Source organism: Acinetobacter sp. ANC_7504, assembly GCF_056779995.1.
Genome location: NZ_JBWYIZ010000001.1, coordinates 346,030 through 461,372, shown reverse-complemented (window position 1 = coordinate 461,372; position 115,343 = coordinate 346,030). Strand labels below are relative to the sequence as shown.

Genomic DNA, 115,343 nt, shown 5'->3' with positions numbered 1-115,343 from the left:
CAATATATAAAACCATGAAAGAATCAAATCATTAATGATAAAGGGTTAATATAATGCAAAAATTGCTAGATCTGATGCATTTTGTATTATATTGAGTTTGAGAAGGGGTATTCTATGGGTATTTGCATAATTGATTGGGAAACTACAGGTATTTATTTAGGAGTAATATCAACTATTATTTCACCGTTACTTGTTGCTATATATATTTATAAAAAATGGCATGATCAGAAAGGAAATGAAGTAATAGCGAATGAAGCTAAAGAGGCTTATAAAGAACTTCTAAGTAATTTATTTGAAACAAGCGTAATAATTTCTCATATTGAAATTAATAATATAACTAAAATTGATATAGAAAATTTTATAAATTTAAGAAATAGCAGTAATGAATTACTAAAAAAATTATTACTTATTGACTCTTGTATAGTAATAGAAAACTTTGCTACTGATATAAATAAATTCGAAAAAAATAATACTGAAATTTTAAAAAAATTAAATACTATAGTCTTTGAGGATAACTCAAATAATTGCAACTTCACAACAATAATAAAACAACTCGAATATAGAGAGAAGATCAATCGAGAATGTTGTATGAATTTAATTAGACAACTACAACCATATACTTTATTTAGACGTAATATAATTTTCAAAAATATTTAACCTAAAAAGTGTACTACATCTAGCATACCTAGCAAAAGCAAAATAATGTTTTTATGACTACTAAAAATTATTCTGACCGTTTAACAAAAAAATAGAAAAAGCAATAATTTTTTGATATTTTAAAGTTGTATCAAGTGTTTAGAGATATCTAGTTAATTGATTTTTAGCTTATTAAATATTCAAAAATGAAAATTATACCTTAAACGTTTGATGGGAAATCTCAAAAAAATTTCCCATCAAATCACTAGCGTGCTTAAAATTTCATTCAATTCTTTTCTTTGATAAGTCCGCTAATATAGTCTGCCCACCATTGCATTATGTAGACACGTTCTTCCAAATGAGTTGACTTGTCATAAACAGCTTTAACGCCCTGCTTCTTATGAGCCAAACACGCTTCAATAACTTGTTCTTTGTCACTAAATTGATTGTTTAGAGCTGTACTTGCTATATGCCTAAAGCCGTGAGCACTTTGTCGTCCTAGATACCCTTGGTATTTTAAAGCTTTATTCAAAGTTGCATCACTAATTGGCTTTAAAAGGCTATCCCTACTTGGGAACAATAAGTCTGATACAGAACGTGTTTTTCTTAACTCTAACAACAATTCAATAGCCTGTTTAGGAAGTGGTACGACATGCTTAATTCCACACTTCATAGTTTCAGCTGGTTTTATCCATATTTTTTTATCAAAATCAAAATCTTGCCATTTGGAATATCTGAGCTCTTGTGGTCTAGGAAAAAGGAGAAGATGCAACTCTAGTGCAATAGCAATATTCCTGCTTGGATAACTTCTTATAGATTTAAGTAATTCAGGCACTTCCTCGATGCTGACATGCTTCATATTTCCTTTGCTTGCCGTATCAAGATATTTCAAAATGCCGTCTATAGGATTCGATTGTATATATCCTTTAAATTTTGCTAAATCGTAAGCATTACGGCAATGGGAGACGAGCTTCTTAATACGATTATAAATACTTTCTTTTCTCTGAATCTCCTGAAAAAACTCAAGCCACTGTACTGAAGTAATTTTGGTAAATTCCGTCTCTCCAAAAACAGGCAAAATATGTTTTTGGATAGATTTTGTTTCACTTATCGTGGTGGATTCATCCCAAGTATTTTTTTTTATAGCAAGCCATTCATATATCAAACTTTTAAAGAAAAGATTGTTATTTTCAATATTTTGAATATTCTTTTCTTTATTTGTTAATATCGTTTCATTTTTATGCAATTTCATAAAAATATCCGATGACTCAAGCTTAGCCTGTAGCAGCGATAGTTGAGGATAACTTCCAATACTATGCCATTTCCATTTTCCGATCTTACTTTTGAATCGGACTTGCCAAGTTTTTTTCCCTGTCGGAGATACACGAAAATAAAGGCCAGCATCGCATGGAATACGGTATTCCATCTGCTCAGGTTCCAGATTACGAAGATGGATATCTTTGATTTTTTTGATTTTGTATAAGTCAGCTCTTTTCATAAAAAATATCTTGTATCCGAGTTAAATACTAAGCGTATGAGATACAAGATTGGATACACAATAGGGCTGATCATAGCAGTACAAAGTAGTGTATAGCAGTGCAAAAAGTAAAATAAAAAACCCATGAATTCATAGAATTCATGGGTTTAGTAGCAATGATAAGACAAAACTGTACATATCATTACAAAAAACTGGTGGGCCCAGACAGACTTGAACTGTCGACCAACGGATTATGAGTCCGCTGCTCTAACCAACTGAGCTATAGGCCCTATAAATACTGATTTCTCAAGTATTTTCGAATCAGAATACTAGCCAATATCAAATTCAAAAACAAGGTTTTTCATTTTTTTATCTTCAGCTTGACCAAAATTTATTCATCGCAGTTTACAAATCACGTACGATCTTGATCATGTATAGAATTTCAGTCACAAATATGTGAAAAATTATGAATTTTTGGTAAGCGTCGAGGACGTAAAGTTTGCAGATAAAATCTAAATTTAGTAGTCAATTTTTCTATAATTTATTACTAAAGGGATTGAATTTTTTAAAATGAAGTAAGAAACTCTGCCATATAAAATTCAAATATCTCTGTGAATGATGAAAAAACACATTGCCGAAATGGCATTTAAACTTGCTGGTGTCAAATATCATGTTGAACCGAATGTTCTTGGTGATAAACAAGTCATTATCGGTTTTGAACATACCACGATGATGGATGCTGTACTCTCAATCGCACTGTTTCAAATCCATGATATCCCGATTCACACACTAATTAAAAAAGAACTATTCAAAGGACCTTTTAAGCCAATTCTAGAAGGGGTTGGTGGTATTCCAGTTGACCGTCACTCAAATAAAGATATCGTGGCGCAAATGGTTGAACTCTTCAACTCCAATGACAAATTTAATCTCGTGATTGCGCCTGAAGCGACTCGTGCGAAAAATGGTGAACAACGTAAACCGATCCGCACCGGTTTTTGGCATATCGCAAAAGCCGCAAACGTCCCTATCGTTTTCTTGTTTGTAAACCAAAAAACCAAACAAGGCGGAATTTTTGGCAAAATCATGCCATCAGAGTTGGATCATGATTTGAAATTGATTCAGGAACTTTATAAGGAACATACAGGTTTAGACATTATTATTCCTGAACCGAAGAATAAAGCCTGATCTTGATCAATTGCTAAAATAAGGGTCTTTATTAAAAAAAAGCCCTTATGGTAGAATTTCGCAGATTTGATTAGGCATAAGGCCAATCTACAAGGAGCATATTTCGCATGGCGGGTCATTCCAAGTGGGCCAATATTAAGCATCGTAAAGCTAAACAAGATGCTAGTCGTGGTAAAGTTTTCACAAAATATATTCGTGAAATTGTTACAGCTGCAAAACTCGGTGGTCCTGATGCAGCAAGCAACCCACGTCTTCGTGCAGTTGTTGAAAAAGCATTGTCCGTTAACATGACTCGTGATGTCATCAACCGTGCCATTCAGCGTGGTGCTGGTGGTGAAGACAATGATGATTTAAAAGAAGTCACATACGAAGGTTATGGTGTTGGTGGTGTAGCCGTTATTGTTGAGACAATGACTGATAACTTAAACCGTACCGTACCAGATGTTCGTCACTGCTTCTCTAAAACAGATGGTAACTTAGGTACTAACGGCTCTGTTGCTTTCCTTTTCACTAAACGTGGCGAAATTACTTTTGAAGATGTTTCTTTAGAAGACCAAATTATGGACGTTGCGTTGGAAGCTGGTGCAGAAGACATTGAAGTGACAGAAGATGAAATTCTTGTGATCACCACACCTGAATCTTTTGGAACAGTGCAAGATGCTTTAGCGGCTGCAGGTTTAAAATCTGACAATGCAGAAGTGGTGATGAATCCTTCAACTAAAGCAGAAATCACAGATATCGATCAAGCGAAAAAAATCATGAAAATGATTGATATGCTTGAAGATTTAGATGATGTACAAAACGTATATACCAACGTTGAATTCTCTGAAGAAGTTTTAGCGCAATTGGATGCTTAATCCATATTCAGAATTAGAAAACGCACCTTTTGGTGCGTTTTTTTAATTGAAAGGCGTCTTTTTTTGCAAGCTTGAATTATGCTTTACTCAATAAACCATGACAGTTAAATACATCATATTCTTTAATGACAAAGCTTGAATGCAATGCCACAACATGATCAATTTTACCAATGCGCTGTAACAAAATCTGGCTATAATTTTCCATATCACGAGCAACAACTTCTATAATAAAATCAGCAGATTGCCCTGTCACTAAAAAAGCATTGATCACTTCAGGAATACTTTTAAGTTCATCTAAAAATTTTGCAAAAGTATCTGAGTCATGCTTACTCAATGATACTTGTAACAACACATGTAAATTAAACCCTAATTTTTGATAGTTAATATCACGCTTTAAATTCGTCATGATATTGGTTTCAATGAGATGTTTAATACGACGGTGCACTGAACTTACAGACAGGTTAATACGCTCCGAAAGCTCGTTCAGATTCAAATCTTCATGTGTAAGAATTTCTAAAATTTGTTTATCGTAACGATCTAATTCCATCTTCTTCTCAATATTTTCATGGCATAAAATGATTATGCATTATTTTTTCAAAAATATCGATTAAAATGAAAATAAATTAACCAATCAGACAACTTAATAGAAAATATGCTCTGTTATATCCCGCGCCAATCTACCCGCGCATTTCGTTCGTTGGCATAAATACGTTTGACATATTGCCCTATCGGTAAATCAAGCAATTGATTTTGATAGTCCTCAAATTCAGATGAAACTGGCTGATGATATTCTCTTTCCCAAGGTGTACCAGAGATCTCAAGTAGTGGAGCAAGCATTGAACAAACGGCGATATCTGCTAAACCCAAACGATCTCCCACCATATATCGAGCTTGATTCTGAATCAATTGGTCGTTTAACTGCAAAATAATTTCATGCATATTTTCTTTAGCAAGCGCAACTTGTTCATCATCAAGTTGGTAGCTGGTTGAAACTAAAGTTTTAATAAGTGGCTTACTGATCTTTTGAAATTTTCTCAGATATCCTTTTTCACCAATCATGATTTCTAGCGGCTCATCGCTTTCAGATAAAGCTTGAGCAAGCCCCCAGCGCCTCACTGATACACCCAATTGATTACTCAGGTCATTAATTTCAAGTGCTTTTTTTCTTAACTTTAAATCTGATCTGAGCAATGAATGTTCTGGATAAACATCATCCAAATACAGGGCAATTTGGGTTGAATCTGCAATCCACTTTTCTTTATCACGTAATATCGGCAGAGAGTTTTGACCTGTTTTTAATTTTGCGAATGCACGATGTACGCCCGGAATCATATTTTGAGCAACATAATCCAATTCCTTATGATCAAGTAACCAGCGAGCTTTTTCACAAAAGTGAGATAAAGGAAACTGGTAAAGGATGCGCATAAAATCTCCGAAGTCTTGATCAATCATAGGATTTATTGTTTTACTTACTTTATGCAACCCTATGCCAAAACACAATGTGATAATGCATCAATTGCAACTTAAATTGTTATTTTGGAAATATGAATCCGTTAAATTATAAATGTTTAGCAAATCTTTATCTTTTTTATTGCAAAGTCTAAATGAATTCAACGTGTTTAGAGCACTGAAATTTATTAAAATTCATTATTAATCAAAATTTTAAGTTTTCTAATATTTTTCAATCGATATCTATATTTGTCTTAAGCATTTTTTTTGAATAGTTCAACGAAAACCAGCATTTAAAAAAAATATTCTATGGGCGTAGCGTATATCTCCTCAAAGAGGAATTGATCTATGTCTCGTTTAATTACTGAAAATGTTCATGTTATTGAAAATGATCAAGATGCCATTCATGCAGCCTATCATGTTGCTGATTATGCGCTCGAAGGTCGCAATCAGCGTGACCAACAACGAGCTTTACCATTTGCAGAAATTGAATTATTCAGCCAAAAAGGTTTAGGAGGCTTACGCATCCCCCACGTATATGGCGGTGCTGAAGTATCTCATCGTACCCTTGCCCAAGTATTTCGTATTCTAAATAAAGCGGATTCAAGTTTAGGGCAAATTCCACAAAATCAAATTGCATTGCTCAATATGATCAACATCATGGGAAGCGATGAACAAAAGCAATTTATTTTCAACGAAATTTTAAAAGGTAAGCGTCTTGCCAATGGGGGGCCAGAACGACATACCAAAGATACCAAGACTTTAGACACACACCTTGTTGTAGAGGATGGGAAATATCGAGTTTCAGGAAAAAAATTCTATTCTACAGGCAGTTCATTTGCACATTGGTTAGCCATCAAAGCCATACACCCTGAAGGTCACGTGGTTTTAATTTTAGTGAACCGTGAATCCACTGGTATCGAAGTCATCAATGACTGGGATGGATTTGGTCAACGTACCACTTCAAGTGGCACAGTGATTTTTGACCATGTTGAAGTTGATCCATTACTGATTTTTGATGAAAGAAAATTATTGGACGTCCCTAATTTTAGAGGCGCGTTTTCACAGCTGATGCAAGTGGCTATCGATGTTGGTATTGCTGAAGCAGCATTTGAGGACATGTTGTTTGCGATCCGTAAAGCACGCCCAATTGTGGATGCACAAGTTGAGCGTGCCAGTGATGAGTATTTCACCTTACAAGAAGTTGGCAAAGCTAATGTTTTGTTAGATGCCGCCATTCTTTTGCTTGATGAAGCAGCTGATTATTTAGATTCACTCAATGTAGTTGAACAACTCTCTGATGAACAGATTGCTGAAGCTTCGATCAAAGTTGCTGAAGCTAAAGTCTATGCCAATGATGCTGCACTGCATATCTCAGAAAAGTTGATTGAGCTCGGAGGAAGTCGCGCCAGCCTCAATGTCCATAATTTTGATCAACACTGGCGAAATGCACGTGTACATACCCTTCATGATCCTATTCGCTGGAAACTTCACGCGCTGGGTTCGTATTACTTAAACCATACTTTTCCTGCACGTCATGCCTGGATTTAAGGAGTCATCATGTCATCTTTACAAGCTTTAGAGATCCAAGAATCAGGCAGTTATAGACCAGCGCATAATATTCGCTCTGATGAAGAAGCATTAAAAGTCGCACACGAACTTGCAGAAAAGTTTAAGTACCGTGCATCTGAACGAGATTTAAATCGTGAACTTCCTCATGAAGAAATCGAAGCGTACAGTCAATCTGGCTTATGGGCCATTACAGTACCTCAACAATATGGCGGTGCCGATGTTTCTATTCATACACAGACAAAAATCATTGCATTAATGAGTGGTGTTGATGGCTCTATCGGACAAATTCCACAAAATCATTTCTATGCACTTGAAATTTTGAGGAATACTGGGTCTGAGGCTCAAAAAAGACGTTTATTTACTGAAGTTTTACAAGGCGCTCGCTTTGGAAATGCCTTGGCTGAGTTTAAAACTAAAAATGCAGCACAACGCCATACCTCTTTAAGACAAGTCGAAAATGGTTATGTCCTCAATGGAGAAAAATTTTATTGCACTGGCAGTCTATTCGCTCACCGTATTCCAACCCTTGCTAGTGATGAACAAGAGCGCCAGTTTCTAGTCTTTGTTCCATATGATAGCGAAGGCTTAAGCCTATTAGATGACTGGAGTGGATTTGGTCAACGTACCACAGGCAGTGGGACTGTTAAATTTGAAAATGTACAGATTGACCCAGAGGATATAGTCCCTTTTGATTTGGCTTATTCAACTGCCACCATTTCAGGTCCATTTGCACAAATTATTCATGCCTCAATTGAAACAGGCATTGCTCGAGCTGCTTTTGAAGAAACATTAATACGCGTTCGTCAAGCACGCCCTTGGATAGATGCAAAAGTTGAACATGCCACTCAAGACCCTTTGACACTATACGAAATTGGTCGAATTGCAACAGATGTCAAGGCCACCGAGTTACTACTAAAACAAGCAGCGCAAGCGGTTCAAGATGCCAAAGTCTCCCCTTCAGAACATTCAGTTGCACATGCTTCTATTCAAGTGGCTAAAGCACGTGCACACAGTACCGAGACTGCACTAAAAGTCTCGTCAAAACTGATTGAACTGGCTGGTAGTCGTGGAAGTCAACGACAAGATAATCTTGACCGATACTGGAGAAACGCACGTGTTCATACCTTGCATGATCCAGCGCGTTGGAAATATTTCTTCATAGCCAATTATGTTTTAAACGGCGTATTCCCCCCAAGACGAGGTACGCTGTAATGACAAAAATTCAATCGAAACCTCAAAAACAGATCCTGTTCAATGCATTTGATATGAATTGTGTAGGTCATATAAACCATGGGCTTTGGACACACCCACGTGATCAATCCTACCGATTTAATGAATTAAGTTATTGGACAGAACTCGCTCAAACTTTAGAGAAAGGTCTTTTCGATGGATTATTCATTGCCGATATTACTGGCGTTTACGATGTCTATCAAAATGGCATTGATCTAACCTTGAAAGAATCGATTCAACTGCCGAGCCATGATCCAAGCACGCTGGTGTCTGCAATGGCAGCCGTCACACAGCATTTGGGTTTCGGTATTACAGTGAACTTAAGTTATGAATCTCCTTATCAATTTGCTCGTCGCTTCGCGAGTCTGGATCATCTGACCCAAGGACGTTTGGGATGGAATATAGTCACTGGCTATTTGGATAGCGCAGCGCGATTGGTCGGTCAGCAAGGACTGAAAGATCATGATTTACGTTATGAACAAGCTGAAGAATTTTTAGAACTCTGCTACAAATTTTGGGAAGGCTCTTGGGAAAATGATGCTGTCATCCAAGATAAGCTCAATCGCATTTTTACCGATCCGACTAAAGTACATACGATCCACCATCAAGGACAGTTCTATAACAGTCACGGCGTCTTCCAAGTCTCGCCTTCAGTGCAACGTACACCTGTGCTATATCAAGCAGGAGCATCACCTAAAGGACTACAGTTTGCCACTCGGCATGCAGAAGCCATGTTTATTGGTGGAGATACTGCTGAAAAAATTGCGTCGCAAACACAAAAGATTCGCCAATTAGCCCATTCACACGGTCGTGATGGTACAGCAATTAAATTATTTGCGGGTATCACTGTCGTTACTGCTGAAACAGATCAACAAGCGCAAGAAAAACTGCAGGACTATATTCAATATGCAAGTCCTGAAGCAGGGATTGCGCATTTTTCAAGCTCAATCGGAACAGACTTAGGTCATCTAAAAGATGAGGATGCTATTCCATATAAAAAAACCAACAGCATCGTTTCTGTAAATGAGCGCTTTAAGGAAAACAAAGTCACTTTGGCAGATTTAAAAGCTCAGCATTTACTCGGTGGACGTTATCCCTTATTTGTTGGCAGTGGAGCAACAGTTGCTCAACAGCTAATCGAATTCATTGATATTTCTGGATTAGATGGTTTTAACCTTGCCCGTACAGTCGCTCCAGAGTCACATCAAGATTTTATTCGTTATGTCATTCCTGAACTCCAACAACGTGGTCGCTATAAGACCGCCTATGCTGAGGGTAGCTTAAGGCACAAGCTATTCAATGCGGGAGATCATTTACCACTTTCACATCCTGCACATCATTTCCGATGTCCAAGCTCAACACAAGATATACAACAATCAAATTTAAATCCTATACACCAACATTCAGCTTAAGTTTTTAATATTTAAGGGTCATTCTATGGCACAAGCTCAGTCTTCTCGACTTAAATGGATCGGCGTTGCAATCGCCATTATTGTGATTGCAGCGTTTGCATGGTCCTTTTTGAAAAAAAATGATCAACAAGAAATTGTGATTGGCATTAGCCCACCATTTGCAAAACCACTTCAAGCCGCAATTGAAGAAGCAAAGGCTCAAGGCATTCATGTACGTTTGGTAGAATTTTCAGATTGGAATACACCCAACATCACCCTAAATCATGGGGATATTGATGCAAATTATTTTCAGCATCAACCTTTCTTGAATAATGCGTTAAAAGAAACCAACTTTAAGCTCAAACCCTTGGGCATCGGCTCAGGAACACATGTCGGTTTATATTCAAAAAAATATAAAGCGATTAGTGAAGTTGAAAATGGCGCTCGAGTTGTACTGCCAAATGATCCTGTGAATCAGGGTCGCGCCCTACTCCTCTTACAACACGCTGGATTAATACAACTTAAGGATTCCAACAACCACTTATCCAACTTAAAAGATATTCAAACCAATCCAAAAAATTTGAACTTTATTGAAGTCGAAGGCCCGCAAACTGCGCGTGCCGTAGATGATGCAGACCTCGTATTTAGCTATCCAATGTACCTACGCTTAGCACAAACGATTGATCCGAATGATGCCTTAATTTTGGATGAAATTAACAACACGCTTTATGCCATCTTATTTGTTGTTCGCGATGACTTTGAACAAACTCAGCCTGAAAAAGCAGCTCAACTGAAAAAATTTATCCAAATTTATCAAAGCTCAGACAAAGTTAAACAAGCATTGAATGAGGATATTGGTGAAAAACTCTGGTTCAAAGGCTGGAAATAAGGAGAATGAACATGGTGAGTTTTGGTTCACACATTGAATTTGCAGTACCCCATATTACGATTCGTCATTTAAATAAGTATTACGATGTACAAGGCAAACAAGTTCACGCACTCAAAAACATTAATTTGGATATTCCCGAAGGAAAAATTTTCGGCATTATCGGCAAAAGTGGTGCGGGCAAATCTTCATTGATTCGCACCTTGAATGGCTTAGAAACTATTTCTGATGGTAGTATTCATATACATCAACATGATCTAGGGCAGCTTAATCACAATGAGTTAATCGCCCTACGCCAGCGTATTGGCATGATTTTTCAGCATTTTAATTTACTATCTGCCAAAACAGTTTGGGAAAATGTCGCGCTTCCATTGAAAATCGCAAAAGTGCCTGCTGCTGAGATTCAAACTCGTGTGGATGAGGTTTTAAATCTAGTCGGTCTGGCTGAAAAGCATCATCACTATCCATCACAATTATCGGGTGGGCAAAAACAACGTGTTGGGATTGCCCGTGCATTGGTCAGTAAACCTGAAATACTATTGTGCGATGAAGCAACATCGGCACTTGATCCAGAAAGCACATCTGTTGTTCTATCTTTACTGAAGGAAATTAATCAAAAATTAGGACTCACCATCGTTCTCATTACACATGAAATGCAGGTAATTCGTGAAATTTGCGATCAAGTGGTGGTTATTGATCAAGGTGAAATCGTTGAATCAGGGCAAGTTTGGTCAGTCTTCTCTCGTCCCCAGCAGAAAATCACGCAAGAACTCCTCAATTTGGAACAGCTTGATTTGCCATTCCAGTTACATCAAGAGCGAGCTACACATTTAACGCATACCATTTTGAAAATCAGCTATGCAACTGATTTGAAAAATCCTCCCAACTTAAATGATGTACTTTCTAAAATTACACTGCCTGTGCATTTATATCAAAGCCATGTAGACACTATTCAACATCATCTGGTTGGCTCACTCATCGTAGGTATTCCTCAATTAGATGTTGATGTGCATACGCTCCATCAGCAATTCCCCCATAAAACATCACAAATCGAGGTGCTTGGCTATGCACAACCAGCTCATTGATCTTTTAATTACAGGCACTATTGATACTTTATTAATGGTCGGTATTTCTGCATTTTTAGCACTTCTCATTGGCTTGCCTATGGCCGTGATCCTCGTCAACACCTCAGAAAATGGGATTTATCCGTCAAAAAAAATCAATCAAGCCTTAGGTTGGGTGGTAAATATTACGCGCTCTATTCCATTCTTAATTTTGATGGTGGCGCTCATTCCCTTCACTCGACTGATTGTGGGGACCAGTTATGGGGTATGGGCTGCGGTTGTACCTTTAACTATTGCGGCTACACCTTTTTTCGCACGTGTTGCGGAAGTCAGTCTACGAGAAGTTGATCATGGACTCATAGAGGCTGCACAAGCCATGGGCTGTAATCGCAAACAAATTATTTGGCATGTGCTTTTACCAGAAGCACTGCCTGGTATTGTTGCAGGTTTTACTGTCACGCTTGTAACCATGATCAATTCCTCTGCGATTGCGGGTGCTATTGGTGCGGGGGGTTTAGGTGACATCGCCTATCGATATGGCTACCAACGCTTCGATATGCAAATTATGTTGGCAGTGATCATTGTATTAGTCGTATTGGTGATGCTGATTCAAGCTTTAGGCGATCAATTGGCACATAGTTTGGACAAACGTAAAATCTAATTCACTCTATTCAATTGAGTCTCATCAGTGTTTTCGAGAAACATCAAAGCCATGACCTGACTTTGTCATGGCTTTGATGTAAAATCACCGACAATTTTTAAATAACACTGTGTGAGTCTTTTCATGGGTTTTAATTGCGGTATTGTCGGCTTGCCGAACGTTGGTAAATCTACACTTTTCAATGCATTGACGAAAGCTGCTATTGCTGCAGAAAACTTCCCATTCTGTACCATTGAACCAAACACTGGCATCGTTCCTGTTCCAGATCCACGTTTAGATAAATTAACTGCTATTGTTAAACCTCAACGTGTTATTCCAACCACAATGGAATTTGTAGACATCGCAGGTTTAGTTGCTGGTGCTTCTAAAGGTGAAGGTTTAGGGAACCAATTCTTAGCCAACATTCGTGAAACTGATGCAATTGCACACGTAGTACGTTGTTTTGAAGACGAAAATGTTATTCACGTGAACGGCAAAATTGACCCACTTGATGACATTGCAACTATTAACACTGAGCTTGCTTTAGCAGATTTAGAAACAGTATCAAAAGCGGTTACACGTTTAGCAAAGTCTGCGAAAGGTGGTGATAAAGAAGCCGTTGCAACAAAAGCTGTACTAGAAAAAATTCAGCCATTACTTGATGAAGGTCGCCCTGCTCGCGCAGCTGATCTTGATGACGACGAGCGCAAATTAGTTCGTGGCTTTGGTTTATTAACCCTTAAACCAACAATGTATATTGCAAACGTTGCTGAAGACGGTTTTGAAAACAATCCACACCTTGATGCTGTTAAAAAATTAGCGGCAGAAGAAAATGCCATTGTTGTCCCACTTTGCAACCAAATCGAAGCTGAAATTTCTTTGCTTGAAGATGATGAGCGTGCTGAATTCTTAGAAGCGATGGGCATGGAAGAACCAGGTCTTAACGTGGTTATTCGTGCAGGTTATGGCTTACTTGGCCTACAGACTTATTTCACTGCAGGCGTTCAAGAAGTCCGTGCTTGGACTGTAAAAATTGGTGCGACCGCTCCTCAAGCTGCTGGTGTGATTCACACTGATTTTGAGAAAGGCTTTATTCGTGCAGAATGCATTGCCTATGACGATTTTGTTCAATACAACGGTGAAGCTGGCGCTAAAGAAGCTGGAAAATGGCGTCTTGAAGGTAAAACTTATGTCGTTCAAGATGGTGATGTTTTACATTTCCGTTTCAACGTTTAAGTTATTAAAAAACAGCCGAAAGGCTGTTTTTTTTTGCAAAGATTATTTAAAAGATTGAGATCATGGATTTTGAGTTGAAGTACTCGAATGATTTACGTGTTTATGGTCCATGTCATAGCGTAATTGTTTAGCTCGAACCAATACTTTCTCTTCCAGTTTCTTACGTAAACCAATAAGAAATATAAATTCTGCTACCACAAATAAAGGACCTATAGCGAGTCCAACAAGATCATCCACAAAAGCTGGTTTTTTCTTTTCATAATAGTGCCCAATAAATTGAATAATCCATCCCACAATAAAAAATCCAGCACTTACCAATACCCAAGAGGATGTCGCTAAAGCTGCTACTTGTGTGGCTGGTTGATAAATTAAAGCAAATAGCACTGCCATTACCACACCAAAAATGAGATCCAAACTCAAGTAATAAATCACTGATGCGACGATCAATAACATTGCAAGATCAATGGAATATCCAGCAACTGTAAATTGCGCTTTGGCTGCAAAACACAAGATCGAAAATACAATCAAGGGAATTCCAATAAAATGCGAAAATACGTTTTTACGATCTAGGTGATAAGCTGCATATTGTCCAAGCAAGCTCTCTAAACGAGTCATGTTATCATTCCTTTTTCTGACTATTTCCTTCAATATATATAAATGTAAACCAATAAGTTGTCGACTAGACGACAAATAAACAGCATAAAAGGGATAATTTTGCTTTTAAATCAATACGTTTATCTTTTAAAAAATAATTGGTGGTTTAGCCAGTTTGATCATGAACTACAACAGCTGATGCTCGAACATGCTCAGCTCATTGAATATGGCAAAGAGCAACTGATATTTTCTAAAGCTGATCAATTTGATGGCATTTATGCCGTGATTGATGGTGCTGTTCGTTTAGCACATATTGACGTAGATGGTCGTGAGGCGGTGACAGTTATCGCAGATCCCATTATGTGGTTTGGTGAAATTTCGTTGATTGATCAACAACCCCGCTCTCATCATGCGATTACCAGTAAAAAATCCAAAATCCTCAAAATAAGTCGTGTAGGACTTGATCTAATTTTAGAACAATATCCAAAATTTTGGTTTTATCTGGCTCAATTGGTGAGTCATAAACTCCGTTATGCTTTCATGGAGTTGGTCTCTATTCAAACACAACCCCTTATTCAACGTTTAGCACAAAGATTAATCTTTATCTTAAATGGATACGGTAATCTCAAAGAGATTGAAAAAAACACCATCAACCTATCTCAAGAACAATTGGCACAAATGTTGGTCTGCTCAAGACAGACCATTAATCAAGAACTACAGCATTTAGAAAAAATTGGCGCAATTAAAATTGCATTTAAAAAAATTGAGGTGATTGATCTCAATCAACTTAAAGTTTTAGCCGATCAAACTTAACCGACTAAAGATGAAGAGCTTCAGTAAAATCTGGATTAATCGTTATATTGGGGTTGCTAGGGTCACTTAAAATAATTTTGTATACGCCTTGGTGTTTCCTAATTCTGGTTGCTCAATTGCAGTTTTGCACTGGGCTTTATCGCGTTCATAATTGGCTTGACGCTGTGCGAGCTGACCCTCATTTTCCACGATTGCACGTGCCCAAGCATCTATGGTTGTTAGCGCTTTACGACAAAGCGCATATTTCCCTTCAGTCACTGAGTCGGTCATTTTGACATTAATACGCCAATCCAATACCAATTGACGCACAGGCTCGCGTACTTGTGATGGTATAAGCGCTTTATTGGCTTGATACAGAATAGGATCAACCTGATTAATCAATTGCCAAGCATGATTTGCATATTCAGTTGCATCATTGGTCAACTTCGGTGCTTCTTTAATTTCAACCTTTTCATCGGCAGTTTCTGCCTGACCACCACAACCGGACAAAGTGAAGATGAGGAATGTAGTCAATGCAGCTAATTTAAAGGGAGATTGAATCGCAAACATGACATCGCTCTAATAAACTATTCGGCACTATGCTAGTAAATTCGGGTAGAATACTCAATCTCGTTTTATACCTTTTGTTCCAATCTCCAATTAGGTTTATCGTGACCCAATCAAGCTCCCCACACATGACACCGGCAGGTTTTTGGCAAGGTGCCAAAGATAGTCAAGCCATCATTTTCACCTATTTGCCTGTTTCATTCGCGTTTGGTGTATCTGCAACTCAATTTGGTTTTACAGCGTGGGAAGCATTATTTTTATCCTGTTCGATGTATGCAGGTGCCAGTCAATTTTTGGTGGTTGCCTTACTCGGCAGTGGCACTTCTATCTGGATGACAGCCTTAACTGTAATAGCGCTTGATATTCGACATTTGTTATATGGCCCTGCTTTACAAAACTTAATTCAAGATAAACTCAATCTGAAAAAAACTGCAATTTGGTCATGGGGCTTGACCGATGAAGTCTTTGCATCAGGCATGATTAAACTGTCGCAACGCCGTCAAGAATGGTCTGAATCTTGGATGCTAGGTCTCAGTCTGTTTAGCTGGTTGTCTTGGGCACTCGGATCTTTTCTCGGGGGCTTATTTGCAGATCAAGTCAGTCATCTCCCCCAATTTTTGCAGGCAGCGCTCGACTTTCTATTACCTGCACTTTTCTTGAGCTTCTTACTAGCTGCATTTGAGAAAAAACATACCTTTGTCGTGACCATCACCATTATTGTTTCTGCTATTGCCTGTTACTTTATCGATTTATCTGCAGCGATATTCATTGGCATAAGCTCTGGTATTTTGGCTGGCTTGTTTAAACATTATGTACTGAAGCAACATGATCCTTTGCACACAGGTGAACAATCATGAATCTAGAAATTATTTGTGTCGGTATTCTGGTCGGCATCGCGAATTTCGCCTCACGCTTTGGTCCTTTTTTTGTGATTCAGAAACTACAACAAGGTCGCCAGAAACGCGGTGCTCTTTGGCTTAAAATCGCCCTTGGATCTATCGGTATTGCAGCAATCAGTTCAATGCTCGTGGTCGCGACTTTACCGCCGCTCTTAGAAACACCCAATAAGAGCGTTGCCATGTTAATTGGTTTTATTGTGCTCTCGGGTTTGTATTTCAAATTTAAACAGATTGTACCTGCAACACTCACAGCAGCACTCACATACGGTTTGGTGTATACCTATTTCCCGCTTTAAAATATTTCTCACTTATTATTCATTTAGATTCTAAATGTATAAGCCTGATCCTCGGATAAGGCTTATGCATTTTTATCAATAAAAAAATTAAACGATATCAAAATAATTTCTTGCTTTTTCTTGTATTCATCGCGCTCAAGAGGTTTTAGTTCTGATATGCTAAAAGTCCATAATATCAAGCACGGATGAATCAAATGCTTATTACACTCGGTACTCCACTTCAATCTTCGGCGTTTAAAGTTCTATTATTGGGTTCAGGTGAGTTGGGTAAAGAGGTGGTAATATCATTACAACGATTAGGTGTAGAAATACATGCAGCAGATCGCTATGACAATGCACCTGCCATGCAAGTTGCTCATCATTCCTACACTTTGAATATGGCGGACCCAAAAGAATTAAAAAAACTGATTGAACAAGTTCAACCTCATTTAATTGTTCCCGAGATTGAAGCCATTGCCACTGAAGTCTTAGTGGAAATCGAAGATTCTAAAACTGCCGTAGTTATTCCCTCTGCGAAAGCCGTCAATCTCACCATGAATCGTGAAGGAATTCGTCGCCTCGCAGCTGAGGAACTAGGGCTACCAACCTCGGCTTATCGTTTTGCCAATAGTTTGGAATCATTCCGTGCAGCATGTGATGATATTGGCTATCCAAATTTTGTAAAACCTGTGATGTCATCATCAGGTAAAGGACAGTCACGCGTAAAATCTTTTGATGAAGTCGACGCGGCTTGGGAATACGCTCAAACAGGTGGTCGTGTCAATCAAGGCACTGTCATCGTAGAATCGCAAATTGATTTTGATTTCGAAATTACATTACTCACAGTACGGGCAAAAAATCCTGAAACAGGAGAAATCGAAACGCACTTCTGCGATCCTATTGGACACCGTCAAGATGCAGGTGACTATGTAGAAAGCTGGCAACCTCAACCTATGAGCACAGCTGCCCTTGATGAAGCAAAACGTATTGCCAATAAAGTCACAGTAGCGCTCGGCGGTTGCGGTATTTTTGGTGTGGAATTATTCGTTAAAGGTGATCAAGTTTGGTTCAGTGAAGTTTCTCCTCGTCCACATGACACTGGATTAGTCACACTTGCATCTCAATATCAAAGTGAATTTGAACTTCATGCCCGTGCGATTTTAGGTCTTCCAGTGAACACGCAACGTCACAGTGTTGCTGCAAGCGCTGTGATCTATGCAGGTGTTGATGATACGAATTTGTCATTTTCTGGCGTAAATCTTGCTATGCAAAACCCTAATGTCGATTTACGTCTTTTTGGTAAACCTGAAGGTTTTAAACGTCGCCGTATGGGGGTCGCAACTGCACGTGCTGAAACAACTGACATTGCACGCGAATTAGCGACTGAAGCAGCTTCAAAAGTAATTGTAAATCAAAACAAATAATTCATTAGGTAGGCCATCATTTCATGATCAACACGTCTCCATTAGCAAACTATGTTTCGAGTAATCACGACATCAAGGCAATTAATCAATGGCGCTCAGATGTTGAAAATCAATTACAACATGAGTTTGAAAATGGTAAGGCGATACGTGAGATCATCCTCACTCGATCTAACCTGATTGATGAGGCACTTAAATTCCTTTGGCAACATGCTGAGTTAGATCAAACCGATCTGGGCTTGTTCGCTGTAGGAGGTTATGGTCGTCGTGAAATGATGCCCTACTCTGATGTCGACATTCTGATCCTTTCAGAAGATGATCTTACACAAGAACAAGAAAATGCCATTACCATTTTTATTTCCTCTCTATGGGATGTTGGCAATTTTAAACCTGGCGTAAGTGTAAGAACCATTCAACAGTGCTTTGAACAGGCCATGAATGACTTAACGGTAGCTACATCTCTCATTGAGTCTCGTTTAATTATTGGCAATGAACACTTAGCGAAATGGCCTCGTCGTGTTGTTTCACAAACTTGGACGGATAAAACCTTCTTTGATGCCAAGATGGAAGAACAAGCTAAACGCTATGCTCAGCATAACAACACTGAAAGTAATTTAGAACCTGATATCAAAAATGCACCGGGCGGCATTCGAGACATTAACCAAATTGGTTGGATAGCAAAACGGCATTTCCGAGTAAATCGTATATACGATCTTGTACATTTAGGTTTCATTTCTGAGTTTGAACTTGGGGTTCTCGAAGATGCTGAGAATTTTCTCTGGGAAATTCGTCATCATTTACACCGCTTAACTAAGCGTGATGAAAATCGACTATTGTTTGATTACCAACGCGATATCGCAGCAAAATTTGGTTACCACAAAGTTGAAGGTGAACATATCAATTATCCAATTGAACAGTTCATGAAACGCTACTATCGAGCAGCTCAGCAGGTTTCAACCCTGAATGAAATGCTACTCGCCTATTTTAATGAATCAGTCATCACTCCTCGCTTACCCAACTATGAGCGTAAAATTGAAGAAGTGAATGAAAACTTCAAATTGGTGGATAGTAAACTCGCAGTTCAACACCATAAAATTTTTGCAGAGAAGCCTACAGCCATCCTTGAGATTTTCTATATCCTAGCAAATCGCCCTGATATTGATGGTATTCGAGCTCGTACACTTCGATTGCTTACTTTAGCTGCAAAACGCATTGATCAAGCGTATAGAGACAATCCAGTTAATCAAGCCTTGTTTATGGCGATCATCCGATCACCAAATAACTTATATGAAACATTGCTTGCGATGAAACGTTATGGTGTACTCGGCAACTATATTCCTGCATTTGGGCAAATCATGGGCCTTATGCAATACGATTTATTCCATATCTATACTGTAGATGCACATACGCTCCTACTCTTACGTAATTTAAATCGTTTTAAAGCGCCAGAATTTGCTAAAGATTTTCCTGTCGTAAGTTCCGTATTCCAGCGTCTGGTGCGCCGAGACATCGTATTCCTCGCTGCTTTGTTCCATGATATCGCCAAAGGCCGTGGTGGAGACCATAGTGAATTGGGCGCGGTTGATGCCATTGAGTTCTGTAGCAAGCACGGTTTTACTGAGCGTGAGTGTAATCTTGTTGCGTGGTTGATCCAAAATCATCTATTGATGTCGATGACTGCGCAGAAAAAAGATATTTCTGATCCAGATGTTGTAAAAGATTTTGCCGAGAAGCTCGGTGATATGGAACACTTAGACTATCTGTATACGCTTACAGTGGCTGACATTAACGCAACCAATCCTAAGCTTTGGAACACATGGCGCGCATCGCTCATGCGTCAGTTATATACCAATGCTCGTGACGTTATTCGTAGTGGTTTGGGTCGTCCTGTCGATTACCAAATGCTGATCGAAGATACCAAATTTGCAGCAAGTGAATTACTCGTCAATGATTATGCTTTAGAAGCTGTTGAAAAAGTTTGGCAAGAACTTGGTGACGAATACTTCCTCAAAGAAACTGCAGATGAAGTCGCATGGCATACACGTGCAATCCTAAATCATGGTGATAATTCAGCACCATTGGTGATGATGCGCGCGCACCGTAAATCAGCGCAAGATGCTGTGCAGATTTTTATTTACACTCAAGATCAACCTAATCTTTTTGCCACCACTGTTGCAGTTCTGGATCGTATGAATCTAGATGTACAAGATGCACGCATTATTACAGCAACTAAATCCTTTAGCTTAGACACCTACGTGGTGCTTGATCGTTTTGGCACATTAGTGACAGATCCAGAACGTGAAAATACGGTAAAAGAATCATTGGTGCACGCATTAACAGATTCACAAAATTATCCAGGTTTAATGCAACGCCGTATACCACGCCAACTTCGTCATTTTGATATCGAAAACACAATTGATATTACGTTGAACGAGGCGCTACAGCAAAATATGGTCGAGATCTCTACCCTTGATCAGCCTGGATTACTTGCCCGTATCGGTGGCTTATTTATGATGCAAGGTCTCGATATCCATTCCGCGAAAATCGCCACCTTGGGTGAGCGCGCAGAAGATATTTTCTTTGTAACCAAAAAGAATGGCGAACCTATGAATTTAACTGAAGCTCAGGCTTTTGCTGAACAATTAAAAGCAGCATTAGATGAGGCTTCAAATCAGGTCTGTAATCATCATTAAAATTTAGATTTAACCCGACGGTAACTGTTTCATGAACTCTAGTTTAAACCTATTACATCCTTATCCATTTGAAAAGTTGAATAAACTTTTTCAGGATGTAAAACCTGCAAATCTTCCGTTAATTCCATTGTCAATTGGTGAGCCAAAACATCCTGCACCTGAATTCGTAAAACAAGCTATTGTCGATAACTTCAATCATCTTTCGACATACCCAAACAGTAAAGGCTTACCAGAATTACGTGAAAGTATTGCGCAATGGCTCACACGCCGTTTCAAATTAAATGCTATTAGCGCAGAAGATCATATTTTACCTGTGACTGGCACACGTGAAGGAATTTTCTCATTCGTACAAGCGCTGATTAATCGTGATGAAGCGCCTTATGTAGTTATGCCGAATCCCTTTTATCAAATTTACGAAGGTGCAGCTTTACTCGCTGGCGCTCAACCTTATTTCATCAACTGTACTGAAGAAAATGGTTACCTTGGTGACTTCGATACTGTCCCTGCAGAAGTATGGGAGAAGACAGCTTTACTTTTTGTCTGCACACCCGGAAATCCGACAGGTGCTGTTCTTTCAAAAGAACAGTTCAAAAAATTAATTGCGCTCTCTGATCAATACAATTTTCTCATCGCATCTGATGAATGCTATTCAGAACTATGGTTTCATGAAGCCCCTGTAGGATTACTCGAAGTTTGTGCTGAACTAGGTCGTGATGACTATAAAAACTGTATCGTATTCCACTCTCTGTCTAAACGTTCTAATTTACCAGGTATGCGATCTGGCTTCGTTGCAGGTGATGCTAGTCTATTAAAACCTTATTTAAAATTCCGCACTTACCACGGTGCTGCAATGCCAGTACAACATCAATTGGCATCGATTGCTGCATGGAATGATGAGGCACATGTTGAAGAAAACCGTAAACAATACCGTGCTAAATTTGATTTATTCCAACAAGAATTAGGTCATTTGCTACCACTGAAAAAGCCTGATGCGGGTTTCTATTATTGGTTAAAGGTCGATAATGATGAAACTTTTGCCAAAATGCTGATGGAAAAAGCACATATCAAAGTCTTACCGGGTCGTTATTTATCTCGTGATACTGAACAAGGAAACCCAGGTGAAAGCCATGTTCGTTTGGCACTGGTCGCAGATTTAGACCAATGTAAAGAAGTTGTTAAACGCTTAAAAGCAATTCTCTAATCGTGCATAATCTTTAACTTTAAGCCCTCTTTTTAGAGGGCTTATTTATTTTATTGATGAGTAAATGCTAGTCCAAATATTGGACTATAGCTCCCCTAAAGAAAATGTAAGGTTAACTTTGAAAACATCATTCATTTTAAAAATTAGTCAAAAAAACGCCATGAATTTTCATGGCGTTTTAAAATACTTAATGACTTTAATTGGAAAATTACAAAGTCGCCAGAATGTCTCTTAAAGTCTGATGTGGATTTTCTGATTTAGTAATCGGGCGACCAATCACCAAGTGTGTAGAACCATCTAATATTGCTTGCTTAGGTGTAACAATACGTTTTTGATCATCCGCTGCAGAACCTTCCGGACGAATTCCCGGAGTGACGAGAGCAAAGTTCTGACCTAAAGTTTCGCGTAACATTTTTGCTTCTTGCGCAGAACATACAACACCATCCAAGCCACTTTCTTGAGTCAAAGTCGCTAGACGTTTCACATGTTCAAAAGGCTCGATATCCAAACCAAGATCACGTAGATCTTCTCGCCCCATTGAAGTTAATACAGTGACTGCAATCAACTGTGTTTGATAGTTACCTGCTTTTAATCTTTCTACACAAGTTTCCATCATTTTTCGTCCACCAGATGCGTGAACATTAACCATCCATACCCCTTGATCTGCAGCAGCGCAAACGGCTTGTGCTGTAGTATTTGGAATATCATGAAATTTTAAATCTAAAAATACTTCAAAACCCTGATCATGCAATGCTTTTACAACAGTCGGACCTTCATGTGTAAAAAGTTCTTTACCCACTTTTACACGACAAAGTTTAGGATCCAAATTTTCAGCCATTTTCAATGCGTCGTATTGGCTTTTTGCATCTAAAGCAACAATGATACTCAAGGTTGTTCTTCCGTCCATCTAAAGTTGCGTCATTATAAAGATGTTCAACTTAAGCTGCAAAATTAACTTTAAAAAACTCAGCTTAAAATTCAACAGTTTATTTTCAATAAAAAAAACCTCTAAAATAAATTTTAGAGGTTTTTTAAATATTTATAAATTACAGCGGATTTGAGTTACGCGGATCTGAATGCACATCTAGTACTGTCTTTTCATGACGTACATTTGCAGCAGCTTCAGCAGCAGCTAACTGAGCATTTTGGATTTGTTCTTTACGAAGATATTCAATATCTTTGCGAAGACGCTTAATTTCCCAACTATTTTGGAATACACGGAAAACTTGAACTCCGAGTAATAATCCAACGATGATCCCAAGTGCCAAAGTCAACAAAAGCAATAAACCTAATCTCATTGCCGGTACTTGAGTGAAGAGAAGATCAACAGTCAGTTCTGTACCATTTTGCAGAACCAATGCCAATGCATATCCGAAGATTACAACTAACAGTGCAACTAATACGTAACGCATAACCACCCCTGAGTAATTTATTATTTTCCTGCTGATTCATTTACAGCGTCTCTTAGTGCTTTACCTGGTTTGAAATGAGGTACAGCTTTAGCAGCCACTTCAACTGACTTACCTGTTTTAGGATTACGTCCAACTCGCGGTTCGCGATGATGTAAAGCAAAACTTCCAAACCCACGAATTTCAATACGATTATCAGCTGATAATGACTCAATCATTTGATCGATCATAATTTTAACAGCTTCTTCGACCAATGGCTCAGCCAAATGAGGATTTTTGATAGAAATACGTTCTATTAAGTCAGACTTATTAAGTGCTTCAGTAGTCATCTGCGACCTCTTTAATTATCAAGCTACTCTGTGCATAGCGAGATAATAACCTGTTTAAATACAAAACGGTAGCGCAGTAAGTCAATACTACGCTACCGTTTACAGTATTTGTGTAAAAAGTATTAGTTAAATTACATTAACAATACATTGAACACGAAAGACTTAGTGGTTCATTTGAGCTTTGATCAAATCACCAATTGTCTTAGGACCGTTGTCTTGACCTGCAGAAGCAGTTTTCAAGTTAGCAACAGCTTCTTTCTCTTCAGCTTCGTCTTTCGCTTTGATAGACAAGTTGATTGCGCGTGATTTGCGATCAACATTGATGATCTTAGCTTCAACTTCTTGACCAACTTCTAAGAATTTAGTTGCATCTTCAACGCGGTCACGGTTGATTTCTGAAGCTTTAAGAGAAGCTTCAACTTCGTCAGCCAACTTAATTGTTGCGCCACGAGCATCAACTGCAACTACAGTACCTTTAACAAGAGCACCACGTTCGTTAGCAGCTAAGAAATCGTTGAACGGATCGCTGTTCATTTGCTTGATACCAAGGCTGATACGGTTGCCTTCAGCGTCTACAGAAAGGATAACCGCTTCAACAGTGTCACCTTTCTTGTAACGACGAATCGCTTCTTCGCCTTGTTCGTTCCAAGAAATGTCAGATAAGTGAACTAGACCATCGATACCGCCTGGTAAACCGATGAAGATACCGAAGTCAGTGATAGACTTGATTGTACCTGAAACTTTTTCACCTTTGTCGTGAGCCTTAGCAAACTCTTCCCATGGGTTAGCACGAGTTTGTTTGATACCAAGAGAAATACGACGACGCTCTTCATCAACCTCAAGAACCATAACATCAACTTCATCACCAATCTGAACAACTTTAGATGGGTGGATGTTTTTGTTTGTGTGGTCCATTTCTGAAACGTGTACTAAGCCTTCAACGCCTTCAGCGATTTCAGCGAAGCAACCGTAATCAGTTAAGTTAGTTACACGCGCTTTAACGATAGAACCTTTAGGGTAACGGTTCATGATCGCTAACCATGGATCTTCACCAAGTTGTTTAAGACCTAATGATACACGGTTACGCTCTTTGTCAAATTTAAGTACTTTAACAGTAACTTCTTGACCAACTTCAACAACTTCTGATGGATGCTTGATACGTTTCCAAGCCATGTCAGTGATGTGAAGAAGACCATCAATACCGCCAAGGTCAACGAAAGCACCGTAGTCAGTAAGGTTTTTGATTGTACCAGTAACTGTTTGACCTTCTTCAAGTTGAGAAAGAAGAGCTTCACGGTCAGCTGAAGATTCAGCTTCCATAACAGCACGACGTGATACAACAACGTTGTTACGTTTAGCGTCAAGTTTGATAACTTTGAACTCTAACTCTTTGCCTTCGAGGTGAGTCGTGTCACGGATAGGACGAGTGTCTACCAAAGAACCTGGTAAGAACGCACGTACTGGACCGATGTCAACAGTGAAACCGCCTTTAACCTTACCAGAGATAACACCAGTAACGATCTCGCCGTCTTCAAAGATTTTTTCAAGTTTAGTCCAAGTTTCAGCACGTTTAGCTTTTTCACGTGATAAAACTGTTTGACCCATACCGTTGTCAAGCGCTTCAACAACTACGTCAACTGTGTCACCAACGTTAACTTCAAGTTCACGTTGTTCGTTTAAGAATTCAGAGCGAGCTACTACGCCTTCAGATTTAAGGCCAGTATCTACAGTTACCCAGTCAGAATCGATGCTAACAACGATACCTTGGATGACTGCACCCTTTTCAACGTTGAGGTTTAATTCGCTTGCTTCAAAGAGGGCTGCAAAAGATTCGGTCATGATATACCTAGAAAAGTCAGCGGTCTTGGATCAGACAAGGCCGGTTTAGTTAAGTATCGACATAGTCCATATAGAACTGATCAAGCTATGCTTCCACTAATATTCATTAATTTATCTTATTGCGCATCAATATATGCGGTCATCAGGTTAAATACAGCGTCAATGTCCAGATCTGAACTATCGATAATGTAAGCCCCTTCAGCCGGCTTAAGCGGCGCAACGGTTCTTTCCATATCACGCTTATCACGTGCTTGGATATTAGATAAAATGTCGCTTATTTTAACATTTTGCCCCATGGCCTGCAACTGCTTTACACGTCGCTCAGCACGCGACTCAGCAGAAGCCGTCAAATATATTTTTGCTTGGGCTTCTGGGAAGATTGAAGTCGCCATATCACGGCCATCGGCAACAAGACCTGGTGCTTGAGCAAATGCACGTTGTCTTTCGAATAATGCCTGTCTTAATTCAGGTACAACTGCAACCTTGGATGCAAACTCACCGACTTTTTCAGTGCGAATTTCATCCGTTACATCATGCCCGTTAAGTAAAATTTTTGTTTTTAAATGATCACTAACAAATTGAATATCGAGATGAGTCGCTATTTCTACGCATTTAACCAACACATCTGGATTGTGAATTGAATCAATTAAATTCAGCTGATGTAATGACAATCCCAACAAACGATACAAAGCGCCAGAATCTAGTAAATGAAACTGGTAATGCTGTGCCAATTTTGCTGCCAAAGTTCCTTTGCCTGAACCGCTTGGTCCATCGATCGTGATAATTTGAATTGTCATTACTTTACCAACTTCGCCTTAAAGGCGTTTTGCTAATTTCTTAAAACCAAGTGTAATAGCAAGTTTGAGTTGTGCAAGAATTAATTTGCTCACAAACGGTGCTCTTGCCTGTAATTCGATCGTGTATGTGACTAAAGTTTTAGCTGTTGAAAGCTCTTTAAATTCAATAATTCCAAGATGATGTTTGATTAATGGATTCTTGATAATTTTGTATTCAATACGCTTATTTGGCTCTAGTACAGTAATTTCTTCTTGAATTGGCTTTATTGGGCCTAATCCCATTTTTCGTACTGATCCAATCCCATCAGGACGACTCGGATCAGCTGCATCTTTAATGCGTACAACCTGAATCGGTGCAAATACATCATTATAAGTCGCATGTTTTGACAAAACTTCAAATACACGATCTATAGGCTGGTTAAATTCTTGTTTAACTTGGATTGAATTCATTTTTATTCCTTTTCATTGAGTCCGCTTCATACTGACAATACATTATGTCAATTTTTCCACAATCAACAATAGCAATCATTCCTGATTATTTTCTATTTTTTGTCGTACACGCTGTTGTTTTTTTTGTTCTCGTCTGAATTTAAAAAATTCTGAAAGTTGATGAGCACACGCTGATTGCATGCAGCCCCCTTCAAATTCAAATATATGGTTGTAGTAACCTTGATTATTCAATAGCTGTCGCGCACTGACTAGAGAACCCGCTTTCGGCTCTAAAGTACCAAATACAACACGGTGAACTCGAGCATGAATTAAAGCCCCCACACACATCGTGCATGGCTCAAGGGTTACATAAAGGGTTGCATCTTCTGGTAGACGATAGTTCTGAATTTGATTACATGCTTGGCGAAGTGCGACCACTTCAGCATGAGCAGTCGGGTCATGACTCTGGATGGGTTGATTATATCCTTCACCAATTACTTTTCCTTGACTCACAATGACAGCTCCAACAGGGATTTCTCCCAATTGAGCTGCAAATGCAGCCTGCTCATAGGCACGCTGCATCCATTTTAGATCTTCGGCATCAAATTGAATTTCAGTCAAAATTAAATAATACCGTACTGTTTTAACAAGTTATTCCAGCTCTCGATATTTGTAACTGGTGGGTGCGCACCTAAAATTCCTTTTAAGGACATAGATTCTGCAGGTGTCCATTCAGGAGATAAATCTTTATCCACTAAACGTGCACGTACGCCTTCAACAAAATCAGGATGTCTAATTTTCCAATCAGAAATTTGAGTTTCAAGTTCAAATACTTCTTGCCAAGGATGAACTTGACGCCCCCATTGCCATAACAACCAGGTAATCGCAGCTGTACTTGGTGATCCTTTTGCCAGATTTTCACTCGCTTGTCTTAGCCAATCACTTCGTGCATCACTTAAACCGATAATTGCTTCGTAGTCATTTTCAAAGTTTGCACCACGACAGACACTGTGAATCACGTCTAACGAGATTTGCAGTGGCCCTGGAGAAACTGGTCGATGCAAACTATTTAAAGTGTCATCTAATGCCCTAAAATCACCAGCAGGATAATGATCCCAATCGATATTGATCAACTTTTGTAAAACAACATCGCGCTGAGCATCACAAATATGAGTCGCCCAGCCAATACCATAAGCTCCTGCCGCAGTCATGATCGATCCAGTTAAACCTGTAAATAGACCAATTGGGCCACGATCTGCCAAGAAACGACTAGCACCAACATCTGGATATAAACCAATATTTACTTCTGGCATTGCAAGACGCGAATAAGGTGTAACGAGTCTGAATGGTGCAGCCATAAATAAACCAAGCCCACCACCCATCACATAACCTTCTCCCCAAACGACAATCGGCTTAGCGTAGTCATGCAACAAAAGATCTAGCGCGTATTCTTGTTCAAAAAATTTATTTGCCGCATCAACCTCATTATTGATGACCAACTGACGGAGTTTGCGTACATCCCCACCGGCACAAAAAGCTTTAGGGGTTGTTGAATCAAACCAGATCGCTTTAACCGCATCATCATGATGAAACTTTTCAAAAACAGCCAATAAAGCCGTCACAATAGATTCATCAAGTGCATGTAAAGATTTTGGACGATTTAATCGAACCACTCTCCATCCATTCTGTGCTTCTTCAACAATTAAGTCAGGATGATATTGATTCGTCTCAGGAGATATTGTCATGCTTCCAGCTGCCATTTAATTGGCTCAATGCCATTTTGTTTAAGATAATTATTTGTTTTTGAAAAAACTTTACACCCAAAAAAACCACCTCGGTTTGCTGCCAATGGTGATGGATGTGCTGCTTTTAAGACCAAATGCTTATTTTGGTCAATTCGTTGACCTTTCTTATGCGCGTACGCACCCCAAAGAATGAAAACGATCTTTTCACGTTGCTCATTTAGAACATCTATCGCAGCATCGGTGAAATCTTCCCAACCTTTCTTTTGGTGTGAAGTCGGCTGGCCCGCTTCAACAGTCAATACACTGTTCAGCAACAAGACACCCTCTTCAGCCCATTGGGTTAAATCACCATGCTTGGCAGGCGCTATTCCAAGGTCAGTGCTGAGTTCGTGATAGATATTACGCAAAGACGGCGGTAATGCAACACCCTTTTGCACTGAAAAACTCAATCCATGTGCTTGATTTGGACCGTGATAAGGATCTTGACCGAGAATCACGACCTTTACACGATCTAAGGGTGTGGTGTTGAAGGCATTAAAAATAAGAGAATTAGGTGGGTATATCACCTTATTCGCCTGTAATTCAGATTTGAGAAAAGCTTTCAGCTGATCCATTTTATCGCTGAGCAAAAACTCTGCTAAAGCATACTTCCAACCATCCTCTAACCGAACTTGATTCAGTTGACTTAATTCTTGTTCGGTGAGTTGCATTGTGTTCATCCCTAAATCAATCACAGCTTTAAAGTTTTACTTGTAAATCTACACTTGGGTTCTTAAAAGTTAAGCCTTGTTTCAATTGTTCGTACATTTTAGGATCAGACCATTCATTTTGAATTTGTTCTGAGAATACGATTTGATCAAGCGCCAATAAGCCCATCTGTTCATTTACTATATCTTCAGCAAAACTTTGCGCATAGCCTGTGTCAGTTTCATGCACGATCACTGAATAGACTTCAACATCACCTTCACCATTTTGCGTGACAGTTGATTTCAGTACTTGTTCTGCCAAATAAAAGAAAATTCGAGAAAATTGTTCAGCAGAAGGTGAAACGGGTAATGAAACCCAACGCGCACTAAAAGTTTTACATGCTTGAATATATTCAGCTGAATCTTCTTGCCAAAAACAAATCGCATGATCAAAACTATCATAAAGTTCTTTGATCACACCTTTCAGCAAACCAAAATCATAGACCATTTGACCATGATCTAGCTTTGAGGCTTTCAATAATAATTCGACTTTATAGCTATGACCATGAATTGAACGCTTACAGCGGTCTGATGTGCAATTTCGCACAATATGCGCGTTTTCAAACTTAAATAATTTTCGAATTAACATATGTCAGAGCAATAAAAAATCATGGATTAAAATGATTATAGTGCATATTCACACAACTCATCATTAATTTTAACGTTTTAAGCAATTGGCAAAACGTATTAAAAACAAAAAAAATAAAAAGCTATCATTCAATTTGTTTAAATTAATAGTTTAGCAATTTAATCAATTGGTTTGAAGAGGTGCCAAACTTCTTAAGAAGACATAAACCTTATCTTCATCACGCATCAGATAACTCGAAAAATATCGCTTTCGATCAGATAGCATGATTTCAATATCTGCTCGATAGAATGCAGATTTAACATCAAAATTATTTTTTGCTGTGCTTTTTGCTTCTTCACTTAACTGACTTAGAGTGTTGAGTTCCCAGAGCTGATCTACGGACTCAAAAAACTCACCATTGGCTTTTTTCTGATCCAAATCACGCTGTACATTTTGCACATCCAAACTTGGGTCTATAGCAGCAATAATCATCGCTGGTGCTGTATTAATATTAATTTTAATTTCTTTTAAAGGAATCGCTGTAACATAAGGTTTTATCAATAAAAACTTATCACCTTCAAATCCTCGCACTTGCTTCAACTCTTCAACGCTATGAAAAGGACCATTCGCTGGCAAATAAGGACGCGTTAAACTTAAATAATAATTACTCTCTGCCCCCATCGCGCCAATCGTCAAATCATCTTGATCTTGCCAATCAATTACCGCTTCATTCAATTCTTCTGGCAAACCAAGCTTTGTTAATAATCCCTTAAAGTAATTCACCGCATTATCATTCGGCACGCCATCATCTTTGACCAAACTGTTTAAATTAAACTTACCCGTTTCATCAATAATTCGCCCTGCGACATAACCACCATCAATTGGAAATGGTGGCATCGGTTGAGCCCAAGTTTCTTGAAGATTATCTGATTTTGAATTGGACTTAGCATCTTGAACCAATAATTCTGAGAAAAAAGCTTCAGCACTTTTTGCATAATACAGTGCTTGGTTTTGACGAATCACATAGGCCGTATTTTCACTGGTATTGTATTGACGATGGGCAATCGTCGCAGCAATGATAGTTGCCAAAGCGACTAACATTAAAATCGTAATCAGGGCGATTCCTTTTTGCTGCTTCATGCATTTTCCTAATGATTAACTAGATGCCGGTTTTAAATAGTCAGTATTAAGCAAACTAAAAATCCACTCATATTCAGTATCTTGTTGCTTAAATCTAATTCGCATACCTTTAGGCAATAGCCGAGCAACACCATCTTGAGCATCATTACTATTAGAACTTATTGTTGATGCTTCCGGCCACGAATTCAATTCATTCGGGTTTAAAATCGTGATTTGAAAATCATCCACATTTTCTAGGATCGCACTGGATAAAGGTTGAGTTGTTTGAAGAACATTCAGATTGGGATACTTTAAACGATAAACTTTTCGATCTTGCGCATTATAACGATATTCTATTCTCTCAAATGGAGACAAACCCTGTTTCAGCGGGTCTGTGACCCCTGCCTTACTAAATTGTACAGACTGATCATCCAGTAAAAATGCAGGTTGGATTTGTCCTGCGATATTTGCAGTCAGCGGTACAATTTGCAAAGCATCTCTTTGCATTTGTAAATAACTATCTTGCAAACTGAGAAGCTGCTGTTCATGCACCGCATTGCGATCTTTGACTTTATTTAAATAATCAAAAATTTTCCATCCTAAAGCAGACAATACTGCAAAGATGGCTATGGCAACCAAAAGCTCTACCAAGGTAAAACCTTGTTGTTTACTCTTGATCATGAGTTGGATTGCTCTCTGATAGGATAGTTATAAAACACCATGGTGGTGACACCTGATTCAACTTTACCTAAATCATTGTTATATAGACTCACTTGCACTTCTATTTTCTGAACATCTGGGCTAATAGTCGCTTCTGATTTTTTATCAATTTGCCAACTTAACCCTTGAGAGGTTATTTGCTTCGATTGAGTTCCCTCTAACCATTCACCACTAATTTGCATTGCAGCGACTTCATTTTGTGCGACGAATTGTGCTTTTGTTCGTAAAATTGCATTCGCAGTCGCCTGTGTGTACTGCATAGCTACCTTCGTCAATGACATTGCTGCTACAGCGAAAATAGCCAAAGCCACCACAACCTCAATCAAGGTAAATCCTTTAAGCGCCCGCATCGATTTTACCTAAGTAATCTATTTGAATAAGATCACCAATTGCTTTTTGTTCATAATACATTTGAATTGTGACAGGTTTAACCTCGCCATTGCCCAACCAAATTAATTTCGGTGCATTATTATTCATCAAGTCTGCATTAGTTGCATTTTCAAAACTATAGTCGCTACTTTCGATCTGAAATGAAACCTTAGCAGGTAGCTCTCTCGCAGAAAACTCTGGCATTTCAACCCAAGTGGAAGGTTGACGATTATTGTTCGATACAAGCGTCTGCTCAGGACGAGTTAAATCATTATATTTTTGAAATGTATAGCGAAACTGATCACCATTCCATTGTGGCACCAATGCAACCACTAACGATTGATCAACAGCCTCTCGTTGAATACGTTTTAAATCTAATATTAAAGCTTCTCTAGCTTGCATTGCCTTACGTTGATCAATCCCACCAATATTCATCACCACCAATGCCGCCATGATGCTGATGATCACAATGACCACCATCAATTCGATTAAAGTAAATCCGCCTTGACGGTGATCTAGAGATTGCATATTAGGCCACTGATTCTGTCAAATTAATCTGTTTAGGCATCATCAACGCTTGATCAATTAAAGCAACCCTTAACGTATCTCGACAGCCTAAATAGCGTTGATAGAAACTCGAGTTTAATATCGCAGCACCACCATGAGTAATCGACCAAATGGATGCTAAATAATCCCGAGAACTCATCTTACTTTGAATGGATGCTAGATGATTTTCTGTCATACGAATGATAATTCTGAGTCTACTTTTGCGAATCTGATACATTTCATTAAACAAATGATTAATACCTTGACCGGTTGTAGACAATCGCTCTTCAATTTGATGAAAGAGTACAGTACGTTCTGGATGATGCAAATGGTGCAACATAAAAAAAGCTAAATGTTCAGGAAATCCTTTTTCAGTATCTCGAACCATTTCTAATAACATGCGCTCATTACGAATAATAAGCAACATGTACAATTCATCTTTACTTTGGAAGTGCTTATAGAGTGTTCCTTTTGCCAAATCCAACTCAGCGGCCAATGCATCCAATGTCATGCCCGCTTCGCCGTTTTCCAAAAGAAGTTGTTCTGCGACCTGAAATATTAATGCTTCTCTCGCTCTAAACTGAGCCTGACGATCCATCTTCACTCTATAAACTCTCTTCTTTCTATTTTCCGTATTAAATTTTTACTGCATTCGTAGAAGATTCTCGAAATTTTGCGTTGTAATAAAGGCAATCTCCTCGACTGACTTATCATATACATCACTTAATGCTTTGGCTACATATGGGACATACTTTGGTTCATTAGACTTTCCTCTATATGGCATTGGTGCTAAATAAGGGCTATCAGTCTCAATTAATAGTCGATCTAATGGAACTTGCTTGGCCACATCACGTAAATCCTGAGCATTTTTAAACGATACTATTCCTGAAAATGAAATGTAATAACCGCAATCTAGAACCGCTTTTGCCGTATCCCAATCCTCAGTAAAACAATGCAAAATTCCGTGTGTCGACTTTTCAGCTCTTATAATATCTATCGTATCCTTTTTAGATGAGCGTGTGTGTACGACCACTGGCTTTTTCACCATCTGTGAAGCTTGAATATGTCGTGCAAAACATTCTTTTTGTTCTTTAACAAATTCAGTACTGTGATAATAATCTAGACCCGTTTCACCAATTGCCCAGACCTTATCTATACTCGCCAATTCAACCAAAGTTTCAACAGTAGCACGCTGCATGACTGCTGGATCTTCACATGGATGCACCCCAACACTGTAGCCTACTCCTTCGTGTCGAGCTGCAATTTCTGACAGAATAATATGATCATCTAAATCAACGGATATCCCCATCATTTTTGTGACACCAGCATCAATCGCTTGCTGAATTGCTAAATCGATATTTCCCTCGTAAGGTTCAAGATTGAGCATGTTTAAATGACAGTGTGTATCTACAAACACAAGGACACCTTTTAATTTTTTAAGTCAGAGCCTACATTGTAAAGCTTGCGCGTGCTGTTGACATACTTCCAGCGAGTATTTTTTCTACTTCCATTTTGTAATAGGCTCCTTTATCTCCAGTTAACTGCAATCCAAAACCTTGTGGTTTAATGCCCGATTGCTTATACGAAATCCAAATCACCTTACCCGTAATTGGTATTTTTTGGGTTTGATTAGGAAGTGTTGCCAAGATAAAAATTTCTTCACCCATTTTGACTGGATGTTTGGTTGGAATAAATAATCCACCACCCTCAACAAAAGGCATATAACTGGATTGCAGAGTTTCGCGATCATTAATATTGACTTGTAATAAACCGCCCGGACGTGGCTGCATCTCTATCCCCTGTATTCAAACATGATTATTGAACATTCATTAATTTTATAAAAAGCTGATCAACAATTAAATTTGATTGAACATTCTGCTCAACCATTTGTTTTGCTTGATGCACATCATTATAAATATCAAATAATTGCTCTAATTGATATTGCTCAGCCAACAAACTAAAGTCTAAATCGCTATTTTTTACATTTTGTTCCATTTTATAGGCAACAAGATCAGCTAATAAGTACTCAAACATAACAATCAACTCGGAAAAGTTGATTTGCTTATTCCATTTAGAGGCGTACTGCATTGGCATATTTTTTTGACTGACTAAATGATACCAATCATTTATAAACGCACTTCGCAGAGTTAACCATTCACTTGAGGCCAACTCAATAGCAGCTAAAGGCATACCATTCGAAAGGTTAAGCAACAGTGAGCTCAAAGTCTGCTGCTCTGCATTCAAATGTTCATTCAAATATGTATTGGCTTGATCATCAGTCAGCCGATCTAAGGCGTAATGTTGTAGGCGACTTCGTATAGTGGCTGGTAATTTTAAATAATGATCCGCCAAAAGAATAATTACAACTCGCTCACCTGGTTCTTCAAGTGTTTTCAATAAAGCATTTGACGATGCGATATTGAGCGCTTCCGCCGGTTCAATCACAATAACCCGCCAACCATCGACGGTTTGTTGCACGAATGGCTGTAATTCACGAATTTTCTCAATTTTAATTTTAGCGTTTTGTTTCTTATTGTCCTCATCCGTCGTGACGTAAACATAATTTGGATGAGTATCTGATTTTAGCCACAAACAACTCGAACACTGACCACAAGGTTGATTTGGCTGCTTATCTAAACATAGCAGCCAAGTAACAAATTGCTGGGTAAAAGCTTCTTTACCACAGCCTTTTTTGCCATAAAAAAGTAATCCATGACCTACTTGAGGAAACCGCTGAGTCAGTGTGCTCCATACATTAAGTTGCCAAGGATAAACATGCTGAGTCTGAGTCATTGACTAATCTATACTATTGGAAATGAGAAATAGGCATTGCATTAAGACGGTCTAAATCTTGTTGCGTATCCACACCTGGTGGTAAGCTCACCTCTGCCACATCAATTGCGATTCGATGACCATTTTCTAAAACACGCAGTTGCTCAAGGCTTTCTAAAACCTCAAGCTCACCCTGATCCCATGTCACGTACTCTTGCAGTAACTTCACTCTATAGGCATATAAACCAAGATGTCGGTAGGCTTTAGGATGTAGTATATGTGGTTGTTGCTTTGATCCATCACGATCATATGGAATGGTTGCACGACTGAAATAAAGCGCTTCATTGAACTTACTTATGACAACTTTCACAATACTATCGCGCTTAAATTCTTCTAATTCTTTGATCACTTCACACAAAGTGGACATTGAACATTCAGGCTTTTGCTCTAACAAAGAAGCAACCTGTTGGACTAAAGATGCAGGCAATAATGGTTCATCACCTTGCACATTTACAATAATATCCTCACTCGCCCAACCTTTGATTCGTGCAACTTCACTCAATCGGTCGGTTCCTGAAGGGTGTTCTGCACTGGTCAACACAACATCAATTTGTTCTGCCTTACAAAGATCAACAATTCTTTGATCATCAGTAGCAACACATAAATCATCAAACCCAGTCACTTTTCGCGCCTGATCTACCACACGTAAAATCATTTCACGCCCGTGTATTTTAAGTAGTGGTTTTCCAGGTAACCGCGAACTTGCAAAGCGAGCAGGTATTACAATATGTTTCATGGATATTCCTTATGTGTTTACGATACCGAGTTTTGCAAGCTGCTTATCCAGCAAATCATAACAAGCTGATGATAAAGCTGCTTCAACAGGAACCACCCAAATTTCACGACTAAATTCTGGATGTTGTTTTAACAAAGGGAGGAGTTTCACAGCATCTTTTTCAGTGGTGATGATTGGATTTGAATCTTCAAATTGTAAATCATCAATCTGATAATCATAATGATCAGGAAATTCATGACACTGAAAATGCTTTAAGCCCATACTTTCAAGGGTTTTATAAAACCGTTGCGGGAACCCAATACCAACGACCGCATAATAATTCAAATCAGTGGCAAAATATTCAACTTGATTTTCAACTGGATTTAACAAGTACGGCGCTGCGACTTGTAATTGCATATACAGATTTGAGCTTGGTTGTTCAGCATGCTCAATTACTGTACCACTGCATAACCGTGCTACTGGCTCACGCAAAAAGCCTTCTGGCAACAGTTTCTGATTACCCAAACCACGATTGTTATCCAGCACAATCCATTCTAATTGACGATCAAGTGCCCAATGTTGCAAACCATCATCACTAATGATCAAATCAAGTTGATGCTGAGAGAGAAGTAACTCTATACTTTTCTGTCGTTGCCCACCTACGACCATCGGCACGCCAGTAGATTGCACAATTAAACAGGGCTCATCACCCACTTCATTTGGCTCAGAATCGAGATTCACGCTTGCAGGAAAAGGACCTTTACCACCATAGCCTCGACTAATTACTCCAACTCGAATATTTTTTTGTTGAAGATATTTAACCAATTGAATTAATAACGGTGTTTTACCACTGCCACCTACCGTTATATTGCCAATGACCATGACAGGAACTGGTGCAGTATAAATAGGTTTTATACCACGTTGATACAAGGCTTTGTTCAGGAAAAATCCTAATCGATAAAGCAATGACAGGGGTCGCAATACAATCAACCACTTGGATTGCTTATTCCAAGCGTTTTGAATGACCTGCGCAATAGACATAACTTATTCCTCAAAATTACGTTGATGCAGTTGGAAATATGCACCACGCAAATCGAGTAATTCCTGATGTGTTCCCTGCTCTAATATTCGACCTTTATCCATTACCACAATAAGATCTGCATTCTCAATCGTTGATAATCGATGTGCAATGACAATCGTTGTCCGATCCTGCATAGCTGCATCAAAAGCACGTTGAATGAAGTATTCAGACTCATTATCTAATGCGCTTGTCGCTTCATCAAGAATTAAAATCGGAGCATTTTTTAAGATTGCTCGAGCAATTGCAATACGCTGTCTTTGTCCGCCAGATAAATTTAAACCTTGAGCACCTAATGGTGTGTCATAGCCTTGAGGCAATGCCATAATAAAGTCATGGGCATAAGCAGCTTTCGCAGCAGCAATAATCTGCTCTTCCGAAGCATCTTGTAACTGTCCATAAGCAATATTCTCACGAACAGTTCGGTTAAACAGCACGACTTGCTGATTGACCATAGCCACTTGTGAGCGTAACGCTGTAACTTCAATATCTTGAATATCATGGCCGTCAAATTTAATTGACCCTGAACTTAATTCTTGAAAACGAACCAATAAGTTGACTAAAGAAGACTTACCAGCCCCCGAACGCCCCACCAACGCTACAGTCTGCCCAGCCTTAACATTTAAATTAAAATCATGGATCGCATGGAAACCATCACTATATGTTAAATTTACCTGATTAAAATCAATATTGCCTTTGAGTTGTGGTTTTAACTGCCCTTCGTTTTTTTCTTCAGGCATATCCAATAATTCAAATACTGAATGTGCTGCAGCCATTCCTCGCTGTAATTTTTCATTGATATCGGTCAAAGCTTTAATTGGCTTACTCAACATACCGGCTGCAGTAATATACGCAACAAACTGACCTGCTGAAGTATCCTGTAATATCTCAGGTCTTAAAGCAATCCAAATCACAATACTTAAAGCGATCGCCATAATAAGTTGCACAACAGGGCTATTTAATTGTTGTACTGCAACCATTTTCAAACCACGACGCAAGTTTTCGAGTGAGGTTTCTTTAAAACGAGTTTGCTCGTATGCCTGTCCACCAAAGCCTTTAACAACCAAATTACCATTCACGGTTTCTTGCACTACATGGTTTACATCACCCATCGTATCTTGCACTTGAGTAGACAGCTTACGCATACGTTTAGCAGCTTTTCTAATCAACAAACCGATTAAAGGCGCAAAAATCAAAATACATAAAGTCAAGCGCCAGTTGGAATAGAACAAATATCCTAACAGCGCAATGGTGATCAAACCTTGTTGTAATAAGGTTCTTAATGACTCCGTTGAGGCAGCAGTCAGCTGTTCAACGTTGTACATAATTTTGGCAGTAATATGACCACTAGTGTTATCTAAATAATATTGCGACGGTAATCGCATTAATTTAGCAAAAACTTCTTGGCGAATATTAAAAATTAGATTTCGAGAAATCACCGAAGTGTAGTATCCACCTAGAAATAGCCCCACTCCTCGTACAAACATCAAAACAACAACCAAAAACGGGAATAAGTTCGTGAAACTTCGATCCTGTTCTTGAATGGCATTGATAATATGCTCTAATAATTTCGCAACAGAAACTTCAGTCGCGGCATTCAGCACAAAACCAAATACAACAATCAATGCAATCGTCCAGTACTGTTTTAAGTAACTCAACAAACGCATATAAACTTTAAAATCTTGCTTCACTCACTACCTCTAATTGGTACGGTATCCTTAAACACCTAAACAGATTCAGCACGTATGCAATTTAATCATACATCATTCGAACATCGCATGCTAAAGTCTGCCCCACTCTAAAATCAATGGCCTGATTGTATGGAATGATCAAAGTAAACCTTAGCTCAATTGGAGTATTGAGACCTAAATGACTTAAATCTCAAACTCATCTAAATAAATTACATTTACTGCTTTTAAATTAATTATTTTTCATCTAAACAGATATTTAGAATACCATCTAACTCATCAAGTGAATGGTAATGAATCACAAGCTTACCTTTACCTTGCTTATTGTGATCAATTTTAACATCTGCACTAAAACGTTCAGAAAGACGCTGAGTCAGTTGCTCTAAATCAGCTGAAATTGATGGTTTTGGCTTATCCTGTTTTGGTGCATTAAAATCACGCACTAACTGTTCTGTTTGACGAACAGAAAGGTTTTTTTCAATGACAATTTTTGCAATTTCAATTTGGTCTTTTGCACGCAAAGTCAATATTGCACGCGCATGCCCCATATCTAATTGACCTTGTTGGATATGGTCTTTAATCGGATCCGCTAAGCTTAATAAGCGCAATAAATTACTTACTGTAGTACGTGCCTTGCCCACCGTTTCAGCAATTTCTTGGTGACTTAATCCAAACTCTTCATGAAAACGCTGCAATGCCATAGCTTGATCAATTGGATTTAAATCTTGGCGTTGAATGTTTTCAATTAATGCCAACGCAATTGCAACTTGATCTGACAAATCACGAACAATTGCAGGAACTTCATTTAGTCCAGCAATTTGAGCTGCTCGCCAACGGCGCTCCCCTGCAATAATTTCATATTGATGTACATCATCCTCAATTGGACGAATGACAATCGGCTGCATGATGCCATGCTTTTTAATAGAAGATGCTAATTCCTGAAGGTCTTCTTCATGAATAAAGCGTCGCGGCTGATAATTACCACGTTTAAGAAGTTTGACATCTACTTGTTTGAGCTGACCATGATCTAATGACTGTGCTTCTAATTGTAATTTTTCTTTTTGAATAGAACCCAATAACGCATCTAAGCCACGACCCTTTGCTAAGCCTCTTTTCTTCACGGTCATGCTTTACTTCCTTTTTTCACTTTGGTTTTTTTTAACATTTCAGCAGCAAGATTCAAATAAGCCACTGCACCCTTAGAACTTTTTTCAAAATAAATAATCGGTAACCCATGTGCTGGCGCTTCTGCTAAGCGCACATTTCGAGGAATAACCGTTTCGTATAATTTTTTACCAAAATACTGCTCCAACTCATCCGACACATCACGTGTCAGCGCATTTCGAGCATCGTACATGGTACGCAATACACCAATGATTTCTAAATCAGGATTTAACGCTTGTTGAATACGATCAATCGTTTGTGTTAAATCTGCCAAGCCTTCCAAGGCATAATATTCACACTGCATTGGAATGATCACGCTTTTAACAGCAGCCAATGCATTTACCGTGATCAAACTTAAGCTTGGTGCACAATCCACAATGATGTAATCAAACTTATCTTCAATTTGTTGGATCGCATCACGCAGAATAAATTCACGACCGTCTTGCTCAGCAATGGCTAATTCAACACCTGCTAAATCACGATTGGAGCCAAGTACGCGATATCCAACTTCAGCTTTAGTGATGGCTGTTTCAATTGGCACTTCACCCAGTAAAACATCAGTTACTGAGTATAAGAGATCATTCTTTTGAATACCTGAACCCATAGTGGCATTGCCTTGAGAGTCCATATCAATCAACAATACTCGCTTTTTAAGCACTGCTAATGATGCAGCCAAATTTACAGCAGTCGTGGTTTTACCTACGCCACCTTTTTGGTTCGCAATAGCAATAATTTGAGCCATGGTAACCCCAATCCCTAGAATTTTTAAATTTGTTTAAGTAGCAATAAATGACGTTGTTCATCTAAACGAGGAACGTGAAGCTCAATAATTTCGCAACTCAACTCATCTTTATGGTTTTCAATTTCCTCAGCAGGAATTAAACCTTTCATAGAAGCAATAACACTGTTTTCATGCATAAAAGGTCGAGAAGCAGTAATAAAATCTGTCAGTGAGGCGAAAGCACGACTGGTAATTACATCGAATTTACCCAGTTCATTAATACTCTCTTCATTCTCTACTCGAGTTTGAACTGCCACAACATTTTTTAGTTTTAGATCAGCAATAAACTGCTTGAGAAAACGAATTTTTTTTCCATTCGAATCCAGAAGCACACAGCTTCGCTCAGGTTGACATAGCGCGATGATCATCCCCGGCATACCACCACCGGTACCAATATCAAGCAATCGCCCTTCAGGCAAGTCTTTCAAGATACTGAGGCTATCCAACAAATGTTTAACTAACATTTCTTTAGGATCACGAATTGCGGTCAAGTTGTACGCCTTATTCCACAATACAAGCGCATCTTGATATTTTAATAATAAATTCAACGCCTCATCACTGAGTGATAAACCTAGTTTTTGACTACCTTGTTGTAACTCATGAAAAAAAGGATGCATAAACAGTAAACATCTCAATAAAATTAATCAAAGTATACCGTTTTATGCATCGTGGAACACTATTTAACGCTTAGTGAATACTCAGTTAGTTAAATTGTCCTTCTCGAATTTGCTGATCCAACTGCATCAACCTTTCTGGAGTACCCACATCCACCCACATTTCTGCCATTTTTGCAGCAGAAATTCTGTGGTTGTGCATAGCATCTTTAAGCAAAGGTGCTAAAGGACGCTTGCCCCATTCTAGACCTTGAAATAAACGAGGATGAATCACCGCAATACCACTATAAGTCAGATTTTCGCCCTCTTTTTCTTGCTCAAAAGTATAAGCACGACCATCTAATAGTGTGAAATCACCTTGAGGATGTTGTAGCGGATTTGGTACAAGTACCAAGTGTGCTAGATCTTCTTGTAAATCAAGCTCAAGTAACTGAGCAAAATCAAACTGAGTCCACACATCCCCATTGACGAGAATAAATGGTTCTTCACCCAACAACGGCAAAGCATTGATGATTCCACCAGCTGTTTCCAAACCCTCATCTTCACGCGTCCAGCGAATGTTCACACCAAACTGAGAACCATCGCCTAAAGCACCGATCAATTTGTCTGCCAGCCATGCCGAATTAATAATAATTTCACTAACACCAATAGACTTTAATTTTTCAATATGCCATACAATTAAAGGCTTTCCACCCACTTCCAACAGTGGCTTTGGTTTATAAAGCGTCAAGGGACGCATACGGTTACCCAGACCCGCTGCTAAAATCATGGCTTTCATGCAGCTACTACCTCATAGTGACCATACTTGGCTTCAAATGCATGAAGCACTTTATCTTCAACCCATTGAATAAATGGAGTGAGTTCAGTGTAAGGCTTCGACTCTTCGAGTAAATACCACATGACACGAGGCAGATCTTTTAAATAGCCCGACTTTCCATCACGTTCAAACAATCGCACAAAAATACCTAAAATCTTTAAATGGCGTTGAATCGCCATGAAGTCAGCATCTTTAATAAAGCGCTCTAAATCACGATCAATTTTTGAATCATCTGGTAATAATTCATAGAAGGTTTTAAACCATTGTTTTACACGTGCTGGAGGCCATTGCACGTATGCATCACGTGTAATTGAAATCAAGTCGTAGGTATCCGCACCGATTACCGCATCTTGAAAATCAATTACGCCTTGTTCTTTTTCATCATTCAACAACATGAGATTACGACTGTGAAAGTCTCGATGAACAATCACTTGTGGTTGAGCTAAAGCCGCATTTGCCAATATCGCAAAAGTACGCTTAATCAAACCTTGTTCATCAGCATTTAATCGAATATTTAATGATGGAAGCAACCAATCTGTGAATAACTCCATTTCACTGATTAATTTTTCGTAACTATATTCTGGAAACTGATCCACACCATGAATAGACTGTAATTGAATGAGTTGTTTAAAACTCTGTAAATAATGCTGATCTACCGTGTCATTGTTTAAATGGTTCGCTAAAAGCTCATCCCCAAAATCTTCTAGAAGCAATAACCCTTGCTCTAAATCCTTTGCAACAATATGTGGAACACGAACACCATGACGATCGAAGAACTCATCAATCGTCACAAAAGGTACACAATCTTCTTTTTCTGGAGGTGCATCCATCAACATAAATGATTTATTATTCAAGGTGATTCGCGCATAGCGACGGAAACTGGCATCGCCTGCTAAATATTTTATTTCGAACTGCTCTGATTGAAGTACAGATTGCACCCACGTATGTATCAATTGTTCACGTTGTGTATTCATTTGCTATAAATTCTAGTACAGGCTGAATATTTAAAGTGCTAAGTGTAGCCACTAATCCGTTTTTTCTCTATGATGCGACAATAATTAATTGCAATTTGCATACTTGGTTAATGATATAAATGAAGCATCAGTTTACTTTCAGCCCTTTGGCGACTGCTATTTTAACCTTATTGTGTGGTAGCACAGTCTCAAGTTATGCCGACTCTAAAGACAGTACAACTGAGGTGGACAATCAAGCACTTCAAACTGCAATTAAAGAAAGCTACCCTGGCCAGCGCTTCTTTGATCAATATTATGTCAATAAAAATTCAGCCGAAGCGCAACAACGTAGCACGCTCTCCCCAAGCTCGAAATTTTGTGCTCAAACTTGGTTGACACCAATCAGCCCTGATACCAAAGCAATTGATCCTGAGCAAGCAACGTCGATCATCACCGCTGATCGTGCATATTACAATCCAAATGGTGACTCAGAATTAGAAGGCAATGTCATCATCGATCAACAAGGTCGTATGGTTCGTGCAGATAAGATTAAAATTGACAACACTCAAACCCATGCCAAAGCTTCTGGCAATGTACAGTTAGCACAAGCCGGTTTATTGGCTCAAAGTGATCAAATTGACTACAATTTAAAAACCCAAACGGGACGCCTCAATAACAGCTTTTATATTTCAGAAGCGACACATGGGCATGGTCGTGCAGAAAATATTGAGCGCACCTCACCCAATATTTTACTCCTTCAGAATGCAACTTATAGCACGTGTCCACCTGAGCAAAGCCCAACATGGAAGATTCAAGCCAATTCGATTGAGTTAAATCAAGACACTGGGCGTGGCGTGACCAAAGGCACTAAACTATATATTAAAAACACACCAGTGCTGGCTGTGCCATATTTCAATTTCCCTATTGATGATCGTCGTACCACTGGCTTATTAAACCCAGGTTTTGGCTATACCAACGATGGTGGTTTAGAACTTGAAGCGCCAATTTATCTCAATTTAGCACCCAATTATGATGCGACTATAACCCCACGTTTCATTGGCGGTCGTGGATTGATGGCTGAGGGTGAGTTCAGATATCTGACTGAACAATATGGTGGCGGTCGTATTTGGGGTGGTTATTTAGCACAAGATCGTAAATATGATGATGAAGATCGTAAAGATTTACACCTCTTGCACAATTGGAAAATCAATGACCAATGGACGACCAATTTAGAATACAACTATGTTTCTGATAAAGACTTCTTTGCCGATCTAGACAGCAACCCGAATACAAGAACAGAGTTAAACCAACGCCGCGCTTGGGATCTTAATTACGCCAATGGAATTCCAGGGTTGCGCGCGCAACTCAAAGTTGAAGACTTCCAGACGCTAGACCCTGATGTTGATGATGTTGATCGCCCCTATGCGCGACTACCGCAATTGCTCGTCAATTATATCACTGGCAACCCGCAAGGATTGGAATACGAATTTAATAACGATACAGCATATTTCCAAAAAGATATTAATGACTTAAATGCTTCAGACAACTCAAATATGGACACCATTTATCAACCAAGTGGTACACGTCTTTATAATGAGTTTTCTGCTCGATATAATTTCCGCAATCAGTGGTCATTCTTTATACCACAAGCATCAGTTCGCTCTATAAATACTTTCTTTGATCAAAATACGATTGATCGTATCACTGAAGAACAAAGAAAAAAAACCAAAGACAATGCAGTTATAGTTCCAGAGTTTACTTTGGATGCAGGTCTTATCTTTGAAAAAGATGGAAAATTCTTACAAACCATCACACCACGTGCATTCTATGCTTATGCACCACACAGAAATCAAAACAGTTCACCGAACTTTGACTCAACCGCAGCGTCCCTGAATTACGATCAACTCTTTAATCCACGTCGCTTTTATGGCCACGACCGCCTAGAAGATAATAACTTCTTATCACTCGGGGTAAGTTACAGCCTCTTTGATACAATCGGATTAGAACGTTTACGTGCCAGCATCGGACAAAGTTACTATTTTGAAGACCGTAAGGTGACTTTGAATAATAGTCAAAATGACCCATTTAATACTGAGCGTCAAACTGGTCCTGTGATCAGCATTGCCAGCCAGCTTTCTCAGAACTTTACTGTGAATGCAAACTCAATGTGGATGTCTAATGGAGATAATGCTCAACGTGATCTACAAGTGTATTACACAGGTGATCAAGGTAACCTATACAACTTTGGTTATTTTAATCGTAAGCGACTTGAAGATCGTCAAGACCACTATGACCAAGTTACAGCATCCTTTATACAACCTGTGAAAGGTAATTGGAATTTGATGGGTCATATGCAATATGATCTAGACAACAGTGTTGCACGCGAGTACCTTTTAGGTATTAATTATGAGTCGTGCTGCTGGGGTGTTTCGGTCTACGGTCGCTCTTATTACAATGACTTAGATGATGTTAATGCACCAGATACCAAACAAAAACGTGCTGTAATGGCAGAGTTTACACTTAAAGGACTTGGTGGCTTAAACAGTAAGTTAAGCTCTTTACTGGAAAATCGAATCTTGGGCTTCGATAAAGTTAAACAAAATTGGACAAATTAATGAAGATGCAAAATTTAAAACAACTCTTTAAAGCTTCAGCGTTAGCACTTGTTATTTCTGCATCAGTGTCAAGTTATGCAAACCCATCAGATCAAATCGTTGCTATTGTTGGCAAAAGTGCCATTTTAAAAAGTGACATTGCACAAGGTGTCGCTGAGCTACAACATCAGCTTAAAGCTCAAAAACAGGATGTACCACCACTTCAGGTACTTGAAAATCAAGCTCTGAATAAACTCATCATCCAAAATGCACAACTTGAACAAGTAAAACGCTATGGCATTCAAGTTGATGAAAAAACTTTAAATGATGCTGTGCTTAATGTTGCTCGCCAGTCGAACAGTAATAGCCTTGAAGACTTCCAGCAAAAGCTTGACCGTATGGCTCCGGGCACTTATGAAAACCTACGTGCTAAAGTCGCTGATGATCTTGCTATTCAGCGCTTACGTCAACAACAAGTGATGTCACGCATCAAAATCAGCGACCAAGATGTTGAAAACTTCCTCAAATCACCGGAAGGTCAAGCTGCTGTGGGTACTCAAGCTCACGTGATTCACTTCAGAATTTCTGGTGAAGTCTCTCAACAACAACTCACTCAAGTCGCGCAACAAGTTCAAGATGCACTTCAAGCTTCGAATGATGTAGATGCGATACAGAAACAATTTTCTACATCTACAATTAAAGTTGAAGGTGCAGATATGGGCTCGCGCTCAATCGCAGATATTCCAGAAGAACTTGCATCGAGTATCGCTTTAGTTTCACCAGGCAATACTACTGATTTAATTCAGGCTCGAGATGGCATCCACTTGTTGAAACTCTTAGAGCGCAAGTCAAATGAGAAAAAGACAATTGTGCCACAATACCAAACTCGCCATATTCTGATTAAGACTTCTGAAGTGGTGAGCCCTGAAAATGCCAAACACACTATTGACAGTATCTATAGCCGTGTAAAGGCAGGTGATGATTTTGCAGTCCTTGCTGCAACTTATTCTAATGATCCAGGTTCTGCACGTGATGGTGGTAGCTTAGGTTGGGTTTCACCAGGTATGATGGTGCCAGAGTTTGATCAAAAAATGCAGACTGCGAAAATTGGCGAAGTCAGTGAACCTTTTGAAACACAGTTTGGTTGGCATATTTTGCAAGTTACTGATGCACGTCAGCAAGACATGACTCAGGAACAGCAAAAACGCATAGCGCGCCAAATTCTTGGTGACCGTCAATTTGATGCAGAGTTAGATGGCTGGTTAAGAGAGCTTCGCGCAAGTACATACGTTGAAATTAAACAACCCAACCAAAACTAATTTTTTCTTAATTGAGAGCCTCCACTATGGGGGCTTTAATTTTAATTTTTAGGCTGTTCATATAAAAAAAGGCACCTTCATCAGGTGCCTTTTTGATTACTCAAAAATTAACGATTGTTATCGTCTTCTTGAGCATCATCAAATTTTGTTTCGCCATCAAAGTTTGGTGTAGAAGTGGCACCAAAGCCACCTTGACCACCGAAGCCACCTTGACCACCGAAGCCACCTTGACCGCCAAAACCTTGACCGCCACCGAAGCCACCTTGACCGCCAAAGCCACCTTGACCGCCAAAGCCACCTTGACCACCGAAGCCGCCTTGACCACCGAAGCCACCTTGAGCACCGAAGCCACCTTGTTGACCACCGAAGCCGCCTTGAGCACCAGCAGGAGCGCCTGCAGGAGCACCAGCAGGACGTGGATTACGTGCAGGTACAACTGTTGAAATAGCGTGTTTGTAAACCATTTGGCTTACCGTGTTTTTTAATAATACAACGTATTGGTCAAATGATTCGATATGGCCTTGTAATTTAATACCGTTGACTAAAAAGATTGAAACTGGAATACGTTCCTTACGGAGAGAGTTTAAGAACGGATCTTGTAAAGTTTGACCTTTAGACATGTTATACTCCAAAAAATAAAATCAGCGCAAAAAAACTATCTTTATTTTTCAATTAAAATTTATAAAAAAGATAGTGAGTAAATTTTGCTTTATCCATATAAGTTTCGCAAGTCTTCTTGAGCTTGCTTTATCGTCAAAAAAGTTTGAAAACTGTGCGCTTCTTGCAAAGAACGTAACCAAGTGTATTGACGTTTAGCAAGTTGTCGTGTTGCAAACAAACACTTGTCTTCCATATCTTGCTTAGATTTGAGACTTCTATCACTATTTTTAAGAAAATCTAAAGCTTGGCGATATCCAACAGATCTCGCCGATGGCAAATTATCGTTTAAATCGTATTTTTCAATCAGATACTCCACCTCATTTAAAAAACCGATATCCCACATTATTTTTAGGCGCAGTTCAATTCTTTTGTGTAATTCTACACGATCAGGTAATAGCGCATAATTATGAAAATTGTAACGATATGGCTGTTTTTTAGGCTGTTCAGCTTGAAGCTCAGTGATAGGTCGACCTGTCAGACGATAGACCTCTAGCGCGCGTATAATGCGCTGACGATCACTCACTTTAAACTTCTCACCTGCCATAGGATCGACACGTTTTAACTCTTCGTAGACGCTCTCCCAACCCAATGCCATGGCTTCATTTTCAATTTGTTGACGTACCTTTTCATCAGCATTAGGGAGATTCGTTGCCAAGCCTTCCAACAGTGCTTTGTAGTACAACATCGTCCCACCCACCAAAATTGGGGTCTTACCGCGTGAATGTATTTCATCAATCAGCAGCGATGCATCTTCAACGAATTGAGCTGCCGAATAAACCTCGAGCGGTGTAATAATATCAATCAAGTGATGTGGATATCGTTCCTGCTCTTCTTTTGATGGCTTTGCCGAACCGATATCCATGTCCTTATAGATTAACGCAGAATCCACTGAAACAATTTCAAAATTACCGCGCTCATATAGCTCGCATGCCAAAGCAGTTTTCCCACTCGCAGTCGGCCCCATTAAGTTGATGACTGGCATTTGATTTGACATGTACAATTACTCTCCTCGAGCAAATAATTTATCTAATTGACTAAGTGGAAAAACTCTCCAAGTCGGTCGTCCATGATTACATTGACTTGCAAACTCAGTTTGTTCCATCTGCCTCAACAGTGCATTCATTTCAGAAATACTTAACATTCGATGCGCACGCACTGCGCCATGACATGCCATCCCTGCCAAGATATGGTCTCTTTTTTGTTGTAAAGCACTGGCCTCATCATTGGGATCAAGATCATTCAAAAGTTCTGGGATTAATGCATTAAAATCAGCTTTGTGCAAAATAGCAGGCACACCTCGCACTATCACTTGCTCATCGCCATATTGATCAATTTCTAAACCAAGCCGCGCCAACTGAAGCTTAAGGTCTTCGATACGCGTGGCTTGCATGCGTGTAATTGAAATCACTTTTGGAATAAGCAACTGCTGTGATGTCCAAAATTCAGGTTTATCCCAAGCAGATTTCATTTGCTGCAACAGGATTCGCTCATGCGCAGCATGCATATCCACAATGATCAAACCTTCAGAATTTTGCGCCAGAATATAAATTCCATGAAGTTGTGCAATTGCAATCCCCAAGGGGAACTCATCAACTCTAGACGATGTTGATTCCATCTCAGCATCATGAGGAACTTCAAAATTAGATGACGTTTCTTTCAAAGGTGCCAAATAAGACTTGAGTGCATTACTGATATTAGAATTTGAATAAGGCTGGCTCGGCGCACTATATTGAACTGACTGAGGCTGTTTAACACTAAAATCTGTTAAATACCCCTCATGACTCGATTCCTGCAACGTCTGGGACATAGGGGGCGATGCTGGAGCATTTTGATGCAGATTAAATTGCTCTTGATAACGTGGTAACTGTACTGATGGTGCGATGACATCTTGATCAAGCTTTACAGCCTGGGCTAAATCCGCAGTCGCAGTTTGAAATTGCGACAAAGTTTCTTTGGCAAAATGACGTACAAATTCGTGTACTTCACGTTGATTCAAAAATCGAATTTCATGTTTAGTCGGATGCACATTCACATCAATAAATTCAGGATCAACTTCTAAGAACAACAAATAAGCTGCATGTTGATGCCCATGCAAGATGCCATCATAGGCCATTCGCAAAGCATGAGAGATTGTTTTATCTTTTACGATACGACCATTCACGTACACATACTGCAAATCACTTTGTGCTCGAGCATCAGAAGGATGACCTAACCATCCTGATAAGCGCATATTGACACTATCAGCATCGATCCAATACGCATTTTCCGTAAATTGTCGACCTAAAAGCTGCTGTACACGTTGAAATCTGAGTTGACCACTGTCTGCGACAGGCAAATTTAAACGAATAGCACCATTATGTTCCAGCACAATCCGAATATCGAAATGCGTTAAGGCTAAGCGCCGTACGATTTCTTCAATGTGACCAAATTCCGTATTTGGCTTTTTTAAAAACTTTCGTCTTGCTGGCACATTAAAAAATAAATCTTGTACACGTATGTGTGTGCCTTGCTGAGTAGCAACAGCTTGAATCTCTTGATGATCAAAGGCCGTGCCGTTTACTTCGACCTGATAACCAATTCCTGAATCATCACGACTACTGGTCAAGGTCAAGCGCGAAACAGCAGCAATGGAAGCCAAGGCTTCTCCCCGAAAACCTAAGCTCACAATTGCATGTAAATCTTCAGCAGTTTGAATTTTACTGGTCGCATGACGCATGACCGCAAGCGGAAGATCCTCAGGATGAATCCCTTTGCCATTATCGATAATCTCAATCAGCGTACTACCGCCTTGTTCGACTCGAATGATTAATTCAGTCGCACCTGCATCAATGGAGTTTTCTAGAAGTTCCTTCACCACTGATGCAGGACGTTCAATTACCTCTCCCGCAGCAATTTGGTTTGCTAATGCAGGAGATAAGGTTTGAATTCGATTCAAGCTAAGATCATGCGCCATAGAATTATTTAAAACTGTGTCTTTAATTTTGCGAGTAAAGCTTCATCATTTGCAGAAATTGTGACATGACGTACTGATTCATCATCAGATTTCTCAATATTCAAGATAACATCTGCATTTGGAATTTCGTCACCACCTTTAGAGGGCCATTCAAACAAGAATAGTGCATCAGCAATATCCAGATAATCACGAATACCCATCAACTCAAGTTCATAAGGATCATTCAAACGATACAAATCAAAATGAAAGACATCCTGCTGATTGATTTTATAGGGTTCAACCAGTGTATAAGTCGGGCTTTTAACCGCACCACGATGACCTAAATTTTGTAACCAATAACGCGTCAGGGTAGTTTTACCCGCACCCAAATCACCAATGAGGTATATGACACCCTTTTCAATACACTGCCCTAAACATGCAGCTAATTTTTGAGTATCTGCTTCATCATTTAAGTTGAGTTGAAAAGAATATTGCATCTGGATCACATTAGACATCTGTTGAAGAGGTATAATAGCATGCTCCTGAACAGTGCCTATCTAGACTTGTTCAAAAACTCATTCATCTGATCATTTTTTTATTCTGTTGTCTTGTTATGCCAAAATCAAATTCAGAAAGTGCCCCAAGTTTTACGCCACCGATGATCAATGGTGTAACTGCCAGCAAAGTATTTCTTCCAAATCTCAAAGTCTCCCCGATTACGATTTATGACTTTCTCATTCAAGCCTTTTCTCATATAGACGCACTGGAGTGGCAACAACGTTTTCAAGATCGTCTTATTTACAATGCGGATGGCAATCCACTTTCAATCAACTCAGCGTATCAACCCAATTCTCATATTTTTTATTATCGTTTTTTAGCAAACGAAATTCATGTTCCGTTCAAGGAAAAAATTTTATACGAAAACGATGATCTGCTCGTGGTGGATAAACCTCATTTTTTAACCATGAGTCCGACAGGTCAATATGTTCAAGAAACCTTATTGGTGAGATTAAAGCAATTCACTGATAATCCTCATCTCACTCCGATTCATCGTTTAGACCGTGAAACAGCAGGTGTTGTTTTATTTTCAAAAAAAGTCGAAAGTCGCGGAGTCTATCAACAACTTTTTGCAGATCGAAAGGTATCCAAAACATATCAAGCCATCGCACCTTACTCAAAAGAATTAGTCTTTCCACGAACAGTTGAATTGCGCATCGAAAAGGGAAATCCATTTTATATAATGAAAGTATGTGAAGGCGTCACCAATTCTGTCACTGAAATTGACCTGATAGAACACAATTCACAGTGGGGACGATATATTTTGAAACCACTGACTGGTAAGCAACATCAACTCCGCGTTCACCTCAATGCGCTCAACATTCCAATCAAAAATGATCCTTTATATCCAATAATCGCGCATAAAGCTGAGGATGATTTCAGTGCTCCGTTGCAATTACTTGCTGATGAGCTTCAATTTATTGATCCGATATTAAATATTGAAATGCACTTTAAAAGCACGCAAACACTGACATTGTAGATTCATTGTAATGACAAATTTATATAATTTTCACGTTCAGACATTGAAATTACATTTACTTAGATTAAAATAAGCACTTAAATTTAGAGTCGTTTGGTTTTAATTCATGAGAAAAACAGAAGTTTATCAAGTCCGACTTGACTCACAAGAAAAAAAACAAGCCTTTGCAGTTTTTAAGCAATTGGGGATTACACCAGCGCAAGCAGTGCGTTTATTTTTCAAACAAGTTGTACTGACAAAGTCCATTCCTTTTGCAATCGAAAATCAAACGATCAACATGGATCAATTGTTGAAACTCAAAAAGCTTAAGCAAGAACAACAAGATTCCAATACTACAACTTCGAGTTTAGATGACGACGATTTTTTTGCAGAATTGAATGCACTTTTGGGTGAAAGCGATAAAGATTAATTTTTGACATAAGTTAACTTTGTCGTATTTTTAAACAATTTAATTTACAGCGCCCTGCGCAAATATGTTTAGCTCTTCATCATAACAAGATTAAAAATAATGATCTGAGGAGAGCTCAACAGTGATAGTACGGAAAGCCACAACAGAAGATCTCAATCAACTCGCTGTACTTTTTGATGAATACCGACAGTTTTATGGCGCATCATCCAATATTCAACAATCCTATGATTTTCTAAAACAGCGATTCGAAAACCAACAAAGTGTTATTTTTATTCACATCAAAAATGATGTAATCACTGGCTTCGTGATTCTTTATTTAGGTTTTTCATCCCATGCTTGTTCAAGCTACTACATTCTAGATGATGTATATGTCACTCCAATTTATAGAAGACAAGGTTCAGCCAAACAACTCATTGACACTGCAATTTTGTTTGCACAATCCGAAAAAGCCAGTCGAATTTCATTAGAGACACAACGAAGTAACTTTCAATCTCACCAACTTTACGAAAAGATGGGCTTCGTCAAAGACAATGAATTCCAAACCTATCATTGCTTTCTATCCTAAGGCATTACACAACATATCGTCTTGAGAATAGAGTCTTTAGCATTGATGATTTAAATCTAAAGGAGTTGAGCATCAGGACTTTGATTTTTGGCGGCGAGTATTTGCTGTTCAGTGAGATAGCAATATTCACCCTCAGCAAGCTGATCTAATTTTAATTGTCCAATTTGCAGTCGATGCAATGATTCAACACGATTTCCCACAGCAGCAACCATACGTTTAACTTGATGATAAACGCCTTGATGCACTGTAAATTGTAGGTGTTGTTCGCTTATGAGTTGAATGTCTGTTGCTTGAAACAATCCTGTTTCATTGCGAAGCTCTACACCTTGACCCAATTGAATGATTTGCTGCTCAGTGACTGGATCTGCTGTATGCATTTGATAAACTTTAGGAACATGTTTTTTAGGATGAGTCAGCGCTTGCAGAAATTGTCCATCATCTGTAAGTAACAATATACCAGTCGTGTCTTGATCTAAACGTCCGACTGTTTGCACTCCCCTTTGCAACAATATGTCATCGATTAATTCAAACACGCTGAAGTGATGCGTCGCTTGATGCGAGCATTCATAGCCTACAGGTTTATTGAGTGCTATATAAACTTTTTCACGATAAGTATATTCATCGTTATACACGTGGAAGCTAAGACCTTGAAGCTTCAGTTTATATTTCGGGTCCGTGATCACAGTACCATCAATGACCACTGCACCAGCTTTAATTAATTGTTGACAATATTTTCGTGATCCAAAGCCTTGAGACTGTAACATTTTTTCCAGAACCATGAATCACTTCCATTACTTACAATATTCGTTGAAATTTAAAGGATGCCATCTGAATGCAGACTTTAAATCAGTTAAACTATTATAACTTTCAAGTACTGTCCTGATAAGCACTGGATCTTCTTTATGTCTCAATTAGACCTCAATTTAATCGTTCTAATCATTTTATTGGCATGTGGAATATTCAGTCAAAATACAGCTGTCACAATTGCAGTCGCAGTACTTATTGTTTTTCGTATCACCCCTTTAAACGAGTATTTTCCATTGCTTCAACAGCATGGTTTAAATATCGGCATTATTATCCTCACCATTGGCGTACTCACGCCAATTGCCAGTGGCACCATTCCGGGTAAAGATATCCTCAAATCATTCTTGAGCTTAAACTCAATTTTAGCCATTGGAATCGGGTTATTGGTGGCATGGTTAGGTGGTCGTGGCGTAACGCTTATGGCGAATCAGCCAAATATTGTCGCTGGACTTCTGATTGGTACTGTAGCAGGTGTGGCTATTTTACGTGGCGTCCCTGTTGGACCTTTAATTGCAGCAGGAATACTTTCCATTATTATTGGCACTTCTTGAAACAGGTTGCTTTCACGACTGAGCAATCATTTCACAAACGCAACAGTCATTATTTGTTGGTTTAATCTTTTAGAACTGCAGTAAAGTATTTTGATTACGGATACTTGCACAGTTTAAATTATGCAAAAAATTAAAATTATTCGTCAGGATCAATACGAACTCGCTGCTACCTTTTTTCCTGCCGAGCATTCAAAGCGTCTTCCCGTCTTGGTGTGCCCTGCCACTGGAATTACTCAAAAGTTTTATCATCGATTTTGCGAATGGCTTAACCAACAAGGCTATGCCGTAATGGTGTTTGATTTTAGTGGTATTGGTGCTTCTCTTTATGGCCCATTGAAGCAATCCAAAGCAAGTATTGTGCAATGGGGACAGTTAGATATTCCCGCTGCGATTGATCAACTCTTACAACTTACCCATGCCAAGCAAGTTATTCTTGTCGGTCACAGCGCCGGCGGACAACTCATTGGGATTACCCCCAACCATGATAAAGTTGCAAAAGTCGTTGCAATTGCAGGTTCGACTGGGCATGTAAAAGGGCTCAAAGGTCGTACGAAACTACTTGCCCCTGTGATGTTTAAAGGTATTTTTCCTCTCGCACGTATGATGCTCGGTTACGGCCCTACCCAAGCCATTGGTATGGGGGAAAATCTACCGAAAGATGTTGCACGTGACTGGGCTCAATTTTGTAGTCAACCAGGCTATGTTATTAATGCAATTGGCAAAACGGTTACCCTAGATCAAGATTATCACAAAGAGATACGAATTCCTGTCACGGCCATTTGGGCAAGTGATGATGAGATTGCAACCGAAGCAAATGTTCAGGATTTACTTCGTTTGTATCCTAATGCACCTACTGAAGCGATCGAACTCAAACCCAAAGAGCTTGGCCATAAAGCGATTGGACACATGATGATGTTCAAACAGTCGCATCAAAATATTTGGCCGATGATCGAATCTCAACTGCATATATAAGTCTCCATAAGTAAAAAAACCGCCTTTAAGGCGGTTTTTTTAAACTTAGTCTATCCCAATATCCCAATGGAGAGCTGGATCACTATCGCATTTACAATATCGATGAAAAATGCACCTGTGAGTGGAATGAGTAAGAATGCTTTGTGTGAAGGACCATAGGTATTGGTTACTGCTTGAATATTGGCAATAGCCGTTGGCGTCGCACCCATACCAAAACCACAATGACCTGCTGATAAAACCGCAGCATCGTAGTTGCTCCCCATCACCTTAAATGTCACAAAAGCAGTGTATAAAATCAATACCAGCATTTGCACAATCAGAATCGTGACTAACGGACCTGCCAAATCTGCTAATAACCACAGTTGTAGTGATAACAATGCCATAGATAAATAAAGTGATAAAGATGCATTTCCAAACACGTCAATCGCACGATCAAAGATATTTACTTTGAATACATGTTCAAGCAGATTTCTCAAAATCACACCTGAACCTAGCGCCCAAACAAAGGTTGGAAGCTCAAACCATTTACCCTGACTAAAATCTGTCATTAAGTTTGCCGTGAATATACAAAGTGCAAACATACCAAGGGTCGAAACCGCATTACTTGCAGTAATTAATCGTGTCTTTTTTGGATATTCAAATGGTGCAGATTTTAACTGATCATCCAATTGTGATTCGTTTTGATCATTGTCAATTTTGTCAGCCAGTTGATGACGTTTAATTAAAAATTTAGCAACTGGACCACCCACGATACCACCAATAATCAGACCGAAGGTCGCACTTGCCATACCCAATACAATCGCACCTTGAATGCCATGTTGGGTTTCAAGCACTTGCCCCCATGCACCAGCCGTGCCATGACCACCCGTTAAGGTGATTGAACCCACAATTAAGCCAATAAGAGGATCTAAGCCTAAAACCGTCGCTAAACTCACCCCAACAATATTTTGAACGATCACAAATCCGATCACACAGAACAAAAATATAAATAGGGCTTTCCCGCCATCTTTTAATTTAACAAAATCTGCACCTAAGCCCACAGAGGTAAAGAACATCAGCATTAAAATGCTTTGAATTTGCGCATCAAATGTGGCACTGATATTAAAGAATTTAAATAAGATGAATGCTGTAATTGCTGCGACCAAACCGCCAATCACAGGTTCAGGTAAATTGTAGTTTTTAAAGAATTGGACGCGGTTGACTAGATAGCGCCCAATAAATAGAAAAAATACGGCAATCACGATGGTGCCAAAGGCATCAACTTCAAAATTCATTGTATTTCCCTAATGTTTTAATTTTAATCAATTTTCACAAAGAATTTTGCTTTATTCAGCTACTGAAATGTAATTTTCTACTGATTTATAGGCAGTACATTTATTTGTACTGCCCTATTGGTTTATTGCGATTGTTTTCTTCTTTGTTCTCGAATTGATTCGCGAACTCGATCTGGCTCGACTACACCTAGGTGATGCTGATTGTAATAGCGCTGTTTATCGTATTCAGACATGTTTACTGTTTCATCTTTATATTTCTGATAACGAGCATCTTCTTCTGGATCATAATTTTTAATCTCCACGCTTGAACATGCAATGAGCGATAGACTGATTAAACTTAAGGTAAGTAGCGTTTTCATAATATTCATACTGTGTTCATTTTTTGCTTATTCTATTTATTTCACATTTTTAGATTGTTGCTGTCTGTTTTATTTATGGTTAGGGGCTTGTAAGCTTTTCAGTAGTCAATTTGAATTTATATTCGATTCAGCATGACGTATCTGTGTGAATGTGTTTTAATGCAGGCAGTATGAGATGAGCCTTATATGAGTATCACGAGAGTGGTACGACTAGCCCCGTTAATTTTTTAATTACGGGGCTTTTTCATGGGCTTTCGTTTACGGTAAATCACGGGTTCTCCGTATCTCTGAAATACCCACTCTTTTGCCTGTTGAGCCATGACATTTTCGCAAATGTAGTAGTCATGATCCCAAGCTTCTTGATAAAAAATCACTTTTTTGGCATAGCGTTCTTGATTGCCATTGGTCATACAGATAAAGCTTTCGCCTTGGTCTTTGACTTGGGTTCCATTTAAGAAACCACCAATACAGAGGAAGCGGGATTGTTTGGACATGATAAATCTACTTGAAAATAATTATTTTACCAATAATTATTCACGAAATTTAATCATCAGTAATCTATTTTCTTCATTATCTTATGCAAAATATCTTGCTCTAAAGAATCATACATATACCATATACTCCCTGTTACTGTAAGATTATTTAGACTAGTGGAACATAATTTTAATTTTATAGTCTTTACATCACTCACATCCCTTCCTGATTGCTTAAAATCATCTTCATTATCCGATGCAATAATTATTAGGTTAAGCTTTTCATCAAAATAAGAATTAATCCTATAAGGATGATCATTATACAGTTTACATTTAATATCTTTAAAATTATCAGAATGATGGTCTCTCAATTCTATATAAATATTATGCTTTAAAATTTGAATTTTCATTTTTTTAGAAATCAAACTTATATCTATTTTGAGATTTTCATTATCAAATGAATCCCATTTTCCTGCCAAACGCTTCAATAAAATATACTTGAGGTCGTAATTGTATCCAAGATCAATTGACTTTTTTACGGATCCCAAAACGTAAGAATTTAATTTAATTACAAAGGAACTACCCTTAAAGGCATTACCTTCTATCTCATATTTATTAAAGTTGATATAAACAGCTAAAAGAGCTTCCGAAATTTTATCCTTTTTAATACAAAAAGGCATGTGTTGTAGAAAACTATACTTGCTAACATAGATTGCATAATCTTTATAATCATCATCAAAACCTTCAGAATGATAGATATTAATTGCCAATATTTGAGTTAATTTAAAATCTAATGTTGAACGTAAAATATTCGTATAATAAGTGATTGATACATTCTGAAAATTAGCAATATTATCTTTATTTTGGTTAATCATCTTTAGAATTTGATATAACATTCTATAATAATGACCAATTTCACTATTGTATTTATGAATAATCTTCTTGCTTTCTTCTAATGTCTTTTCAACCGAAAACTCACTCACATTGTCTATTTCATTTAAAATTTTCTTCTTTATATTTTCATCTACCTTATCTTTAATTACTTCCAATCTTTCCAACATTAAAAAAAATCTATTATCAAAGTTTTCTTGATCTGATTTTTTTCTTTCAAAACTCAAAGTTTTTGCTAAAAATATTAATGATCCAGCAGTTAATAATATACCTAATGTACCACTTAAATAACTTCCTATATACCCTATATTAACAATATAACTATCCTGATTTATATTGTTAACTCTATTTATTGCTATTATAAATGGTTTAATTAAAGCAAAAATTAAAAACACTGATAGGAGTACAAGAACTCTCTTAAATACTTCACTCATAAAAATAAGGGCTGATTAATCAGCCCTTATTTTTAACTCAATTTAATTTATTTTTCAATAAATTAGCTTAATTGAGCAGCAGCAATTTTCTTCGTATCAACGTCTTTAGCAGCGTCTGTATAGTCGTTCATTTGATCGAAGTTCAAGTACTTGTAAATATCCGCAGACATGCTGTCGATTTGAGCAGCATACTGTTGGTATTCTTCAGGAGTTGGCAACTTACCAAGTACCGCAGCAACAGATGCAAGCTCAGCAGAAGCCAAGTAAACGTTTGCACCTTGACCTAAACGGTTCGGGAAGTTACGAGTAGAAGTAGATACAACAGTTGTATTTGGAGCAACACGTGCTTGGTTACCCATACATAATGAACAACCTGGCATTTCTGTACGCGCGCCAGCTTTACCATAAGTATTGTAGAAACCTTCTTCCATCAATTGGCGTTCGTCCATACGAGTTGGAGGAGCTAACCAAAGACGAGTAGATAAAGAACCACCAGGTACTTTGTCTAAAAGTTTACCAGCTGCACGGAAGTGGCCGATGTTCGTCATACAAGAACCGATGAATACTTCATCAATTTTGTCGCCTTGAACGTCAGAAAGAAGTTTTGCATCATCTGGATCGTTCGGGCAGCAAAGGATAGGTTCTTTGATGTCAGCAAGGTCGATTTCATACACTTTCGTGTATTCAGCGTCAGCATCAGCTTTAAGAAGTGATGGATTCGCTAACCATTTTTCCATGTTCTCAACACGGCGCGCCATAGTACGAGCATCGCCATAACCTTCAGAGATCATCCACTTCAACATCGTGATGTTTGAACGAAGGTATTCAGCAACTTTCTCTTCAGAAAGTGTGATTGCACAACCAGCAGCAGAACGTTCAGCAGAAGCATCAGAAAGTTCGAACGCTTGTTCAACAGTTAAGTCAGTTTCCATTTCTGATAAGTCGATCTCTAAGATACGACCAGAGAAGATGTTTTTCTTACCTTTCTTCTCTACAGTTAAGTCACCTTCTTTAATTGCGTAGTAAGGAATCGCATGTACTAGGTCACGTAAAGTGATACCAGGTTGCATTTTACCTTTGAACTTCACAAGAACTGATTCAGGCATATCAAGTGGCATAACACCAGTTGCTGCAGCGAACGCTACAAGACCAGAACCCGCTGGGAAAGAAATACCGATTGGGAAACGTGTATGTGAGTCACCACCAGTACCAACTGTATCTGGAAGAAGCATACGGTTTAACCAAGAGTGGATAATACCGTCACCTGGACGTAAAGAAACACCACCACGGTTCATGATGAAATCAGGAAGCGTGTGTTGCATTTGAACGTCAACTGGTTTTGGATACGCAGCAGTATGACAGAAAGATTGCATTACGAGGTCAGCAGAGAAACCTAAGCAAGCTAAGTCTTTCAATTCGTCACGCGTCATTGGACCTGTTGTATCTTGAGAACCAACAGTTGTCATCTTAGGTTCGCAGTAAGTACCTGGAAGTACACCTTGACCTTCTGGAAGACCACAAGCACGACCAACCATCTTCTGAGCAAGCGTGAAGCCTTTGCCAGTTGCAGCTGGTTGAACTGGAGTACGGAACAAGTCAGAAGCAGGAAGACCCAATTCTTCACGTGCTTTAGTAGTTAAGCCACGACCAATGATCAAGTTAATACGACCACCCGCACGTACTTCGTCTAGAAGTACTGGAGTTTTTAACTCAGCTTCAGCAATTTGAGCGCCATCTTTGAACGCTGTAACTTTTGCAGTCGCTTTGTCAATCTTCAACGTGATTTCGTCGCCCATGTTCATGTTTGCAACGTCGATTTCAACTGGTAACGCACCAGCGTCTTCCATAGTGTTGAAGAAAATCGGAGCAATCTTAGAACCTAAGCAGTAACCGCCTTCTTTCTTGTTCGGAATGTGAGCGATTTCGTCACCAAAGAACCAAAGTACAGAGTTAGTTGCAGATTTACGAGAAGAACCTGTACCAACAACGTCACCCACGTAAGCAACTTGGTTACCTTTCGCGATTAATTCTTTGATTTGGCTTAATGGACCAACTTCACCAGGAACTTCTGGGTTAATACCATCACGTACGTTTTTAAGCATCGCATTCGCGTGTAACGGAATGTCTGGACGGCTCCAAGCGTCTTGTGCAGGTGACAAGTCGTCAGTGTTAGTTTCACCAGTAACTTTGAAAACTGTAAGTTTGATTTCTTCTGGAACGTCTTTACGGCTAGTGAACCATTCAGCGTCAGCCCAAGATTGAAGAACAGCTTTCGCGTTTTCGTTACCTGCTTTTGCTTTATCAGCAACGTCATGGAACGCATCGAAAACAAGAAGTGTTTTCTTAAGCGCTTCAGCAGCTAAAGCACCAAGCGTTGCGTCTTCTAATAATTCAACTAAAGGAGCAACGTTGTAACCACCAAGCATAGTACCTAGTAAGTAAACCGCACGCTCTTTAGAAACTAATGGAGAAGTCGCTTCACCTTTCGCCAAAGCAGCCAAGAAAGCAGCTTTTACGTAAGCAGCTTGGTCAACACCTGCTGGAACACGGTTTTCAAGCAAATCAACTAAGAATGCTTCTTCGCCAGCTGGTGGATTTTTTAATAATTCAACTAATGCAGCTGTTTGAGCGTCATCAAGTGGCTTCGGTGGGACTCCGAGTGCGGCACGTTCTTCAACGTGTTGGCGGTAAGCTTCTAGCACGGTGTTATTCCTCTTCTTTAAAAAATTACTTGCAATATCCTGCTTATAAAGCCTGCAAATAATATGGACTGCTAAATTTTACTAAAATTCCGGTTAAAAGTTAATGCAAGAAGAGTGTTTCTTTGTGATGACCATTATTTTCTTACTAAATGATCTCTCTTCTGATTACTCATTGCTCAATATGTTGTTTTATCGAACAATTCTGACATTAACATGAAGCTTTTACGGATCTGAAATAAATAAAAGGCAACAAGATGTTGCCTTTTAAATCCTTTTTTGACTATTCAACCTTAGTGGACAGTCGTGCGATCTAAATATTGTTGCAGACTTTCTCGTGTTCCTTCGAATCTGACCAGAATTTCATCATCATGTAGCATGCGGTGTTCGGCACAGGCAAAACTAATGTTTACCTGATAAATTTTGGCATGTTCATTGATCATATTTTTAAGATAGACTCGATCCCCTAGACTTAGGACGTAATGGCTGCCATTAATTACAGCAACACCATTGGCATCTTCAAGCAGAAGATCGGCATTATTCAGGTATGCGACCACTTCCATTGTTCCGCTCCTTTTGTTTTATTTATCTTATTTTTATATAAGCTTTTCTATTTTAATGCTAATTAAAATTTGTAATTAATTTCAACAAAAAAAGGGAAACTTACGCTTCCCTCTTTTTTATGATCAATCTTTTTGTAGCGCCTTAAAACTGTTTGTAGTCAGGCAGATTATCTTTATCGTAAGGAGTGGCTAAACACTCATCCGTTGCTTCTTTTTTGAATTTAGCCATTAATGCATCACGATCCAATTCTAATTGATTCGCAGGATAAGCATAGACCTTCTCAATTTGAGCATCTACGAATTTCTTCGTCGTCGGATCGGTCAGTTTAGAAGCATGTTCGACCGCCGCAGTTTTCTCGATACCATTTTGACGGTCTAGCAAAATAGAGCGTGCAGCATTACCAATACTGGTACAGTAACCATGCCAGACTTCTTCAGGGGTTAGTGGCTTTTTTTCTTCACAAGCACTGAGCAAAACGGCTGAACCAAGTACAGCACCCAGAATCACGAATTTGTTCATACATCTCTCCTGTTGCGGCTATGATAATCGAGTTAAACCGAATAGGAAATCGTGTAATGACATTTCTCGTTCATTAGCCACAGCTTGAGCGAATAATTTTATTCTGATCATCCACGGTTACTGTAATACGATCATTTCGATAATCCATAGTAACCAGATCATTTGGTCCGACACGGCGAATAATTTTGGCTTTGGTTTTATTCAAAATCTGTTGATCATCAAGATTATGCATACCGACTAATTTTTTCGCTTCTTCAGGCTTGCAAATATTTTGATGATGTCTAAATAGTTCCCATTCCTCTACCACAACACCATCTGGCAACTGGCAATAACCCACTTGACCATTTGCCTCATCACGTATTTCTAATTTTCCACCTTGTTGAACACAAAATTTGCTTGCAGGATTAGCCATTCCAATTTTTGGAGTAAGTTGCTCAGTTTGAGTGGTTTGACAGCCCGCCATGAGTGTTGCTGCTATCATCGCGATGAATATTGCAATTGTTTTCATTTTTTAATTCTTTCTTGTCCGATAAATTTTAAGTCTAGCATTTTAACAATAGGGCTTAAATTTAATTTCGGTTTATACAGTGAATTAAAAAGGGCTTCGATTGAAGCCCTTTTACCTTTTAGAATCTCCAATTGTAGAAAATATCAATGGCTTTTTCTAAAGACTGACTTGCTTCCAGATAGAGTCTTTGGTTCATCTGATATCGTAGCGTCAATTTATTGACTGGCGTAAAGACACCAACACCATAACGGATATATAAATCAGGGGTCAGATAACCTGTCACACTCACTTGAGTGTCATCGCCTGTTCCTTGCGCATCAAGAGCAAGACCACTTAACCCAAATGTCTGTCCAATTTGATTGGTTAAAGCACGTGTACCACCAAGCCCTAAGCTAATCCCCGCTGCAGCAATGGTATTGTTCACATCTGACTTAAAGCCTTCTGCTTGACTCAAGCTACTTGAACCTTCATTGATTCGACCTGTAATTAAGGCATTCATTGCTTCTTGTTCAGACAACCCGGCATCATTAAAGACTTGGATATTTGGACTGCTTGCAGTTCCAGTAACACGCACACCAACTGTACTGCCTGAAATGAGTTTACTTGCTTCAACCTCAAGGGTTGGGTTGGACAATGCGCCATTGAAACGTGCAATTGCACGACTTAATTCTAAAGACTGCCCATAAGCTTCAATGGTAACGCGTTTACTTACACCAATCGCACCATTGGCACGCATGGCAGTTTCTAATCCGCGTTGCGTTAAATAAATTCGCCCAAGTAATGGAATACGACTATTAAAGCCTTGGAAAATCACTTGGTTTCCTAAATTTAATTCTAAGTCAGCGCGGATATCCCATGGCTTTGCAGCCTTAAGTACCGCGAGTTGATTATCACCTTCACGTACCACTCGAACATCGGCTGATAAAGGCACTACGGACGCGCTCGATTCTGGCATTGAAATCAGCGCACGCGGAACTTCAACTTTACCATTCAAAGTTAACTGCTTACTGATAGGACGTGCATCTAAATCCATTTCAGTGTTCAGAACAGCTGTGATTAATGGTGCTTGGCGAATAAATAAATTATCACCTTTGAGTTTTAAACGAATTCTAGGATCATTTTTCCAATCGATATCACCCGTTAACTTGCCCACACCTCGACCACTATTGAAAGCGCCATCGATCGTCGCTTGGTTTTGACGAATAGATGAATACAGCTGAATATTCGTGAGATTAACAGGTAACGAAATCATGCTGATTGAAGCATTTTTAAGTCGCATTTCGCCGTTAAATAACGGTTGAGTCAATGTCCCACTGATTTTACCCGCAAGGGATAAATTACCATCGATTTTACGCACATCCGAAATGAATGGTTTTAAAATTTTCAGTTGTACTTGACTCAGAGCAACTTCACCACGCATTGGTTTCGAATCAACAAATGGATTCACCACAACATTTGCATATCCAGTCCCAATATTCGGAGCTTTCAAATCAGCACGAAGTAATAATCCTTCACGAATACTTCGTGCAATAAAACTTACTTCATCGTAGTTCATCGTGGTGCTGATATCATCTGGATCGGCAGCTGCTAGACCGACAACACCATTACGCGTAACAAGTTTGGCATCGATTTTTGGTTGAATGCCTTGCCCCCAAGACGCTTTAGCATAACCATCCAATTTACCCGTAATTGCGAAACCTTCAGGCATAAATGCGGCAAAGTCACCAAGATCTAAATTCCGACTCACAAATGAGGCGCTACCTTTGGTCTTACTCACACGTAAGGGCTGATCAAAGCAAAGTTGGCTTTGATTACTGGTCCAGCAATGAGCACCCACAAATAATTCTGTTTTCGCAGTATTATAAATCACAGGTGCAGGTTGGGCCTGTTTTAAATGCGCGCGTGCTGAGTCAAAGTCACCTTTTTGAATTTGACCTAACCAATCATTCGCAGGATTAAATCCACCTGCCAGTTGTACATAAAATTTAGACAGCTTGTTCGCGGCTTGGACTTTCAATAAATGTGCTTTTCGCGTGCCAGCAATCGAGACTTCAGCGTTTTGAATCTCACGATTGCCACTTCTTAAACTGTCCATTCTTGCAGTTAATGCAGTAGGCACTGTATCCGAAGTTGGTAATTCCCCTTGGATGTTGAGTGATTTGATACTGACAAGATCATTGAAACCAAAGTTATTCACCTTCACATTCGCAGTTGCTGACAATCTCGGTTGAGACTGCACATTAACAAAACCTTGCGCACGACCACGTAAACCAGGATAAAGCTCAAATAATGCAGGCGCGTCAATCTTAACGCGAAGATTCTGAGCATTCCCTTCGGCTTGAATCTGATTCTGCGCATACACCAAATACAAATTATTGGCTTCAAACTGTTGTGGCAAGAAACCTGTCTGATTCGAATTAAGAATTACAGCAAGATTACCTTTTGCTCTCAGCGGTTTTTTATTGATCATGCCAGCGAGATTGAGTCGATCAATATTAATTTTTTTCAAACGATCTGACCAAACACCATCCGTTTTGACATTACCTGAAATTTCCCCTTTAACACTTGAAACAAAATAATGAGGCTTAAAGCGTATTAAAGAAGCATTAATGTCCCATCCGATTCCATTGGCTAAATTGACTAAACCATTGGCATTGATCTGACCCGCAGCACCCTGATGTTTAAATTCGGAAATATTGATGCGTTGAGGTGTGCCTGCTACACGTATTTTAAGCTGACCATCCCCTTGTGACAGTTGGCTTGCATGTAATGCACCATCATAATTTACTGCGAAGCCTTTAAAACCACCACCCGACTTTTCATCATGTAGAAGAATGGCTGCTGTACTTGAGCCAGTCAGCTTAATTGTTTCCGGTGGATTTTGATTGGCAAGTTGACCTGAAAGTTTGATCTGATTTAACTGAATAATTTGCTGGTTAGGTCGAGCAAAGCCACTCGCTTGAATTTGTCCATTTAATAAATTTACAGGAGCAGCATAACTGATGGTTTGCGGATTAAAGTCTTTTGCATTAAGCACCGCATTCCACTTCAACTGTCTTTGATCAGATGGTAATTCAACCTTGGCATTTGCTTGTAAAGATCCTTTTCCATCTGCTTGATAGATAAATGAAGGAACATGAAGATCATTACCTTTAAGGTCTAATTGGGCATTGTATTTGCCAGCAGGTAATGTTCCTTTTTCATTTGCACCAACTACGGTTGCCACATGAATATTTTGTTGACCTTCAACTAAAGCAAGTTTTACATCCCCAGATTCACTACTTAACCAACCAATGTACGGAACAGCACGATCAATATTTTTCCAAGCGACATCTAGCAACATCGGATTCGGCTTATTATTTTTTTGTTCAGCTTGATTAAGATTTAAATTCCATGTTTCATATTGGTCGAAATCAATAAGTGCTGTGAGAGCTAATCCCTTCTCTAACGACCCAGCTGAGGCGATTTTGGCATCCAAACGTTCTGGCAGAAAATCTTGCACCACTTGTGGAATCACTTTATCTTTAGGATTGATTTTATCTAAGCGACCTTGCACATCCCAAGTGACTTTATCCTTCCATCCGACGACACCCGCAAGATTCAGCGCCCCGTTCATCAATTGACCATTCAGGTTTGAAATATTCAATTGATTAACGAGATCTGTATGCGCCAGCGCAGTATATTGTCCTTGAGGAATATTTTTACCAGAAATATCGGTATTAATATCCAAATTCAAACGTTGGATATCTCCAGAAAACTTAGCAACTCCTTGTTTAGATAAAAGCTCCTGCTCTAGCATTAAAGGCCAGTGATAATCTTTAAAGTTTAAAGCACCTTGCATTGGTACATTTTTTCGAACTGGATGTACCACTGCCCAACCTGTTAATAAATCAGGGGTACGTGTGGCAATGCCCGCTTGAATGGTATCTAAAGAGCCTTTTGCATGGAGATAAATATCCTCAACGTTGATCGACTTTAAAGATGGGAGTCTTACAACTGCTTGCGCATCTAACGGATATTTACCTTTAAAATCCATCTGACCTGTTGCTTTTTTTACAGACAAATAACCCATATCAAACTGCGAGTCTTCAAACTTAAGCTCAGTACCGGACCATAGTGCTTCGTTTAGGATAATGTCATTAAATTGCACTTTAGAATTTGAAGTCTGAATGACCAATTGATCGATATCGGCATGATCAACACGTAAAACAAAAGGGAGTTTGATTTCACTAAACTTAAATGGCTCATCACTCGGCGGTGACTTGTTAATGACACGCAAATTTCGGACATCAGCACGATTCAAATGAATTTCTTTATCTAATATGGCACGCCAACCCAAAGTGACATCAGCTCTATCAATTTTCACATCAACTGATTTCAGCGTCACCAATACATTTTTTAGAATAATGCCTTGAAGTAAATTTCCACCTTCATATTCATACTGAATAATCTGTTGAGTGGACAAAGCACGGTCAAGTAAGAATTTACTGCCTTTGTCTGTTGAAAACATTACGGCAAGCGAAGCCACAAAAAAGATCAGAATAAATAAAATGATCAGCAATACACGGCGTAATAAACTTCGCTGTGGCGTCACGTTTTGATCAGGTTGTTGCTCAGGTTGCTGCTCGATGTCTTCAGCCATACTTATTCCAAAAAATGATTGAGTACTTTTATTATCTTAAATATTAAAGTTGCGGCCCGATAAAGAAATGTAGACGAATAGGTTTACCAGGATCAGATATCCCCGATGCCACATCTAGACGAATTGGACCAATTGGAGAGTTCCAGCGGATTCCTGCTCCTATGCTATATTCAGTATCATTGGTAAATTTTTCATCATAAGCATTACCAAAATCACTAAATAACGCGGCGCGCCAACCTTCTTTAAATTGGTAATTGTACTCTAAAGTCCCAATCGCACGCGCTTGACCTCCGACTTTATATCCAAATTCCACAGGGGACAAACTCTTATAGTCAAATCCTCGTAGACTTTGGTCACCCCCTTCAAAGAATCTCAAGTTATAGGGCACTTTTTGAAAATCTTCAGTGATGATATAACCGAGGTTTGCCCCACCAATGAATTGATGATCATTGTTACTGCCTAATGAATATAAAAATTTCCAGTTCGCATTTACAATCGCCATATCAGCATCGGATAGCAGGCTCTCACTCCCCAATTGGATTTTGTAGTTTTGTTTAAATCCTTTTGTCGGATTCAATCGATTATCACTGGTGACTTTAGTGGCTTCATAACCAAGTAATAAAGATTGCTGCTCATCATTACCCGTTGCAACGACAAACTCTGGGATTTCATCCCAATTGGTATCTGGGTCAAGTGTCTCAGGAATATCACCTTCAATCGTCATACGATCTAGACGATAACGCACACCAAAAATATGCTGCCAATCACGACGCGCACCTTTAATAATTCTGTCAGCTCCGGCAACGGCGGATTCCACGATGAGATTTAATCCATTCCCAATTTCATCACGATCTTCACGCTCGTAACCACCAACTAGACTGACATAATCATTTAATGGGTGTTTATATGGAATATTATAGCGACCATCAATCGATTGTCTGACTTGTGACAACTCTAAGTTTGCATCAAACGAATGACCACGTTCATTCACAATAGAACGGCGGTACTGACTTCGTAAACGCACACCTGTATCAGTACCATAACCAATACCCGCTTCAACACTATTTAATTTATCCGCATTCAATGTCACGATGACAGGGATTTTTTTCTCTTCACGTGCTAAGGCTTGTAAACGCTCAGTTTCTTCCTGCTTGGCTTGCGCTTGATTATCAGCATCATTACGCTCTTGCAAAGTACGACGTTCATTTCCACCCGCAAATTGAGTTTCATCTGCCACATTCTGCGTGACTTCTTCTGATGAACTTGCCTGTTGTTCAGCCTTTTCTTGACCTGTTAATAAACTTCGATCAATTTTTTGCTCATCCACTAAAGCCTGCAAATCAGGTGCGAGTTCAAGCGGCTTAATAATTGGATCAGGTTTAACAGCGTCAACAAGGCTATAGTTAAAATAACGTGAATTGGTTAAGTTGTTGGCTAATACATTTACACGCCATGCGGTAAAGTCTGCACCTTCTTGCCAAGGAGCTAATGTTCTTAAAATATCTTCACGAATCGGTAATTTTTTTGATGGATCACTCATTCTAAACTGCACATCATCCAGCTTATAACGTTCACCTGTTTCCATCTTCAAGTTTATATCTGCTTGATTTTGAGGGCGGGCCAACATGACATCGTGCATTCGCCAATAATAATCAAAGAAACCGTTGTTATTCGCCGCTTCAATGACTCGAGCTTTTGTCGCTTCGTATTTACCATGATCGAAAATATCACCCACCTCCAAATCAGGAAGCACTCGAATCACTTGCAATTGAGCAAGATTCTGCCCAGGCCCAGTAAATTCAATATTTTGTTCTCGCACCACTACTGTATTATGAGGTGTGACATTGACACGCACACGGTTATCACTGACTTTTTCAAACTTAAATTCAGCATCATAATAACCTACGGCTTGTGCAGCTTGGACAGTCATATTACGGAGTTGCGGGACGGCAGCATTGAAATCTGAAAATGACTCAACAGTGAATGATGATAACTTTGCTTTGATATTGTCCGCGAGTGGTTTAGGTGCGCCCGTAACATCTGCGGTAATACGTGGCACAGCAGCGGGCTGATTAAGACGTGGAGGACGTATTTTGTAGAAAATGCGTTTAAACACATTTACTTTTTCTGGTTCTTTATTTTCAGGTTCTTGGGTTTGAACGGATAATGAACGTCCTTCCACATTTTCAGACACCTCAATCTGACGATCAGACTGAATATTTTGCATCAACTGATCAATGTTGACTGGCGCTTTTGTTAACTCAGCCTCTGAAATGTCATTCGCAGGTAAATCTTGTAATTGAATGGCTGGAATCGTCGTCAAACCTGATCTGAAATTTTGCGCTTCCTGCTTGGCTTCTTCAGCCACTGATAAAATTTCATTGGCAAGTCGAGGGTCCACACTTTCTTCAGGCAGCAACTCCAAATCATCAAATTCTATCGGCTTGAATTGCTCTTGTGGACTCAATTGCTCTTGCTGCTGAAGCATTTCATAACTATTAAAATCATCTTGCCCACTCAACTGATCTATTTTTTGATCAATACTTTCAATTTTTTCTTTTGACAATCCCTGTTGCTGCGCAACGTTTTCTATTTTTTGTTTATTATTTTCGATGGCTTGTACGGATGTCGCAGGCTCAAGCTCCTGACTTGATACCACTGTGTCAGCTGCAAATAACACAGGTGAAGAAAGAGCACCTAAAAAAACACTTGCATATAACCATTTATTGATATCATTTGATATCCATGTGTGCTGTACACATTGGGAAAGTAATGATTTTTTAAATTGTGTTTTCGATGGCATACTGCGCTCTGAATACTTTATATTTTAAATAGAAAATACGGATTTTTCATTCAAGCTAACTGAATCAAATTTCTAGTATTTTCAAAATTTTTAGGATGAAAATATGATACATGATTTTCCGATATTGTTACTAAATCATCACATTTCTTAATAATTTTTAAAAAAGCTGAATTGTCATGCAAAAACAAGAGCATCTACTGAGTTCGCGCCGTTTTTCACCTATGTTTTTGACTCAATTTTTTGGAGCCTTAAACGATAATGTCTTTAAACAATCCTTATTGCTTGTCATTACCTATGGTTGGATTCAACAACAAACCGCAAGCGTAAGCACACTGAATAATCTAGCTGCACTTCTCTTTATTCTACCTTACTTCATTTTTTCAGCGACTGCAGGACAAATTGCAGACAAATACGAACGCTCTTTCTTGATTCGTAATATCAAATTGCTTGAAATCTTGATTATGCTGATTGGTACTGCTGGATTTTTACTCGGCAATTTATGGCTATTGTTATTTGCATTGTTCCTCATGGGTACACACAGTACCTTCTTCGGACCGATTAAATACGCCATTCTCCCTGAAATATTAAAACCAAATGAATTGATGTCGGGTAATGCTTTATTTCAATCAGGTACTTCCATTGCAATATTGATGGGGATGATCTTGGGTGGTGTAGTGATTTCAAACTCTGAAGGCAACTTAGTTTGGATCAGCCTGACGGTCGTGACCATCGCGATACTTGGTTATAGTTGTAGTCGCTTCATTCTCAAACAAAAAGTCCGTGAAAATCATATCAATGTCGATTGGAATTTCTTTCGAACCAGTTTTCAAACCATACGTTATGCAAAAAGCTTACCCCTCATCTTTACCATTTTATTGGGTAATTCTTGGTATTGGTTTTATGGCGCGACTTATTTAACTCAAATTCCTCAAATGACTCAGCAAAATCTTCATGCCAACGAAAATGTGGTTAGCCTCCTCCTTACCTTTTTTTCTGTGGGTATTGGTGTAGGTTCATTGCTATGCCGAAAAATTGGTGGCTCAGAGGTCAATATTAAAATGGTGCCTATTGGTGCAGTAGGCTTAACCGTTTTCGCCTTCTATTTAGCAGGAAGTTTAGCCTTTGTTCCTGAAAGGACTGGCGATTTTATTGGCATATCAGACATGTTTAATTCTGGTGTGATCTATTATCATGTGATGATTGCAGTTACATTATTAGGGATCAGTGGCGGTTTTTATATTGTTCCGCTATATGCCATGATGCAAGCCTATTCACCGTGTTCACATCGTGCTCGTGTAGTGGCTGCTAATAACATTATGAATGCAGTATTCATGGTGTCTTCTGCTATATTCTCCATTATTATTTTAAGTATCTTAAGTATTGATATTAAGATTCTATTCAGTATTACAGCGATATTGAGTGCTATGTACACGATTTGGTTATTAACACGCTTAAAACCAATGTTAAAAAATGCTCAAATTGATTTAGAGGATTAAGGTTATGCGTCACTACACAGGTCTAGATAAATTTATCCATTCATTTGATCAAGCACTGCGTAGTTTGGTTCCAGGCACCACCACCTCACAACGTGAAAATCCAGCAAGTCAAGCAGAGACTCATCTCGCAGTGAGTGAAGCAAGGCATGTTGCTGGACTCATGCGTGTTAATCACAGTGGTGAAGTCTGCGCTCAAGCGCTTTATCACGGTCAAGCATTGACAGCTAAATTACCTAATGTTCGTCGTGAAATGGAGCATGCCGCGATTGAAGAACAAGATCATTTAGCATGGTGTGAAGATCGTTTAAAAGAGTTAGATAGTCATACAAGTCTACTCAATCCTGTATGGTATGGTCTTTCTTTTGGTATGGGTGCGATTGCAGGTATTGCTGGTGACAAATACAGTTTAGGCTTCGTTGCAGAAACTGAACGCCAAGTGAGTCTGCATTTGCAACACCATCTTGACCAACTCCCACCGCATGATGAACGCTCTCGTCAAATTTTGACACAGATGAATCAGGATGAACTTCAGCATCGAGATACTGCACTAAATGCAGGTGGTGTAGAATTACCAGCTGCGGTCAAAATCGCAATGACGGGTATATCCAAACTCATGACCAAAACAAGTTATTATATTTAAAAAAAACGCGGCTCATGGGCCGCATTTTTTATAGATGATGGAATCGTCTAAACTTATTTAATTCACGCTCAGCATGATTAAAATTCAAATTTAACCGCAATTTATCCTGCTTTAAGGACTTTATTTTCTTAAGATACTCTTCCCGCTTTTCTTTGGTGATTTTGTCATCCAGTAAGTAGTCTCGATAAGTTTCAATTTCTTTATCTTTAGCATCTTTGTCTTTCTTAGAACGATAGTACTGATCGGCCACATTATAAAAGGGTGCTAATTGGGCATGTAACTCTGATGGACAAACCCTATACCCACCTCTTCCATCCAAAGCTCCATCGAAAATAACTTCGGGTTGACAATATGAACGAAGCCCAATTTGGTAACCTTGTTCATATAACTTGTGATCAGGTTCAATATTCACTTTTGAACAGGCTTTTTGATGTTTAACAATGCGATTCGAATAACCACTGCTTCCATCTTTTTCACCTATTTCCGACCATTGAGCAGTTCGACACTCTTGAGGGGAAAGCGTTGAACAACCTGAGAGCAACGCCAAAATTGCGCTTAACACAATAATTTTATACATCTTCTTGATATGGAGCTTATTTATTTTGAAGTGCCGTATTATAAAATTAGTCCATTCAAAAGAAGCCGATTATTGTTACATCAGAGCCTATTTGCGTATCAAAGACATATTTGACCAATACTACCGATGGACTATTCGGCGAAACTCATCCTATTTTAGAAAATGAACCATCTAGTGACACTTGAGGAAAATGATGAGCTTCATGCTCAAATAATGGATTTTCCCAAATATCAAACATTGGAATTTTAACATCTAAGGCTAGTGGCATTTTTTTTGGATTAAATTGCATATTTTGGAGCGTATTTCCCCATGCAATGAGATCTACATCCAAAGAGATATCATGTGACGGACGGACTCGACCAGAAGCTTTTTCCAGCGCTTTTAAAAGTTTGGTAATTTCATTGACTTGCTGCTTTGATTCTAATATACATGCAGCATTCCAATAATCTTGTCCAACACCATCTCGACAAGGTATGACATAGATGGGAGAACGCGTAATACAACCTAATGACGCAATTTGTTTTAATGCATTCACCAGATGATTATGCGGTTGGCTATTACTCGCCAATGCTAGCGCGTAAATCATTACGGTGTCTTTCAAGACGAATTCCTACTGAATTGGCTTGTGGAATAATGGCAGGCTTACGCACAGTAATTTGAATAGACTCAATTGCTGGATATTGGTCAAACAAAGCTTTGAGGACAATTTTTGCAGCAAATTCAATTAATTCAGGTTGAGCTTTTTGAATCGTCTGAGTCGCGATTTCACAAATTTCAGCATAATTTAAAGTATCAGCGAGAAGATCTGAATTTGATGCCTGCTCTAAATCAGTCGCAATATGAAGATCAAGCAATAATGGTTGAATGATTTGCCGTTCCCAGTCAAAACATCCGATGACTGTTTCAACTTTCAATCCTTCAATTAATATGGAATCCATCTTCAATCATGACCTTTTCGTAAACTATCAAACAGTGATAGCAGACTTGACGGGAGGCGATAAAAGCAAATCCTCTTCTATTGAGGATTTACTTTAATATTTTAACACTTGTTTAAGATTTAATGTTTCAACAAAAGATTAGGATCGATTGTTTGTACCATTTGTAGGCGCTGATCTGCATAAATATCAGTGTACGGCGCAAGAATTCTCATAAAACGATCAAAATAAAGCATTTGTTTAAACAGCAATGCGAAATCCCGTGGGAAACGGATGCCATGACGCTCACCTACAGCCACCATATCCATCATGATGTCATTTAAGTCGGCTGGATTAGATGACAGAATTTGCTGAGGATCAGCGTTGAGCACGCCACTGAATAATCGTTCTAAATCGTTTGCCAAAACTGTTGTATCAATTTGCGTATTGGTCATGCCCATTTTCAGCATATTTTCAGCCATCAATGGATAATTGGTATTTTGCAATGCATCCATAAAAGCAATACATGCCGTCCATACTTCAGGCTTTAATTGTCCCACAATACCAAAATCAATGAATCCAATGCGACCATCATCCAAAAGCATGAGGTTGCCAGCATGTAAATCTGCGTGGAAACTTTCACACATCATCAAACTACCAAACCATGTGTTCATGGCAGTAATCAAAACCTGTGATGGGTCTTTAGAAACTTGACGAACCACATCGAAATCCGTCAACGGCACGCCATAAAGACGCTGCATTGTCAGGACACGACGTGTTGAATATTGATGATATACCTTTGGTGCAGTCGCTTTAGTATTTTGAGTAATGTGCAGATAATTAACAAAATCATCAATATTTTTTGCTTCTTCAATAAAATCAACTTCACGAACCATACGTGTTTTGATTTCTTCAACAATATCCGCAAGTGAAGCAAATTTTACTTTAGGAACTGCCTTCTCTAGAATCTTGGTCGCCCAATGTAGGACATTTAAATCCGTATAAAGGATAGTTTCAACACCAGGTTTTTGGACTTTGATCACGACATCTTCGCCGCTCACCAATTTAGCAGCATGCACTTGTGCGATCGAAGCAGAAGCTAATGGCGTTTCATCAATAGATGCGAAAATTTCACCTAAATCGCGACCGTCAAACTCAGCATTCAAAACACTTTCAATATAGCTAAATGGGAGTTTAGGTGTCTGATCTAAACACCCTTGAAATTCCTCAACATATTCACGTGGAAATAATGAAGGCGTACTGGCAATAAACTGTCCCAACTTAATATACGTTGAACCAAGTGACTCGAAAGTTTCGCGCATTAATTTCGCATTACTCGGTTTTTCTGTCGCATATTTAATCCCTGCTCGCGCAGCAATGACCGCAGTTTCACCTACACGGGCCACTGAGCGTAAACCATCTAACCAAATATTATTTTTCATAATGTCGATATTAAATTTCGATATGTTGAGTGTAGCAAATTAAATTGTCTTTGCGGATTGACTGCTGTGACAGATTTGACATTCTTTATCCTTGTCAAAATTCAAAATTCGCTGTTGCATGTTCATTCCATTCCATAGAAGGATCTTCTGTTTTAATGGTGTTAAATTTAATCCCAAATATAATAGCGCATGATGTGCTTGCATACTTGCCATTACGTTAGGAGTTGTTGCTAAAACTCCTGAATCTGCACACCTTAAACTCTCATCTGTATGATCTTCTTTGGGAAAAAGACATTCATAACACGCTGATTCACCATCCACCATAAATAACTGCCCCTGCAAACCAATCGCAGAAGCACTGATGAGTGGAACATTCGCATCCTTACACATTTGATTGACCAAATAACGGGTTTCAAAATTGTCACAACCATCTAACACAAGATCTTGCTGTGTAATCAGTGCGGCAGCATTATTAAAATCAAATTTAGTATTGATGTATTCAATCTTAATATAAGGATTAATTTGAGAAATTTTCTTGGCTAACACTTCAGCTTTGTAAAAACCCACATCATGATGATCAAAGGCGATTTGTCGCTGTAAATTACTGATTTCTACAGTATCAGCATCTATGAGTGTCAATTTACCTACGCCTGCTCTCGCCAATAACTCTGCAGTCAAACACCCTATTCCACCACAACCAATAATGAGCACATTGGACAGCTTTAATCTTTCTTGTGCATCAATATCCCAATCCTCTAGTAATATTTGTCTTGCGTACAACTGTAGCTCAACATCACTCAGTTCAATGCTATCACTCACCTAAACACCCTGATTACATGCTTGTATAAGCCTATGATACCGAATAAATAAGCAGTCTATTCATACAATTCTGAAGATAATTTTTACCCTAGAAGATCTGTACCTTATTGTTACAATTCGAATAGGTTTGTTTAATTTTTCTTATTTTATTTTGTACTATTAATAAACATAATCTCAATAATTGCTTCACTAGCAATTAATTTTAAAAACATCTAACTCCAATAAATGACAGTCATACTTATGAATAAAAAAATTTTTGCACTCGCTACATTATTAGTTTCGAGTTTATTCCTGACGGCATGTAAAGATGAAAAGATCACCAACATTACATACGTCAATCAAGGTTCGGATACCCAACCAGAATATATAGAAAGCACGCTTTATGATCTGGACGAAGAGAATGCTTCACCCAATCAAGACAATCGACAAATGTTCTTGATTCTGCACTACACAGCAGTATCTAAAGACGAAACATTGGCTTTGTTTAAAGATCCTAATTTCCCTGCCAGTAGTCACTATTTTGTACCCGAATTACCAACCAATGGTAAATTTACTGTGTACCGTCTTGTGCCTGATGATAAAAGAGCTTGGCATGCTGGCACGAGTTCTTGGCAGACCAACAGTAGTTTGAATGCCTCAAGTATCGGCATTGAAATTGAAAATCTCGGTTTCCCTGCAGATGATGAACAACTCCCTTTGATGCAACGTCGATGGTATCCATTTTCATCAAAACAACAAATCGAAGTCCTTGCAGATATTATTTTAAAAATTACTAAAAAATACGAGATCAGACCCGAACGAATTTTGGGGCACAGTGATATTTCTCCAGGTCGTAAATTTGATCCAGGTCCGCTATTTCCTTGGAAACGTTTATATGAAGACTACAACATCGGTGCTTGGTACGATAACGACACTGTAAATTATTATCGTACCTATCATCCTTGGAAGAATGATATTGCTTCGTTACAAAGCAAATTGGCATTATACGGTTATAACGTTCCTGTCACTGGTCAATACGATCAAGTCACTCAAAATGTTGTATCCGCATTCCAAATGCATTTTTATCCTGAGAAATATGATGGTTTCGCGGATATTGAAACTGTAGCCCGCCTTGATGCATTACTTGAGAAGTATCGTAATGTAGCTCGTCCGGCGATTACACCATAAAGCATCTGAGATCAGTTTAGTCGTCTATTTAAGTGAAGACTAAACTGATTTTCATATATTATTTTGGCGCCATACGAATTGCGCCATCCAATCGAATCACTTCACCATTTAAATACGAATTTTCAAAGATATGTCCAACCAGTTTCGCAAATTCTTCAGGTTTAGCTAAACGTGGTGGGAATGGAACCATCTGTCCCAATGCATCCTGCACATTTTGCGGAAGACCTTTAAGCATCGGAGTTTCCATGATCCCAGGTGCAATAGTCATAACACGGATCTTTTCGCGTGCTAACTCACGCGCCAATGGCAAAGTCATACCAACAACAGCGCCCTTAGATGCAGAATATGCAGCCTGACCAATTTGACCATCAAAAGCAGCAACTGAAGCCGTGTTCACAATGACACCGCGTTCTTCCTCTTCCCCCGAAAGCGCATACTGTGACATTAATTGCGCAGCATATCGCAACATATTAAAGGTTCCACTGACGTTGATATTCAGTACTGTTTGGAACATATCTAAGGCATGCAGGCCATCACGACCAAGCACTTTAGCTGATGGTGCAATACCAGCACAGTTGATTAAACCATTTAATTGTCCATATTTTTCTTGTATGTGTGCAAAGAATGATTCAACTGCTTTTTCATCAGTTACATCTAGTTGAATAAATTCTGCACCAATTTCTTGACCCGTTTGCTCGCCCAAAGATGCATTCATATCAACAATTACGACTCGAGCACCCTGCTGTTGAAGATAAGCTGCTGTCGCCGCACCTAACCCAGAAGCGCCACCTGTAACAACAATCACTTTTCCTTGAATATTCATAAATCCCATTATCCTTTTTTAGTTTTAGGTTGGCTTTAGGGTAATCTTCCTCCAATACGGATTCAATTTATTCAGTGACCAATTGGTCTAAATAATTCAAAATAGATATAATTTAATATTTATTTTATATAAAAATAAATCACCCATGACAATTTTTTTGCCTTAATGACATGATTTAAAAACCATACAGTCATCGTTATTCTTTTGAATTCGGCTAATATTTAGACTATTTTAATCTTATTCATTTCGGCATTTTGCCATATCTCCTAAAGGTTCAATCATGTTTAAAATGATCGATGTCTTAGAGCAAAATTTTGCTCAAACTTTCCCTCATGCACTTAATCAAGACTCAGATCAAATTTCAGAGCAGCTTCAAATGAGCATTCTGAATGCATCTGAAATAGATTTAAAAAATGCAATCAATCAATTCCTAGACACTCAAGATGCAAGTGAAACTGCACTTGCATTAGATATTTCAACTGAGCGTCTAAATGAACTGAAATCTGGCATTGCGTTAAAAGATGCTTCGAAAATTTCGGACACTTTAAAAGTAGTGGCGCTATGCTTGGCTTTGGAGTCAGACTCATTAGAGCTTCTTGAAGTGAGCGATATTTCAACTGAGTATTTCGTATAATCTGAGTGTTGAGATCAAACTCATAGGGTTTGGTCTCATTTTCTCTCTTAGTCTTATTATATTAAATTTAGTCTTATTATATTAAATTATGTGACCTTCATCTCATTGCATTAATTCATATAAAGTTCTGATAAATCACTATATTTTCACAAAACCACAATATTTATAAAATATTGATTTGATTTCAATGTGTTAACTCAAAATTTTAACTTTATCAAAATTTATTCTTTTAATATCTCATTTTCTTTTTTGTCACAAATCACCTGAAAGGCTATTTATATCGCAAATTTAGCGAATTAAATCAGGTACTTTAGTGAAAAAATCAATATCTCCATTGAAATTAGGTCTATTGGGTTTAGCAATTAGTGTCGTTCATAGTGGAGCCAATGCCGCACTTCCTAAGGAAATTAAACTGGATTATGCCTATTATGCTCCTACGAGCTTAGTGGTTAAAAATCAAAAGCTATTAGAAAAGGCTTTACCCAATACCAAAATCAAATGGGTATTTAGTCAAGGCAGTAATCGCTCCTTAGAATATCTCAATAGCGGCAGTGTTGATTTTGCTTCAACTGCTGGTCTTGCCGCTGTATTAATTCGTGCCAATGGTAGCCCTGTTAAAACAGTTTATATCCAAAGCCAACCTGAATGGACAGCTTTAGTCGTGCCAAAAGACTCCCCGATTAAATCCTTAAAAGATCTAAAAGGTAAAAAAATTGCCGCAACAAAAGGAACTGACCCATTTTTATTCACGCTACAAGCTTTAGATACCGTTGGATTGAATAAAAAAGATGTACAGCTTGTTCATTTGCAACATCCAGATGGCAAAACAGCGTTAGAGCGTAAGCAAGTGGATGCTTGGGCTGGCTTAGACCCTTTGATGGCATCAGCTCAAGTTCAGTCGGGTGCAAAACTGCTTTATCATAATGTAGGCTTTAATAGTTATAGCGTGTTAAGCGTCAAAGAGCCATTTACTCAATCTAGCCCAGAAGCAATTGAAGCCGTAATTAAAGCGTATGAGCAAGCACGTAAATGGGCAAAAGCCAATCCAGATAAACTGGCGCAGTTACTCGCCACTGAAGCTAAACTACCTTTAGAGGTTGCAAAACTTCAGCTTCAGCGTACTGACTTTAATCAAAACATTCCTACAGCCCAACACATTAATGCACTACAAAAATCCGGCAAAATCTTGACTGAAGAAGACTTAGTTCGTAAAGGAACAAATGTAAATCAAGTTGTTCAACAGTTATTTAATGCCTCATTCGCTCAAAAAGTGGTGACAAAATAATGGCGATCAGTGAAAAAGTGATTGAACATCGGAATATCGATGTCCATTCACAACTGTCGACAAAAGGGAATAAATGGTTGAAAGGTATTTTCCTCCCTGTATTACTGGTATTGCTGTGTGAAATTTTGGTTCGAGGTGGTGTAGTTGAACCTTATCTGCTACCTGCACCAAGTAGCTTATTAGTTTCCCTGCAAGAACTTGCTAAGAATGATTTAGGTCAACATATTTGGGCAAGTACATGGCGAGTGTTTTTAGGGTTTGCTATTGGTAGTGGTTTAGCACTATTTTTTGCAGTTTTGGTAGGACTCAATCACCATGCAGAAGAGTTTATTGAACCGACCTTTTCTGCAATTAAGTCAATTCCTAGTCTTGCGTGGATTCCTCTCCTTTTGTTATGGCTTGGTATTAATGAATCCTCAAAAATCACCCTTATTGCGATTGGTGCTTTTTTTCCAACCTATACCAATACTGTGGCTGGTATTCATGGTGTCGACCGAAAATTGATTGAGTTGGCTCAAGTGTATAGACTGAATCGCTGGCAACAAATCTACCAAATCGTTTTACCCGCAGCTTCTCCATCTATCCTTACAGGCTTGCGCAATAGTTTGAGTTTAGCTTGGATGTTCATGATTGCCGCTGAACTCATTGCAGCAACGCAAGGTATTGGATATTTATTAAGTGATGGACGTGAAACATCGCGTCCAGATATTGTGATCATTGCTATTATTTTATTGGCAATATTGGGAAAAATCACGGATACCATAATGAAAGTATTTGAATCAAAATTATTGTTATGGCGTGATGTCATCAAAAGATGAATCAATAAAAAAGCGACCTAAAGTCGCTTTTTTATTTCTAATGAGGCCATTGTGCTAATGTCACGCGATCGTTACCACCATAATCTTTAACGGTTCTCACTTTCTTATACCCTGCTTGACGGAATAGATGCTGAACAGCGTCTGCTTGATTATATCCATGTTCAAGTACCACCCAACCTTCAACAGTCAGATGCTTCTTGGCTTGCAAAATAATTTGCTCAAGATCAGCTAAACCTTTTTTATCAGAGATTAATGCACGTTGAGGCTCGGTCGCCAAATTGTGCATATGTTCATCTGCTGGATCAATATAAGGCGGATTAGATACAATGACATCAAAAAATTGACGCCCAAACGGTTTTAACCAACTGCCTAGTACAAATTGAACCTGATCTAAGTCATGTTGCTCAGCATTAAATTTAGCGACTTCCAATGTAGGCTCATAAATATCGGTTGCTGTTAAAGACCAATTAGGACGTTCGGAAGCGAGTGACAATGCAATGGCGCCTGTCCCAGTTCCTAAATCTACAACGCGCGCATCCTCAGGCAACTCTAACTTTAAAACTGTCTCCACCAAAACTTCGGTGTCCGGTCTAGGCACCAAAGTATCGGACGTCACTTTTAAGTCCAATGTCCAAAAAGGTTGCGAACCTGTGACATAAGCTAAAGGCTCACCTGCTTCAATCCGAGCAATCGCCTCTCGATACGCCTGCTCTTGTTCTGCAGTGAGCTCTTTATCCTTCTTCATCACCAAATCGAATGAATCGATTTTAGTGATATGTTCGAGCAACCAAGCATTTTCTTGACGCTCATAACTTTCAGGCTCACCACGCAGTGCAAGCGCTTGTTGAATGTTCATTAACCACCATTCTGCTGTGCAAGCATTGCCAATTGATCCGCTTGATATTCACGATGTAAGCTATCTAAAAGCTCAGTCAAATCTCCCTCCATCACTGCATCCAACTTATATAAAGTTAAGTTAATACGATGATCAGTCATACGACCCTGAGGATAATTATAGGTACGAATACGTTCTGAACGATCACCTGAACCCACCAAATCACGGCGCATTTCAGATGTAGCAGCATCAGCTGCTGCACGTTTAGCATTCTCAAGACGAGATGCCAATAATGCCATTGCCTTTGCTTTGTTCTTATGTTGTGAACGCTCTTCCTGACATTCAACAACAGTACCTGTCGGAATATGCGTGATTCGTACAGCAGAATCCGTTTTATTGACGTGCTGACCACCCGCCCCAGATGCACGATAAGTATCAATACGCAAGTCTGAAGGGTTAATATCTACAGTCGTATCAACATCAATTTCAGGAAGAATTGCAACGGTACAAGCTGAAGTATGAACTCGCCCCTGTGATTCAGTTGCAGGAACGCGCTGAACTCGATGAGCACCGCTTTCAAATTTTAAGCGTCCGTAAACACCTTCACCATTAATTAAACAAATAATTTCTTTGTAACCGCCATGTTCACCTTCATTTTCAGAAAGGATTTCGACACGCCAACCCTGTGATTCAGCATATTTACTGTACATACGGAATAAATCACCAGAGAAAATCGCAGCTTCATCGCCACCTGTCCCTGCACGTACTTCCAGATATGCAGAGTTCGCATCATTTGGATCTTTCGGAATCATCAGAATATTCAATTCTGCCTCTAAAGATTCAATTAATGCTTTATTTTCTTTAATTTCTTCTTGAGCCATTTCCTTAAAGTCAGGATCTGACAACATTGCTTCAGCCGTTACAATATCTTCTTCCGCTTGGGTATATTTTTTCCAAACAGTGGTGATTTCAGTCAAATCATTGTGTTCACGTGACAAATTACGGAAACGCTTATTGTCGGAAATGACTTCAACATCAGCCAATAGCGCTTCTAATTCTTCATGACGATCACAAAGTTGGTCTAATCGTAAACGTAACGATTCTTTCATGTTAAATAAAATCTCTAATACTGGATTAACTTAAGGACTGCCTTAAATTAATATTTCTAAAATTGCGAGTAGTTTAACGACTCTGACATTCAATTAACATATTTATATAGAATGACTTTGCAAAACCATTTTTTAAATTCTTGTCACACCCAATTAATGGATAATCAAAAATTAGCCCCATAACTGCCAAGTTTAAAAACTGTTTACTGAATCAACTCTCCATAGTTTCTTCTTAATCAGCCCAATAATGTATATTGAATGATCAGTTGTAATATAAAAACAACATTGTGCAACCAAAACGTAAAACTCTAGGTTAACTTCTACATATTTAGCGCTTCAATTCTTGTTACATTGTGCTCAACGAATTATTACTCGTCCACAAACAAGGACATGGAGTCACACATGAAATTAAATACCCTATTAATGTCAGCCACCTTAGCCACTGCATCAATGTTCACGGTATCTGCACATGCAGACAGTACAGCGCGTGTCGCTGCTGCGAGTGCTTTAGGTAGTGTAGCCGGTACAGCAATTGGTAAAAACATGGGTGGCACAACAGGTGCAACTTTAGGTGCAGCACTTGGTGGTGCTGGTGGTGCTGCTGTTGCTAGTAATAAACGTAACCGTACTGAATCTGCCATTGGAGGTGCATTAGGTGGCGGTGCGGGTTATACCGTAGGTAATAGTATGGGTGGAACCAATGGCGGTTATATCGGCTCTGCTTTAGGTGCTGCTGGTGGTGCTGCTCTTGGTAACAAAATTGCGAAAGACAAAGCATATGATTCACGTCAAGATCGTAAATGGAAAAAGAAAAAACATAGCCGCCGTTAATATAATCTGATCGTTAGTTTCCCCTTTGAATACTCTGTATTCACCTCGATGCGCCTTAGGGCGCATTTTTTTATTAACAAATTAATTATGGATAAATTAGGGAGAGAAAAATACAAACCAGCAACTTGCTCTCCAAAATGATTGCAGAAATTTGGATTAAATTAAAACCATCAAATATAAGACTTCGACAAGGAGTTCACCATGAAATTCAATTCAAAGTTATTTGCTGCTGCGATCGCAACTGCGGCCTTGAGTACAACAACTGCTTATGCTGATAGTTCGTCTAGAGTTGCCCTCACATCTGCTTTAGGTGGAGTCGTTGGTGCTGCGATTGGTCAACAAATGGGTGGCTCGACTGGAGCAATGATCGGATCAGCGATTGGTGGTGCTGGTGGCGCAGCTGCATCAGCGAATAAAAAAGATCGTAATGCTGCTGCAATTGGTGCAGCATTAGGTGGTGCTGGTGGTTACACCGTTGGTAATAATATGGGCGGAACAAATGCTGGTTATGCTGGGGCGGCATTAGGTTCAGCTGGTGGTTCAGTTTTAGGTAAAAAAGTGGCTGAAGATCGTCGCGAAGATGACTATAGAGATCGTTATGATCGCCGTGAAAGCGGTTATCACAATTCAAACTATCGTTATAATGACCGTAATTACAGAAGTGACAATGGTCGTCATTTAGGCTGGTATAAAAACGGTAAACGCTAATTCCAAACTCTTAAAATTCAAGCGCTCAACCTAGAGCGCTTTTTTATTTACACTTATATCGTTTTTTTTCAATATACAAATACTCGAGTTCGTATTAACATCTTTATGAGTGTTCAAAAGAGTAGAAAGTTATGCGAAGCTTAAAAGATATCGAGTTTTCAGTATTGGAACTCGCTCCTGTACGTGATGATAAAACGATTGCTTTTTCACTACAGCATGCTTTGGAGTTAGCACAAAAAATCGAACAATTGGGTTTTAAACGACTGTGGCTTGCAGAGCACCATAATATGGATGGTATCGCTAGCTCAGCTACAGCTGTGTTATTAGGCTATATCCTTGCTAACACCTCCTCTTTAAAAGTAGGTTCTGGCGGAATCATGCTGCCTAATCATGCACCACTTGTTGTAGCAGAACAATTTGGAACACTAGCAACGCTTTATCCTGATCGAGTTGAGCTCGGACTAGGACGCGCACCAGGTACAGATCAATTGACCATGCGTGCCTTACGCCGAGGTCGTCAAGAGACTGAAGATCAATTTCCACAAGACGTGCTCGAAATTTTGAGCTATTTGGGGGAACCATCGCCACATCAGAGAATCAAAGCGACACCAGGTCAAGGAACACATGTTCCCGTATGGCTGTTAGGTTCTAGCTTATTTAGCGCACAATTGGCTGCTAAACTTGGCTTACCTTATTCTTTTGCTTCTCACTTTGCCCCTCGTATGCTGGGTCAAGCGATTCAACTTTACAGAGAAAACTTCGAACCTTCTGAATATTTGGATCGTCCTTATGTATCTATGGGCGTTCCAACTGTTGTAGCTGATACTGATGAAGAAGCTGAATACTTGGCTACTAGCGCTTATCAACGTGTATTAGGCTTAATGCGTGGGCAAAGCTTAAAACTCAAACCTCCAGTTAAATCAATGGACGGAATTTGGTCTGCTCCAGAAAAGATGTCAGTTGACAATTTTTACGCAATGGCTCAAATCGGATCACCAGAAACAGTGAAACAAGGTCTTGAACAACTACTGGTGCCTTATGATGTAGATGAGTTTATTTTTACCTGTGATATCTACGATACAGACAAACGCATTCAAAACTTTGAGTATTTAATGCAAATTAAGCAAAATGCTTAGATCAAAAAATCCTGAAATGATTGAGTAATGGTTTTGATTTCAAATCTATAATTAATTACTCTTTCATTTCTTGAGTTTGTCAAACAACTATTGGCAATAAATGACATCAAATGTCCCTAAAAGACTATTCCAATGAAAAAATTCTTTTAACCAACAATATTAATTATTCATAATCAAATACTTAAAATTTGGCATTTTATATCAAACTAAAATAAGCACTTCTGCAAAACACATCACATTTTTAAGCGATAAAATTTCATGATTGAAAAATAAATACGGATGTATAACATGGCCTCTATCAACTTAGAAAAAATGTTGGATAAAGTAAAACATACTCAATGGACACTCTCGGATATTGACTGGGATGCTCCTGGCAAAGAATTAGTCACCGCAGAACAGTGGCCCAAGCTTAAAGATTTTATGGCTGATCTAATGTGGATCGAACATGTAGGTGCTCGTGCATTTTCTGCGATGTCAAAAAAAGCACCGACAGATACGCTTCGCGAAATGTATGCCATTTTCCACGCTGAGGAACAGCGTCACGCCAATGCTGAAATGGCACTGATGAAAAGATGGGGTATGCTTGAAGGCGATATTCCTAAACCCAATAAAAATTTAAGACTGATCATTGAATGGCTCGACACTTATGCTGATGAAATGCCCTTCTATATTCTAGGTGCTGTCATTCCGATGCTGGAAGTCGCTCTTGATGGCGCACTTTGTACATTCCTATTGGACACTGTAGAAGACCCAGTTTGTCATCAAGCTTTTGAACTGATTAATGGTGATGAAGCTCGTCATTTAGGTGTTGGATTTAGTGTCATGGAAGATCAAGGCTACAATAAAACCTTTATTGAGCTTTCTAAAATGGCAGCGCGAGTTGTAGATCCACGTTTATTACTTGGTATTCTTGCATACTTACCACTCATTAACAAAATGCGTGATAATGTGATTAAACTAGGTCTGCCAGAAGAAAAGCTCTATGCAGCGATGCACAAATTTGCTCGAATAGGTGGACGTACTGCAGAAGGTCGTCGTAATCCTTGGTATCAAATTATTAACTTCCATGCACGAAGTGCCATGAATCGACGTAATAAATGGTTTCATATCCCTGTCGACACTATGGTAAAAATGACTGATAAGATTCCAGAAAAATCTTTACCTAAAATCCCATCTTGGATATATGAATTAACTGCAGAACCAAAAGCAACCCACTAAAACAATAATTAGGTACAGAAATGAAAAAAAGGAATAAAGCCCACACGGATTCGTTCTTTCATAATGAAGCTGAGTATTTTTCCAACTTTAAAGGAAAAATTATCTCAGCTGAGGACATCAAACAAACCGATTTTTCAGGATTAAAGGTCGCGATTATTGGTGCCAATCAAATGTCAGTTTCACATTTAGATGTGGTTTGTCAAAATGCGCTATTCGTCAAAGTATTTCAAATGACACCTCATTTCGTTTTGCCACACACTGAAAAAGGGATTCAAAAAATTATTGCTCATCCCCTCATCGCTAAAAATAAACGATTATTTAATCAGCGAATTAAGACGACTTTGGCAATTCGATATTTAGATTCTCAGATTTCAGATACTTGGTTAAAAAGACAATTGATGCCAAATCCAGCTTCGTCGCAAAAAATATTTTTTAAATCCGATCATTATTACAACGCCTTACAGCGAGAAAACTGTAAATTGATCACATGGCCAGTCGTGAAAATTACTGAAAATGCCGTTCAAAGTATGGAAGGAATCGAACACTTAGTAGATATTATTATTACAACGTACGAATAGTGATCATCATTTTGTAGATAAATGCGATTCTAAATGACATTTTATGATGAAATTATAGACACTTGAATTATATAATTTTTGAATTTTATGATTATTTATGACGATTAATCGCTTAATAAAAAAGAAGCACAGCTAGTGCTTCTTTTTTTTAAATTAGATTTATAAATTTAACCAATCCGTCGTTTTAAGCCAGTCATTTGCAATACTCGTGTTGAAATTTCTTCGATCGACATTTCTGAAACATTTAGATATTTAATCCCTTCAGAAATATAAATACCTTCGATTGCACGCAATTCCATCTGGCATTGGCTAAAACTTGCATAACGACTGTTGGCTTTGCGTTCAGATCGAATTGCCACCAAACGATCAGCGTCAATCATTAATCCAAACAATTTATGCTTATGTGGACGTAAAACTGCTGGCAAACGGTTGTCATCCAAATCTTCTTCAGTTAACGGATAGTTCGCAACTCGAATACCAAATTGTAATGACAAATAAATTGAGGTCGGTGTTTTACCAGAACGCGAAACTCCAATCAAAATTAAATCCGCTTTATCATAGTGTCTTGTACGTGCGCCATCATCATTATCCAGCGCGAAATGTACAGCATCAATACGTGCCTTATAAGACTCAGAATCAGTCACAGCATGTGTTTGTCCGACTAAAGTTGTAGGGGCTGTTCCAAGCACCTCAGATAGCTTACTAATTAACCCTTCAAACACATCTAAATTAACCGCATTTGCCGTATTGATGATATCCCGAACATAGGGATCCACAAGAGTATCAAAGACAAGAGGTTGTTGGCCATCAGACTCTGCGCGCGCGTTAATCTCTGCAACGACGTTCATTGCGGCTTCTTCTGTAGTGATATACGGAATGATATGAATATCAAAATCGACATGAGGAAATTGAGCCAATAAAGAATGCCCGAGTGTTTCAGCCGTAATGGCAGTACCATCGGAAATAAAAAAAACACTTCGTTTAATATCTTTACTTTCTGCCATTAAATTAATCCTCAAATATTTGTCTAAGTACTATATAATCTTTATAGTAAACCGATCTTACATGACTGTCGCTTAGTAATGAAAGTTTGCTAAGTTTTCACAGAAAAATATCATGCCAAGATAGTGATTAATACTGCAAAAGTGGAGTAACAACTTTGGAAGCACGCGTAATCGGTCTGGAAAAATTAGGTAAACACGACGTAGAAATCGTGGGCGGTAAAAACTCATCTCTAGGCGAAATGATCAGCCATTTAGCAAATGCTGGTGTATCAGTTCCAGGTGGTTTTGCAACAACTGCTGCAGCTTACCGTGAATTCCTTGAGCAAAGTGGTCTAAATGCCAAAATTTCAGCCGAGCTCAAACAACTCAATGTTGACGACGTAAATGCACTTGCTGAAACTGGTGCTAAAATCCGTCAATGGATCGTTGATACTCCGCTTACTCCAGCACTTGAAAAAGAAGTTCGTGATGCATTCGCAACTCTTTCTAACGGCAACCCTGAGATCGCGGTTGCCGTTCGTTCATCTGCGACTGCAGAAGATTTACCAGACGCATCTTTTGCAGGACAACAAGAGACTTTCCTAAACATCCGCGGTATTGATAACGTCTTAATCGCGATTAAAGAAGTTTTTGCTTCACTTTATAACGACCGCGCAATCGCTTACCGTGTACACCAAAACTTCGATCATGACATCGTTGCTCTTTCTGCTGGTGTGCAACGTATGGTTCGTTCAGAGACTGGTGCTGCTGGTGTAATGTTTACACTGGACACTGAATCTGGTTTCCGTGACGTTGTATTTATTACTGCATCTTACGGTTTAGGTGAAATGGTCGTTCAAGGCGCTGTAAACCCTGATGAATTCTATTTATCTAAGCCACTTTTAAATGCGGGTAAACACGCAGTATTGCGTCGTAACCTTGGCTCTAAGCACCAAAAAATGATCTACGGTGAAGAAGGCTCTGCAGGTAAATCAGTTGTTGTTGTGGATGTTGAAAAAACTGAACGCCAACAATTTGCTTTAAATGATCAAGAATTACAAGAACTTGCTAAGCAGGCGTTAATCATTGAGCAACACTATGGTGCGCCAATGGATATCGAATGGGCGAAAGACGGTGATGACGGTCAAATTTACATCGTTCAAGCACGTCCTGAAACTGTGAAAAGCCGTGAGAATGTCGGCACAATGGAACGCTACCTATTAAAACAAAAAGGTACAGTTCTTTGTGAAGGTCGCTCAATCGGTCAACGTATCGGTTCTGGTAAAGTCCGTATTGTTAATTCAATCAAAGAGATGGACAAAGTCCAAGATGGTGACGTTCTTGTTTCTGACATGACCGATCCTGATTGGGAACCAGTCATGAAACGTGCTGCAGCGATCGTTACTAACCGTGGTGGTCGTACTTGTCATGCCGCGATTATTGCACGTGAACTCGGTGTTCCAGCGATTGTTGGATGTGGTAACGCAACAGAAGTACTTGTCGATGGTCAAGAAGTAACTGTTTCATGTGCTGAAGGCGATACAGGTTTCATTTACGAAGGCGCTTTAGATTTCGAAGTTCAACGTAACTCGATTGAATCTATGCCAACACTTCCGTTCAAAATCATGATGAACGTTGGTAACCCTGATCGTGCATTTGACTTCGCTCAAATTCCAAACGAAGGTATTGGTCTTGCACGTCTAGAGTTCATCATCAACCGTATGATTGGTGTTCACCCTAAAGCATTACTCAATATTGACAGCTTACCTCGCGAAACACGTGCAGCTGTGATGACCCGTACTGCAGGTTACTCTTCACCGATTGAATTCTACGTTGAAAAACTCGTTGAAGGTATTTCTACACTTGCTGCTGCATTTGCTGATAAACCTGTCATCGTACGTATGTCAGACTTCAAATCAAATGAATATGCGAACTTAATCGGTGGTAAGTTATACGAACCTGAAGAAGAAAACCCGATGTTGGGCTTCCGTGGTGCAAGCCGTTATGTTTCTGACAACTTCCGTGACTGCTTCGAATTAGAATGCCGTGCATTGAAGAAAGTTCGTGATGAAATGGGTCTAACTAACATTCAAATCATGATCCCATTCGTCCGCACAGTTGCTGAAGCAAAACGTGTTATTGAACTTCTTGCTGCAAATGGCTTAAAACGTGGTGAAAATGGTCTTAAAGTGATCATGATGTGTGAATTACCAACCAATGCTCTACTTGCTGAACAATTCTTAGAGCATTTTGATGGCTTCTCAATCGGTTCAAATGACTTAACTCAGTTAACGCTTGGGCTTGACCGTGACTCAGGTATCGTTTCTCATTTATTTGATGAACGTGATCCAGCAGTAAAAGCTCTTCTTTCAATGGCGATTCATGCATGTCGTAAGGCAGGTAAATATGTGGGTATTTGTGGTCAAGGACCATCAGACCACCCAGATCTTGCTCGTTGGTTAATGGAACAAGGTATCGAATCTGTTTCACTCAACCCAGACTCAGTTTTAGATACATGGTTCTTCTTATCTGAAGAAAAGACTAAACAAGCTTAATAAACTATGTTAAAAAAAGACCCATTCATGGGTCTTTTTTTTACCCCATTATTTTTAGTAATTTTTGAGAAATTAGGTTTATGCAAATTTACTTGGCGAGAAATAATCAACAAGCTGGACCGTATACGGTAGAGCAGTTAAATCAAATGCTCTCGAGCCAACAAGTTTTACTCACAGACTTGGTCTGGCATCAAGGTATGACTGAATGGAAAGCTTTAGGTGAACTCACTCAAGGAAAATTATATTACCAACCTGAAGGCTATCAACCCACTCCACCAGCACAACAAAGCTATTCAAATCCTTCAATTTCGAGTGTCAATGTTCAAAAGAATACTGCACAGCAAGAACTTGCCTCAATTGGATCACGATTTTTAGCTAAACTCGTTGATCTGGCGCTGTGGTTGCCTGCCATGGTGATTCCTTCATTCTTTATGCAGGAAGAACAAGTTGCTCAATTGACTGAACTTCAGCAAAAAATGCAGAATGCTAGCTCATCAGATCAAGCAATCAAATTACAGGAACAGTTATTTACACTGATTCCAATGGAAGCTTGGCAAGCAATGTTGGTTTACATTGTATTAATGCTAGCTGCTCAAGCATTTTTAATTGCGAAAAGTGGTCAAAGTTTAGGTAAAAAAGTAGCAAAAATTCAAATTGTTGATGCTGAAAATGGACAGCAAGTAAACTTAATGCGCGCATTCACATTGCGTAGTGTGATTTTTATTGTATTGAATTTACTCTTTATGCCATTCATTACCATCATTGATCATGCCTTCGGTCTAAGTCAAAAAAGACAAACTTTGCACGATAAATTAGCAAAGACTAAAGTCATAAAACGATAATTTTTATCTTAGGGGAGCAAATGCTCCCCTTTGTTTTGCCTCTGTTTTCACATCAAAAGTAATCAATTCTTCAACCAATTCCGACCAAACAAATTGGGTTTAATCCTTATATTTAAAGGCACTTTACATATAGCTTAGTTGGTCGTTATAGGGCATAATGCCCTACAACGTAGCGGTGTCATATGACTGAAATTCAGTAAATGTAATTTTCTGTTTTTCAATCATGTGACACTATAATCGCTATCCCATAATTTTATTAGGGAATGGGACTCTTCACCGAGGTTGTAAAATGAGACAAACAATTTTAGCTGTATTGTCTTTATCAACGCTTGCCGTGCTCTTAACAGGGTGTGGCGGTGATATGGTACTTCTAAACTCAAAAGGTCCAGTAGCACAAGGTCAGTCTGATCTTATGATGACTGCGATCTACCTCATGCTATTGGTAGTAATTCCATCAGCATTGATGGCTTTATGGTTTAGTTGGAAATATCGTGCGTCAAATAAAGATGCAGACTATAAACCTACATGGGCACACTCTACTATTATTGAAATCGTAGTGTGGGGTATCCCGTGTATTATTATTGGTATTTTAGCGTATTTAACATGGTGGGGCTCACACAAGTATGACCCTTATCGTCCGCTAGAATCAGAGAAATCACATTTAACTATTCAAGTTATTGCTGAACAGTTTAAATGGGTTTTTGTTTACCCTGAACAAGAAATTGCAACAGTTAACGAAGTTCGTTTCCCAGAAAAAACTCCGATTAATTTCAATATCACCTCTAACTTCACAATGAACTCTTTCTTCATTCCTCAGTTAGCGGGTCAGATTTATGCAATGGCGGGTATGCAAACTCAACTTCACGTCCTTGCGGATAATGAAGGTGTATACCGTGGTTTCTCTTCGAACTATTCAGGCTATGGTTTCACACAAATGCGCTTCCAAGCTCATTCTGTTTCAGAAGCTAAGTTCGCTGAATGGGTGTCTGCAGTAAAAGCTGGTAACGGTACTTCAATTAACCCTGAAGCTGTTCAAAAAACAGTTTTAGACCAAGCTGAATTTGCAACCTTGCGTGATGGTAACCGTTCAGAGAAACAAATCGCTGCGATGGTTCGTAACGCTAAAACCGATCTAGAGAAGCAACAAGCTGAAATTGCTCAAAAAGAAGGTCCATATAAGGCACATCCTCATCCTGTGACTTACTACTCTTCTGTTGAAAAAGGCTTGTTTGAATCAATTATCAACAAATACATGGCAAACTACCACGGTGCAGATCACTCAGCTAAAGCTGAAGGTCATGCTGTAGTTGCTGATGTAAATGCTGAACCTGCTTCTTCAGTTGTAGGGGAATAAGACATGAGCTTCTTAGGTAAGTTAAGTGTAGATGCTATCCCGTACGATCCAATCGTACAGGTAACAGTGTTAATGATGATTTTAGGTGGTATTGCAGTATTTGCTGGCATCACTTATTTCAAAAAATGGGGCTACTTGTGGAACGAATGGTTCACATCTGTAGACCATAAAAAAATTGGTATTATGTACCTTATCGTTTCTGTGATCATGTTATTACGTGGTTTCGCGGATGCGATTATGATGCGTCTTCAATTGTTCCTTGCAAAAGGCGGCGGCGAAGGCTATCTACACCCTGAACACTACGACCAGATTTTCACCGCACATGGTGTAATCATGATTTTCTTCGTAGCGATGGGTCTTGTAGTGGGTATGATGAATATTTCTGTTCCACTACAAATTGGTGCGCGTGACGTAGCATTCCCATTATTAAACTCTTTAAGCTTCTGGTTATTCGCTGGTGCTGCTGGTTTGATGATGGTTTCTCTTGCGCTTGGTGAGTTTGCGGCAACTGGTTGGATGGCTTACCCTCCTCTTTCAGGTATCGAATACTCTCCTGGTGTTGGTGTTGACTACTATATCTGGGCACTTCAGATCTCTGGTCTTGGTACACTTCTTACTGGTGTTAACTTCTTCGTTACCATCATTAAAATGCGTGCTCCTGGCATGGGTCTTATGGATATGCCGATCTTTACGTGGACATCTTTATGTACTGCAGTATTGATCATCGCATCATTCCCAGTGTTGACTGCAACAATTGCAATGTTAACGCTTGACCGTTACTTCGGTTTCCACTTCTTTACAAATGACATGGGTGGTAGCCCAATGTTGTATGTAAACTTGATTTGGACATGGGGTCACCCAGAAGTTTATATCTTGATCTTACCTGCATTCGGTCTATTCTCTGAGATTACTTCTGTATTCTCTCGTAAGACATTGTTTGGTTACAAATCAATGGTGTATGCAACGATCGCGATTACAGTTCTTGCATTCGTTGTATGGTTACACCACTTCTTTACAATGGGTTCAGGTGCCAACGTTAACGCGTTCTTCGGTATCATGACCATGATTATCGCGATTCCTACAGGTGTGAAAATCTTCTCTTGGTTATTCACAATGTATAAGGGTCGTATTACCTTCACATCACCTATGTACTGGACAGTTGGCTTCTTAGTGACTTTCGGTATCGGTGGTTTGACTGGTGTACTTATGGCGGTTCCACCTGCGGACTTCCTTGTACACAACTCACTATTCTTAATCGCTCACTTCCATAACGTAATTATTGGTGGTGTTGTATTTGGTATGTTTGCTGGTATTACTTTCTACTGGCCGAAAATGTTCGGTTGGCAGTTAAGTGAATTCTGGGGCAAAGCATGCTTCTGGTTCTGGTTCTTCGGTTTCTACTTCGCGTTCATGCCATTGTATATCCTAGGTTTCATGGGTATGACTCGTCGTCTAAACTCGTATGACAACCCAGACTGGGATCCATATGTTGGTATCGCATTATTCGGTGCTGTATTAATCGCAATTGGTATTGCTTGTTTCATCATGCAAATCATTGTTGGTTTCTTACAACGCGAACAAACTCGTGACGTTACAGGCGATCCATGGGATGCACGTACGCTTGAATGGGCGACTTCATCTCCAGCTCCATTCTATAACTTTGCAGTATTGCCTCAAGCGAACGGTATCGACCGCTTCTGGACTGACAAAGAAAATGGTGTAGCTTACGCACGTCCTGCTAAATATGAAGATGTTCATATGCCAACTAACCGTGCTGCGGGTGTACTTATTGCACTGATCATCACTGTTATGGGCTTTGCACTTATCTGGCACATTTGGTGGTTAGCGATTGTTTCTTTCGTTTCTGCAATCATCGGCTTTATCTGGAGCTCATTCACGAAGAAAGTGGATTACTATGTTCCAGCTGCTGAAGTAGAACGTATTGAAAACGAACGTTATGCGTTACTCGAAAAACACTTGAAGAAGGACTAAGGATATGGCTGAAGTACTTCATCACGAAAACCACGAGCATGATGAACATCATCACGATGATACAGACATCACGGTCTTTGGTTTTTGGACTTACTTGATGAGTGACTTGATTTTATTCGGTACACTCTTCATCGCGTTCGCTGTATTAAGCAGTCATATTCCACCTGGCACTCCAAGTGCAAAGGATCTTTTTGCAGATTCTTTAGGTTTCGTTTTAACTGAAACTTTCGCACTTTTGATTTCATCAGTGACATTTGGTTTTGCGGTACTTGCTTCTTACAAGAAAAATGTTGGTCAAGTTCTAGCTTGGTTAGCAGTTACATTTGTATTCGGTGCAATCTTCATCGGCATGGAACTTTATGAATTTAATCATTTAGTTCATGCTGGTCATGGACCAAGCGTTAGTGCGTTCTTATCTGCGTTCTTTACTTTAGTTGGTACGCACGGTATTCACGTTACTTCTGGTTTGGTATGGATGATCGTGTTGATGATTCAAATCAAAAAATATGGTTTGACTACAATCAATACTCGTCGTCTTGCTTGCCTAAGCTTGTTCTGGCACTTCCTTGACATCGTATGGATCTGCGTATTCAGCGTAGTGTACTTAATGGGAGTATTATAATGAGTCATGATCATAATGCTGCTGGTGCATCACACGGTAACGTAAAGCAATACACAATCGGTTTTGTACTTTCTGTTTTATTGACTGTAGTTCCATTCTACATGGCAATGAATACTGATAGCTTCAGCCGTGGTGCAATTATTGCTGTTATCGGTATTACAGCTGTTGCTCAGGTACTTGTACAATTAGTTTACTTCTTGCACATGAACTCATCTTCAGAGCAACGTTGGAACGTGATTGCATTTATCTATACAATTCTAACTATTGCTGTTCTTTTAGTTGGTTCTGTATGGATCATGAACTACTTACATTCAAACATGATGATCTAAACTGATTGTCATGTTTAAAAAGTACTTATTCCTGACTAAGCCAGGAATTCTCTTTGGTAACTTTGTTACCACTTTGGGTGGCTACTTTGTAGCTACCCAAGGTTCAGTAGATTTCCTTCTCCTGCTTCTTACCCTCATTGGCACTACCCTCGTAGTTGCATCTGGATGTGTGGTTAATAACGTTATTGATCAAGACATCGACCAAAAAATGCAGCGCACTCAAAATCGTGCGTTAGTTAAGAAAACCATTTCTGTTCAAATTGCATTAGCTTTTGCTTTGCTATTAGGCATACTCGGTTTTGGTATTTTATGGTTTTGGGTAAATGCGTACGCTTTTTTATTCGCAGTTATTGGTTTTGTTGTATATGTTGGTTTTTACAGCTTATGGACAAAACGAACAACGATCCACCAAACTGTGGTCGGTAGTATTTCTGGTGCAGCCCCCCCTGTCATTGGATATACAGCGGTCGCGAATCAATTCGATTTAGGTGCGCTACTCATTTTCTTGGGTTATGCATTTTGGCAAATGCCTCACTCATGGGGAATTGCAATTTATCGTTTTGATGATTACAAAAATGCGGGTATTCCGATTCTCCCTGTTGCGCGCTCGATTGTTCGCACCAAGATCGAATCGCTGATTTACATTGTGCTATTTGCAATCTCAATGAACGCTTTATTTGTATTTGGCTATGCAAATTGGCTTTATTGTATAATTCTCAATGTATTGACTGTTTATTGGCTATATTTAAATATCATTGGATTTAAAGCTGAAAATGATCAATTATGGGCAAAGAAATATTTCTTATTCTCTGTTCTCCTAATTACGATTATCAGTATTTGCTTTAGTTTTACTGCTACTGCACCAATAAACAATCTTGTCATTTTTTAAAAGATAGAGAAGCCTCTATCTTTTTTTATCTTCGCTTTAAGCAGTCTATAAATGTCTATACTCAACACTACCTTCAAATACTTTCTAAAAGTAAGTTAATTTTCAAAATTGAATAGTCCAATTTATTTTCTTCGTCGTTATATTTTGCTTTATTTTTCTTGTAATCCCCTGCCGACATCCTTACAATACAGCTTCGCATTTTTTTGCGACACATTAAGTTTTTTTGAAACCAATAAAATTTATTTGTGACTCCTTGCTTCTAACAAATGCGTTAGGGGCTGCATAAAACCGTAAGGAGCTGACAATGCGTCACTACGAAATCGTAATTCTGGTACATCCAGACCAAAGCGATCAAGTGGTAGGTATGGTAGAACGCTATATCTCTCACATTAAAGATGCTGAAGGTCAAATTCACCGTCTTGAAGATTGGGGCCGTCGCCAATTGGCTTACCCAATTAACAAAATTCACAAAGCGCACTACATTTTAATGAACGTTGAATGTAACCAAACTACGCTTAATGAATTGGAAGAATTATTCCGTTACAACGATGCTATTCTTCGTAACGTTATTATTCGTCGTGAAAACGCAATCACTGAAGAGTCTTTATTGGCTAAGAGTGCTGAAGAAAAACGTGCGCGTAAAGCTCAACGTGAAGAAGCACAACAAGCTCAAGACTCTGCTGAAGCATAAGGAGAACATCAATGGCACGTTTCTACCGTCGTCGTAAGTTCTGCCGCTTTACAGCTGAGAACGTTACATATATCGACTATAAAGATATCGATACTTTAAAACAGTACATCACTGAAAACGGCAAGATTGTTCCTAGCCGTATTACAGGTACTAAAGCTCGTTACCAACGTCAATTAGCTCTTGCTATCAAACAAGCTCGCTACTTAGCGTTGATTCCTTACACTGACAATCATAAGTGAGGTTGAGCTGTGGATATTATCTTATTACAACGCATTAAGAACCTTGGTAAATTAGGTGATAAAGTTTCAGTTAAAGCTGGTTACGGCCGCAACTACTTAATCCCTCAAGGTAAAGCAGTTGCTGCTACTGAAGCTAATACTGCTGCATTTGAAGCTCGTCGTGCTGAACTTGAGAAGCAAGAAGCTGAAGTATTAGCTGCTGCTCAAGCACGTGCTGACCAATTGAACGAAGTAAATATCGTAATCACTGCGAAAGCTGGTGACGAAGGTAAACTATTTGGTTCTATCGGTACTCGTGACATCGCTGACGCGTTGACAAATGCTGGTCTTGAAGTTGACCGTGCTGAAGTTCGTTTACCGAACGGTGCACTTCGTCACACTGGCGAATTCAACATCGCAATCCAATTGCACCATGATGTTGTTGCTGAAGTTCTCGTTACTATCGTATCTGAGTAATTTTATGCAAAGAAAAAGAGCATGCATCAGCATGCTCTTTTTTTATCCCTAATAATTATAAAATTTGATTTAGCAAGCTGAAATTTAGACTTAGTTTTTTATTTGTTATCGATATTATTTGTTGCACTGTCTTGCTTGTGCATTTTGGATTAAGATAAGTCTCCCCTATTCATTTTCGTAATTATTGTAAATCAAGGTTTTATATGTCTCAGGCGACTGCCAAAAAAAATACGAATAACACTGAATTAGATTTGCTAAAGAGTGAATCTTCAGCACTCAAAGAGTTTCGTACGCCTCCGCACAATCTTGCTATTGAACAGGCTGTTCTTGCCGCACTCATGACAGTAGCTGAGTCATTCGAACAGGTCAGCGATATATTAACCGAGAATGATTTTTACGCGACTCGACATAAATATATTTTTAGAGCAATTGAAAAACTTTCTAAAGAAAGTTCACCTTATGATGCCGTATTGGTCAATGATTGGTTAATCAAACAGAACCTGCTTGATGCGATTGGCGGTGAAGAATATTTAATGCAATTGATGGCGGATTCTCCATCAAGCTTTTATAACCTTGAAACTTATGCCAATAAAATACGTGAATTTGCAACTTTGAGAAATATGATCAAAGTTGGTAATGAAATTCTACAAAATGCGTATGACACGAAAGGTCGAGAAGTCAGTGAAATTTTAGATTTAGCTGAGACCAGTATCTTTTCTTTGGCTGAACAACACAATAACAATGCTAAAGCTCAAGGTCCAAAAGCAATTAATACCGTTGTCGCAGATGTATTCGATAAACTCAACGAATTATCACAACTTGATGGGAATATTACAGGTCTGACCACAGGATTTGTGGAGCTTGATAATAAAACATCAGGTATGCAAGCTGGAGATATGATCGTCGTTGCTGCCCGTCCATCAATGGGTAAAACAACTTTCGCAATGAATTTAGTCGAAAGTGTGCTATTCAATTGCAACCTTCCTGCTCTCGTATTCTCCATGGAGATGCCTGCTGACTCTATTGCCATGCGTTTAATTTCCTCGTTTGGTAAAGTGCACCAAGGACATTTGCGATCTGGCAAATTAGATGGCGAAGAATGGAACAAGGTCACAGGAACGATTCTTCAACTGCAAGAGAAGCATCTCTATATTGATGATTCATCTGCCCTCCCACCGACTGAAATGCGCGCACGTGCAAGACGTATCGCGAAACAACACGGTGGTAAACTGGGTTGCATCATGGTCGATTACCTGCAGTTAATGAAAGTACCAGGTATGGGTGATAACCGTGTGGGTGAAATTGGTGAAATTTCTCGAAGCTTGAAAGCATTGGCGAAAGAGATGCATTGTCCTGTGATTGCACTTTCGCAGCTTAACCGCTCACTCGAAAACCGTCCTAATAAACGTCCTGTGATGTCAGACTTACGTGAATCTGGAGCAATTGAGCAGGATGCCGATTTGATCATGTTCATCTACCGTGATGAGGTATATAACAAAGAATCTAAAGAAGCAGGAACTGCCGAAATCATTATCGGTAAACAACGTAATGGTCCAATTGGTACCGTTCGACTCGCTTTTGAAGGTCAATATACGCGTTTCAGTAACCTATCACCTGAATATTATGCACAAAACCAAGAAGAAGAGTAATTTTGCTTTGATCAATTCGTAGTTGAGAACGCTTGAATTGAACTGACCACAATTATCTTTTTTTTCAGTTTAAAAGATTTAACCTTTCCACATGCCTCTAGGAGTAAATTAGAGTGCGCCAAGCAACGGTTTGTATTGACACACACGCATTGCAATACAATTTAAATCGCGTGAAACAACTTGCACCAAACTCTAAAGTTGTAAGTATGGTTAAGGCAAATGCTTATGGTCATGGAGTCTCAGATTGCTTAGCCGCATTGAGCCAGTCTGAAGCTTTTGGCGTTGCATGTTTAGAAGAAGCACTTGAAATACGTGAATTAGGTTTTAAACAACCTATCACATTAATTGAAGGTGTTTTTTCTGAAGATGAAATCAAAATTGCGATTGAGCAACATATTGAAGTAATCGTTCATCATCATCAACAACTGCAGTGGTTGTTGCAAGTTAAAGATGCTTATATCGCCAGAAATCTAAAAGTATGGGTTAAATTAAATAGCGGAATGAACCGTTTAGGCTTCAAAATTGATGTAATCAAATCGATTATTCATCAATTAAAAAATGAAGGTTTTACCTGTGTACTTGCAATGCATTTTGCTAATGCAGATGTTGATCACCCTTTAAATGAACAACAAATATCTCAATTTCTTGAAGTAAAACAAGATTGTGCACCAATTTTAGCTTCGTGTTGTAATTCAGCGGCAATTTATAAATACCCTGAATTGCATTTTGACTATGTTCGTCCTGGTATTATGCTGTACGGCGCAACGCCATTTGCAGATCGTGACGTCCACGCTCTAGATTTAAAACCTGTCATGACATTTAATGCTGAGATCATTGCACTTAACGCCATTCAATCAGGTGAAGCTGTAGGTTATGGCTCAACCTTTGTTGCACAGCGACCTATGCAATTAGCTATTGTCTCGATCGGATATGGTGACGGGTATCCAAGAGCTTTTATTCGTGAGAATTCAGTTTCATTTAAAGGTCAATTGACCCCAGTGATCGGTCGGGTTGCCATGGATATGATTGCCATAGATGTCACTGATCTCAACGCAAAAATTGGTGATCTAGTAGAATTATGGGGTAAACATCGTTTAGTGGATGATGTTGCTGAAGCGAATGGCACGATTGGTTATGAGTTGTTATGTCGATTAAGCCAACGTCCGAAGCGTCTCAAAATGTAATGAGCGAATTCAATCAACGTAATGCTAAACAGCATTACGTTGTAGTTCATGAAAATCCGTATCCTGAGCGCGTGTCAAAAATCGAATTAAATAATCAGCTTGATCTTGAGTAAACTGTGTTGGCGTAAATTGACTAAATCCCATATCTATTAATGCCTGCTTCACTGGACTTTGTCGTCCTACAAACTTCATAGACCATTCTTGAAATTGTTTTTTTTCAATATTTTTTCGCTGAAATAGGCGAATTTGATGATGGCGTTTATCCTTGTGAAGCTTTTGCAACAATATATCTAGTGTGGCTTCATCACCCTCTAGACATTGAAAATAGTGCCCATCTGCATAATAAAGTGCTCCAGAAATTTGATGCTCAAAATTGAAATGACGGGCTTCAGTCAAGATTTCACGAACATCAATCAATAACCGACTTGCATCTGCAGTTGACACACTCGCATAACTGAACTGTTGCATTGCTTCCCCTAATTTTTATAGTAATGATTTAATATTCAATGCAACTCAATTTAATCTAAACTTAATCATAAAGCAAAATTATTGCCAATAGTCTGCTGTTGGACGTGGCAAACCGTTTAATCCTTGACGCAAAGTATCTGACCAAAGTTTACTAATAGATGAGAAATATGGATCATCATCATGAATACGTTTAGACAATGGAATCGCAAAACTATCTTTTTTATAAATACATGCATCTAGTGGTAAGCCCACAGAAACATTAGATCTAAGGGTTGAATCAAATGAAATTAAACCGCATCTTAATGCTTCATCTAACTCAGTATTGTAATTTAATGCACGATCTAAAATTGGTTTACCGTATTTACTTTCCCCAATCTGAAAAAAGGGCGTATCTGACGTCGCATTGATAAAATTACCCTGAGGATAAATATTATATAACTGAATATCCTCCCCTTGAATTTGACCAGAAAGTAAAATCGTACAGTGATAATTACTTTGCTCTAGTTGATCAGTAGTCACATCCATAATGACACGCTTTAAAGTATGACCAACCAATTCAGCCATCTCGAACATGCTATTCACACTATACAAATTAGGTTCGTGTTTTAAATCTAGCTGATTCTGCAAATGTCCTATAACGGCTTGTGTCGTCGCCAAATTACCCGCAGTTTGTATACTGATAAAACGCTCACCCTCAACACTGAAAAGATAAAGTTTACGAAATACAGAGATATGATCTACACCTGCATTTGTTCGCGTGTCACTGATACAAATTAAGCCATCACGTAAACGCATAGCACAACAATAGGTCATTGAAATATCTCTTCTAAATTTTGTTCTAACACGGTAATACCTGAACGATGGTCGTCATACTCTCCACGCCACCAGCTTCTCGCACACCTCTGATAGGTGCAACGTCCCAATAATCACGCCCTAATGCAATATAAATGTGTGAACTTGGCGTATAGAGCTGATTGCTAACATCAAATGTATACCAAACTCCATCTATATAAGCTTCAGCCCAAGCATGGCTCGCCAAATGAATCATTTCCGGAACGTAAAGATATCCAGAAACATAGCGCGCAGGAATATTTAACTCTCTACACATACCTACAAATACATGAGTATGATCCTGACATACCCCTTGTTGATGATGGAATGCATCTATTGCCGTAGTATTCACTTGAGTAGAATCTGAAATATATGGCATATGCTCAAGCAATGCAGAACTTAAATGTTTTAATTCATCACGAGTCTTTTTACTCACATGCTGAGCTGCAAAAGCTTTCATTTCAGCATCACATTGAGTCGCTGGGGTAATTTGTAGAAAAATACCGACTGGCACTTCTGACTCAATAGCTTGTTCTGAAACTGTATCGATTTCAATAATGCCCTGCGCCATAATACTTAAATTTTGATATGCATAGCGCTGAGTCGAAGTGATCCAAATATTATTAAAGGCATCTATTGCTTCGACCTTATGACCAGGAATACTCACTGACCAAGCATCTACTTTTTGGTGAGCATTACTTTGAGGACACATTCGTATATATTGGATACTATTTTTTGCTGTTTCCGTATATTCATAATGGGTTTGATGATTAATCATCAATTTCATGCATCCACCTCAAATAAACATTGCACCTGATCATTCAATTGGTAAAAGCTATTAGCATTTGGATGCGCTAAAAGATGTTGCCAAGCCTCATCTAAACTGTCCCATCCTTTAGATTTCAACAGTTCAATCACAACACTTAAAGAATTGATTGTAGAATTAACATCCTGATTCAATCTTATTTCACGATCAAGATTTTCGAAATATTGTCCTAGACTAAAAAACAGAAAAATGTCTTCATTTTCAGCTTCTAGAATATCGCTACACTCATCAACAACAGTACAAATTAATCCTGCATTTTGTGTCGCTGTATCCACCATCTGTTGTAATTCTGAATAAGCCTGAACTGACAATACACCACGTAAATCTTGAATATTATTTTTCACATATTCAAATTGTTGAAAAAAAGAAGCTGGCTGATCATTACTCAGAATCAGCTCATTGAGCGAACACGCATTAAAAGCAGGTAAGCAAAAAGCATGGGCATACTGCAATGCTTGAACATCATCTTGAAATGGAAACTGACCACATAAATGTTGAATACGAGATAAATAACGGCCAACCCAGTAAATATTTTGTGCATTGCTGTTTAATATAATCATGACAAGCTCCTGGTTGTATATTTATGAATGTAGCGGATCTATAACCCACGTATCTTTAATGCCACCACCCTGCGATGAATTTACAACTAATGCCCCTTCTTGCATCGCAACTCGGGTTAAACCTCCCGGCACGATTTCTGTACGATACGGTGAACTTAAAATAAACGGTCTTAAATCAATATGGCGTTCAGCGATGCCGAATTCAGTTAAAGTGGGAGCGACTGAAAGCGCTAAAGTTGGTTGTGCAATGTAAGCATGCGGCTGTGCAATTAACTTTAATCTAAATTGTTCAATTTCTTGTTCGGTCGCTTTAGGACCAATTAACATGCCATAACCGCCTGAACCTTGCGCCTCTTTAACCACTAACTTTTCTAAATTACAAAGTACATAATCGAGTTCTTCACGTTCACGACATTGGTAAGTCGGTACGTTATTTAAAATTGGCTTCTGGTTTAGATAGTAATCAATCATTTTATCGACATAAGGATAGATTGATTTGTCATCTGCTACCCCCGTGCCAGGCGCATTTGCAATCACGACATTGTGTTGTAAGTATGCAGACATTAGGCCAGGTACACCTAATGTACTGTCTGGCATAAAACACAATGGATCAAGAAATCCATCATCTAGGCGTCGGTAAATTACATCGACTTGTTTTTTACCCCAAACGGTTTTGGCATAGACCTTAGCATTTTCAACAAATAAATCCTGACCTGTAACTAGAGGAACATCCATCTCACGTGCGAGGAAGCAATGCTCATAATATGCACTGTTATATCGACCCGGTGTAAGCACCACGATAAATGGATTATCTACTTCAGCATTTTCCTCGAGTATTTGTCTTAAAAGTTGTGGGTATTGCTCTACACCTTGTAAATTTGATGACTTACAAAGTTCGGGCATCATTTTTTCACTAATTTTTCGACTTTCCAACATATAAGACACGCCTGATGGTGTTCTTAAATTGTCTTCTAATACAAAGAAGTCACCTTGCTGATCACGAATAATATCGATTCCGCTAATTTGACTATAAACTTTACCTTTCAATGAATGTTTATACATCAATGGTTGGTATGCCTCATGAGTGAGCACTTGCAGCTCAGGCACTAAACCATCTTTTAAAATCGCCTGATTATGGTAAATATCATCTAAAAAAAAGTTCAATGCTTGCACTCTTTGTGCACAGCCTTGCTCTATTTTGTGCCATTGTTGTTTGGCAATTACACGTGGAATTAAGTCATAAGGAATAATACGATCTGTACCCTCAGCATCACCATAGACTGTAAATGTAATGCCCTGATAGAGGAAATGTTCCTTCGCTTGATGATTTAATGATTTCAGCTCATCCAAGCTTCTTTCACATAACCAATTTTCGATTTTGCTAGATGCCTCTAAGCCAATCGTTTTATCATCTAAAAGTTCATTATAAAATTCAGATTTAAGTTGATCGAACAAGTACGCAGTGCTGTTTTGTTTAACTTCGATCTGCTTAGATTTTTCGAAAGCTTCGACGGTATGATCAGCCTTAAAATTTGCGAGAATTGAAGTGGTATCTTTTTCCTCTTTTAGCATACATACCTCTTAATTGTTATCAATTGTAAACAAAATTAAGCAATTTCAATGCCAAAAATTTACCTATTCATCTATTAATGCCCCATTTTTGAAGCATTCACAACGAAAAATGGCCTAAAGATGTATCGAAATATAGTCAATAGCTTCACTTTCCATGCTTGCTTATCTCTTAAAGATTTTTTATTGTGTGTTTGAAAAATATTTTCTCTTTATTCATTAGTTGATTATGTCCTCTCAAGAAAAAGAAACATCGAATAGCTTATATCGACAGTGGCAAATTCTTTCACGCTTAACCACTGGTAAATGGATGGGTACACGAGAGTTGCAAGAGACCCTGCAAAGAGAAGGTATTGAAATCAGTTTAAGAACCATTCAACGTGATTTAAATCAAATTTCTCAAAGATTTCCTATTGAGAGTAATAAAACTGTACCACAAGGTTGGCGTTGGCGATCAGATGCCCCTATTCAAAGCTTGCCGCATATGACCAGCTCACAAGCAGTCACCTTTATGATGGTTGAAGAACATTTGAAGCATTTGCTTCCACCAAGTTTAATTGAGGAGATGAACCCTTGGTTCGAACTTGCAAAACGCAGCTTATCTACACAAAATAACGTACGTCAGTGGATTAACCGTGTCCGTATTGTCCCAGCAAGCCAGCCCTTGATCCCTCCTGTTGTAGAGAAACATGCGCAGCAAGCCATTTATGAAGGTCTATTACAAGATAAACAGATCGAATGCATATATCGTGCGCGTGGACCTGAAAGTGAAGAACGTAGTTATACCTTAAACCCGCTTGCATTGGTTCAAAAGGGTTCAATCATTTATTTGATTTGTACTCGACATGACAAATCAGAAGTTCAAACCTTTGCTTTACATCGTTTTAAATCTGCAAAAGTTCTAGAGCAACGCGCCTTACACCCTGTTGACTTTGATATTGATGCTTACATTGAATCTGGTGCGCTCGGCTTCAGAGTTGATTTCAATAAACCCACTGAGCTCGTTCAACTCGAACTCTTTATGAATAAAGCTGATGCACTTTACTTTTCCGAAAGCCAACTCAGTAAAGATCAATCCATCACACAAGTATCTGATGATCTCTTTAAAGTGGTGGCTAATGTGCCCTTTACTTCACAATTGGTTTGGTGGCTCAGAAGCTTCGGCAAAAAAATCATTCGTATTGAACCGCTCGATGTATTTAACGCCGTTCATGAAATTGAAAATTAAAAAAGAGCCAAATTGGCTCTGAAGATTTTTTATTATCATATTTTCAGTATTGCGCTGATTTCTTATTGTGTTGAGTTTAAATACGTGAACTAAACTCCCCTTTAGCCCACGTACACTTTTCAATGTCGTTGGATTATGATTTACATCGTGCAGCATGCAATTTCATAACCATTATAACGAATACGCTTCATCGTCATGGCCTTTCCTCTTTGTTGTGAACGTAGAATCAATATAACGACATCAACTTGGATTGAGAAATAATCATAATTTCTTTATTAATCTCTATTCTTGTTAAACGTAAATAATAAATTATTTATCTTATTTATGAATAAATCGTTATATGAGGATCAAAAAAACCCGCATCAAGCGGGTTTTTTGGACTGCAACAGGCTTAAGCAGATTTTTTAGTTTGTGCATTCTTACGAATCGTAATCATCACCAATTGAACAGCAGCAGGTGTAACGCCCGGAATACGACTTGCTTGAGCGAGAGTTTCAGGGCGAACTTCTTTGAGTTTCAAAGTAATTTCACGAGATAAACCAGATACCACGTCATAATTAAAATCGGCTGGAATCTTAGTCTCTTCTAAGCGCTTCATTTGCGCTACATCCTGATGCTGACGGTTAATATAACCCTCATATTTAACTGCAATCTCAATTTGGTCACCCACTTGAGCAGAAACATCAGAACCAGTGAGTTCCGCAATTTGAGCAAAAGTAATGTTCGGACGTTTCAACAAATCAATTGCAGAACATTCTTTAGAAAGATCCGCACCTGTCATTTCAACGAATTTTTTACCCATTGGATTGTTAGGTGCAGCCCAAAGATGTTGTAAACGACCTGTTTCACGCTCAACCGCTTCCATTTTTTCGCAGTACGCTGCCCAACGCTCGTCATCCACAAGACCCATTTCACGACCGATTGGTGTCAAACGTTGGTCTGCATTATCTTCACGAAGCATCAAACGATATTCCGCACGTGAGGTAAACATACGGTACGGTTCTTTCGTACCTAAAGTGATTAAGTCATCGACCAATACACCCATGTACGCTTCATCACGCTTCGGTGTCCATTGTTCTTGATCCCACGCACGGCGTGCAGCATTCAAACCTGCAAGTAAACCCTGTGCACCGGCTTCTTCATAACCTGTCGTACCGTTAATTTGACCCGCAAAGTACAAGTTATTAATCGCTTTAGTCTCTAAAGTGAATTTCAAAGCTTGTGGGTTGAAGTAATCATATTCAATCGCATAACCCGGACGAAGAATGTGCGCATTTTCCATACCACGGATTGAGCGTACTAACTCAAACTGAACATCAAATGGAAGCGATGTAGAAATACCATTTGGATAAAGTTCATGTGTATCTAGGCCTTCAGGCTCAAGGAATACTTGATGAGAATCTTTATCGGCAAATTTATGAATTTTATCTTCGATTGACGGACAGTAACGTGGACCTACACCTTCAATCACACCAGTATACATTGGTGAACGGTCTAGGCCGCCACGGATAATCTCATGTGTTTTTTCATTGGTATGCGTGATGTAGCAGTTGACTTGCTCTGGGTGCATAGATGCATCACCCATAAATGACATCGTTGGTGATGGGAAATCACCCGGCTGTGGTGTCATCACAGAGAAATCTACAGAACGTGCATCAATACGTGGTGGCGTACCTGTTTTTAAACGACCTACTGGCAATTGAAGCTCACGTAAACGGTGCGCTAAAGAAATTGAAGGTGGATCACCTGCACGACCGCCGCTTGATTTCTCAAGACCAACATGAATCACGCCACCCAAGAATGTACCAGCGGTTAACACGACTGTTTTCGCATCAAAGCGAATCCCCATTTGTGTTACCACACCTTTAACGGTATCGCCGTCAACAATGAGATCATCTGCTGCTTGTTGGAAAATATCAAGATTGGCTTGATTTTCTAATGTTTCGCGAATAGCCGCTTTATAACGTACACGGTCAGCCTGCGCACGCGTTGCACGAACTGCAGCACCTTTACGTGAGTTCAGAATACGGAACTGAATACCACCCTTGTCTGCAGCGAGTGCCATCGCACCACCTAAGGCATCAATTTCGCGAACAAGGTGTGATTTACCAATACCACCAATCGCTGGGTTACAGCTCATCTGCCCTAAAGTCTCAATATTATGAGTTAAGAGTAAAGTCTGTCGACCCATACGTGCCGCAGCAAGCGCTGCTTCTGTACCAGCGTGTCCGCCACCGATAACAATGACATCGTAAACTTTAGGATAATGCATAGTGGTATATGAGGAGATAAAAATAATGACAGAAAATTATAGCAAATTTTGTTTGCCTTGAGACAATCGAGAACAATTTAATTCTAATTTTTTTGAAGTCCAATAATATAAACCATATTGATATAAAAATTTATAAATTTTGCAGATTTAAGTGATTTTTTAACAATTTAGAAAATTTATTTACAGCATTGCCCTTCCATTGATTTGACTATTTTTTCAACATAATCATGTCATATTTTTTAACAAGAGTATACGAACATGAAAGTCCAGTTATTTACGATGTCAATGTTATGTTGTTTGGGTCTAAGCGTAAGTAGTATGAGTATTGCGAATGACAAAGTTGATAATGCCTATAATGCCAAACAATTCCAAAGCGTATGTAAGGGTAAAAGCGAAGGTGATGCTGTCAGTTTCCCATATAAAGGAATCATTTGGAATGGTACTTGCCAAACTCAATTTTTCCCAACCCAAAGTAAAGATTTGAAAGGAAATGAAGAGCAGCTTAATTCAGCTTGTAAGTCTGATGCAGCGAGTGTTTCAGTAAATATCGAAGGTCAAGAATATAAAGGCAAATGTGCACTCGGATATGCGCCACCGATGCCAAAAGCGTCTTAACCCAATTTTTTTAAATTCGACCATTTATGCAACCAATTGAAAAATTGGTTGCTTTTATTTATTGATAACGATAAAACCAACTTAAAAATAACGATCTATTTACATATAACACAACAAAATTCAGGATGAATTTATGGACACAGGGATCCTCACGATTTTTTTACCTTTAGCACTTGCAATTGTGATGGCGGGTTTAGGACTTGAACTCACTGTTCAAGATTTTCTACGCGTTCGCAAACACCCTAAAGCAGTGCTCATCGCATTATTTTCCCAACTCGTCATTTTGGTTGGCGTTGCATTTATTATATGTAAAATACTCAATCTTACGCCTTACTTGGCTGTCGGCTTAGTGTTGCTTGCTGCCTCACCAGGGGGTGCGACAGCCAATCTGTTTAGCTATTTATATAAAGGTGATGTTGCGCTCAACATCACCTTGACTGCGATTAATGCCATTATTGCTGCAGTGACCTTGCCGCTGATCGTGAATTTTGCAATCACCCATTTCATTCAGGATTCAACTCAAATTGGTCTACAATTTAGTAAAATTTTACAAGTGTTTGCCATTATTCTTATTCCAGTTGCCCTCGGTATGTTTGTGCGCTACAAATTTCCAAATGTTGCAACTAAACTAGAAAAACCAGTGCGTATTTTTGCCGTTGTATTCTTAGTGTTAATTATTGTCGGTGCAGTACTTTCTGAACGTGCCAACATTATGAATTATCTTGCTCAAATTGGTTTGGCGACAGCGTTATTTTGTATCGCAAGTCTTAGCGTCGGTTATTTTCTCCCTCGCTTCTTTGGTGTACCGAGTTTTCAAGCAAGAGCGTGTGCTTTTGAAATTGGTATCCATAACAGTACTTTGGCCATGGCGATTGCAATCACGATAATGAATAGCAGCGAAATTGCGATGCCAGCAGCTGTTTATTCAATCTTTATGTATATCTTCGCTGCTATTTTCGGCATGTTGCTGAATCGTTTTGCACCATTAGACCATCCGGCTGAGTTAACTCGAAACCACTCACAAATTAACTGATATTAATTTGAGTTAACCAACTCATCTTAAAGGCACTGTAATCGTGCCTTTATTTATGCTTCAGGTTTTATCTGCATTCTTAAAGCGAATACAGTACAATGCTAACTCTCGTATTGCATATTTAGGTTTTTTTACTGTGAAGTGGTTACAAATCCATATTACTGTCGATCAAGCACAAGTTGATTTTACTGAAACATTATTATTATCTCTTGGTGCAGTCAGTGTGACGCTAGATGATGCAGAAGATCAAGCGTTATTAGAACCACTTCCAGGTGAGACGCCGCTTTGGAACAAAGTCATCGTAACGGGTATTTACGCTCAAGAAGATGATGAAGAAATCGATGTCGTCGCACTAGAAACTTTCATTAAAGACCAGATGCCTGAAGCGCCTTTACGTTATGAGTTTATCGAAGATCAAGAGTGGGAACGCACTTGGATGGATGCATATGAGCCAATTCAAATTGGTGAAAAATATTGGATCGTGCCTGAGTGGATGGAAGCACCTGAAGCGGATGCGGTCAATATTAAATTAGATCCAGGCCTAGCTTTTGGTACAGGTAATCATGCTTCAACATTCCTCTGCCTACAATGGTTAGGTAAAACCGATGTAAAAGACAAAATCGTCATCGATTACGGCTGTGGTTCTGGCATTCTAGGTGTTGCTGCCCTATTGCTGGGTGCAAAAAAAGTATATGCAACAGATATTGATCCTCAAGCTGTACTCGCTACACAACAAAATGCTGAATTAAATGGCGTTCTCGAAAATTTATATGTCGGCTTACCTGAAGAATTTAATCAAGCACTCGGTGAGCAAAAGGCAGATGTATTTGTCGCAAATATTCTTGCTGGCCCACTGATGGCACTTGCTGAGGAGTTTTCAACACTCATTCAACCTGAGGGTGAATTCGCACTAGCCGGTATTATTGAGGAGCAAGTTGATGATGTTTCTCGTGTTTATGCTGATTTTTTTGATATATTAGACAAAGAAAAGCGTGATGAAAATTGGTACCGTCTTTCTGGGAAACGCCATAAATAAGTAGAGCTTAATTTAAGATATGAGTGATAAACAAACCCGCTGCCCAAATTGCTCCACAATTTACAAGGTATCAGTCACCCAGTTAACTGTTGCCGAGGGTATGGTTTGTTGTCCTAAATGTTCTGCTGAGTTTAATGCGCTTCTACATCTATTCAATCCTCAACCGAAAGTGATTGAACCTTTAATCACAGAAGCCCAAGACAGTACAGCACCATCTGAAGATGTGATTGAACCTAAACAAGAACAACACCTATTGGATATTTTCGATCGTAAAGTTGCAAATTCAAACATAACCTTGCGTACGTATTTAAATAACTTAAATACGTTCAATCATGATCCGATTACCAACTACCCTTCTTTAAATCTTTCATCATCAATCCATGCCAATAGCCAATCGAAACCAAGAACTAGGCTTTATATTGCGACATGGGCGATCGTAAATACAATTTTAGCGTTATTACTGGTTTTTCAATTTTTATGGTTTAACCCAAATGTATTGCAACGCTCACCTGCGCTAAATCAGGCATTTATATCAGCATGTAACTTATTTAATTGTGACACGCTTGATGAACGCTATACCCATATAAAAGTACAAGACCTCAATATTGAGTCAACATCAGCGATCTCCACTGTTTTTTCAGGTCACTTGGTGAACCAATATAGCAAAGGGCTAAAACTGCCTCTGTTGAAAATAAGCATTTTTCAACAAGGTAAATTGATTTCATCCTCTATTAAAGCACCCAATGAATATTTAGTAGAAAGTTTGCATGGAATTACACGAATTCCTCAAGACAGTCCATTTGGTTTCAAATTTAGTATAAATTTTTCCCAATCTGAGTTTGACAATTATAAATTGGAAGTTATACGACCATAAGATCAAAAAAAACGATAAAAAAATTAAAAAAAATGTAGTTTTCTTGCTCACTTTTTCATAGACAATGGTATGATACGCGCCACGAAAGCTTTGTACCGCAAACTCCTCGCAATTTCTCAAAATAAATACAGTTCTGTTCATGTGCTTGATTTTTTATTCAGCGCATCAGGGATGTTTTTTGTTTTATGTGGAACCGTAACAAATATTAAACTATTGTTACGCTTATTTTTCACTCAATTGCTCTAGTTGTGGCAAGCTAATTGTTCTTGTTTTAGAGTCGACCGTTTTAGGACCTAAAACGGAGCTCGTTTTTTTATTTTGACCACAAAATCACTTTTACCCTAAGTGATTATTGATTCTCGGATTAACTCGCATGAATAGCAAATCTCCTATTTTTACTGCACAATCTGATGTCGCTCTTCGTATTCACGTAGATCGCGCAGTTCGCCATTATTTTGCACAATTGCAAGGCGAGCAACCATCTCAAGTTTATGACATGGTTTTAGCAGAAATGGAGAAACCTCTTTTATCTGTAGTGTTAGAATATACACGTGGCAACCAGACTCGCGCTGCTGAGATTCTAGGCCTTAACCGTGGTACTTTACGTAAAAAGTTGAAAGCTCACGGTTTAATGAGTGAATAAATGATAAAATGCTTGCGGCTTCCGCGGGCATTTTTTTTACCTGCTATTTAGCTTTTTTGTTTTAATTCTTGATAACTGTGACTAAATCATGACTATTAAACGCGCATTAATCTCTGTTTCTGATAAAACAGGCATTGTTGAATTTGCCCAAGACCTTGTTGCTCTAGGGGTAGAAATTTTATCTACTGGCGGTACTTATAAGTTGTTACGTGACAACAATATTGCTGTAGTCGAAGTTTCAGAGCACACTGGTTTCCCAGAGATGATGGACGGACGTGTAAAAACACTTCATCCGAAAATCCACGGTGGTATCTTGGCTCGTCGTGGTCTAGATGAAGCTGTGATGGCTGAACACAACATCGATGCGATCGATTTAGTTGTGGTAAACCTTTATCCATTTGCTGCAACTGTTGCAAAACCTAACTGCTCACTTGCTGATGCGATTGAAAATATCGACATCGGTGGTCCAACGATGGTTCGTGCTGCTGCGAAAAACCATGCGTCTGTAGGTATCGTTGTAAATGCATCTGACTATGCGACTGTAGTTGCTGAGCTTAAAGCTGAAGGCTCACTTTCATATGCAACTCGTTTTGACTTAGCAGTTAAAGCATTTGAACATACTGCTCAGTACGACGGTATGATCGCATCTTACTTAGGCGCTCGCGTTGGTAAAGAAGAAGGTCAAGCTGATCAATTTGCACGTACATTCAATACGCAATTAAATAAAGCTCAAGATTTACGTTACGGTGAAAATCCACATCAATCTGCTGCATTCTATGTTGACCCTGCTGCAACTGAAGCTTCTGTGTCTACTGCTAAACAGTTACAAGGTAAAGAATTATCTTATAACAACATCGCAGATACTGATGCAGCACTTGAATGTGTGAAATCATTCGCTAAACCTGCATGTGTGATTGTAAAACACGCAAACCCATGTGGCGTTGCAGTCTCTTTAGACGGTATTAAAGCTGCATATGACCTTGCATATGCAACTGATCCAGAATCTGCATTCGGTGGCATCATTGCGTTTAACCGTGAATTAGACGTTGCAACTGCACAAGCGATTGTTGATCGTCAATTTGTTGAAGTGATTATTGCACCAAGCGTTGCTGAAGGTGTATTAGAAGTTACAGGTGCGAAGAAAAACGTACGTGTACTTGTATGTGGCGAATTACCTGCAATTGACGAACGTGCTCCACAAATGGACTACAAACGTGTAAACGGTGGTTTACTCGTTCAAGATCAAGACTTAGGTATGATTACTAAAGATGATCTTAAAGTTGTGACGAAACGTGCCCCAACTGAACAAGAAATTGATGACATGATCTTTGCTTGGAAAGTTGCGAAATACGTGAAATCAAACGCAATTGTTTATGCTAAAAACCGTCAAACGATTGGTGTAGGCGCAGGTCAAATGAGCCGCGTAAACTCTGCTCGTATTGCTGCGATCAAAGCTGAACATGCTGGCCTTGTAGTTGAAGGTGCGGTAATGGCATCTGATGCATTCTTCCCATTCCGTGATGGCATTGATAACGCTGCTAAAGCAGGTATCAAATGTATTATCCAACCGGGTGGTTCTATGCGTGATGAAGAAACGATTGCTGCTGCTGACGAAGCAGGTATTGCAATGGTGTTCACTGGCATGCGTCATTTCCGTCATTAATTAATGGTTCGTGTCATGATGACTTCTCATAAGTCACCTATAACACTGATAAGAGATTTTTAATCTTGCCTAAAGTCC

The 115,343-nt window shown here is 38.9% G+C and carries 113 protein-coding genes, 1 tRNA gene and 1 pseudogene; 53 read left to right on the top strand and 62 right to left on the bottom strand.

Features of this window, described 5'->3' with window-relative positions:
* Positions 1–114 precede the first annotated feature (114 nt).
* Positions 115–657 (top strand): hypothetical protein, encoded by a 543-nt coding sequence (locus AC1M9F_RS02270; RefSeq protein WP_481596944.1) that lies wholly within the window; start codon positions 115–117, stop codon positions 655–657.
* 265 nt (positions 658–922) lie between these two features.
* On the opposite strand, the gene AC1M9F_RS02265 is transcribed toward AC1M9F_RS02270, so the two are convergent.
* Both AC1M9F_RS02265 and AC1M9F_RS02260 read right to left on the bottom strand, forming a co-directional pair.
* Positions 923–2,134 (bottom strand): tyrosine-type recombinase/integrase, encoded by a 1,212-nt coding sequence (locus tag AC1M9F_RS02265; protein ID WP_481596943.1) that lies wholly within the window; start codon positions 2,132–2,134, stop codon positions 923–925.
* 192 nt (positions 2,135–2,326) lie between these two features.
* Positions 2,327–2,403, bottom strand: a tRNA-Ile gene (locus tag AC1M9F_RS02260).
* A 325-nt stretch (positions 2,404–2,728) separates the two neighbouring features.
* On the opposite strand from AC1M9F_RS02260, the gene AC1M9F_RS02255 reads away from it, so the two are divergent.
* Both AC1M9F_RS02255 and AC1M9F_RS02250 read left to right on the top strand, forming a co-directional pair.
* Positions 2,729–3,298: a 1-acyl-sn-glycerol-3-phosphate acyltransferase gene (locus AC1M9F_RS02255; RefSeq protein ID WP_035264494.1), complete on the top strand. Its 570-nt coding sequence runs from the start codon at positions 2,729–2,731 to the stop codon at positions 3,296–3,298.
* 107 nt (positions 3,299–3,405) lie between these two features.
* Positions 3,406–4,155 carry a YebC/PmpR family DNA-binding transcriptional regulator gene (locus tag AC1M9F_RS02250; protein ID WP_035264495.1) on the top strand — a complete coding sequence of 250 codons (750 nt, stop codon included), beginning with the start codon at positions 3,406–3,408 and terminating at the stop codon, positions 4,153–4,155.
* Between the two features lie 76 nt (positions 4,156–4,231).
* Here AC1M9F_RS02250 and AC1M9F_RS02245 read toward each other — a convergent pair whose 3' ends face one another.
* Entirely contained in the window at positions 4,232–4,702 is a 471-nt protein-coding gene (locus AC1M9F_RS02245) for an Lrp/AsnC family transcriptional regulator (protein ID WP_035264497.1), read from the bottom strand.
* Positions 4,703–4,815: 113 nt separating this feature from the next.
* Positions 4,816–5,580, bottom strand: a complete 765-nt coding sequence (locus AC1M9F_RS02240; protein ID WP_481589873.1) for a glutathione S-transferase family protein — start codon at positions 5,578–5,580, stop codon at positions 4,816–4,818.
* 372 nt (positions 5,581–5,952) lie between these two features.
* Between AC1M9F_RS02240 and AC1M9F_RS02235 the strand changes: the two genes are divergently transcribed.
* The 7 genes from AC1M9F_RS02235 (at position 5,953) to ychF (ending at position 13,623) form a co-directional block, all read left to right on the top strand.
* Entirely contained in the window at positions 5,953–7,155 is a 1,203-nt protein-coding gene (locus AC1M9F_RS02235) for an SfnB family sulfur acquisition oxidoreductase (RefSeq protein ID WP_481596942.1), read from the top strand.
* A 9-nt stretch (positions 7,156–7,164) separates the two neighbouring features.
* The gene (locus AC1M9F_RS02230) at positions 7,165–8,388 is read left to right on the top strand and encodes an SfnB family sulfur acquisition oxidoreductase (protein WP_481596941.1); all 1,224 of its coding nucleotides are present in this window, start codon (positions 7,165–7,167) and stop codon (positions 8,386–8,388) included.
* Positions 8,388–9,818 carry an LLM class flavin-dependent oxidoreductase gene (locus AC1M9F_RS02225; protein WP_481596940.1) on the top strand — a complete coding sequence of 477 codons (1,431 nt, stop codon included), beginning with the start codon at positions 8,388–8,390 and terminating at the stop codon, positions 9,816–9,818. Before AC1M9F_RS02230 ends, AC1M9F_RS02225 begins: the two co-directional genes overlap by 1 nt.
* Positions 9,819–9,843: 25 nt before the next feature.
* Positions 9,844–10,686 carry a MetQ/NlpA family ABC transporter substrate-binding protein gene (locus AC1M9F_RS02220; protein WP_481596939.1) on the top strand — a complete coding sequence of 281 codons (843 nt, stop codon included), beginning with the start codon at positions 9,844–9,846 and terminating at the stop codon, positions 10,684–10,686.
* 11 nt (positions 10,687–10,697) lie between these two features.
* Positions 10,698–11,768, top strand: coding sequence for a methionine ABC transporter ATP-binding protein (locus AC1M9F_RS02215; protein ID WP_481594333.1), 1,071 nt, complete (start codon positions 10,698–10,700; stop codon positions 11,766–11,768).
* Positions 11,749–12,408, top strand: a complete 660-nt coding sequence (locus AC1M9F_RS02210) for a methionine ABC transporter permease (RefSeq protein WP_481596938.1) — start codon at positions 11,749–11,751, stop codon at positions 12,406–12,408. The genes AC1M9F_RS02215 and AC1M9F_RS02210 overlap by 20 nt, the downstream gene beginning before the upstream one ends.
* A 123-nt stretch (positions 12,409–12,531) precedes the next feature.
* Positions 12,532–13,623: a redox-regulated ATPase YchF gene (gene ychF / locus AC1M9F_RS02205; protein WP_035264512.1), complete on the top strand. Its 1,092-nt coding sequence runs from the start codon at positions 12,532–12,534 to the stop codon at positions 13,621–13,623.
* Between the two features lie 60 nt (positions 13,624–13,683).
* Here the strand turns inward: ychF and AC1M9F_RS02200 are convergent, their stop codons facing one another.
* Complete coding sequence (locus AC1M9F_RS02200; protein ID WP_481588338.1) at positions 13,684–14,238, bottom strand: Mpo1 family 2-hydroxy fatty acid dioxygenase; 555 nt, start codon at positions 14,236–14,238, stop codon at positions 13,684–13,686.
* A gap of 99 nt (positions 14,239–14,337) precedes the next feature.
* On the opposite strand from AC1M9F_RS02200, the gene AC1M9F_RS02195 reads away from it, so the two are divergent.
* Complete coding sequence (locus tag AC1M9F_RS02195; protein WP_481596937.1) at positions 14,338–15,030, top strand: Crp/Fnr family transcriptional regulator; 693 nt, start codon at positions 14,338–14,340, stop codon at positions 15,028–15,030.
* Between the two features lie 66 nt (positions 15,031–15,096).
* On the opposite strand, the gene AC1M9F_RS02190 is transcribed toward AC1M9F_RS02195, so the two are convergent.
* Positions 15,097–15,579 carry a hypothetical protein gene (locus AC1M9F_RS02190; RefSeq protein ID WP_035264529.1) on the bottom strand — a complete coding sequence of 161 codons (483 nt, stop codon included), beginning with the start codon at positions 15,577–15,579 and terminating at the stop codon, positions 15,097–15,099.
* Positions 15,580–15,704: 125 nt separating this feature from the next.
* On the opposite strand from AC1M9F_RS02190, the gene AC1M9F_RS02185 reads away from it, so the two are divergent.
* The 5 genes from AC1M9F_RS02185 (at position 15,705) to dapC (ending at position 22,065) form a co-directional block, all read left to right on the top strand.
* The gene (locus AC1M9F_RS02185) at positions 15,705–16,433 is read left to right on the top strand and encodes an AzlC family ABC transporter permease (RefSeq protein ID WP_092766232.1); all 729 of its coding nucleotides are present in this window, start codon (positions 15,705–15,707) and stop codon (positions 16,431–16,433) included.
* Entirely contained in the window at positions 16,430–16,771 is a 342-nt protein-coding gene (ygaH, locus tag AC1M9F_RS02180) for an L-valine transporter subunit YgaH (RefSeq protein ID WP_179998205.1), read from the top strand. Before AC1M9F_RS02185 ends, ygaH begins: the two co-directional genes overlap by 4 nt.
* A gap of 185 nt (positions 16,772–16,956) precedes the next feature.
* The gene (gene purT / locus AC1M9F_RS02175) at positions 16,957–18,174 is read left to right on the top strand and encodes a formate-dependent phosphoribosylglycinamide formyltransferase (RefSeq protein WP_481596936.1); all 1,218 of its coding nucleotides are present in this window, start codon (positions 16,957–16,959) and stop codon (positions 18,172–18,174) included.
* 23 nt (positions 18,175–18,197) lie between these two features.
* A complete protein-coding gene (glnD, locus tag AC1M9F_RS02170) occupies positions 18,198–20,864 on the top strand; it encodes a [protein-PII] uridylyltransferase (protein ID WP_481596935.1) in 2,667 nt (888 codons plus the stop codon).
* A 31-nt stretch (positions 20,865–20,895) separates the two neighbouring features.
* A complete protein-coding gene (gene dapC, locus AC1M9F_RS02165; RefSeq protein ID WP_481596934.1) occupies positions 20,896–22,065 on the top strand; it encodes a succinyldiaminopimelate transaminase in 1,170 nt (389 codons plus the stop codon).
* Between the two features lie 208 nt (positions 22,066–22,273).
* Here dapC and pyrF read toward each other — a convergent pair whose 3' ends face one another.
* From pyrF to AC1M9F_RS02035, 26 genes are all read right to left on the bottom strand, one after another.
* Positions 22,274–22,972: an orotidine-5'-phosphate decarboxylase gene (gene pyrF / locus AC1M9F_RS02160; RefSeq protein WP_481596933.1), complete on the bottom strand. Its 699-nt coding sequence runs from the start codon at positions 22,970–22,972 to the stop codon at positions 22,274–22,276.
* 139 nt (positions 22,973–23,111) lie between these two features.
* Positions 23,112–23,477 (bottom strand): lipopolysaccharide assembly protein LapA domain-containing protein, encoded by a 366-nt coding sequence (locus AC1M9F_RS02155; protein WP_035264552.1) that lies wholly within the window; start codon positions 23,475–23,477, stop codon positions 23,112–23,114.
* A 20-nt stretch (positions 23,478–23,497) separates the two neighbouring features.
* Positions 23,498–23,803 (bottom strand): integration host factor subunit beta, encoded by a 306-nt coding sequence (locus tag AC1M9F_RS02150; protein ID WP_035264555.1) that lies wholly within the window; start codon positions 23,801–23,803, stop codon positions 23,498–23,500.
* A 162-nt stretch (positions 23,804–23,965) separates the two neighbouring features.
* The gene (rpsA, locus tag AC1M9F_RS02145; protein ID WP_035264556.1) at positions 23,966–25,642 is read right to left on the bottom strand and encodes a 30S ribosomal protein S1; all 1,677 of its coding nucleotides are present in this window, start codon (positions 25,640–25,642) and stop codon (positions 23,966–23,968) included.
* A 116-nt stretch (positions 25,643–25,758) separates the two neighbouring features.
* Positions 25,759–26,439 carry a (d)CMP kinase gene (gene cmk, locus AC1M9F_RS02140; protein WP_035264559.1) on the bottom strand — a complete coding sequence of 227 codons (681 nt, stop codon included), beginning with the start codon at positions 26,437–26,439 and terminating at the stop codon, positions 25,759–25,761.
* 18 nt (positions 26,440–26,457) lie between these two features.
* A complete protein-coding gene (locus tag AC1M9F_RS02135; protein ID WP_180027685.1) occupies positions 26,458–26,889 on the bottom strand; it encodes an SRPBCC family protein in 432 nt (143 codons plus the stop codon).
* 75 nt (positions 26,890–26,964) lie between these two features.
* On the bottom strand, positions 26,965–27,489 hold the full coding sequence (gene tadA, locus AC1M9F_RS02130; protein WP_481596932.1) for a tRNA adenosine(34) deaminase TadA: 525 nt from the start codon (positions 27,487–27,489) through the stop codon (positions 26,965–26,967).
* 2 nt (positions 27,490–27,491) lie between these two features.
* Positions 27,492–28,613, bottom strand: a complete 1,122-nt coding sequence (locus tag AC1M9F_RS02125; RefSeq protein WP_179998211.1) for an enoyl-CoA hydratase/isomerase family protein — start codon at positions 28,611–28,613, stop codon at positions 27,492–27,494.
* Positions 28,610–29,323: a uracil-DNA glycosylase gene (gene ung / locus AC1M9F_RS02120; RefSeq protein WP_481589861.1), complete on the bottom strand. Its 714-nt coding sequence runs from the start codon at positions 29,321–29,323 to the stop codon at positions 28,610–28,612. Before ung ends, AC1M9F_RS02125 begins: the two co-directional genes overlap by 4 nt.
* Before the next feature lie 28 nt (positions 29,324–29,351).
* Positions 29,352–29,948: a 6-pyruvoyl trahydropterin synthase family protein gene (locus tag AC1M9F_RS02115; RefSeq protein ID WP_481596931.1), complete on the bottom strand. Its 597-nt coding sequence runs from the start codon at positions 29,946–29,948 to the stop codon at positions 29,352–29,354.
* A 162-nt stretch (positions 29,949–30,110) separates the two neighbouring features.
* Positions 30,111–31,067 (bottom strand): type II secretion system minor pseudopilin GspK, encoded by a 957-nt coding sequence (gene gspK, locus AC1M9F_RS02110; RefSeq protein WP_481596930.1) that lies wholly within the window; start codon positions 31,065–31,067, stop codon positions 30,111–30,113.
* Between the two features lie 15 nt (positions 31,068–31,082).
* Positions 31,083–31,727, bottom strand: coding sequence for a type II secretion system minor pseudopilin GspJ (gene gspJ, locus AC1M9F_RS02105; protein ID WP_481596929.1), 645 nt, complete (start codon positions 31,725–31,727; stop codon positions 31,083–31,085).
* Positions 31,724–32,116: a type II secretion system minor pseudopilin GspI gene (gene gspI / locus AC1M9F_RS02100; RefSeq protein ID WP_481588351.1), complete on the bottom strand. Its 393-nt coding sequence runs from the start codon at positions 32,114–32,116 to the stop codon at positions 31,724–31,726. The genes gspJ and gspI overlap by 4 nt, the downstream gene beginning before the upstream one ends.
* The gene (locus AC1M9F_RS02095; protein WP_179998217.1) at positions 32,103–32,663 is read right to left on the bottom strand and encodes a pilus assembly FimT family protein; all 561 of its coding nucleotides are present in this window, start codon (positions 32,661–32,663) and stop codon (positions 32,103–32,105) included. Before AC1M9F_RS02095 ends, gspI begins: the two co-directional genes overlap by 14 nt.
* A gap of 1 nt (position 32,664) precedes the next feature.
* Positions 32,665–33,279 carry a TetR/AcrR family transcriptional regulator gene (locus tag AC1M9F_RS02090; RefSeq protein ID WP_035264575.1) on the bottom strand — a complete coding sequence of 205 codons (615 nt, stop codon included), beginning with the start codon at positions 33,277–33,279 and terminating at the stop codon, positions 32,665–32,667.
* Between the two features lie 45 nt (positions 33,280–33,324).
* Positions 33,325–34,098 carry a TatD family hydrolase gene (locus AC1M9F_RS02085; RefSeq protein WP_035264578.1) on the bottom strand — a complete coding sequence of 258 codons (774 nt, stop codon included), beginning with the start codon at positions 34,096–34,098 and terminating at the stop codon, positions 33,325–33,327.
* 31 nt (positions 34,099–34,129) lie between these two features.
* The gene (locus AC1M9F_RS02080) at positions 34,130–34,471 is read right to left on the bottom strand and encodes a PilZ domain-containing protein (protein WP_481596928.1); all 342 of its coding nucleotides are present in this window, start codon (positions 34,469–34,471) and stop codon (positions 34,130–34,132) included.
* A 25-nt stretch (positions 34,472–34,496) separates the two neighbouring features.
* Entirely contained in the window at positions 34,497–35,474 is a 978-nt protein-coding gene (locus AC1M9F_RS02075) for a DNA polymerase III subunit delta' (protein WP_481596927.1), read from the bottom strand.
* A 13-nt stretch (positions 35,475–35,487) separates the two neighbouring features.
* Positions 35,488–36,249, bottom strand: coding sequence for a 3-deoxy-manno-octulosonate cytidylyltransferase (kdsB, locus tag AC1M9F_RS02070; protein WP_481596926.1), 762 nt, complete (start codon positions 36,247–36,249; stop codon positions 35,488–35,490).
* A gap of 9 nt (positions 36,250–36,258) precedes the next feature.
* Entirely contained in the window at positions 36,259–37,269 is a 1,011-nt protein-coding gene (gene lpxK / locus AC1M9F_RS02065; protein ID WP_481596925.1) for a tetraacyldisaccharide 4'-kinase, read from the bottom strand.
* A 3-nt stretch (positions 37,270–37,272) separates the two neighbouring features.
* Positions 37,273–38,997, bottom strand: a complete 1,725-nt coding sequence (msbA, locus tag AC1M9F_RS02060) for a lipid A export permease/ATP-binding protein MsbA (protein ID WP_481596924.1) — start codon at positions 38,995–38,997, stop codon at positions 37,273–37,275.
* 233 nt (positions 38,998–39,230) lie between these two features.
* Complete coding sequence (locus AC1M9F_RS02055; protein ID WP_035264597.1) at positions 39,231–40,121, bottom strand: ParB/RepB/Spo0J family partition protein; 891 nt, start codon at positions 40,119–40,121, stop codon at positions 39,231–39,233.
* Positions 40,118–40,900: a ParA family protein gene (locus AC1M9F_RS02050; protein ID WP_035264598.1), complete on the bottom strand. Its 783-nt coding sequence runs from the start codon at positions 40,898–40,900 to the stop codon at positions 40,118–40,120. Before AC1M9F_RS02050 ends, AC1M9F_RS02055 begins: the two co-directional genes overlap by 4 nt.
* Positions 40,901–40,923: 23 nt before the next feature.
* The gene (gene rsmG, locus AC1M9F_RS02045; RefSeq protein ID WP_481596923.1) at positions 40,924–41,556 is read right to left on the bottom strand and encodes a 16S rRNA (guanine(527)-N(7))-methyltransferase RsmG; all 633 of its coding nucleotides are present in this window, start codon (positions 41,554–41,556) and stop codon (positions 40,924–40,926) included.
* Positions 41,557–41,641: 85 nt separating this feature from the next.
* Positions 41,642–42,331 carry an N-acetylmuramate alpha-1-phosphate uridylyltransferase MurU gene (gene murU, locus AC1M9F_RS02040; RefSeq protein WP_481588357.1) on the bottom strand — a complete coding sequence of 230 codons (690 nt, stop codon included), beginning with the start codon at positions 42,329–42,331 and terminating at the stop codon, positions 41,642–41,644.
* A complete protein-coding gene (locus AC1M9F_RS02035) occupies positions 42,328–43,344 on the bottom strand; it encodes an aminoglycoside phosphotransferase family protein (RefSeq protein ID WP_481596922.1) in 1,017 nt (338 codons plus the stop codon). Before AC1M9F_RS02035 ends, murU begins: the two co-directional genes overlap by 4 nt.
* Positions 43,345–43,463: 119 nt before the next feature.
* Between AC1M9F_RS02035 and AC1M9F_RS02030 the strand changes: the two genes are divergently transcribed.
* Positions 43,464–45,938 carry an LPS-assembly protein LptD gene (locus tag AC1M9F_RS02030; RefSeq protein ID WP_481596921.1) on the top strand — a complete coding sequence of 825 codons (2,475 nt, stop codon included), beginning with the start codon at positions 43,464–43,466 and terminating at the stop codon, positions 45,936–45,938.
* Positions 45,938–47,236 (top strand): peptidylprolyl isomerase, encoded by a 1,299-nt coding sequence (locus AC1M9F_RS02025; protein ID WP_481596920.1) that lies wholly within the window; start codon positions 45,938–45,940, stop codon positions 47,234–47,236. Before AC1M9F_RS02030 ends, AC1M9F_RS02025 begins: the two co-directional genes overlap by 1 nt.
* 107 nt (positions 47,237–47,343) lie before the next feature.
* On the opposite strand, the gene hfq is transcribed toward AC1M9F_RS02025, so the two are convergent.
* From hfq to tsaE, 4 genes are all read right to left on the bottom strand, one after another.
* Positions 47,344–47,856, bottom strand: a complete 513-nt coding sequence (gene hfq / locus AC1M9F_RS02020; RefSeq protein ID WP_481596919.1) for an RNA chaperone Hfq — start codon at positions 47,854–47,856, stop codon at positions 47,344–47,346.
* 89 nt (positions 47,857–47,945) lie between these two features.
* Positions 47,946–48,890 carry a tRNA (adenosine(37)-N6)-dimethylallyltransferase MiaA gene (gene miaA / locus AC1M9F_RS02015; RefSeq protein WP_481589849.1) on the bottom strand — a complete coding sequence of 315 codons (945 nt, stop codon included), beginning with the start codon at positions 48,888–48,890 and terminating at the stop codon, positions 47,946–47,948.
* 6 nt (positions 48,891–48,896) lie between these two features.
* The gene (mutL, locus tag AC1M9F_RS02010) at positions 48,897–50,849 is read right to left on the bottom strand and encodes a DNA mismatch repair endonuclease MutL (RefSeq protein WP_481596918.1); all 1,953 of its coding nucleotides are present in this window, start codon (positions 50,847–50,849) and stop codon (positions 48,897–48,899) included.
* Positions 50,850–50,857: 8 nt separating this feature from the next.
* Positions 50,858–51,325 carry a tRNA (adenosine(37)-N6)-threonylcarbamoyltransferase complex ATPase subunit type 1 TsaE gene (gene tsaE, locus AC1M9F_RS02005; protein WP_481591165.1) on the bottom strand — a complete coding sequence of 156 codons (468 nt, stop codon included), beginning with the start codon at positions 51,323–51,325 and terminating at the stop codon, positions 50,858–50,860.
* Positions 51,326–51,441: 116 nt separating this feature from the next.
* Here tsaE and AC1M9F_RS02000 point away from each other — a divergent pair, with 116 nt between their 5' ends.
* The 3 genes from AC1M9F_RS02000 to AC1M9F_RS01990 all read left to right on the top strand — a co-directional run bounded on the left by AC1M9F_RS02000 (position 51,442) and on the right by AC1M9F_RS01990 (position 53,339).
* The gene (locus AC1M9F_RS02000) at positions 51,442–52,365 is read left to right on the top strand and encodes an RluA family pseudouridine synthase (RefSeq protein WP_481596917.1); all 924 of its coding nucleotides are present in this window, start codon (positions 51,442–51,444) and stop codon (positions 52,363–52,365) included.
* Between the two features lie 106 nt (positions 52,366–52,471).
* A complete protein-coding gene (locus tag AC1M9F_RS01995; protein ID WP_092766206.1) occupies positions 52,472–52,774 on the top strand; it encodes a type II toxin-antitoxin system RelB/DinJ family antitoxin in 303 nt (100 codons plus the stop codon).
* Between the two features lie 121 nt (positions 52,775–52,895).
* On the top strand, positions 52,896–53,339 hold the full coding sequence (locus AC1M9F_RS01990) for a GNAT family N-acetyltransferase (protein WP_035264628.1): 444 nt from the start codon (positions 52,896–52,898) through the stop codon (positions 53,337–53,339).
* A 56-nt stretch (positions 53,340–53,395) separates the two neighbouring features.
* Here the strand turns inward: AC1M9F_RS01990 and AC1M9F_RS01985 are convergent, their stop codons facing one another.
* A complete protein-coding gene (locus AC1M9F_RS01985; protein ID WP_481596916.1) occupies positions 53,396–54,118 on the bottom strand; it encodes a pseudouridine synthase in 723 nt (240 codons plus the stop codon).
* 123 nt (positions 54,119–54,241) lie between these two features.
* Between AC1M9F_RS01985 and AC1M9F_RS01980 the strand changes: the two genes are divergently transcribed.
* Together AC1M9F_RS01980 and AC1M9F_RS01975 are read left to right on the top strand one after the other, a co-directional pair.
* Positions 54,242–54,694 carry a DUF441 domain-containing protein gene (locus tag AC1M9F_RS01980; RefSeq protein WP_092766204.1) on the top strand — a complete coding sequence of 151 codons (453 nt, stop codon included), beginning with the start codon at positions 54,242–54,244 and terminating at the stop codon, positions 54,692–54,694.
* Between the two features lie 120 nt (positions 54,695–54,814).
* Positions 54,815–55,666 carry an alpha/beta hydrolase family protein gene (locus AC1M9F_RS01975; protein ID WP_481592992.1) on the top strand — a complete coding sequence of 284 codons (852 nt, stop codon included), beginning with the start codon at positions 54,815–54,817 and terminating at the stop codon, positions 55,664–55,666.
* A gap of 50 nt (positions 55,667–55,716) precedes the next feature.
* Here the strand turns inward: AC1M9F_RS01975 and gltS are convergent, their stop codons facing one another.
* The 10 genes from gltS to AC1M9F_RS01925 all read right to left on the bottom strand — a co-directional run bounded on the left by gltS (position 55,717) and on the right by AC1M9F_RS01925 (position 70,832).
* Positions 55,717–56,940, bottom strand: a complete 1,224-nt coding sequence (gene gltS / locus AC1M9F_RS01970) for a sodium/glutamate symporter (protein ID WP_035264641.1) — start codon at positions 56,938–56,940, stop codon at positions 55,717–55,719.
* Between the two features lie 122 nt (positions 56,941–57,062).
* Entirely contained in the window at positions 57,063–57,308 is a 246-nt protein-coding gene (locus AC1M9F_RS01965; RefSeq protein ID WP_481596915.1) for a hypothetical protein, read from the bottom strand.
* 218 nt (positions 57,309–57,526) lie between these two features.
* On the bottom strand, positions 57,527–57,793 hold the full coding sequence (locus tag AC1M9F_RS01960) for a hypothetical protein (protein WP_481596914.1): 267 nt from the start codon (positions 57,791–57,793) through the stop codon (positions 57,527–57,529).
* Positions 57,794–57,849: 56 nt separating this feature from the next.
* Positions 57,850–59,097: a putative phage abortive infection protein gene (locus AC1M9F_RS01955; protein WP_481596913.1), complete on the bottom strand. Its 1,248-nt coding sequence runs from the start codon at positions 59,095–59,097 to the stop codon at positions 57,850–57,852.
* A 62-nt stretch (positions 59,098–59,159) separates the two neighbouring features.
* Positions 59,160–61,799, bottom strand: a complete 2,640-nt coding sequence (locus tag AC1M9F_RS01950; RefSeq protein WP_481589842.1) for a bifunctional aconitate hydratase 2/2-methylisocitrate dehydratase — start codon at positions 61,797–61,799, stop codon at positions 59,160–59,162.
* Positions 61,800–62,089: 290 nt separating this feature from the next.
* Positions 62,090–62,359: a hypothetical protein gene (locus AC1M9F_RS01945; protein ID WP_481596912.1), complete on the bottom strand. Its 270-nt coding sequence runs from the start codon at positions 62,357–62,359 to the stop codon at positions 62,090–62,092.
* A gap of 142 nt (positions 62,360–62,501) precedes the next feature.
* Entirely contained in the window at positions 62,502–62,879 is a 378-nt protein-coding gene (locus AC1M9F_RS01940) for a hypothetical protein (protein ID WP_180027655.1), read from the bottom strand.
* A gap of 73 nt (positions 62,880–62,952) precedes the next feature.
* Positions 62,953–63,387, bottom strand: coding sequence for an I78 family peptidase inhibitor (locus AC1M9F_RS01935; RefSeq protein ID WP_481595461.1), 435 nt, complete (start codon positions 63,385–63,387; stop codon positions 62,953–62,955).
* Between the two features lie 118 nt (positions 63,388–63,505).
* Positions 63,506–68,029 carry a translocation/assembly module TamB domain-containing protein gene (locus AC1M9F_RS01930; protein WP_481596911.1) on the bottom strand — a complete coding sequence of 1,508 codons (4,524 nt, stop codon included), beginning with the start codon at positions 68,027–68,029 and terminating at the stop codon, positions 63,506–63,508.
* A gap of 43 nt (positions 68,030–68,072) precedes the next feature.
* Positions 68,073–70,832, bottom strand: a complete 2,760-nt coding sequence (locus AC1M9F_RS01925) for an autotransporter assembly complex protein TamA (protein ID WP_481596910.1) — start codon at positions 70,830–70,832, stop codon at positions 68,073–68,075.
* 176 nt (positions 70,833–71,008) lie between these two features.
* On the opposite strand from AC1M9F_RS01925, the gene AC1M9F_RS01920 reads away from it, so the two are divergent.
* Together AC1M9F_RS01920 and coq7 are read left to right on the top strand one after the other, a co-directional pair.
* The gene (locus AC1M9F_RS01920) at positions 71,009–72,328 is read left to right on the top strand and encodes an MFS transporter (RefSeq protein ID WP_481596909.1); all 1,320 of its coding nucleotides are present in this window, start codon (positions 71,009–71,011) and stop codon (positions 72,326–72,328) included.
* 4 nt (positions 72,329–72,332) lie between these two features.
* Entirely contained in the window at positions 72,333–72,968 is a 636-nt protein-coding gene (gene coq7 / locus AC1M9F_RS01915; RefSeq protein WP_481588376.1) for a 2-polyprenyl-3-methyl-6-methoxy-1,4-benzoquinone monooxygenase, read from the top strand.
* A gap of 28 nt (positions 72,969–72,996) precedes the next feature.
* On the opposite strand, the gene AC1M9F_RS01910 is transcribed toward coq7, so the two are convergent.
* The 5 genes from AC1M9F_RS01910 to AC1M9F_RS01890 all read right to left on the bottom strand — a co-directional run bounded on the left by AC1M9F_RS01910 (position 72,997) and on the right by AC1M9F_RS01890 (position 76,720).
* Positions 72,997–73,545 (bottom strand): DUF2799 domain-containing protein, encoded by a 549-nt coding sequence (locus AC1M9F_RS01910; protein ID WP_481596908.1) that lies wholly within the window; start codon positions 73,543–73,545, stop codon positions 72,997–72,999.
* Between the two features lie 145 nt (positions 73,546–73,690).
* Positions 73,691–74,146, bottom strand: a complete 456-nt coding sequence (locus AC1M9F_RS01905) for a 2-amino-4-hydroxy-6-hydroxymethyldihydropteridine diphosphokinase (protein ID WP_481596907.1) — start codon at positions 74,144–74,146, stop codon at positions 73,691–73,693.
* Positions 74,103–74,483: a dihydroneopterin aldolase gene (gene folB / locus AC1M9F_RS01900; RefSeq protein ID WP_180027650.1), complete on the bottom strand. Its 381-nt coding sequence runs from the start codon at positions 74,481–74,483 to the stop codon at positions 74,103–74,105. The genes AC1M9F_RS01905 and folB overlap by 44 nt, the downstream gene beginning before the upstream one ends.
* A gap of 119 nt (positions 74,484–74,602) precedes the next feature.
* A complete protein-coding gene (locus AC1M9F_RS01895; protein ID WP_481596906.1) occupies positions 74,603–75,901 on the bottom strand; it encodes an ABC1 kinase family protein in 1,299 nt (432 codons plus the stop codon).
* Positions 75,902–75,940: 39 nt separating this feature from the next.
* A complete protein-coding gene (locus AC1M9F_RS01890) occupies positions 75,941–76,720 on the bottom strand; it encodes a HesA/MoeB/ThiF family protein (RefSeq protein WP_481596905.1) in 780 nt (259 codons plus the stop codon).
* Positions 76,721–76,960: 240 nt separating this feature from the next.
* Here AC1M9F_RS01890 and AC1M9F_RS01885 point away from each other — a divergent pair, with 240 nt between their 5' ends.
* A complete protein-coding gene (locus AC1M9F_RS01885; RefSeq protein ID WP_481596904.1) occupies positions 76,961–77,887 on the top strand; it encodes an N-acetylmuramoyl-L-alanine amidase in 927 nt (308 codons plus the stop codon).
* Between the two features lie 58 nt (positions 77,888–77,945).
* Here AC1M9F_RS01885 and AC1M9F_RS01880 read toward each other — a convergent pair whose 3' ends face one another.
* Positions 77,946–78,710 carry a 3-hydroxyacyl-CoA dehydrogenase gene (locus AC1M9F_RS01880; RefSeq protein WP_481596903.1) on the bottom strand — a complete coding sequence of 255 codons (765 nt, stop codon included), beginning with the start codon at positions 78,708–78,710 and terminating at the stop codon, positions 77,946–77,948.
* Between the two features lie 280 nt (positions 78,711–78,990).
* On the opposite strand from AC1M9F_RS01880, the gene AC1M9F_RS01875 reads away from it, so the two are divergent.
* The 3 genes and pseudogenes from AC1M9F_RS01875 to AC1M9F_RS01865 form a co-directional block, all read left to right on the top strand.
* Positions 78,991–79,344 carry a hypothetical protein gene (locus AC1M9F_RS01875; protein WP_481596902.1) on the top strand — a complete coding sequence of 118 codons (354 nt, stop codon included), beginning with the start codon at positions 78,991–78,993 and terminating at the stop codon, positions 79,342–79,344.
* 334 nt (positions 79,345–79,678) lie between these two features.
* Complete coding sequence (locus AC1M9F_RS01870; RefSeq protein ID WP_481597116.1) at positions 79,679–80,629, top strand: aliphatic sulfonate ABC transporter substrate-binding protein; 951 nt, start codon at positions 79,679–79,681, stop codon at positions 80,627–80,629.
* 116 nt (positions 80,630–80,745) lie between these two features.
* Positions 80,746–81,447 (top strand): annotated as a pseudogene (locus AC1M9F_RS01865) (ABC transporter permease); the annotation flags it as partial.
* 37 nt (positions 81,448–81,484) lie between these two features.
* On the opposite strand, the gene prmC reads toward AC1M9F_RS01865, so the two are convergent.
* On the bottom strand, positions 81,485–82,303 hold the full coding sequence (gene prmC, locus AC1M9F_RS01860; RefSeq protein ID WP_481595469.1) for a peptide chain release factor N(5)-glutamine methyltransferase: 819 nt from the start codon (positions 82,301–82,303) through the stop codon (positions 81,485–81,487).
* The gene (gene prfA / locus AC1M9F_RS01855; protein WP_035267080.1) at positions 82,303–83,391 is read right to left on the bottom strand and encodes a peptide chain release factor 1; all 1,089 of its coding nucleotides are present in this window, start codon (positions 83,389–83,391) and stop codon (positions 82,303–82,305) included. The genes prmC and prfA overlap by 1 nt, the downstream gene beginning before the upstream one ends.
* A 402-nt stretch (positions 83,392–83,793) precedes the next feature.
* Between prfA and AC1M9F_RS01850 the strand changes: the two genes are divergently transcribed.
* The 5 genes from AC1M9F_RS01850 to AC1M9F_RS01830 all read left to right on the top strand — a co-directional run bounded on the left by AC1M9F_RS01850 (position 83,794) and on the right by AC1M9F_RS01830 (position 87,862).
* Complete coding sequence (locus AC1M9F_RS01850) at positions 83,794–84,222, top strand: glycine zipper domain-containing protein (RefSeq protein ID WP_092766183.1); 429 nt, start codon at positions 83,794–83,796, stop codon at positions 84,220–84,222.
* 201 nt (positions 84,223–84,423) lie between these two features.
* Entirely contained in the window at positions 84,424–84,930 is a 507-nt protein-coding gene (locus tag AC1M9F_RS01845; RefSeq protein WP_481596901.1) for a hypothetical protein, read from the top strand.
* A 131-nt stretch (positions 84,931–85,061) separates the two neighbouring features.
* Positions 85,062–86,066: an LLM class flavin-dependent oxidoreductase gene (locus tag AC1M9F_RS01840; protein ID WP_481586991.1), complete on the top strand. Its 1,005-nt coding sequence runs from the start codon at positions 85,062–85,064 to the stop codon at positions 86,064–86,066.
* A 288-nt stretch (positions 86,067–86,354) separates the two neighbouring features.
* On the top strand, positions 86,355–87,284 hold the full coding sequence (locus tag AC1M9F_RS01835) for a ferritin-like domain-containing protein (RefSeq protein WP_481596900.1): 930 nt from the start codon (positions 86,355–86,357) through the stop codon (positions 87,282–87,284).
* Between the two features lie 20 nt (positions 87,285–87,304).
* On the top strand, positions 87,305–87,862 hold the full coding sequence (locus AC1M9F_RS01830; protein ID WP_092766179.1) for an NAD(P)/FAD-dependent oxidoreductase: 558 nt from the start codon (positions 87,305–87,307) through the stop codon (positions 87,860–87,862).
* A gap of 167 nt (positions 87,863–88,029) precedes the next feature.
* On the opposite strand, the gene ppsR is transcribed toward AC1M9F_RS01830, so the two are convergent.
* Positions 88,030–88,866 carry a posphoenolpyruvate synthetase regulatory kinase/phosphorylase PpsR gene (ppsR, locus tag AC1M9F_RS01825; protein ID WP_035267069.1) on the bottom strand — a complete coding sequence of 279 codons (837 nt, stop codon included), beginning with the start codon at positions 88,864–88,866 and terminating at the stop codon, positions 88,030–88,032.
* A 155-nt stretch (positions 88,867–89,021) separates the two neighbouring features.
* On the opposite strand from ppsR, the gene ppsA reads away from it, so the two are divergent.
* The 12 genes from ppsA to alr all read left to right on the top strand — a co-directional run bounded on the left by ppsA (position 89,022) and on the right by alr (position 101,647).
* A complete protein-coding gene (gene ppsA / locus AC1M9F_RS01820) occupies positions 89,022–91,400 on the top strand; it encodes a phosphoenolpyruvate synthase (RefSeq protein ID WP_035267067.1) in 2,379 nt (792 codons plus the stop codon).
* Positions 91,401–91,480: 80 nt separating this feature from the next.
* A complete protein-coding gene (locus tag AC1M9F_RS01815) occupies positions 91,481–92,242 on the top strand; it encodes an RDD family protein (protein WP_092766178.1) in 762 nt (253 codons plus the stop codon).
* 289 nt (positions 92,243–92,531) lie between these two features.
* Positions 92,532–93,596 (top strand): ubiquinol oxidase subunit II, encoded by a 1,065-nt coding sequence (cyoA, locus tag AC1M9F_RS01810; protein ID WP_035267063.1) that lies wholly within the window; start codon positions 92,532–92,534, stop codon positions 93,594–93,596.
* A gap of 3 nt (positions 93,597–93,599) precedes the next feature.
* On the top strand, positions 93,600–95,588 hold the full coding sequence (gene cyoB, locus AC1M9F_RS01805; RefSeq protein WP_035267062.1) for a cytochrome o ubiquinol oxidase subunit I: 1,989 nt from the start codon (positions 93,600–93,602) through the stop codon (positions 95,586–95,588).
* Positions 95,589–95,592: 4 nt separating this feature from the next.
* Entirely contained in the window at positions 95,593–96,210 is a 618-nt protein-coding gene (cyoC, locus tag AC1M9F_RS01800; protein WP_035267060.1) for a cytochrome o ubiquinol oxidase subunit III, read from the top strand.
* Positions 96,207–96,539, top strand: a complete 333-nt coding sequence (gene cyoD / locus AC1M9F_RS01795; protein WP_171076771.1) for a cytochrome o ubiquinol oxidase subunit IV — start codon at positions 96,207–96,209, stop codon at positions 96,537–96,539. Before cyoC ends, cyoD begins: the two co-directional genes overlap by 4 nt.
* 10 nt (positions 96,540–96,549) lie before the next feature.
* Positions 96,550–97,428 (top strand): heme o synthase, encoded by an 879-nt coding sequence (gene cyoE, locus AC1M9F_RS01790; protein WP_035267056.1) that lies wholly within the window; start codon positions 96,550–96,552, stop codon positions 97,426–97,428.
* Positions 97,429–97,732: 304 nt separating this feature from the next.
* Positions 97,733–98,119, top strand: a complete 387-nt coding sequence (gene rpsF, locus AC1M9F_RS01785; RefSeq protein WP_035267614.1) for a 30S ribosomal protein S6 — start codon at positions 97,733–97,735, stop codon at positions 98,117–98,119.
* Between the two features lie 11 nt (positions 98,120–98,130).
* On the top strand, positions 98,131–98,358 hold the full coding sequence (rpsR, locus tag AC1M9F_RS01780) for a 30S ribosomal protein S18 (protein WP_004719336.1): 228 nt from the start codon (positions 98,131–98,133) through the stop codon (positions 98,356–98,358).
* A gap of 9 nt (positions 98,359–98,367) precedes the next feature.
* A complete protein-coding gene (gene rplI, locus AC1M9F_RS01775) occupies positions 98,368–98,814 on the top strand; it encodes a 50S ribosomal protein L9 (protein WP_035267617.1) in 447 nt (148 codons plus the stop codon).
* Between the two features lie 203 nt (positions 98,815–99,017).
* The gene (gene dnaB, locus AC1M9F_RS01770; RefSeq protein WP_035267619.1) at positions 99,018–100,463 is read left to right on the top strand and encodes a replicative DNA helicase; all 1,446 of its coding nucleotides are present in this window, start codon (positions 99,018–99,020) and stop codon (positions 100,461–100,463) included.
* A gap of 113 nt (positions 100,464–100,576) precedes the next feature.
* Positions 100,577–101,647: an alanine racemase gene (alr, locus tag AC1M9F_RS01765; protein WP_481596899.1), complete on the top strand. Its 1,071-nt coding sequence runs from the start codon at positions 100,577–100,579 to the stop codon at positions 101,645–101,647.
* Between the two features lie 24 nt (positions 101,648–101,671).
* Here the strand turns inward: alr and AC1M9F_RS01760 are convergent, their stop codons facing one another.
* The 5 genes from AC1M9F_RS01760 to AC1M9F_RS01740 all read right to left on the bottom strand — a co-directional run bounded on the left by AC1M9F_RS01760 (position 101,672) and on the right by AC1M9F_RS01740 (position 105,904).
* Positions 101,672–102,115 carry a BLUF domain-containing protein gene (locus AC1M9F_RS01760; protein ID WP_481596898.1) on the bottom strand — a complete coding sequence of 148 codons (444 nt, stop codon included), beginning with the start codon at positions 102,113–102,115 and terminating at the stop codon, positions 101,672–101,674.
* 78 nt (positions 102,116–102,193) lie between these two features.
* Positions 102,194–102,928, bottom strand: coding sequence for a proteasome-type protease (locus AC1M9F_RS01755; protein ID WP_481596897.1), 735 nt, complete (start codon positions 102,926–102,928; stop codon positions 102,194–102,196).
* Positions 102,929–102,953: 25 nt separating this feature from the next.
* Complete coding sequence (locus AC1M9F_RS01750; RefSeq protein WP_481596896.1) at positions 102,954–103,733, bottom strand: transglutaminase family protein; 780 nt, start codon at positions 103,731–103,733, stop codon at positions 102,954–102,956.
* On the bottom strand, positions 103,730–104,332 hold the full coding sequence (locus AC1M9F_RS01745; RefSeq protein ID WP_481596895.1) for a hypothetical protein: 603 nt from the start codon (positions 104,330–104,332) through the stop codon (positions 103,730–103,732). Before AC1M9F_RS01745 ends, AC1M9F_RS01750 begins: the two co-directional genes overlap by 4 nt.
* Before the next feature lie 21 nt (positions 104,333–104,353).
* Entirely contained in the window at positions 104,354–105,904 is a 1,551-nt protein-coding gene (locus AC1M9F_RS01740) for a circularly permuted type 2 ATP-grasp protein (RefSeq protein ID WP_481596894.1), read from the bottom strand.
* Positions 105,905–106,130: 226 nt separating this feature from the next.
* Between AC1M9F_RS01740 and AC1M9F_RS01735 the strand changes: the two genes are divergently transcribed.
* The gene (locus tag AC1M9F_RS01735) at positions 106,131–107,129 is read left to right on the top strand and encodes a helix-turn-helix transcriptional regulator (protein WP_035267629.1); all 999 of its coding nucleotides are present in this window, start codon (positions 106,131–106,133) and stop codon (positions 107,127–107,129) included.
* A 391-nt stretch (positions 107,130–107,520) separates the two neighbouring features.
* Here the strand turns inward: AC1M9F_RS01735 and mnmG are convergent, their stop codons facing one another.
* A complete protein-coding gene (gene mnmG, locus AC1M9F_RS01730; protein ID WP_035267630.1) occupies positions 107,521–109,401 on the bottom strand; it encodes a tRNA uridine-5-carboxymethylaminomethyl(34) synthesis enzyme MnmG in 1,881 nt (626 codons plus the stop codon).
* 258 nt (positions 109,402–109,659) lie between these two features.
* Here mnmG and AC1M9F_RS01725 point away from each other — a divergent pair, with 258 nt between their 5' ends.
* From AC1M9F_RS01725 to purH, 6 genes are all read left to right on the top strand, one after another.
* Positions 109,660–110,016: a hypothetical protein gene (locus AC1M9F_RS01725; protein WP_035267631.1), complete on the top strand. Its 357-nt coding sequence runs from the start codon at positions 109,660–109,662 to the stop codon at positions 110,014–110,016.
* 133 nt (positions 110,017–110,149) lie between these two features.
* Positions 110,150–111,049, top strand: coding sequence for a bile acid:sodium symporter family protein (locus AC1M9F_RS01720; protein ID WP_092766166.1), 900 nt, complete (start codon positions 110,150–110,152; stop codon positions 111,047–111,049).
* 136 nt (positions 111,050–111,185) lie between these two features.
* Positions 111,186–112,085, top strand: a complete 900-nt coding sequence (gene prmA / locus AC1M9F_RS01715) for a 50S ribosomal protein L11 methyltransferase (protein WP_092766267.1) — start codon at positions 111,186–111,188, stop codon at positions 112,083–112,085.
* A gap of 19 nt (positions 112,086–112,104) precedes the next feature.
* Positions 112,105–112,959, top strand: a complete 855-nt coding sequence (locus tag AC1M9F_RS01710) for a DUF3426 domain-containing protein (protein ID WP_481596893.1) — start codon at positions 112,105–112,107, stop codon at positions 112,957–112,959.
* Positions 112,960–113,332: 373 nt separating this feature from the next.
* Positions 113,333–113,602: a DNA-binding transcriptional regulator Fis gene (gene fis, locus AC1M9F_RS01705; RefSeq protein ID WP_001086304.1), complete on the top strand. Its 270-nt coding sequence runs from the start codon at positions 113,333–113,335 to the stop codon at positions 113,600–113,602.
* Positions 113,603–113,690: 88 nt separating this feature from the next.
* Complete coding sequence (gene purH, locus AC1M9F_RS01700) at positions 113,691–115,265, top strand: bifunctional phosphoribosylaminoimidazolecarboxamide formyltransferase/IMP cyclohydrolase (protein ID WP_092766164.1); 1,575 nt, start codon at positions 113,691–113,693, stop codon at positions 115,263–115,265.
* Positions 115,266–115,343: the final 78 nt, after the last annotated feature.

Bases quoted from the DNA above. Each gene is read 5' to 3' on its own strand.
- AC1M9F_RS01850 (WP_092766183.1), top strand. From the start codon at position 83,794: ATGAAATTAAATACCCTATTAATGTCAGCCACCTTAGCCACTGCATCA.
- AC1M9F_RS01930 (WP_481596911.1), bottom strand. From the start codon at position 68,029: ATGGCTGAAGACATCGAGCAGCAACCTGAGCAACAACCTGATCAAAAC.
- gspK (WP_481596930.1), bottom strand. From the start codon at position 31,067: ATGAAGCAGCAAAAAGGAATCGCCCTGATTACGATTTTAATGTTAGTC.
- AC1M9F_RS02115 (WP_481596931.1), bottom strand. From the start codon at position 29,948: ATGTTAATTCGAAAATTATTTAAGTTTGAAAACGCGCATATTGTGCGA.
- AC1M9F_RS01955 (WP_481596913.1), bottom strand. From the start codon at position 59,097: ATGAGTGAAGTATTTAAGAGAGTTCTTGTACTCCTATCAGTGTTTTTA.
- AC1M9F_RS01725 (WP_035267631.1), top strand. From the start codon at position 109,660: ATGAAAGTCCAGTTATTTACGATGTCAATGTTATGTTGTTTGGGTCTA.
- AC1M9F_RS02200 (WP_481588338.1), bottom strand. From the start codon at position 14,238: ATGACTCGTTTAGAGAGCTTGCTTGGACAATATGCAGCTTATCACCTA.
- AC1M9F_RS02125 (WP_179998211.1), bottom strand. From the start codon at position 28,613: ATGACAATATCTCCTGAGACGAATCAATATCATCCTGACTTAATTGTT.
- prfA (WP_035267080.1), bottom strand. From the start codon at position 83,391: ATGAAAGAATCGTTACGTTTACGATTAGACCAACTTTGTGATCGTCAT.
- AC1M9F_RS02240 (WP_481589873.1), bottom strand. From the start codon at position 5,580: ATGCGCATCCTTTACCAGTTTCCTTTATCTCACTTTTGTGAAAAAGCT.
- gspI (WP_481588351.1), bottom strand. From the start codon at position 32,116: ATGCGGGCGCTTAAAGGATTTACCTTGATTGAGGTTGTGGTGGCTTTG.
- AC1M9F_RS01945 (WP_481596912.1), bottom strand. From the start codon at position 62,359: ATGGAAGTGGTCGCATACCTGAATAATGCCGATCTTCTGCTTGAAGAT.
- AC1M9F_RS01980 (WP_092766204.1), top strand. From the start codon at position 54,242: ATGTCTCAATTAGACCTCAATTTAATCGTTCTAATCATTTTATTGGCA.
- AC1M9F_RS02055 (WP_035264597.1), bottom strand. From the start codon at position 40,121: ATGACCGTGAAGAAAAGAGGCTTAGCAAAGGGTCGTGGCTTAGATGCG.
- AC1M9F_RS01965 (WP_481596915.1), bottom strand. From the start codon at position 57,308: ATGAATATTATGAAAACGCTACTTACCTTAAGTTTAATCAGTCTATCG.
- gspJ (WP_481596929.1), bottom strand. From the start codon at position 31,727: ATGATCAAGAGTAAACAACAAGGTTTTACCTTGGTAGAGCTTTTGGTT.
- AC1M9F_RS01710 (WP_481596893.1), top strand. From the start codon at position 112,105: ATGAGTGATAAACAAACCCGCTGCCCAAATTGCTCCACAATTTACAAG.
- coq7 (WP_481588376.1), top strand. From the start codon at position 72,333: ATGCGTCACTACACAGGTCTAGATAAATTTATCCATTCATTTGATCAA.
- AC1M9F_RS02265 (WP_481596943.1), bottom strand. From the start codon at position 2,134: ATGAAAAGAGCTGACTTATACAAAATCAAAAAAATCAAAGATATCCAT.
- AC1M9F_RS01935 (WP_481595461.1), bottom strand. From the start codon at position 63,387: ATGAAAACAATTGCAATATTCATCGCGATGATAGCAGCAACACTCATG.
- AC1M9F_RS01880 (WP_481596903.1), bottom strand. From the start codon at position 78,710: ATGAATATTCAAGGAAAAGTGATTGTTGTTACAGGTGGCGCTTCTGGG.
- AC1M9F_RS02230 (WP_481596941.1), top strand. From the start codon at position 7,165: ATGTCATCTTTACAAGCTTTAGAGATCCAAGAATCAGGCAGTTATAGA.
- folB (WP_180027650.1), bottom strand. From the start codon at position 74,483: ATGGATTCCATATTAATTGAAGGATTGAAAGTTGAAACAGTCATCGGA.
- AC1M9F_RS01740 (WP_481596894.1), bottom strand. From the start codon at position 105,904: ATGCTAAAAGAGGAAAAAGATACCACTTCAATTCTCGCAAATTTTAAG.
- AC1M9F_RS02090 (WP_035264575.1), bottom strand. From the start codon at position 33,279: ATGGATCGTCAGGCTCAGTTTAGAGCGAGAGAAGCATTAATATTTCAG.
- AC1M9F_RS01940 (WP_180027655.1), bottom strand. From the start codon at position 62,879: ATGAACAAATTCGTGATTCTGGGTGCTGTACTTGGTTCAGCCGTTTTG.
- ppsR (WP_035267069.1), bottom strand. From the start codon at position 88,866: ATGGCAGAAAGTAAAGATATTAAACGAAGTGTTTTTTTTATTTCCGAT.
- ygaH (WP_179998205.1), top strand. From the start codon at position 16,430: ATGAATCTAGAAATTATTTGTGTCGGTATTCTGGTCGGCATCGCGAAT.
- AC1M9F_RS02270 (WP_481596944.1), top strand. From the start codon at position 115: ATGGGTATTTGCATAATTGATTGGGAAACTACAGGTATTTATTTAGGA.
- AC1M9F_RS02245 (WP_035264497.1), bottom strand. From the start codon at position 4,702: ATGGAATTAGATCGTTACGATAAACAAATTTTAGAAATTCTTACACAT.
- mutL (WP_481596918.1), bottom strand. From the start codon at position 50,849: ATGGCGCATGATCTTAGCTTGAATCGAATTCAAACCTTATCTCCTGCA.
- rpsF (WP_035267614.1), top strand. From the start codon at position 97,733: ATGCGTCACTACGAAATCGTAATTCTGGTACATCCAGACCAAAGCGAT.
- AC1M9F_RS02030 (WP_481596921.1), top strand. From the start codon at position 43,464: ATGAAGCATCAGTTTACTTTCAGCCCTTTGGCGACTGCTATTTTAACC.
- ung (WP_481589861.1), bottom strand. From the start codon at position 29,323: ATGCAACTCACCGAACAAGAATTAAGTCAACTGAATCAAGTTCGGTTA.
- AC1M9F_RS02155 (WP_035264552.1), bottom strand. From the start codon at position 23,477: ATGCGTTACGTATTAGTTGCACTGTTAGTTGTAATCTTCGGATATGCA.
- AC1M9F_RS02150 (WP_035264555.1), bottom strand. From the start codon at position 23,803: ATGACTACTGAAGCACTTAATAAGTCTGACTTAATAGAACGTATTTCT.
- dnaB (WP_035267619.1), top strand. From the start codon at position 99,018: ATGTCTCAGGCGACTGCCAAAAAAAATACGAATAACACTGAATTAGAT.
- AC1M9F_RS01960 (WP_481596914.1), bottom strand. From the start codon at position 57,793: ATGTCCAAACAATCCCGCTTCCTCTGTATTGGTGGTTTCTTAAATGGA.
- AC1M9F_RS01750 (WP_481596896.1), bottom strand. From the start codon at position 103,733: ATGAAATTGATGATTAATCATCAAACCCATTATGAATATACGGAAACA.
- AC1M9F_RS02075 (WP_481596927.1), bottom strand. From the start codon at position 35,474: ATGACTCAGACTCAGCATGTTTATCCTTGGCAACTTAATGTATGGAGC.
- pyrF (WP_481596933.1), bottom strand. From the start codon at position 22,972: ATGGACGGAAGAACAACCTTGAGTATCATTGTTGCTTTAGATGCAAAA.
- fis (WP_001086304.1), top strand. From the start codon at position 113,333: ATGAATAGCAAATCTCCTATTTTTACTGCACAATCTGATGTCGCTCTT.
- AC1M9F_RS01755 (WP_481596897.1), bottom strand. From the start codon at position 102,928: ATGACCTATTGTTGTGCTATGCGTTTACGTGATGGCTTAATTTGTATC.
- glnD (WP_481596935.1), top strand. From the start codon at position 18,198: ATGATCAACACGTCTCCATTAGCAAACTATGTTTCGAGTAATCACGAC.
- tsaE (WP_481591165.1), bottom strand. From the start codon at position 51,325: ATGCAATATTCTTTTCAACTCAACTTAAATGATGAAGCAGATACTCAA.
- AC1M9F_RS01885 (WP_481596904.1), top strand. From the start codon at position 76,961: ATGAATAAAAAAATTTTTGCACTCGCTACATTATTAGTTTCGAGTTTA.
- AC1M9F_RS02025 (WP_481596920.1), top strand. From the start codon at position 45,938: ATGAAGATGCAAAATTTAAAACAACTCTTTAAAGCTTCAGCGTTAGCA.
- lpxK (WP_481596925.1), bottom strand. From the start codon at position 37,269: ATGTCTATTGCGCAGGTCATTCAAAACGCTTGGAATAAGCAATCCAAG.
- hfq (WP_481596919.1), bottom strand. From the start codon at position 47,856: ATGTCTAAAGGTCAAACTTTACAAGATCCGTTCTTAAACTCTCTCCGT.
- AC1M9F_RS01845 (WP_481596901.1), top strand. From the start codon at position 84,424: ATGAAATTCAATTCAAAGTTATTTGCTGCTGCGATCGCAACTGCGGCC.
- AC1M9F_RS01840 (WP_481586991.1), top strand. From the start codon at position 85,062: ATGCGAAGCTTAAAAGATATCGAGTTTTCAGTATTGGAACTCGCTCCT.
- prmC (WP_481595469.1), bottom strand. From the start codon at position 82,303: ATGAACATTCAACAAGCGCTTGCACTGCGTGGTGAGCCTGAAAGTTAT.
- dapC (WP_481596934.1), top strand. From the start codon at position 20,896: ATGAACTCTAGTTTAAACCTATTACATCCTTATCCATTTGAAAAGTTG.
- murU (WP_481588357.1), bottom strand. From the start codon at position 42,331: ATGAAAGCCATGATTTTAGCAGCGGGTCTGGGTAACCGTATGCGTCCC.
- mnmG (WP_035267630.1), bottom strand. From the start codon at position 109,401: ATGCATTATCCTAAAGTTTACGATGTCATTGTTATCGGTGGCGGACAC.
- AC1M9F_RS01720 (WP_092766166.1), top strand. From the start codon at position 110,150: ATGGACACAGGGATCCTCACGATTTTTTTACCTTTAGCACTTGCAATT.
- cyoC (WP_035267060.1), top strand. From the start codon at position 95,593: ATGGCTGAAGTACTTCATCACGAAAACCACGAGCATGATGAACATCAT.
- AC1M9F_RS02000 (WP_481596917.1), top strand. From the start codon at position 51,442: ATGCCAAAATCAAATTCAGAAAGTGCCCCAAGTTTTACGCCACCGATG.
- AC1M9F_RS01920 (WP_481596909.1), top strand. From the start codon at position 71,009: ATGCAAAAACAAGAGCATCTACTGAGTTCGCGCCGTTTTTCACCTATG.
- miaA (WP_481589849.1), bottom strand. From the start codon at position 48,890: ATGTCAAATCAAATGCCAGTCATCAACTTAATGGGGCCGACTGCGAGT.
- AC1M9F_RS02215 (WP_481594333.1), top strand. From the start codon at position 10,698: ATGGTGAGTTTTGGTTCACACATTGAATTTGCAGTACCCCATATTACG.
- AC1M9F_RS02190 (WP_035264529.1), bottom strand. From the start codon at position 15,579: ATGTTTGCGATTCAATCTCCCTTTAAATTAGCTGCATTGACTACATTC.
- gltS (WP_035264641.1), bottom strand. From the start codon at position 56,940: ATGAATTTTGAAGTTGATGCCTTTGGCACCATCGTGATTGCCGTATTT.
- AC1M9F_RS02035 (WP_481596922.1), bottom strand. From the start codon at position 43,344: ATGAATACACAACGTGAACAATTGATACATACGTGGGTGCAATCTGTA.
- AC1M9F_RS02050 (WP_035264598.1), bottom strand. From the start codon at position 40,900: ATGGCTCAAATTATTGCTATTGCGAACCAAAAAGGTGGCGTAGGTAAA.
- AC1M9F_RS02225 (WP_481596940.1), top strand. From the start codon at position 8,388: ATGACAAAAATTCAATCGAAACCTCAAAAACAGATCCTGTTCAATGCA.
- cmk (WP_035264559.1), bottom strand. From the start codon at position 26,439: ATGACAATTCAAATTATCACGATCGATGGACCAAGCGGTTCAGGCAAA.
- AC1M9F_RS02095 (WP_179998217.1), bottom strand. From the start codon at position 32,663: ATGCAATCTCTAGATCACCGTCAAGGCGGATTTACTTTAATCGAATTG.
- AC1M9F_RS02135 (WP_180027685.1), bottom strand. From the start codon at position 26,889: ATGAATTCAATCCAAGTTAAACAAGAATTTAACCAGCCTATAGATCGT.
- kdsB (WP_481596926.1), bottom strand. From the start codon at position 36,249: ATGAAACATATTGTAATACCTGCTCGCTTTGCAAGTTCGCGGTTACCT.
- AC1M9F_RS01875 (WP_481596902.1), top strand. From the start codon at position 78,991: ATGTTTAAAATGATCGATGTCTTAGAGCAAAATTTTGCTCAAACTTTC.
- AC1M9F_RS02080 (WP_481596928.1), bottom strand. From the start codon at position 34,471: ATGCAGCCACGTCCGGGCGGTTTATTACAAGTCAATATTAATGATCGC.
- AC1M9F_RS02185 (WP_092766232.1), top strand. From the start codon at position 15,705: ATGACACCGGCAGGTTTTTGGCAAGGTGCCAAAGATAGTCAAGCCATC.
- rpsA (WP_035264556.1), bottom strand. From the start codon at position 25,642: ATGACCGAATCTTTTGCAGCCCTCTTTGAAGCAAGCGAATTAAACCTC.
- AC1M9F_RS02250 (WP_035264495.1), top strand. From the start codon at position 3,406: ATGGCGGGTCATTCCAAGTGGGCCAATATTAAGCATCGTAAAGCTAAA.
- AC1M9F_RS01735 (WP_035267629.1), top strand. From the start codon at position 106,131: ATGTCCTCTCAAGAAAAAGAAACATCGAATAGCTTATATCGACAGTGG.
- ychF (WP_035264512.1), top strand. From the start codon at position 12,532: ATGGGTTTTAATTGCGGTATTGTCGGCTTGCCGAACGTTGGTAAATCT.
- purH (WP_092766164.1), top strand. From the start codon at position 113,691: ATGACTATTAAACGCGCATTAATCTCTGTTTCTGATAAAACAGGCATT.
- AC1M9F_RS01985 (WP_481596916.1), bottom strand. From the start codon at position 54,118: ATGGTTCTGGAAAAAATGTTACAGTCTCAAGGCTTTGGATCACGAAAA.
- AC1M9F_RS01925 (WP_481596910.1), bottom strand. From the start codon at position 70,832: ATGCCATCGAAAACACAATTTAAAAAATCATTACTTTCCCAATGTGTA.
- AC1M9F_RS02255 (WP_035264494.1), top strand. From the start codon at position 2,729: ATGATGAAAAAACACATTGCCGAAATGGCATTTAAACTTGCTGGTGTC.
- purT (WP_481596936.1), top strand. From the start codon at position 16,957: ATGAATCAAATGCTTATTACACTCGGTACTCCACTTCAATCTTCGGCG.
- AC1M9F_RS01975 (WP_481592992.1), top strand. From the start codon at position 54,815: ATGCAAAAAATTAAAATTATTCGTCAGGATCAATACGAACTCGCTGCT.
- AC1M9F_RS02235 (WP_481596942.1), top strand. From the start codon at position 5,953: ATGTCTCGTTTAATTACTGAAAATGTTCATGTTATTGAAAATGATCAA.
- rpsR (WP_004719336.1), top strand. From the start codon at position 98,131: ATGGCACGTTTCTACCGTCGTCGTAAGTTCTGCCGCTTTACAGCTGAG.
- cyoA (WP_035267063.1), top strand. From the start codon at position 92,532: ATGAGACAAACAATTTTAGCTGTATTGTCTTTATCAACGCTTGCCGTG.
- AC1M9F_RS01745 (WP_481596895.1), bottom strand. From the start codon at position 104,332: ATGATTATATTAAACAGCAATGCACAAAATATTTACTGGGTTGGCCGT.
- AC1M9F_RS01995 (WP_092766206.1), top strand. From the start codon at position 52,472: ATGAGAAAAACAGAAGTTTATCAAGTCCGACTTGACTCACAAGAAAAA.
- rsmG (WP_481596923.1), bottom strand. From the start codon at position 41,556: ATGCATCCTTTTTTTCATGAGTTACAACAAGGTAGTCAAAAACTAGGT.
- AC1M9F_RS01895 (WP_481596906.1), bottom strand. From the start codon at position 75,901: ATGAAAAATAATATTTGGTTAGATGGTTTACGCTCAGTGGCCCGTGTA.
- AC1M9F_RS02210 (WP_481596938.1), top strand. From the start codon at position 11,749: ATGCACAACCAGCTCATTGATCTTTTAATTACAGGCACTATTGATACT.
- AC1M9F_RS01910 (WP_481596908.1), bottom strand. From the start codon at position 73,545: ATGTATAAAATTATTGTGTTAAGCGCAATTTTGGCGTTGCTCTCAGGT.
- AC1M9F_RS01760 (WP_481596898.1), bottom strand. From the start codon at position 102,115: ATGCAACAGTTCAGTTATGCGAGTGTGTCAACTGCAGATGCAAGTCGG.
- cyoE (WP_035267056.1), top strand. From the start codon at position 96,550: ATGTTTAAAAAGTACTTATTCCTGACTAAGCCAGGAATTCTCTTTGGT.
- AC1M9F_RS02220 (WP_481596939.1), top strand. From the start codon at position 9,844: ATGGCACAAGCTCAGTCTTCTCGACTTAAATGGATCGGCGTTGCAATC.
- cyoB (WP_035267062.1), top strand. From the start codon at position 93,600: ATGAGCTTCTTAGGTAAGTTAAGTGTAGATGCTATCCCGTACGATCCA.
- AC1M9F_RS01835 (WP_481596900.1), top strand. From the start codon at position 86,355: ATGGCCTCTATCAACTTAGAAAAAATGTTGGATAAAGTAAAACATACT.
- AC1M9F_RS01830 (WP_092766179.1), top strand. From the start codon at position 87,305: ATGAAAAAAAGGAATAAAGCCCACACGGATTCGTTCTTTCATAATGAA.
- AC1M9F_RS01815 (WP_092766178.1), top strand. From the start codon at position 91,481: ATGCAAATTTACTTGGCGAGAAATAATCAACAAGCTGGACCGTATACG.